General features: G+C 68.5%; 58 protein-coding genes, 1 tRNA gene, 1 other RNA gene and 1 pseudogene. 26 read left to right on the forward strand and 35 right to left on the reverse strand.

Features of this window, described 5'->3' with window-relative positions; translation table 11 throughout:
* Nucleotides 1-135: 135 nt before the first annotated feature.
* Both QRN63_RS26995 and QRN63_RS27000 read right to left on the reverse strand, forming a co-directional pair.
* On the reverse strand, nucleotides 136-1,134 hold the full coding sequence (locus QRN63_RS26995; protein ID WP_285034006.1) for a DEDDh family exonuclease: 999 nt from the start codon (nucleotides 1,132-1,134) through the stop codon (nucleotides 136-138).
* 80 nt (nucleotides 1,135-1,214) lie between these two features.
* The gene (locus QRN63_RS27000) at nucleotides 1,215-1,820 is read right to left on the reverse strand and encodes a TetR/AcrR family transcriptional regulator (protein ID WP_350224478.1); all 606 of its coding nucleotides are present in this window, start codon (nucleotides 1,818-1,820) and stop codon (nucleotides 1,215-1,217) included.
* A gap of 85 nt (nucleotides 1,821-1,905) precedes the next feature.
* On the opposite strand from QRN63_RS27000, the gene QRN63_RS27005 reads away from it, so the two are divergent.
* From QRN63_RS27005 to QRN63_RS29765, 6 genes are all read left to right on the forward strand, one after another.
* A complete protein-coding gene (locus QRN63_RS27005; RefSeq protein WP_285034009.1) occupies nucleotides 1,906-2,805 on the forward strand; it encodes an alpha/beta hydrolase in 900 nt (299 codons plus the stop codon).
* 88 nt (nucleotides 2,806-2,893) lie between these two features.
* The gene (locus QRN63_RS27010) at nucleotides 2,894-3,973 is read left to right on the forward strand and encodes an SDR family oxidoreductase (protein ID WP_285034011.1); all 1,080 of its coding nucleotides are present in this window, start codon (nucleotides 2,894-2,896) and stop codon (nucleotides 3,971-3,973) included.
* Nucleotides 3,974-4,029: 56 nt separating this feature from the next.
* Nucleotides 4,030-5,256 carry a Mur ligase family protein gene (locus QRN63_RS27015; RefSeq protein ID WP_285034012.1) on the forward strand — a complete coding sequence of 409 codons (1,227 nt, stop codon included), beginning with the start codon at nucleotides 4,030-4,032 and terminating at the stop codon, nucleotides 5,254-5,256.
* Nucleotides 5,253-5,966, forward strand: a complete 714-nt coding sequence (locus QRN63_RS27020; RefSeq protein ID WP_267319489.1) for a type 1 glutamine amidotransferase — start codon at nucleotides 5,253-5,255, stop codon at nucleotides 5,964-5,966. The genes QRN63_RS27015 and QRN63_RS27020 overlap by 4 nt, the downstream gene beginning before the upstream one ends.
* A 455-nt stretch (nucleotides 5,967-6,421) precedes the next feature.
* The gene (locus tag QRN63_RS27025; protein WP_285034013.1) at nucleotides 6,422-6,952 is read left to right on the forward strand and encodes a chorismate--pyruvate lyase family protein; all 531 of its coding nucleotides are present in this window, start codon (nucleotides 6,422-6,424) and stop codon (nucleotides 6,950-6,952) included.
* Nucleotides 6,949-16,221, forward strand: coding sequence for an SDR family NAD(P)-dependent oxidoreductase (locus QRN63_RS29765; RefSeq protein WP_502888201.1), 9,273 nt, complete (start codon nucleotides 6,949-6,951; stop codon nucleotides 16,219-16,221). The genes QRN63_RS27025 and QRN63_RS29765 overlap by 4 nt, the downstream gene beginning before the upstream one ends.
* Here the strand turns inward: QRN63_RS29765 and QRN63_RS27040 are convergent.
* Genes QRN63_RS27040 through QRN63_RS27060 form a run of 5 tightly spaced genes read right to left on the reverse strand, consistent with a single transcriptional unit; the run spans nucleotide 16,215 to nucleotide 22,756 of the window.
* Nucleotides 16,215-17,114, reverse strand: coding sequence for a metal-dependent hydrolase (locus QRN63_RS27040; protein ID WP_285034015.1), 900 nt, complete (start codon nucleotides 17,112-17,114; stop codon nucleotides 16,215-16,217). The genes QRN63_RS29765 and QRN63_RS27040 overlap by 7 nt on opposite strands.
* Nucleotides 17,115-17,148: 34 nt before the next feature.
* Nucleotides 17,149-17,889 carry a GAP family protein gene (locus QRN63_RS27045; RefSeq protein ID WP_267319492.1) on the reverse strand — a complete coding sequence of 247 codons (741 nt, stop codon included), beginning with the start codon at nucleotides 17,887-17,889 and terminating at the stop codon, nucleotides 17,149-17,151.
* A gap of 30 nt (nucleotides 17,890-17,919) precedes the next feature.
* Entirely contained in the window at nucleotides 17,920-19,803 is a 1,884-nt protein-coding gene (locus QRN63_RS27050) for a propionyl-CoA synthetase (RefSeq protein WP_285034018.1), read from the reverse strand.
* Nucleotides 19,800-21,125, reverse strand: a complete 1,326-nt coding sequence (locus QRN63_RS27055; protein WP_285034020.1) for an aspartate aminotransferase family protein — start codon at nucleotides 21,123-21,125, stop codon at nucleotides 19,800-19,802. Before QRN63_RS27055 ends, QRN63_RS27050 begins: the two co-directional genes overlap by 4 nt.
* 50 nt (nucleotides 21,126-21,175) lie before the next feature.
* Complete coding sequence (locus QRN63_RS27060) at nucleotides 21,176-22,756, reverse strand: APC family permease (RefSeq protein ID WP_267319495.1); 1,581 nt, start codon at nucleotides 22,754-22,756, stop codon at nucleotides 21,176-21,178.
* 343 nt (nucleotides 22,757-23,099) lie between these two features.
* On the opposite strand from QRN63_RS27060, the gene QRN63_RS27065 reads away from it, so the two are divergent.
* Genes QRN63_RS27065 through QRN63_RS27075 form a run of 3 tightly spaced genes read left to right on the forward strand, consistent with a single transcriptional unit; the run spans nucleotide 23,100 to nucleotide 25,712 of the window.
* The gene (locus tag QRN63_RS27065; RefSeq protein ID WP_285034021.1) at nucleotides 23,100-24,110 is read left to right on the forward strand and encodes a phosphotransferase enzyme family protein; all 1,011 of its coding nucleotides are present in this window, start codon (nucleotides 23,100-23,102) and stop codon (nucleotides 24,108-24,110) included.
* 15 nt (nucleotides 24,111-24,125) lie between these two features.
* The gene (gene fabG, locus QRN63_RS27070) at nucleotides 24,126-24,902 is read left to right on the forward strand and encodes a 3-oxoacyl-ACP reductase FabG (RefSeq protein ID WP_285034023.1); all 777 of its coding nucleotides are present in this window, start codon (nucleotides 24,126-24,128) and stop codon (nucleotides 24,900-24,902) included.
* A gap of 24 nt (nucleotides 24,903-24,926) precedes the next feature.
* The gene (locus QRN63_RS27075; RefSeq protein WP_267319498.1) at nucleotides 24,927-25,712 is read left to right on the forward strand and encodes a GntR family transcriptional regulator; all 786 of its coding nucleotides are present in this window, start codon (nucleotides 24,927-24,929) and stop codon (nucleotides 25,710-25,712) included.
* On the opposite strand, the gene QRN63_RS27080 is transcribed toward QRN63_RS27075, so the two are convergent.
* The 7 genes from QRN63_RS27080 to QRN63_RS27110 form a co-directional block, all read right to left on the reverse strand.
* On the reverse strand, nucleotides 25,713-26,423 hold the full coding sequence (locus QRN63_RS27080; protein WP_285034025.1) for an MBL fold metallo-hydrolase: 711 nt from the start codon (nucleotides 26,421-26,423) through the stop codon (nucleotides 25,713-25,715). It lies immediately after the preceding gene.
* Between the two features lie 10 nt (nucleotides 26,424-26,433).
* A complete protein-coding gene (locus QRN63_RS27085; protein WP_285034027.1) occupies nucleotides 26,434-29,382 on the reverse strand; it encodes an MMPL/RND family transporter in 2,949 nt (982 codons plus the stop codon).
* Nucleotides 29,379-60,314 (reverse strand): non-ribosomal peptide synthase/polyketide synthase, encoded by a 30,936-nt coding sequence (locus QRN63_RS27090; RefSeq protein ID WP_285034029.1) that lies wholly within the window; start codon nucleotides 60,312-60,314, stop codon nucleotides 29,379-29,381. The genes QRN63_RS27085 and QRN63_RS27090 overlap by 4 nt, the downstream gene beginning before the upstream one ends.
* 43 nt (nucleotides 60,315-60,357) lie before the next feature.
* Nucleotides 60,358-60,582: an MbtH family protein gene (locus tag QRN63_RS27095; RefSeq protein ID WP_020101048.1), complete on the reverse strand. Its 225-nt coding sequence runs from the start codon at nucleotides 60,580-60,582 to the stop codon at nucleotides 60,358-60,360.
* Nucleotides 60,583-60,972: 390 nt separating this feature from the next.
* Nucleotides 60,973-61,584 carry a recombination mediator RecR gene (gene recR, locus QRN63_RS27100; protein WP_029105128.1) on the reverse strand — a complete coding sequence of 204 codons (612 nt, stop codon included), beginning with the start codon at nucleotides 61,582-61,584 and terminating at the stop codon, nucleotides 60,973-60,975.
* 1 nt (nucleotide 61,585) lies between these two features.
* Complete coding sequence (locus QRN63_RS27105) at nucleotides 61,586-61,918, reverse strand: YbaB/EbfC family nucleoid-associated protein (RefSeq protein ID WP_267319503.1); 333 nt, start codon at nucleotides 61,916-61,918, stop codon at nucleotides 61,586-61,588.
* Nucleotides 61,919-62,063: 145 nt separating this feature from the next.
* The gene (locus QRN63_RS27110) at nucleotides 62,064-62,501 is read right to left on the reverse strand and encodes an SRPBCC family protein (RefSeq protein WP_020101051.1); all 438 of its coding nucleotides are present in this window, start codon (nucleotides 62,499-62,501) and stop codon (nucleotides 62,064-62,066) included.
* A gap of 70 nt (nucleotides 62,502-62,571) precedes the next feature.
* Here QRN63_RS27110 and QRN63_RS27115 point away from each other — a divergent pair, with 70 nt between their 5' ends.
* Nucleotides 62,572-63,963 (forward strand): FAD-binding oxidoreductase, encoded by a 1,392-nt coding sequence (locus QRN63_RS27115; protein WP_285034033.1) that lies wholly within the window; start codon nucleotides 62,572-62,574, stop codon nucleotides 63,961-63,963.
* Complete coding sequence (locus tag QRN63_RS27120) at nucleotides 63,960-65,264, forward strand: class I SAM-dependent methyltransferase (RefSeq protein WP_285034035.1); 1,305 nt, start codon at nucleotides 63,960-63,962, stop codon at nucleotides 65,262-65,264. The genes QRN63_RS27115 and QRN63_RS27120 overlap by 4 nt, the downstream gene beginning before the upstream one ends.
* Here the strand turns inward: QRN63_RS27120 and QRN63_RS27125 are convergent, their stop codons facing one another.
* Nucleotides 65,265-67,244: a DNA polymerase III subunits gamma/tau gene (locus QRN63_RS27125; RefSeq protein ID WP_285034036.1), complete on the reverse strand. Its 1,980-nt coding sequence runs from the start codon at nucleotides 67,242-67,244 to the stop codon at nucleotides 65,265-65,267.
* Between the two features lie 138 nt (nucleotides 67,245-67,382).
* Between QRN63_RS27125 and QRN63_RS27130 the strand changes: the two genes are divergently transcribed.
* The gene (locus tag QRN63_RS27130; protein ID WP_285034037.1) at nucleotides 67,383-67,655 is read left to right on the forward strand and encodes a ribosomal protein L7/L12; all 273 of its coding nucleotides are present in this window, start codon (nucleotides 67,383-67,385) and stop codon (nucleotides 67,653-67,655) included.
* Between the two features lie 12 nt (nucleotides 67,656-67,667).
* Here the strand turns inward: QRN63_RS27130 and QRN63_RS27135 are convergent, their stop codons facing one another.
* Both QRN63_RS27135 and ffs read right to left on the reverse strand, forming a co-directional pair.
* Nucleotides 67,668-68,951, reverse strand: a complete 1,284-nt coding sequence (locus QRN63_RS27135) for an aspartate aminotransferase type Ic (RefSeq protein ID WP_285034039.1) — start codon at nucleotides 68,949-68,951, stop codon at nucleotides 67,668-67,670.
* A 28-nt stretch (nucleotides 68,952-68,979) separates the two neighbouring features.
* Nucleotides 68,980-69,076, reverse strand: an RNA gene (ffs, locus tag QRN63_RS27140) — signal recognition particle sRNA small type.
* 68 nt (nucleotides 69,077-69,144) lie between these two features.
* Between ffs and QRN63_RS27145 the strand changes: the two genes are divergently transcribed.
* The 4 genes from QRN63_RS27145 to QRN63_RS27160 all read left to right on the forward strand — a co-directional run bounded on the left by QRN63_RS27145 (nucleotide 69,145) and on the right by QRN63_RS27160 (nucleotide 71,651).
* Nucleotides 69,145-69,230: transfer RNA gene (locus tag QRN63_RS27145), tRNA-Ser, on the forward strand.
* An 81-nt stretch (nucleotides 69,231-69,311) separates the two neighbouring features.
* The gene (lucA, locus tag QRN63_RS27150) at nucleotides 69,312-70,085 is read left to right on the forward strand and encodes a lipid uptake coordinator LucA (RefSeq protein ID WP_285034040.1); all 774 of its coding nucleotides are present in this window, start codon (nucleotides 69,312-69,314) and stop codon (nucleotides 70,083-70,085) included.
* Between the two features lie 44 nt (nucleotides 70,086-70,129).
* Nucleotides 70,130-71,143 (forward strand): S1C family serine protease, encoded by a 1,014-nt coding sequence (locus QRN63_RS27155; protein WP_267319510.1) that lies wholly within the window; start codon nucleotides 70,130-70,132, stop codon nucleotides 71,141-71,143.
* Between the two features lie 244 nt (nucleotides 71,144-71,387).
* The gene (locus QRN63_RS27160) at nucleotides 71,388-71,651 is read left to right on the forward strand and encodes a hypothetical protein (protein ID WP_285034042.1); all 264 of its coding nucleotides are present in this window, start codon (nucleotides 71,388-71,390) and stop codon (nucleotides 71,649-71,651) included.
* 3 nt (nucleotides 71,652-71,654) lie between these two features.
* On the opposite strand, the gene QRN63_RS27165 is transcribed toward QRN63_RS27160, so the two are convergent.
* Nucleotides 71,655-72,875, reverse strand: a complete 1,221-nt coding sequence (locus QRN63_RS27165; RefSeq protein WP_285034043.1) for an oxygenase MpaB family protein — start codon at nucleotides 72,873-72,875, stop codon at nucleotides 71,655-71,657.
* 145 nt (nucleotides 72,876-73,020) lie between these two features.
* Here QRN63_RS27165 and QRN63_RS27170 point away from each other — a divergent pair, with 145 nt between their 5' ends.
* The gene (locus tag QRN63_RS27170) at nucleotides 73,021-73,410 is read left to right on the forward strand and encodes a DUF3887 domain-containing protein (RefSeq protein WP_285034045.1); all 390 of its coding nucleotides are present in this window, start codon (nucleotides 73,021-73,023) and stop codon (nucleotides 73,408-73,410) included.
* A 3-nt stretch (nucleotides 73,411-73,413) separates the two neighbouring features.
* Here the strand turns inward: QRN63_RS27170 and QRN63_RS27175 are convergent, their stop codons facing one another.
* The 5 genes from QRN63_RS27175 to QRN63_RS27195 are packed head-to-tail and all read right to left on the reverse strand — an operon-like array spanning nucleotide 73,414 to nucleotide 79,340.
* Complete coding sequence (locus tag QRN63_RS27175) at nucleotides 73,414-74,457, reverse strand: zinc-binding dehydrogenase (protein WP_285034046.1); 1,044 nt, start codon at nucleotides 74,455-74,457, stop codon at nucleotides 73,414-73,416.
* Nucleotides 74,457-76,043, reverse strand: a complete 1,587-nt coding sequence (locus QRN63_RS27180; protein ID WP_285034048.1) for a dipeptide ABC transporter ATP-binding protein — start codon at nucleotides 76,041-76,043, stop codon at nucleotides 74,457-74,459. Before QRN63_RS27180 ends, QRN63_RS27175 begins: the two co-directional genes overlap by 1 nt.
* Entirely contained in the window at nucleotides 76,040-76,879 is an 840-nt protein-coding gene (locus QRN63_RS27185) for an ABC transporter permease (protein ID WP_285034049.1), read from the reverse strand. Before QRN63_RS27185 ends, QRN63_RS27180 begins: the two co-directional genes overlap by 4 nt.
* Complete coding sequence (locus tag QRN63_RS27190; RefSeq protein WP_285034051.1) at nucleotides 76,876-77,826, reverse strand: ABC transporter permease; 951 nt, start codon at nucleotides 77,824-77,826, stop codon at nucleotides 76,876-76,878. The genes QRN63_RS27185 and QRN63_RS27190 overlap by 4 nt, the downstream gene beginning before the upstream one ends.
* Entirely contained in the window at nucleotides 77,823-79,340 is a 1,518-nt protein-coding gene (locus tag QRN63_RS27195) for an ABC transporter substrate-binding protein (protein ID WP_285034052.1), read from the reverse strand. Before QRN63_RS27195 ends, QRN63_RS27190 begins: the two co-directional genes overlap by 4 nt.
* A gap of 194 nt (nucleotides 79,341-79,534) precedes the next feature.
* On the opposite strand from QRN63_RS27195, the gene cspE reads away from it, so the two are divergent.
* Nucleotides 79,535-79,738: a transcription antiterminator/RNA stability regulator CspE gene (cspE, locus tag QRN63_RS27200; RefSeq protein ID WP_043402873.1), complete on the forward strand. Its 204-nt coding sequence runs from the start codon at nucleotides 79,535-79,537 to the stop codon at nucleotides 79,736-79,738.
* 162 nt (nucleotides 79,739-79,900) lie between these two features.
* Here the strand turns inward: cspE and QRN63_RS27205 are convergent, their stop codons facing one another.
* On the reverse strand, nucleotides 79,901-80,590 hold the full coding sequence (locus QRN63_RS27205) for a GAP family protein (RefSeq protein ID WP_267319518.1): 690 nt from the start codon (nucleotides 80,588-80,590) through the stop codon (nucleotides 79,901-79,903).
* A 216-nt stretch (nucleotides 80,591-80,806) separates the two neighbouring features.
* Between QRN63_RS27205 and QRN63_RS27210 the strand changes: the two genes are divergently transcribed.
* On the forward strand, nucleotides 80,807-80,953 hold the full coding sequence (locus QRN63_RS27210; protein ID WP_285034055.1) for a hypothetical protein: 147 nt from the start codon (nucleotides 80,807-80,809) through the stop codon (nucleotides 80,951-80,953).
* Between the two features lie 4 nt (nucleotides 80,954-80,957).
* Here the strand turns inward: QRN63_RS27210 and ligD are convergent, their stop codons facing one another.
* Together ligD and QRN63_RS27220 are read right to left on the reverse strand one after the other, a co-directional pair.
* On the reverse strand, nucleotides 80,958-81,986 hold the full coding sequence (ligD, locus tag QRN63_RS27215; protein WP_285034057.1) for a non-homologous end-joining DNA ligase: 1,029 nt from the start codon (nucleotides 81,984-81,986) through the stop codon (nucleotides 80,958-80,960).
* Nucleotides 81,986-83,068 (reverse strand): ATP-dependent DNA ligase, encoded by a 1,083-nt coding sequence (locus tag QRN63_RS27220; protein ID WP_267319521.1) that lies wholly within the window; start codon nucleotides 83,066-83,068, stop codon nucleotides 81,986-81,988. Before QRN63_RS27220 ends, ligD begins: the two co-directional genes overlap by 1 nt.
* A 58-nt stretch (nucleotides 83,069-83,126) precedes the next feature.
* On the opposite strand from QRN63_RS27220, the gene gluQRS reads away from it, so the two are divergent.
* Entirely contained in the window at nucleotides 83,127-84,002 is an 876-nt protein-coding gene (gene gluQRS / locus QRN63_RS27225; RefSeq protein WP_285034058.1) for a tRNA glutamyl-Q(34) synthetase GluQRS, read from the forward strand.
* A 10-nt stretch (nucleotides 84,003-84,012) separates the two neighbouring features.
* On the opposite strand, the gene QRN63_RS27230 is transcribed toward gluQRS, so the two are convergent.
* The 3 genes from QRN63_RS27230 to tgt are packed head-to-tail and all read right to left on the reverse strand — an operon-like array spanning nucleotide 84,013 to nucleotide 87,374.
* Nucleotides 84,013-84,852, reverse strand: a complete 840-nt coding sequence (locus QRN63_RS27230) for an SDR family NAD(P)-dependent oxidoreductase (RefSeq protein WP_285034059.1) — start codon at nucleotides 84,850-84,852, stop codon at nucleotides 84,013-84,015.
* A 23-nt stretch (nucleotides 84,853-84,875) separates the two neighbouring features.
* Nucleotides 84,876-86,105: a cytochrome P450 gene (locus QRN63_RS27235; RefSeq protein WP_285034060.1), complete on the reverse strand. Its 1,230-nt coding sequence runs from the start codon at nucleotides 86,103-86,105 to the stop codon at nucleotides 84,876-84,878.
* A 42-nt stretch (nucleotides 86,106-86,147) separates the two neighbouring features.
* Nucleotides 86,148-87,374: a tRNA guanosine(34) transglycosylase Tgt gene (gene tgt, locus QRN63_RS27240; RefSeq protein WP_285034062.1), complete on the reverse strand. Its 1,227-nt coding sequence runs from the start codon at nucleotides 87,372-87,374 to the stop codon at nucleotides 86,148-86,150.
* 180 nt (nucleotides 87,375-87,554) lie between these two features.
* Between tgt and QRN63_RS27245 the strand changes: the two genes are divergently transcribed.
* The 4 genes from QRN63_RS27245 to QRN63_RS27260 all read left to right on the forward strand — a co-directional run bounded on the left by QRN63_RS27245 (nucleotide 87,555) and on the right by QRN63_RS27260 (nucleotide 92,674).
* Entirely contained in the window at nucleotides 87,555-88,046 is a 492-nt protein-coding gene (locus QRN63_RS27245; protein WP_267319526.1) for a lipoprotein LpqH, read from the forward strand.
* Nucleotides 88,047-88,187: 141 nt separating this feature from the next.
* A complete protein-coding gene (locus tag QRN63_RS27250) occupies nucleotides 88,188-89,714 on the forward strand; it encodes a PE-PPE domain-containing protein (protein WP_285034064.1) in 1,527 nt (508 codons plus the stop codon).
* Between the two features lie 239 nt (nucleotides 89,715-89,953).
* Nucleotides 89,954-91,057 carry a helix-turn-helix transcriptional regulator gene (locus QRN63_RS27255; protein WP_285034066.1) on the forward strand — a complete coding sequence of 368 codons (1,104 nt, stop codon included), beginning with the start codon at nucleotides 89,954-89,956 and terminating at the stop codon, nucleotides 91,055-91,057.
* 111 nt (nucleotides 91,058-91,168) lie between these two features.
* Nucleotides 91,169-92,674 carry an FAD-dependent oxidoreductase gene (locus QRN63_RS27260; RefSeq protein ID WP_285034067.1) on the forward strand — a complete coding sequence of 502 codons (1,506 nt, stop codon included), beginning with the start codon at nucleotides 91,169-91,171 and terminating at the stop codon, nucleotides 92,672-92,674.
* Here the strand turns inward: QRN63_RS27260 and QRN63_RS27265 are convergent.
* The 6 genes from QRN63_RS27265 to QRN63_RS27290 all read right to left on the reverse strand — a co-directional run bounded on the left by QRN63_RS27265 (nucleotide 92,625) and on the right by QRN63_RS27290 (nucleotide 100,655).
* Nucleotides 92,625-93,971 carry an APC family permease gene (locus QRN63_RS27265; protein WP_285034069.1) on the reverse strand — a complete coding sequence of 449 codons (1,347 nt, stop codon included), beginning with the start codon at nucleotides 93,969-93,971 and terminating at the stop codon, nucleotides 92,625-92,627. The genes QRN63_RS27260 and QRN63_RS27265 overlap by 50 nt on opposite strands.
* The gene (locus QRN63_RS27270) at nucleotides 93,968-94,858 is read right to left on the reverse strand and encodes a carbon-nitrogen hydrolase family protein (RefSeq protein ID WP_285034071.1); all 891 of its coding nucleotides are present in this window, start codon (nucleotides 94,856-94,858) and stop codon (nucleotides 93,968-93,970) included. The genes QRN63_RS27265 and QRN63_RS27270 overlap by 4 nt, the downstream gene beginning before the upstream one ends.
* Nucleotides 94,859-94,973: 115 nt before the next feature.
* Nucleotides 94,974-95,915 carry a CE1 family esterase gene (locus QRN63_RS27275; protein WP_285034073.1) on the reverse strand — a complete coding sequence of 314 codons (942 nt, stop codon included), beginning with the start codon at nucleotides 95,913-95,915 and terminating at the stop codon, nucleotides 94,974-94,976.
* A gap of 35 nt (nucleotides 95,916-95,950) precedes the next feature.
* Nucleotides 95,951-97,366, reverse strand: a complete 1,416-nt coding sequence (locus tag QRN63_RS27280) for a phytoene desaturase family protein (RefSeq protein WP_285034074.1) — start codon at nucleotides 97,364-97,366, stop codon at nucleotides 95,951-95,953.
* Between the two features lie 34 nt (nucleotides 97,367-97,400).
* The gene (locus QRN63_RS27285) at nucleotides 97,401-99,167 is read right to left on the reverse strand and encodes a DUF3556 domain-containing protein (protein ID WP_285034076.1); all 1,767 of its coding nucleotides are present in this window, start codon (nucleotides 99,165-99,167) and stop codon (nucleotides 97,401-97,403) included.
* A gap of 27 nt (nucleotides 99,168-99,194) precedes the next feature.
* The gene (locus QRN63_RS27290; protein ID WP_285034078.1) at nucleotides 99,195-100,655 is read right to left on the reverse strand and encodes a class I adenylate-forming enzyme family protein; all 1,461 of its coding nucleotides are present in this window, start codon (nucleotides 100,653-100,655) and stop codon (nucleotides 99,195-99,197) included.
* Between the two features lie 105 nt (nucleotides 100,656-100,760).
* Between QRN63_RS27290 and QRN63_RS27295 the strand changes: the two genes are divergently transcribed.
* Both QRN63_RS27295 and QRN63_RS27300 read left to right on the forward strand, forming a co-directional pair.
* Nucleotides 100,761-102,026 (forward strand): PucR family transcriptional regulator, encoded by a 1,266-nt coding sequence (locus QRN63_RS27295; protein ID WP_285034080.1) that lies wholly within the window; start codon nucleotides 100,761-100,763, stop codon nucleotides 102,024-102,026.
* 227 nt (nucleotides 102,027-102,253) lie between these two features.
* Nucleotides 102,254-102,724, forward strand: a pseudogene (locus QRN63_RS27300) (hypothetical protein); the annotation flags it as partial.

A 102,724-nucleotide genomic window follows, 5' to 3' on the forward strand; every position in this document is an offset into this window, starting at 1 on the left:
GAACTGTCACCGATGTCCTGATGCAGAACTGTCACCTATGTCCTGCGACATGACATGCCCGTGACGAATGTGACCCTAGTTACCTACCGTGACCAGCGAAATCAAAGTGGCCAAAGTTTTTCAGCGGGCGGCCGCTCAGAACAACATGAACTGATCGCCGGCCGGCGTCCGGTCGACGAACTCCTCGACGTCCGAGCCGCCGACCACGTGGCCCAGCAGCTCCATGAACTCGGCGTCAGAGACCAGCGGCACGCCGAGCTCCCTGGCCTGGTAGCCCTTGCCCTGCGCCGGCGCCGGAGCGTTGCAGATGACCAGCGAGGTCTGGGCATCCACGCTGTCGGAGTACGAAAGGCCCACGTGCACGATGCGCTCGATCACTTCTTCGTGGGTGCGGATCATCTCGCCCGACAGCGCCACCCGCATGCCTTGCACCAACGGCTGGCCGGGTACGAACCGCCCGGGGTTGGCGAAGGCGCACGGCAGCCGGGACGCCAGGACTTTCAGCGGCCGCAGTTCGTCGTGCGTGATGGCGCCGTTGGGCCAGCGCTTGCGCCCCACAGTGCGGATCGGCAGCCAGCGCCGGTGCTCGCGCGCCGAGGCCAGCGCCGGTTTGAGGATCTGGGCCAGCACCATGGCGTCGTCGAGCGCATCGTGCGGACGAATCTGCGTCGCGCCGTAGTGCGTCGCAAGCGTCTCGAGGCGCAGGTTCTCGGTGCCCAGGTTGAGGCGGCGGGTCAGCTCGACGGTGCACATGACGCTGTCGACCGGGAGCACCGCGCCGACGCGCTCGCACTCGGCGGCCAGGAAGGCGTAGTCGAAACCGGCGTTGTGGGCGACCAGCGTGCGGCCGGACAGCACTTCGGCAAGATCGCCGACGACCTCACCGAAGGTCGGCTGGCCCGCCAGCATCTCGGAGGTCAATCCATGCACGTGTGTGGGACCGGGATCGACGCCTGGATTCAGCAGACTGCTGAACGAGTGCTCCACGTTGCCGTCGTCCCCGAGCGCCAGCGCCGCGACGCTGATGACCCGGGCGTGCCCGGGGTCGAATCCCGATGTCTCGACGTCGACGACAGCCCAACCCGCTCCGGCCTCAGTGGCCGGTCGGCCCCAGCCGAGGTTGGTTTCGTCCACGTGGCAAGAATGGCACGGCCCGCCGACAAGTCCGGCCAGATCCCAGCGGCCCCCGCAGCGTGTCGCCGATTGGAGCCGGATCAGGCCCGGACGCGCAGACCGTCTGCGACCGTGGCCATATACGCCGCGAGCAATCGGTCGATTTCCTCTGGACCGGACCGCAGTGCGCCCGGACGCCAGGACAGGGCCAGCAGGCCGTTGAAAGTCGCCCAGAAGACGGTCGCGAGGTCGTCGGGGTTCAGAGCCGGATTCACCAACCCGGCTTCGATACCTGCGCGCAGCACGGCCGCGAGTTTGGCGTTCTGAGTACGAATCAACTCGGCGATGCGGTCGACCGCGTCCGGGACATCCGGCGGTTCGACGAGGATCTGGAATTCGTGCGGGCGCTCGCGGGCAAAGCGAGCATAGGCATTGGCCGCCAGCATTATTCGCTCTTCCACCGTGCCGTCCGCCGCGTACGCGGCGTCCATGTACGCCCGGTTCTCCTCCATTGCCTGCTCGGCGACCGCAGTGAGCAACGCGGCCCGCCCACCCACGCGGTTGTAGACGGTCTGCAGTGCGACGTCCGCTCGCTCGGCGACGGCCTCGAGATTCAGCCCGTGTACACCTTCGGTCGCGATGATCTCGCGGGCAGCGTCGACGACGGAGCGGCGGTTGGCCTCGGCCCGTCGCTGCGTTCTGGTCATCCCGGGATCAGCCACGCCCCGAGTGTAACCGGTACCACTTTTAGAAATACTTACAATTTTGGATGTACCTACATATTCTCGCTTCATGACCCGCACCGATGTGACTTTCCCTTCGGGCGACGCCACCTGCGCCGCCTGGCTGTACACGCCCACAACACCCGCCGCCGAAAAACGGCCGATCATCGTGATGGCCCACGGCCTCGGCGCCGTCAAAGAGATGCGCCTCGACGCCTTTGCCGAGCGCTTCACCGCCGCCGGCTACGTTTGCCTCGTCTTCGACTACCGCCACTTCGGTGCCAGCTCCGGCGAACCGCGCCAACTGCTCGATATCGACCGGCAGCTCGAAGACTGGCGCAACGCCGTTGCCTACGCCCGCACCCTCGATGGCGCCGACCCCGACCGCGTCGTGGTCTGGGGAACCTCGTTCGGCGGCGGGCACGTGATCGTCACGGCCGCGCAGGACAAGCGGATTGCCGCGGCAATCTCGCAGTGCCCGTTCACCGACGGGTTCGCGTCCACGTTCGCCATCCCGCCGTTGACATCGGCCAAGGTCACCGCCCTCGCGGTGCGCGATCAGATCGGCGCTCTCCTCGGCCGCGATCCCGTCATGATCTCGACCTTCGGTCCGCCCGGATCGACGGCGCTGATGACCTCACCCGACTCTGTCGCCGGGATCCAGAACCTCCTGCCGCCGGGTGCCGACATCGAGCGCGACGTCGCAGCGCGCTTCGCCTTGCAGATCGTGCGCCACTTCCCCGGCCGCCAGGCCCGCAACGTCACCTGCCCGATCTTCTTCGCCATCTGCGAGCAGGACGCCGTCGCGCCGCCGGGGCCCACCCAGAAGTACGCCGCGCAGGCACCCCGGGGTGAGATCAAGCTGTACGACACCGGCCATTTCGACATCTATGTCGGCGCGGAGTTCGAACGCAACGTCACCGATCAGCTCGACTTCCTGGCCCGCCACGTCCCGGCGGCGGCATCGTGACGCGGTAGCGGCAGCGGCGGGTCGGCAACAAATCTGGATTGTGGGAGATGAACCCCTCGGCGGGGTGCTCGACGCTATCGTCTCGGGCATGACCACGATCGACCCCGACGCCCCCGTCCTCGTCACGGGCGCCAGCGGGTACATCGGCAGCTGGATCGTCCGTTACCTGCTCGAGGCGGGGCACACCGTACACGGCACGGTGCGCAATCCGCAGAAGCCGAAGGGCCTCGAGCACCTGCACAAGCTGTCGGCCGACCATCCCGGCAAGCTCAAGCTCTTCAAGGCCGACCTGCTCGACACCGGCAGTTTCGACGAGGCGATGGCCGGTTGCGAGCTCGTCATGCACACCGCGTCGCCGTTCCTGCTCCAGGGCGTCACCGATCCGGAGGAAGCGCTGGTCCGCCCGGCGCTGGAAGGCACCCGCAACGTGCTGGACTCGGTCAACCGGACCGAGAGCGTCAAGCGTGTGGTGCTGACCAGCAGCGTGGTCGCCATCTATGGCGACGCCCGCGAATCTCGCGACGTCCCCGGCGGCGTGTTCACCGAGGACCAGTGGAACACCACCAGCAGCGTCGACCACCAGCCGTACTCGTATTCCAAGACGGTGGCCGAGCAGGAGGCCTGGCGATACCAGAAGGCACAAGACCGCTGGGACCTGGTCACCATCCATCCGGGCCTCGTGCTCGGCCCGTCCCTGACAAGCGCCAGCGACTCGGCCAGCCTGGCCACCATGAAGCAGTTCGCCGACGGCACCATGCTGACCGGCTCGCCCGAGCTGACCATGGGCGTGGTGGACGTCCGCGACGTCGCCGACGCGCACCTGCGGGCCGGCTACACGCCCGAGGCGCACGACCGCTACCTGGTCAACGCCGCCTCGCTGAGCCTGCTGGAAATCGGCCAGATCCTCCGCGGCAAGTTCGGCGTGCTGTATCCGTTCCCGTGGCTCAACGTGCCCAAGGTGGCCGTGAAGGCCGTCGCGCCGGTCATCGGGCTGACGCGCGAGTTCGTCGACACCAACGTGGGCTATCCGCTGGTCTTCGACGCCAGCCGCAGCCAGAGCGAGCTCGGATTGGTGTATCGGCCCATCGAGCGGACCGTCACCGACCACTTCCAGCAGATGCTCGACGACGGCATCGTGCGCAAGCGGCCGACCATCCGACTGCCGTAAGTGGGCACCCTCACACGTGTCGTCACATTTGCGGCGGCCCTCCTAGACTTCCGGGGATGATCACCGCACGAGGACGCGTCGCGCTCGGCGCGGGCGCTGCCGCCCGCTGGGCGTCGCGCGTGACGGGCCGCGGTGCCGGCGCCATGATCGGCGGGCTCGTCGCCATGAAGCTGGACCCGTCGATCCTCGGCCAGCTCGGCTCCGGACGACGTTCGGTCGTCGTCACCGGAACCAACGGCAAGTCCACGACGACGCGGATGACGGCCGCGGCGCTGGCAACCCTCAGCCCGGTGGCGTCCAACAGCGAGGGCGCCAACATGGACGCCGGGCTGATCGCCGCGTTGGCCGGATCACGCAAGGCGACGCTGGCCGCGCTCGAGGTCGACGAGATGCATGTGCCGCACGTGTCCGACGCGGTGGACCCGTCGGTGATCGTGTTGCTGAACCTGTCCCGCGACCAACTGGACCGCGTCGGCGAGATCAACCACATCGAGCGGACGCTGCGGGCCGGACTGGCCCGCCACCCCAAGGCCGTGGTGGTGGCCAACTGTGACGACGTGCTGGTGACCTCGGCCGCCTACGACAGCCCCAACGTGGTGTGGGTCGCCGCCGGCGGCGGCTGGTCCGGCGACTCGGTGAGCTGTCCGCGCAGCGGCGAGGTGATCGTCCGCGAGAACGGACACTGGCATTCGACCGGCACCGACTTCTCCCGCCCCGCGCCGCAGTGGTGGTACGACGAGACGAACATCTATGGGCCCGACGGCTTTACCGCACCCATGACGCTGGCCCTGCCCGGCACGGTCAACCGCGGCAACGCGACGCAGGCCGTGGCCGCCGCGGTCGCCCTGGGTGCGTCGCCCGCCGCCGCGGTGGCCGCGGTGTCGACGGTCGATGAGGTCGCGGGCCGCTACCGGACCCTGCAGGTCGGCGAGCACTCCGTGCGCATGCTGCTGGCCAAGAACCCCGCCGGCTGGCAGGAGGCGCTGTCAATGGTCTCCAGTGATGTTGCGGGAGCGGTTATTTCGGTGAACGGTCAGGTGCCCGACGGCGAGGACCTGTCGTGGCTGTGGGACGTCAACTTCGAGCATTTCGTGGACTTCCCGGCGCCCATCGTGTCGGCCGGCGAGCGCGGCACCGATCTCGCGGTGCGCCTCGGCTATGCGGGCGTCGACCACACGCTGGTGCACGACACCTTGGCCGCCATCAAGTCCTGTCCGCCCGGGCACGTCGAGGTCATCGCGAACTACACGGCGTTCCTGCAGTTGAGCCGGGAGCTGGCATGAGCGCGCCCGTCCGCATCGGCCTGGTCCTGCCCGACGTGATGGGCACATACGGCGACGGCGGCAACGCCGTCGTGCTGCGACAGCGCTTGCAACTCAGGGGAATTGACGCCGAGATCGTCGAGATCACCCTTGACGACCCGGTGCCGGATTCGATGGACCTCTACACGCTCGGCGGCGCCGAGGACTACGCGCAGCGCCTGGCCACCCGCCACCTGCTGCAGTACCCCGGCCTCCAGCGCGCGGTCGAACGCGGTGCCCCGGTGCTGGCGATCTGCGCAGCCATCCAGGTGCTCGGGCACTGGTATGAAACGTCTTCGGGCGAGCGCGTCGACGGCGTCGGCCTGCTGGACGTCACGACCTCGCCGCAGCCCGAACGCACCATCGGTGAGGTGACATCGGTGCCCGTCATCGACGGCCTCACCCAGAAACTCACCGGTTTCGAAAACCACCGCGGCGGAACCGATCTCGGACCGCTGGCCAAACCGCTGGCGCGCGTCGAAAAAGGTGCCGGTAACCGCGCGGGCTCCGGCTACGACGGTGTCGTACAGGGCAGTGTGGTCGCGACGTATCTGCACGGTCCGTGCCTCGCCCGGAACCCGGAGTTGGCCGACCATCTGCTGTCGCAGGTCGTCGGCGACCTGCCGCCTCTGGAGCTGCCCGAGGTCGACCTGCTGCGCACCGAGCGCCTCGCCGCACCGCGCCGGGCGTGATTCAGCGGAGCGCCTCAACCCTTTGCTGTGAACTGACTGTCAACGTGTGCAGACACGGTTTCGCCGTTTGGACGGCCGGGTAGAAACGAGCCACCACTGTCCGGCTAGAGAGGCGCGCCCCATGCTTGACTTCTTCTGTCCCTCGTGCGGCGATTTCATCTTCGACACGGTCACATGCGCGCGATGTGACGGGTCGGCGGATCAGGAGCTCGCACAGTCCGCGTGAAAGACGCTGCTGCAGTGCCGCTTTCACCTCACGAATCGACACCGCGCGACGGCTTGCCAGGTTGGTTAGGCAAACCTCTCGCCCGTGGAAATTCCTGCCCCCGGAGGCGTTTTCCGCGAGTTCGCCGTGCGCTGCCCGCGGTCGTGGCGCATCATGAACCGCACGGCTCGTCGCGTCTCGCGAGCCTGCGGCACGTTGAGTATTGGCGTCTTCGACTAGGAACGGCGATATGACTGAGTGCTTCCTGGCAGGTGAAGAAATCCACCAGCTCAACCGGGACCTACGGATACTCATCGCGACAAACGGCACCCTCACCCGGATTCTCGGTGTCGTCACCGGCGAAGAAATTGTCGTGCAGATCGTCGAGCAGCAGATTCATCCGCGCGAACTCGCCCCATCGGAGCAGCTGTCGGACAGCAGAATTCTGCAACGTCGTGTCCTGCTCAACGGCGGCGTGTCGGGGCGCCGATTCGTCGGGGCAGAGTCACTCATCGCCATCGATCTGCTCCCCCCGACGATCGCGGCGGACCTGACGAGCACGAGTGCGCCCATCGGCGAGATCATGGCCGCCAGCCGCCTCGAAACGTACAAGGAGCCGGCCGACATCTGGGTGGCGGAATCACCCGATTGGCTTGTCGCCGCAACGGATCAGGCCCCGCAGCCGAGAACCGTCAGCCGCCGGTACCGCATCATCATCGAGGGGCAACCCGTCATCGTCATCACCGAGTACTTCCTCGATTTCGCGGCGACGTCATCATGACACTGCCGAATGGCAATGTGGCAGCGCTGCTGGCCGAGCGAGCTGCCGAAGAAGGCTGGCGCGACCGACCCGCCTACCATGGTCCCAACCTCGTGACGCACGGCCAAATCCACGACGGTGCAGCATGTTTGGGAACCGAGTTGCGGCGACGCGGCCTGTCCGCCGGGGATCGCGTCCTCCTGTGCCTTCCGGATTCGCCTGAACTCGTTCAGTTGCTACTGGCGTGCCTCGGCCGTGGCATCGTCGCCTTCCTGGCCAACCCCGAGCTCAATCGTCGCGACCACAGCTTCGCCGAAAACGACACGGAGCCGGCACTTGTCATCACGTCCGGCACGCTTCTCGACCATTTTCGGGAGTCAACCGCGGTAGCCGCCGCAGACCTGGTCGCCGAAGCCACCCATGCCGAGCCGGCCGGCTACGAGCAGCTGTCCGGTGATGCTCCTGCTTACGCCACCTACACGTCCGGTACGACGGGCGCGCCGAAAGCCGCCGTCCATCGGCACTCCGACGTGTGGGCGTACGTCGAAGCGATGTGCGACCGGGCGTTGCAGCTCACTGCCCGAGACACCGGGTTATGCAGCGCACCTATGTATTTCGCATACGGACTGGGAAACTCCGTCTGGTTCCCGCTTGCCACAGGCAGTTCCGCGATCATCGTCAAACGGCCGGTGACCGCCGAAGCGACAGCCGAGCTGAGCGCCACATTCAGCGCGTCGGTGCTCTACGGCGTGCCAACGTTTTTCGCGCGCATCATCGAGGCATGCTCCCCTGACGCGTTCCGTTCGCTCCGCTGCGTGGTATCGGCCGGCGAGGCTCTGGACATCCGGCTCGCCGCGCGGATGACAGACTTCTTCGGCGGCATCCCGATACTCGACGGCATCGGCTCGACGGAGGTCGGACAGACCTTCGTGTCGAACACCATCGACCAATGGCGGCCCGGAACCATCGGAAAAGTTCTGCCGCCCTACGAAATTCGTGTCGTCACGCCGGAGGGCGCGGCGGCGGGCCCCGGCGTTGCGGGGACACTCTGGGTCCGCGGCCCGTCGATATCCCCGGGGTACTGGAACCGGCCGGCCGGCCTGCTCGCGTGCGACGGCGACTGGCTCGACACCCGGGACAGGGTGACCATCGACGCCGACGGCTGGGTGACGTACCACTGCCGCACGGACGACACCGAGATCATCGGGGGCGTCAACGTCAATCCGCGCGATATCGAGCGCCTCCTCACCGCGGACGACAGAGTCGCCCACGCGGCCGTCGTCGCGGTGACGGAGTCACCCGGCGTATCGGCGCTGCAGGCGTTTCTCGTCCCGGCAGGGGACGCGGTCATCGACGAATCCGCGGTTCGAGACCTCCACCAGCGCTTGGTCTTTGAGCTGTCCGCGGTCCAGGTGCCGCACCGATTCGCCGTGGTCGAGCAGCTCCCCCGCACTCCGACCGGCAAGCTCGTCCGTGCTGCGCTTCGCGCCGAGAGCCCGGCGCCGCCCATCTGGGACAACCCCGCCGCCGAGCCGCCACCGGTGGCGCCGGCGCCCAGTCCCGAACGCACACCGAACGCTGTGACGCTCGGCGAGCGGTTCGCCATCCTGCAGCAGGAACAGCACCGCCTCGTGGCGGACACGGTGTGTGCCGAGGTCGCGAAGATGCTGGGGCTGGCCGACCCGCAGTCGCTGAGCCGGGACCTCGCGTTCTCCGAGCTCGGCTTCGATTCGAAGATGACGGTCGAACTCCGCAATCGACTGACGGCCGTTACGGGACTGCACCTTTCGGACACCGTCGGCTGGGATTACGGCTCGATCGCGCAACTGGCCCGGCATGTGGAAGCCCAACTGTCTTCCGGCAACAGCCCGGCCGCGCCGGCCCCGTCAACGGGGGTCGACGAACCGATCGCCATCGTGGGCATGGGTTGCCGGTTCCCCGGCGGGGTGGATACGCCGCAGGGGCTGTGGGAAATGGTCGCCGGTGCCCGGGACGTCGTGTCGGAGTTCCCGACCGACCGGGGTTGGGATACCCACGGCTTGTTCGACCCGGATCCCGATGCGCCGGGCAAGACCTACACCCGCTGGGGAGGTTTTCTCACCGATGTGGCCGGCTTCGACGCCGGCTTCTTCGGGATCGGCCCCAGTGAGGCACGGACGATGGATCCGCAGCAACGGTTGCTGCTCGAGTGTTCGTGGGAAGCCTTGGAACAGGCCGGGATCGACCCGACCTCGTTGCACGGATCCGCCACCGGGGTGTTCACCGGAATCTTCGCGCAGCGCTACGGTGCCGCGGGGACCGACAGGCTGGAAGGCTACGGGCTGACCGGTTCGGCGTTGAGTGTGGCCTCGGGCCGGGTGGCTTATGTGTTGGGGCTGCAGGGACCCGCGGTGTCGGTGGATACCGCGTGCTCGTCGTCGTTGGTGTCCCTGCACTGGGCACTGCAGTCGCTGCGCTCGGGTGAATGCGATCTGGCCTTGGCCGGCGGCGTGACGGTGATGACGTCGCCGGAGACCTTCATCGGGTTCAGCAGGCAACGGGGCCTGGCCCCTGATGGGCGGTGCAAGGCTTTCGCGGGTGCCGCCGACGGGACGGCGTGGGGTGAGGGTGCCGGCGTCCTGGCGCTGGAGCGGTTGTCGGATGCCCAGCGATCGGGGCATCCGGTGCTGGCGGTGGTGCGCGGCAGTGCCGTCAACCAGGACGGCGCCTCCAATGGCCTGACCGCACCCAACGGGCCGTCCCAGCAGCGCGTGATCCGGGCCGCCCTGGCCGCCGCAAGGCTGACGGCCGCCGACGTGGATGTGGTCGAGGGCCATGGGACGGGCACCACGTTGGGCGATCCCATTGAAGCGCAAGCACTTTTGGCCGCCTACGGGCAGGAGCGCCCGGCGGACCGGCCGTTGTGGGTGGGTTCGATCAAGTCGAACATGGGTCATACCCAGGCCGCCGCCGGGGTGGCCGGGGTGATCAAGATGGTGCAGGCGATGCGCCACGGCGTGATGCCGGCGACGCTGCACGTCGATGTCCCGTCCCCGCGCGCCGATTGGGACCGCGGCGCGGTATCGGTGCTGACCGACGCCCGGGATTGGCCGCTCGACGGGCGCCCACGCCGGGCCGGCGTGTCGTCATTCGGCATCAGCGGCACCAATGCGCATGTGATCTTGGAGCAGGGCCCGCCGGATGAACCGGCGAGCGCCGAAGTGGTGAACCCGAGTGGCTTATCGGCTCTGCCATGGGTCATTTCGGCGAAATCAGTCGAGGCGCTCAGCGCGCAGGCAGCGCGGTTGTCGGCACATCTGCGCGTTCGTCCGCGGCTCGAGCCTGTCGACGTGGGGTACTCGCTGGCTCGGCGTTCGACGTTCGAGCACCGAGCAGTGGTGCTGGGCAGCGATCGTCAGACGCTCGCGGAAGCACTGGCCGCCCTGGCCGCCGGCGCGCCGGACGCGGCAGTCGTGACCGGCCGCGCGGGCCCCGTGGGAAAGTCGGTGGTCGTATTTCCCGGGCAGGGCGCACAACGCCTCGGGATGGGCCGGCAGCTGTATGACCAACTGCCGGTGTACGCCAAGGCTTTTGACGACGTGGCCGACGAGTTGGATCGGCATCTGCGGTTGCCGCTGCGCCAGGTGCTCTGGGGCTCCGACAGCGGTCTGCTCGACAGCACCGAATTCGCGCAGCCGGCGCTGTTCGCGGTGGAAGTATCGTTGTTCGCGGTGCTACGCAGCTGGGGCGTGACCCCGGACTTCGTGATGGGTCATTCGGTTGGCGAGTTCTCGGCGGCGTACGTCGCGGGCGTGCTCGCCCTGCCCGACGCCGCACTGCTGGTCGCCGCCAGGGGACGCCTGATGCAGGCCCTACCGCCGGGCGGTGCGATGACCGCGGTGAGTGCCGCCGAAGACGCGGTGACGCCGCTACTGGCCGAGGGCGCGGTGATCGCGGCGATCAATGCGCCTGAGTCGGTGGTGATCTCGGGGCCGCGGAGCGCCGTGAATGCAACGGCTGACCGGCTGGCCGCGCACGGCCACCGGGTGCATCCGCTGGCGGTCTCGCATGCCTTCCACTCACCGCTGATGGAGCCGATGCTCGACGAGTTCGCGCAGATCGCCGCTCGGGTCGAGCCGCGACCGCCGCAGATTCCGCTGATCTCGAACGTGACGGCCCAATCAGTGTGCGCAGACGGCGATTTCGGCTCGGCGCGGTACTGGGTCGAGCACATACGGCGGCCGGTGCGTTTCGCCGACAGCATCCAGACCCTGCAGACTCACGGGGCGACCCACTTCATCGAGGTCGGTCCGGGTGGCGGCCTGACGGCCGCCGTCGAACAGTCGCTGCCGGCGGCCGAACCGGTCACGGTGTCACTGCTGGGCAAGGGCCGGCCGGAGCTTGCGGCACTGCTGCACGGAGCCGCGCGGTTGTTCACCACCGGTGTCCCGGTCGCGTGGCCGGCGGTGTTCGCCGGCTCGGGTGGACGCCGGATCGAGTTGCCCACGTATGCATTTCAGCGGCGGCGGTTCTGGTCGATGCCGACCGCAGCCGGATCCGCGGGCACCGCCGCGCTGGGCCTGGACGCCGCGCAGCACCCGTTGTTGAGCGCCGTGGTCGAGCGGCCCGATTCCGGCGGAGTGGTCTTGACCGGGCGGCTCTCCTTGGCAGATCAACCCTGGCTGGCCGAGCACCAGGTCGGCGGCGTGATGCTGTTTCCGGGTACCGGGTTCGTGGAGCTGGCCATCCGCGCCGGCGACGAGGTGGGTTGCGGCGCCATCGAGGAGTTGGTGCTGGCGGCGCCCCTGGTCCTGGACGAGGAGGCCGCGACCCAACTTCAGGTGGTGGTGGGAGCGGCCACCGAATCAGGCAGCCGGGCTGTCTCGGTGTACTCACGGAAAGCTGAACCCGAAGCCGAGTGGCTGTTGCACGCCGAGGGCACGCTGACGCCCACCGCCGCAGCGCATTCCGGAGACCTGACGCGGTGGCCACCGTCGGGCGCGGAAAGCGTGGACCTGTCGGGCGCCTATGCGCGGCTGGCCGACCGCGGCTACGAGTATGGGCCGGCATTCCAGGGCCTCGTCGCGCTCTGGCGACGCGGCCAGGAGCTCTTCGCCGAGGTGACCGCGCCCGGTGAGGCCGGCGCGGTCGACCCGATGGGCATCCATCCGGCTGTGCTGGATGCGGTGCTGCATGCCGCAGGTCTCGCCATCGACACATCCCAGACGACGCTGCCGTTCTGCTGGCGTGGCGTGACACTGCATGCCGGTGGCGCGGGGCGGGTGCGGGCCCGCATCACCGTGCTGGGGCATGACGAGCTGTCGGTGGACGTCGCCGACGACACCGGTTCGCCGGTGCTGACGGTCCGCTCGCTGACCACCCGCCCGATCACGGCCGGCCAGCTCCCCACCGCAGCCGGTGGCGCCGGGCCACTTGAAGTGGTGTGGACGCCAATAGCGCTGAACCACAATGTGATCGACCACGATCAGGTGGTCGAGTGGGAATGCGCGGCGGCGGGCGACGACGTGGTGGGTGCGGTGCACGAGGCCACCCGCGCGGCCCTCGAGGTGTTGCAGGACTGGCTGACCGAGGAACGGGCGGGCACGCTGGTGGTGTCGACCTGTGGCGCGGTGGGACTGCCCGGCGCGGATGTCAGCGATCTGGCCGCCGCGGCGGTGTGGGGTCTGGTGCGCTCGGCGCAGGCCGAAAACCCCGGGCGGATCATGCTTCTCGACACGGACGGCACACTGGACGCGGCAGCGGTGGCCGCTGCCGGCGAGCCTCAACTGGTGGTGCGGGCCGGCAAGGCGTACGCCGCCCGGTTGGCCTCGGCCCCTGCACTTTTGGCGCCGCCGGCGGGTGCATGGCGGTTAGCCGTGGGCGGCGACGGAACGCTGGAGAATCTCGTCATCCTGGACTGCCCCGAAGTGGAGGCACCGCTGCAGGCCGGCGAGGTGCGCGTGGCGGTGACGGCGGTAGGGGTCAACTTCCGCGATGTGATGGCGGCCTTGGGCATGTATCCCGGCCAGGCCCCGGTACTGGGCGCCGAGGGCGCGGGTGTGGTGGTCGAGGTTGGCCCGGACGTATCGGGTCTGGCAGTCGGTGATGCCGTGATGGGTCTGCTGGCCGGCACCGGCCCGGTAGCCGTGGCCGACCAGCAGTTGCTCACCACCGTGCCGGAGGGCTGGTCGCTCGAGCAGGCTGCAGGTGTGTCGGTGGCATTTCTGACGGCGCTGTACGCGTTGTCGGATCTGGCCGGGCTCTGCGCCGGGGAATCGGTGCTGGTGCACGCCGGTACCGGCGGGGTGGGCATGGCGGCAGTGCAACTGGCCCGCCACTTCGGGGCGGACGTCTTTGTCACCGCCAGTCCCGGCAAGTGGGGCACGTTGCGCGCCATGGGTTTTGACGACGACCACATCGGCGATTCCCGAACCCTCGACTTCGAGGCCAAGTTCCTGGCGGTCACCGAGGGTCGCGGGGTCGACGTCGTGCTCGACTCGCTGGCCGGTGAGTTCGTGGACGCGTCGCTCAGGTTGCTGATCCGCGGTGGGCGTTTCATCGAGATGGGCAAGACCGACATCCGCGACGCCGAGTCCGTCGCCGCCCGATATCCCGGTGTTCGGTACCAGGCGTTCGATCTCTCCGAGGCCGCACCGCAACGGATGCAGGCGATGCTGTGCGAGTTGACCAAACTCTTCGAAACCGAGCGGCTTCGGCCACTGCCCGTCACCACGTGGGATGTCCGCTGCGCCGTGGAGGCCTACCGGTTCATCAGCCAGGCGCGCCACGTCGGCAAGGTGGTGCTGACGATGCCGACGGCGCTATCGGATCGGCTGGCCGACGGCACGGTGTTGATCACCGGCGCCACCGGAATGGTCGGCGCGGAACTGGCCCGCCATCTGGTCAGCGCCTACGGGGTGCGGCACCTGGTGCTGGCCAGCCGCCGCGGGGACCGCGCCGAAGGGGCCGCCGAGCTGGCCGCCGCGCTGGAAAGTGCCGGCGCCCACGTGGAATTGGTGGCCTGCGACGTATCCGATCCGGGCGCGGTCACGGCGCTGGTGGCGCAATTGGCGCAGTGCTGCCCACCGCTGCGCGGAGTGATCCACGCCGCCGGGGTGCTCGACGATGCGGTGATCGGCTCGCTGACCCCGGACCGGCTGGCAAAAGTGCTGCGCGCCAAGGTGGATGCGGCCTGGAACCTGCATGAGGCCACTCGCGAGCTGGATTTGGCGATGTTCGTGTTGTGTTCCTCGATCGCCGCCACCGTGGGCTCACCGGGTCAGGGCAATTACGCGGCGGCCAACGCTTTCCTGGACGGCTTTGCCGCCCATCGGAGAGCGCTGGGCCTGCCCGGCACGTCCCTCGTGTGGGGGTTGTGGGAACAGTCGAGTGGAATGACGGCCCATCTGAGCGACCGCGACCTGGCCCGGATCGGCAGCAGCGGGCTGGCACCGATGAACCCCGAGCAGGCGCTGACACTTTTCGATGACGCGCTGACGATCGACCACCCCGTCACGGTGGCCGCCCGCCTGGACCGCGCGGCACTGAACACCAAGGCCCGCAACGGAAATCTGCCGGCGTTGTTCAGCGGGCTCGTCCGCAGCCCCCGGCGACGCGACCCCGTCGAGCCCACCGGGTCGACATCGGCGCTGACGCAGCGCCTCGCCGGGTTGGCGCGCGACGAGCAACATGCGCTGCTGGCCGAGACGGTGTGTGCGCAAGCGGCGGCGGTTCTGGGCCACCCCACACCCGGGGAGATCGACCGCGATGCCACGTTCGAGGATCTGGGCTTCGACTCCCTGACCGCTGTCGAACTGCGCAACCGCCTCAAAACCGTTACCGGCCTGGCCCTGCCACCCACGCTGATCTTCGACCACCCCAGCCCCGGCGCGCTTGCCACCCATCTGGCCGGGTCGCTCACCGGCACCAGCGCGCCTGCGGCAACTCACGTCGGCCCGAGTGACCAGGCCCCGGTGGACGACCGGCTCGCCCATCTGGACCAGGCCGCGTTCCTGGCACTGCGCGCGAGCCACGGCACGAGACTGCAGATGACGTGGATCTACGACCGGGCCGTCGACGTCGCCGCCTTGCGGCGGTTTCACCACAACCTCGGCCACGGGCTGCTGGGACGCCGGATCGAGCGCTCGTCATTGCCGTTCGCGCGTGATCGCTGGGTCCTGTCTCCGGCGGCACCCGACATCGACTTCGCCGCCACGGCACGGCCGCGCGCCGACGTGAGCGCCTGGTCCGACGAACGCGCCCGCCTGCCCCTCGATCCCGAGTGGGGCCCCGGATGGCACCTCGGGGTTCTCCCTCTCGAGGGTGGCGCCACCGCGATCAGTCTCGTGGCGTCGCACCTCATCGTCGATGCCATCGCGTTCGGGCAGGCCGTCGCCGACGCTGTCGAGGGCAGGACGCACGACCTGGGTTATCTGCCCCCGGCGTCACGCCCCCGCGGCCGCGCGCTGCGTGCGGACCTGCGGCAGACGGTCAGGGACCTGCCCGACGTGGCGCACGCCGTGGCCGCGGTGGCTCGGATGGCCCGCCGCGAACGGGGCGAGCTCCGGCCACCGGCCACGGCAGCACCCGCTGCCCCGCGCGGGATCGACGCCGAGCGGACGGTCGACGTCCCCGGACTCACCGCGCAGATCGACCTCACCGAATGGGATGCCCGCGCGAAAATTCTTGGCGGGGGCAGCAACTCGCTCGTCGCCGGCATCGCGTGCCGACTCGCGGTGGCGGCGGGGCGCGTGCAGGAGGACGGCACCGTCACCCTGCGTTTCGTGCTGTCGCGGCGCACCGAGGGCGATACCCGCGCGAACGCGCTGACGAGTGCCGACGTCGTCGTCGACCCCACGCACGCGGCGAAGGACCTCAGCGAGATCCGCGCCAAGGTCACGCGCGCCACGCTCGAGACCATCGAGAACCCTGACGACGAGGCTCTGGCGCCGACAGCGCTGGCGGCGATAACGCCGAAATGGGCCGTCAGGAAGTTCGGCGCGATGGCCGCGGGCGGCGCCATCCTCCCCGTCACCTGCTCCAACGTCGGCGACGTGCCGCCCGCGGTGAACCGGCCCGACGGCACCGACGCCGCCTACCTGTCGATGAGATCGATCGAACCCGACATCACGAAGGGCTTGCTCGAGGCCATGGGCGGACAGCTGTTCCTGTCCTCGAGCCGGGTGGCGGGGAAGATGTCGATCCGGATCTCTGCCTATCTTCCGGGTCGGCCCAATACCCGGGAAGCGTTGCGCGACATGGTGTCACGCACCCTCGCCGAATTCGCTCTGGACGCGCAGATCGACTACTGACCGGCCGCCTCGGCCCGTTCCCGGGCCGCGCGTGCCACCGGTGAGTACTCCAGGTAGTCCAGCGCCATCTGCGTGGACGCCTCGGCGTTCGGGTGATAGCCGGGCCGGATGTAGCGCAGCGGCACCGTCACCATGAGCAGCCAGGGTCCCGGTACCCGGTACTCCCGGGAGGCGCGCAACCAGTCACGCAAGCGCGGCTTGGCCGTGATGGTCGGGTCTTTCTCCATCAGATAGCGAATGCCCCGGTACCACGTGAACAGGAACCCGGGCGCGGTGAGCAGCATGGTCACCGCCCGCATGACGTAGTTGCCGCACAGGTGCTGGTAGATGTCGAACACCAGCGCCCGGTGCTCGATCTCCTCGGCGCCGTGCCAGCGCAGCAGGTCGAGCATGGTCGGATCGGCGCCGGCGTAGTCGAGTCCGCGGTTCTGGATGGTCCATTGCCCCAAAGCCGCATTGAACGGTTCGAGCGCCGCTGCGACCGCCAGGCGCTGATACAGCGACCACCGCTGCACCACCCGCGGCAGTCGCGACTGCTTGTCGCCCACGGCGGGCAGTTCCTCCTGCATCGAGCCGGTGAACGGTGTGCTCTCGATGCCCTGCTCCGCCAGATGCTGCAGCACCATCTGGTGTGCCTGCGCGTGCCAGCCCTCCTGCTGCACGAACGGCTTGATCGCGGCTTTCATCTCCGGGTCGGTGACGAGCGGTTCGGCCTCGTTGACGACCTGGATGAACCAGCGCTCACCGGCCGGCAGCATCAGATGCAGCACGTTCAGCATGTGGGTGGAGAACGGGTCGCCGGGGACCCAGTGCAGCGGCGTATCCGACCAGTCGAACCGGACTTTTCGGCGATGGGTCGGATATCCGTCGTGGTGGACCTCGTGATCAGTCATCCAGACTCTTTTCCCAGTTGGAGCCGGTTCAACCCTACGCCAACAACCCCGTGCCCTGCGCGACGAACGCCAGGCCGACGAGTGTCACGATCAGCACCACGATCTGCTGCCGGTAGCCGCCGACCCAGTCGTGCACTTTCCGCAGTGCCGCTTGGGTTTTCGCCGGGGTGACGACGTTGCAGAGCAGCACCACCTCGACGACCGCGAGGCTCACCGCGATGAAAACCAGCGCGACGCCGATCTGTGTGCCGATCGCGGCGCCCGACGCCAGGATCGTCGTCAGGGCGAACAGCACCAGCGACGGGTTCGGGCCGGCCCAGAAGCCGATCACCGCCGCGACCCACAGCGCCCCGCTCTCCCAGGCCCGCTGGGCACGTCCCAGCAATCCGCCGCGTGGCGGCGCGTCGGGGTCGCGCTGCAGCAGCTTCGAGATGGGTGAGACGTCCGTATCCGGTGCACGCCGGCGCGCCACCATCCGGGCTGCCGTCACCGCCGCGATGACCAGCAGCAGCACGCCGACGAACACCTGGATATGCCGCATCGTCGCACTCGCGGTGGTGCGCGGGTTGGCCAGGTCGTGCACCCACGCCAGGTCGGTGAAGTGCAGCGCCAGCAGCGGAAGCAGCAGCAGCATGACGCTGGCGGTGACGCAGCCGACCCAGTACACCAGCAGGTTCTGTGCCGGACGCGGCCGGGAGATCAGCAACAGGTTGACCCCGAGGCGCACCGGGTCGAACGCGATCGGCAGTGCCAGCACCGCCACAGAACCCCACATTGCCGCCAACTTACCGGTCGCGGCGTGGAGCTAGCTTGGGCGCAGGACCGGGATCAGCGCGTCGATGACCGAGCTGTCCTCGATGGTCGACGGGACGACGTAGTCGGTGCCTTCGGCGATCTGCCGCATGGTCTTTCGCAGGATCTTGCCCGACCGGGTCTTGGGCAGGGCGCCCACGACGGTGACGTCCCGGAAGGTGGCGACCGCGCCGATCTGGTCCCGCACCATCGCCGCGAGTTCCTGCTGCAGCACCCCGGCATCGATGTCCTGGCCCGACTTGAGCACAACGTAGCCACTGGGGCGCTGCCCCTTGAGATCGTCGTGGATGCCGATGACGGCACACTCGGCCACGGCCCGGTGCCCGGCGATCACCGCTTCGATACTGCCCGTCGAAAGCCGGTGCCCCGCAACGTTGATGACGTCGTCGGTACGGCCGAGCACGGTCAGGTAGCCGTCGTCGTCGACGTAGCCGAAGTCACCCGTCAGGTAGTAGCCGGGGAACGCGGACAGGTACGACTGCACGAAGCCTTTCTCGTTCTGCCACAGCCCGGCGAGGGTGCCGGGCGGCAGCGGCAGCTTGATGACGATGTTGCCTTCGACGCCGGGTCCGACCGGATTGCCCGAGGCATCGACGATGCCGACGCGGTAGCCGGGCACCGGCACTGTCGGTGAGCCGGCTTTGATGGGCATGGGTTCGAGGCCGCGCAGGTTCGCGCAGATGGCCCAACCGGTTTCGGTCTGCCACCAGTGGTCGACGACGGGGCAGTGCAGCTTCTCCGATGCCCACTCATAGGTGTCGGGGTCCAGGCGTTCACCGGCGACGAACAGCGTGCGCAGCGTCGAAATGTCATGACCGGCAAGCATCGACGCCTCGGGATCGGCTTTGCGGATGGCGCGCAGCGCGGTCGGCGCGGTGAACAGCGCTGCCACGCCGTGCTGTTCGATGACCCGCCAGAACGCGCCGGCGTCGGGGGTGCCGACGGGCTTGCCCTCGTAGAGCACCGTGGTGGCGCCGGCGATCAGCGGCCCGTACACGATGTACGAGCTGCCGACGACCCACCCGATGTCCGAGGCCGTCCACATCACCTGGCCGGCGCTGATGTCGTAGACGTTCTTCATCGACCAGGCCAGCGCGACGGCGTGCCCACCGTTGTCGCGCACGACGCCCTTGGGCCTGCCGGTCGTGCCGGAGGTGTACAGGATGTAGAGCGGGTCGGTGGCGGCCACCGGTACCGGGGCGACGGGCCCGGCGACGGCCACCAGTTCGTCCCAGTCGAGGTAGCCCGGGTAGTCGGTGGCATCGCCGGCGACCTCGCCGCGGTTCTTGACGATCACGGTGGCCGGGGCGGCACCGGTCAGCGCCAGCGCCTTGGCTACGACGGGGAGGTACTCGACGGTGCGACCCGGTTCCAGACCGCCGGAGGCGGTCAGCAGGGCCACGGGCTGCGCGTCGTCGATGCGGGCCGCGAGTTCACCTGCCGCGAACCCGCCGAAGACCACCGAATGCACGGCGCCGATGCGGGCACACGCGAGCATCGCGATGACGGCCTCGGGGATCATCGGCATGTAGATCACGACGCGGTCGCCCTTGGTGACGCCTTGTGCGGCAAGCACTCCGGCGAAGCGTGCCACGCGGTCGAGCAGTTCGGCGTACGTGAAGGACTGCTGCACACCGACCATCGCCGAGTCGTAGATCAGCGCGGTGCGGTCGCCGTTGCCGGCCTCGGCGTGCCGGTCGAGGGCGTTGTAGCAGGTGTTGAGCTGCCCGTCGGGAAACCAGCGGTAGTGCGGCGCCGCCGAGTCGTCGAGTGCGCGGGTCGGCGCGACGGTCCAGTCGATGGCCTGCGCAGCCGCCAGCCAGAAGTCGTCGGGCCGCTCGGCGGCGGCCTCGAACGCCTCGCGATAAGCACTCACGCGAGTTCCTTGACGACGGCGGAGAACACCGTCATGAACCAGTCGAGGTCCGACATCGAGAACACCAGAGGAGGTCGCACTTTGAGGATGTTGCCATGCCCGCCGCACACAGAGATCAGAACGCGGTTATCCCGCATCATGTCGACGATGCGCTGGGCAGTGCCCCTGTCGTGCTCCTTGGTGTCTGGGTCGGTGACGATCTCGACACCGGTATACAGCCCCGTGCCGCGGACGTCGCCGAGGAACGGGTACTCCTTGGCCAGGACGCGGAGTTCGGACCGCCATTGATCGCCCACGGCGACGGCGTGTTCGGCGAGCCCGTCACCGACGATGACGTCGAGGACGGCCTGCGCCGCGGCCATCGAGACGGGGTTGCCGCCAAAGGTGTTGAAGTAAGGCGTCTCCTGCGCGAAGACGTCGAGAATCTCCGGTCGGGCCGCCATCGCCGCCACGGGGATGCCGTTGCCCATGGGCTTGCCCATCGTCACCAGGTCGGGCACCACGCCGTGCCGCTGAAAACCCCACATCGCCTCACCGGTCCGCGAGAAGCCCGGTTGCACCTCGTCGGCGATGAACACGCCACCAGCGCGGTGGACCACCTCTACGGCCGGCCCCAGCACCGACGGGTCCACGTAGATGCCGTCGGAGGAGAAGATCGAATCCAGCAGCAGCGCACTGAATTTGTGGCCGTGCCGTTCGAGGTCGGCGATCGCCGCGCTGATCTGGTCGGCGAACCAGCGGCCCAGCACGGCCGGGTCGATGCGGTACGAGTCCGGGGCCGGCACCGTGCGGACGTTGGCGCCCAGTGGGACCCCGACACCCAGCGATGGCGACATCGCCGAGATCAGTGCGCTGTTGCCGTGGTACGCCTCCTCGGTGACGATGACCCCGGTGCCGCCGCTGTACTGCTCGGCGACCCGGACGGCCAGGTCGTTGGCCTCGGATCCCGTGCAGGTGTACATGATCGACGAGATCTCGGCCGGGAATGTCGCGAGCAGTTGCTCGGAGTAGTCGAGGATGCCGCCGTGCAGATAGCGGGTGTGGGTGTTCAGCTCCGACATCTGCCGGGTCACGGCCTCGACGACCCGCTGGTTGCAGTGGCCCACGCTGGCCACATTGTTGTAGGCGTCGAGGTACTTGTTGCCCTCGGCGTCGTAGAGATGCGCACCGGAACCTTTGACCAGGTGGACCGGCCGGTTGTAGAAGAGCCGGTAGGACGGACCCAGCGCCTTACGCCGCTTCTCGACCATGGCACCGGTGGTGGGGTCGAGTTCTTCCCCGCCGGTGTAGCTGTTGGAGTCCATGATTGTGGAGAAAGCCATGTTCGTTGTCCTTGCGATAGAAAGCGATCGGCGCCGGGTCCAGGTGTTTGTCAGCGTTCTTCGTCGAGCACGACGCGCCCCAATCGGTCGTAGCGCTGCGGCGACTTGGCCCGGAGCACAAGGGCGACCACGATTCCGGCGATGGCGGTGCCACCGACCACCCAGGGAATCGACGCGAAGACGATGTCGTCCTTCGCCGTTCCTGCCGCGAACGAGGCGTTCTTGATCAGCAGGTAGATGACGTACAGCATGCCGATACCGCCGAGCCCGGGGGCGACGAAGGTGCGGAACCAGTGTGCGGTCTCCGGATGTTGCTTGCGCACATGGAAATACGAGACCACCGAGAACGCGGCCATCGCCTGCACGATGAGAATGGCGGAGGTACCCAGCAGCGCGGCAAGGCCGTAGAGCCCGCTGTAGGGATCGCGACCGGAGATCGCGAACCACAGCACGATCACCAGGGTGATGGCCGTCTGCACGAAGCCGGCGATGTGCGGGGATCCGTGGGTGTGGTGGGTACGGCCAATGGTTTTCGCGGTTCTGGGGAGGATGTCTTCCCGGCCGAGCGCGTAGATGTAGCGGGCAGCGCAGTTGTGGAACGCCATGCCACAGGCATACGAGCCCGTGGTCAGCAGGATCTGGAACATGGTCACGGCCCAGCCGCCGAGGTGCTCACGCACCGGGGTGAAGAAGATTTCACCGGCGGTGTTGGTATCCTGCGCCAGCGCAATGGATTTGCTGGGACCGGTGCCCACGATCGCCAGCCACGACACCACGATGTAGAACGCCCCGATGCCGAGCACCGACGACATGATCGCGACGGGGATGATCTTCTTGGGGTTCTTGGACTCTTCGCCGTACATCGCACTGGACTCGAAACCGACCCAGGACCAGAAGGCGAAGAACAAGCCGATTCCGGCGGAGCCGGCCACGGCCATGGTGCCCGCGCCGCTGACGTTCGGGACAACGGCGTCGAGCCCCTTCAGCCCGTTGACCGGGTTGAGAGATGACAGCGACCAGCCTTCCGGGCCACCGCCGCTGACGACCACCGAGCCCGCCATCAGCGTCAACATCACGATCTCGGTGATCAGCAGTCCGCCAAGCACTTTCGCGGCCAAGTTGACATCGAAGTAGGTGAGCACCGCATTGGCGACGATCATCACAAGGGCGAACAGCAGCCACGGCAGGTGCACGCCGAACAGTGATGCGAACAGATCCCGCGAGAAAAACGAGAAGATGCCGACCAGAGACGCCTCGAAAACCACGTACGCCAGGACCGTCAGGAAGCCGGCGGACAGACCGAGCACCCGCCCGAGTCCGTGCGAGATGTAGCCGTAGAACGCCCCCGTCGCGGTGATGTGCTTCGACATCGCCGCATATCCGACAGCGAACAGGCCAAGCACGATCGTCGCAATCAGGTACCCGGCGGGGGCTGCCGCACCGTTACCGGACCCGACGGCAATCGGGACGTTGCCGACCATCGCGGTGATCGGGGCGGCGGTGGCCACCGCCATGAACAGCACGCCGATCAAGCCGACGGCGTTGGGTTTGAGGCGCTGCACGGCGGTGCCGCTGTCGGGCGGCGCCGATGTCGCTGGGGCAGTTCGTGGGTGGTCGTCGATCTCACTCATGGGTGCTAACCGATCCGATCTGATGGGAGACGGGTCCGGGCCACGCTGGCCGGTTTTGGGTTTATTTGGTCTGCTCTACTGAGCGGCACTTCAGCTATCCGATGGACCAATGGACCCCCCACGCCATCGGCACACGGCTATTGGTACCAGACCGCTCCAGCGCGGTCAATACCCGAACTACCTGCACACTTCCTGTGCATAGGTGCGAACCCGCCCCATATTTCCGGCCCGTAAAACCATCGTTACCAATTTTCGGTTTTGGTTCACTTTCGAGCCGAAGTGCGATACAACTGACCAGACCAAATAGTGACCGTGCCCACACCGCCAGTTCAGGAGAGCCACAATGAGCGACATGGCCGCCACCGACTACGAACGCTTCGCGCGCGCCGCGCTCCCCCACTACGGGCTCGATTCGGCAACCGTGACACTGCTGAGCTACTCGGAGAACGGCACCTTCCTGGTGGAATCGGAGACCGGACGCCAGGTCCTGCGCGTGCACCGGCCGGGCTACCACTCGCTGGCCGCCATCGAATCCGAACTCGACTGGATGGAGAGCCTCCGTCGCGACTCCGCCATCACGACGCCGCAGGTGATTCCCGCCCCCGACGGGCGCCGCGTGGTGGAGGCCCGCATCGGCGACAAGTCCTGCCTCGTCGACCTGTTCACGTTCGTGGAAGGCACCATCGCCGAGGACGACGCCTCCGACATCAGCTTCAGTGAGTTGGGCGCCATCACCGCCACGCTGCACGAGCACGTCCAGCGTTGGCAGCGGCCGGAGACCTTCACCCGGTTTCGGTGGGATCTCGACGCGATGCTGGGTCCGGATGGCCGGTGGGGCGACTGGCGCGACGCCCCGGCGCTCAGCGCCGCGGACGCCGCCGTCATCGCCGAGGCCGAACGCAAGGTCATCCACCGTCTCACCAAATACGGCATGGGCCCCGAACGCTTCGGACTCGTGCACGCCGATCTGCGGATGTCGAACCTCATGGTGCAGGGCGGGAAGATCACCGTCATCGACTTCGACGACTGCGGCTGGTCGTGGTACCTCGCCGACCTGGGCGCCGTGGTGTCGTTCGTCGAGGACACCCCCGACGCGACCCGCATCATCGACGAATGGCTGGCCGGCTACCGCAGCGTCCGCGACATCGCCGCCGCCGACCTCGCCGAGATCCCCACGTTCGTCATGCTGCGCCGCCTGATGCTCACCGCCTGGATCGGCAGCCATCCCGAATCCGGACCGGCACAGACGCTCGGCCACCGATACGCCTCTGGCACTGCACAATTGGCACAGGCCTACCTCACCGACCCATCGTGGTTCCGCGTGGATGTTCCCGCGGCCGCTCCCACCCACTGACAGGACACGCGCATCATGTTCGATCTCGCCAACAAGAACGTCATCGTCACCGGCGCCACCAAGGGCATCGGTTACGGCATCGCCGCCGTGTTCGCCACCGCGGGCGCCAACGTCGCCGTCGCGGCACGCTCACTGCACGACCTCGACACCGCCGTCGCCGGCCTCGACGGGCTCGGATCCGGCAAGGTCATCGGCGTCGCGGTCGACGTGGCCGATCCCCGGTCGTGCCAGGCGATGGCCGAGGCCGCCGTCGACGCCTTCGGCGGCATCGACGTGTTGTGCGCCAACGCCGGCATCTTCCCCGAGGCACCGCTGGCCACCATGACGCCCGACGATCTCGCCACAGTGCTCGACGTCAACGTCAAGGGCACCGTCTACAGCGTGCAGGCCTGTCTCGATGCGCTCACCCGCAGCGGCGCCGGTCGCGTCATCATCACCTCGTCGATCACGGGCCCGGTGACGGGCTTCCCCGGCTGGTCACACTACGGCGCGTCCAAGGCCGCGCAGCTGGGCTTCATGCGCACGGCCGCAATCGAACTCGCCGCCAAGCGCATCACCGTCAACGCCATCCTGCCCGGCAACATCCTCACCGAGGGGCTGCAGGAGATGGGCGAGGACTACATCGCCGGCATGGCCCGCTCCATCCCCGCCGGGACGTTGGGCACGCCGGAAGACATCGGCCACCTCGCCGCGTTCCTGGCTACCGATGAGGCCCGCTACCTCACCGGCCAGTCCATCGTCGTCGACGGCGGGCAAATCCTGCCGGAATCGCTGGACGCCGTGGCCGGCTGACAACAGGTCGGTACGGTGAACGGCATGGACGAGTCCGAGGGTGGCCCGGTAGCCGAGGATGTGCGGCGCCGCATCGTCGCGATGCTCGACGCCGGCACCCTGCGACCGGGCGACCGCCTGGGCTCCGAGCGCGAGATGGCCGAGCAGTTCTCCGTCTCCCGCGCGACGCTGCGCAGCGCCCTCGTGCCGCTGAGCCGCGCCGGGATCCTGGAACGGCGCAGCGGCCGCGCGGGCGGCACGTTCATCAAGACGGTGCTCGTGGAACGCAACGTCGCCGAACTGTCCGGCCTGCCGAATCGGCTGAAGCAGGGCGGTCATTCCACGACCCGCAGCCGGGTGTTGTCGACGGCCCTGCGCGGCGCCACGCCCATCGAGGCACAACGCCTGAGCGTCGAACCCGGCACCGAACTCGTCGTCGTGCAGCGGCTGCGATACGCCGATGGTTTTCCGCTGTCGGTCGACTGTGCGCACTTTCCCGCCGACCTCGTGCCGGACCTGCTGGAGCAACCGCTCGGCGGGTCGCTGTACGACATCCTGGCCGTCCGCTACGACCTGCGGCCGGTGACGTCCGTCGAGAGCATCGAGGTCGTCAGCGCCAATCCCCGTGAAGCCTCCTGGCTCGAAATCCCGACGCGCACTCCCCTGTTGGCGATGACGCGCGTCGCCTCCGATGCCGGCGGCCGGCCGTTTGAATACTCCGAGGACCTGTTCCGCGCGGACCGGGTCCGGCTCGTCGCCAAGACCTCGGCACTGGCCGAGCGCGAGACCCTCGGCACCGACGGCCGCGTCGAACTCACCGTCACGGCATAGTCAGGCGAACAGGTCGACGGCCGCGGCGATGCGGCCGGCGGCATCGCCGACGATCGCCTCACCGTGGCCGAATCCCGCGATGCGGGCGCCCGTCGCGGCGAGGGTGCCGACCGCCCGGACCGCGGCGGGCCGGTCGGTGTTGAAGACGCCCAGCACCACTTGACCATTCACCTCTGCAACGGCGTCGCCGGTCAGGACGGCAGCGTCGTCGGGAAGATACAGCGCGATACTGCCCGGCGTGTGCCCCGGGACGGCGATGACGCGGGCGCCGCCGCCGAAGTCGAGGATGTCACCGTCGGTCACCGTGCGGTCGACGCGGCAGGCGGGACCGTGCGGTGCGGCCGCGAAATCCGGCCGCAGCGTCCGCTCGGCATCGGTGAGCACCGGTATCGGCCCGTCGCTGTGACCCGTGATGTACGACGAATCAGGCTCTCCGGCAATGACTTCAGCACCTGACCAGCCGCCGATCTCGGTGGCGGCGCCGCAGTGGTCCTCGTGAAAGTGCGTCAGCACAATACGTTTCACGTCGGCGGGCCCGCGCTCCAGCGCGGCGAGGGCGTCGGCGATCAGCGCAGCGCTGTCGGGCCAGCCGGTATCGATGAGCGTCACGCCGTCGGCATCGAGCCGCAGGTAGCAGTTGAGCAGATGTGCCCGCTCACCAGGAATCCGCAGTCGGTACAACGCGGGCGTCAGCTCGAGCAGATCGGCCATGTCCCCCACGCTAGCTCAGGGCAGGTGCTGGGCTCCGCTTGGTTCGCGACGGCCACCAGTTGTACTTGCCGACCAGGACGGCCAGCGCCGGCACGGTGACGGTACGGACGATCAGCGTGTCGATCAGCAGGCCCACGCCGATGATGAAGCCGCCCTGCACCATCGAGCCGATACTGCTGAACAGCATGGCGAACATGGGCGCGGCGAAGATCATGCCGGCAGAGGTGATCACGCTGCCGGTGCTGCGCACGGTGCGGATGACGCCCGAGCGGATGCCGTGCGGGGATTCGTCGCGGATCCGGGAGATCAGCAGCATGTTGTAGTCGGCGCCGACCGCCACCAGCACGATGAACGCCATGCCCGGGGTGCTCGCCGCCATCGGCTGTCCGCCCAGGATCTGCAGCACGATCACCCCGATGCCGAGCGAAGACAGGCACGAAAGAATCACGGTGCCAACGAGATACAGCGGCGCGACGACGGCCCGCAGCAGCATTACCAGGATCAGGAAGACCACGATGACGGTCATCAGCACGATGTACCGCAGGTCCTTGTTGAAGTAGTCGCGCAGTTCCGCGTAGTACGGCGTCATGCCCGACATCGCGATCTTCGCGTCGGCCAGCGACGTATTGGCCTGTGCGCCTTGCGCGGCGGCGAGAATCGCCTTGACCTGATCCATGGCCTTGGTGTCGTACGGGTTCAGCTTGGACTCGACCAGGTACCGCGCCGAATGCCCGTCCGGCGACATGAAAACCCGGGCCAGATCCTTGAATTTGTCGTTACCCAGGATCTCCGGCGAGATGTAGAAGCCCGCGGCACCTGGCTCGGACGCATGCAGTTTCATCGCCAGCAGGAATGCCGACGCATGCGACAGACCTTCGCCGAGCTGCTTGGTCTGGTCGTCGAGGACGCGCAGCCCCTCGGCGATCTTACGGCTGCCCTCGGCCAGGGCGTTGGCGCCCTCCTGCAAGGACGCCATGTTCTGCTTCATGCCGCCCGGACTACTGCTCGCACCACTTCCACCAAGGGAGCGAAGGGCTTTGGCCGCCGCGTCCAGCGAGGGCTGCATCTTGTGCAGACCGTCCGAGAGCCGCTGCAGTTGGTCCCGCTGTCCCGCGCAATCCGGATCGGTATCGCAGCCCGGGTTGTCCTTGCGCTGCTGCAGCAGGGCATCGGCCATGGCGACCATGTCCTGGAAGTTCTGGGTGCCCGAGCGCGGCGGGATGTTCGGCACGTCACCGGAACTGCGCACGGCATCCAACTGCCGCTGCGCGTCCTGGAATTCCTGCGAGCTCTCCAGCTGGTCCTTGATGCTCGCCATGCTCTTGTTGAGGCTGTCGATCGTGCCCATGGTCTTGGTCAGCTGGGTCCGCACGGTGGCGAGGCTGTCGGCGAGCTTGCCGGCACCCCCGACCAGTGCCTGTCGTTGATCGACGCTGCCGTTGATCTTGTTGGTGGCCTCGGCGAGTTTGTCGCCGATCTCACCGGCCTGGAAGCTCAGCGTCGCCTGCTCCAGCGGGGCGCCCGTGGGCCGGGTGACGCCGCGGACGGCGGCGATGTCGGGCAACTGCGCGACGCGCTGCGCCATCTGTTCGAGGTCGGCGAGCCCCTTGGTCGTCCGCAGGTCATGCGGCGACTGGACGAAAAGGTATTGCGGCGCCGTCACACTCGCCGGGAAGTGCCGCTCGATGGCGGCCATGCCGACGTTGCTCTCGGCGGTCGCGGGCAGTGCGGTGCGGGCGTCGTAGCTGGTGTGCAGCCAGCCCACGCCGGCGGCCAGTGCGATCAGCACGACGAGGCTGCCCACGAGGTGGCGCACCGGGTGACGGACGATGTTGATCCCGGACCGGTGCCAGAAGCGGCTGGTCAATTCTTTCCGGGGCCTGGCCCAGCCACGGCGGCCGACGAGCGTCAGGATCGCCGGCAGCAGCGTGATCGACGACAGGAACGCGATCACGATCGTGACCGCCAACGCCGGGCCGGTCGTGGAGAACACCTTGAGGGTGGTGAAGCTCATGCCCAGGAACGTCACCGCGACGGTGGCCGCGGACGCCGCGATCACCTTGCCGATGGCGGTCAGCGCCCGGGCGACGGCCTCATCGGAATCGAGTCCCTGCCTGAGGTATTCGTGGTAGCGGCTGATCAGGAAGACGGCGTAGTCCACACCGGCGCCGATCATCATGGCGCTCATGAACACGACGGTCTGCTGCGAGATCGGCAGGCCCCAGGTTGCCAGGGCCGCGACGCCCTGCGTCGCGGCGGCCTGCGACACCGTGATGGTCGCCAGCGGCACCAGAATGGTGACGATATTGCGGTACACCACAAAGAGAATCAGCAGCACCATGGCGATCGTCGCGGTCTCGATGACCCGCAGATCGCGCAACCCGAGCTGTTCGCGTTCGGCGACGGTGGCGGTGAGGCCCGTCATATGGACCGTCAGCGTCGAGCCGGAGACGGTGTGGTCGACGATGCCGACCACCCGCTTGTACGCCTCGCTCGATTCCGGTGAGCCGAGCTCACCCCGGATACCGACGGGGATGAACCAGGCCTTGTTGTCCTTGCTGGCCAACACTTCTCGCATCGGCGGCTGCGAGATGAAGTCCTGCACCATGACCACGTCGGCGGTATCGCGGTGCAGGCTGTCGACCAGGGTGCGGTAGACGTCTTCGTCGGCCTTGGTCAGACCGTTCTCATCGGTGAGCACCACCAGCGCGATGTTCTGGATCCCGGGTTCATGGAACGCCGTCGTCATGTCGCGCGTCGCCGCCATGACCGCGGAATTGCTCGGCAGCAGCTCCTGATTCCGGTCGCTCGCCAGCTTCATCAGCGGCGGCACCGCCACCGACAGCGCCACGACGAGCAGCAGCCAGGCACCGATCACGGCCCACGGCCGCCGCAGCACCAGGCGTGCCAGCAGCTCGAAAGCCCCGGCGAACACACCCTTGCCCGACCGAACCTTCACGTTGCCTCACCGCCCAGATGCCTGCCGTACTCGGCAAGCGCTTCGACGGTCAGCATCTCATGGTGCCCGCGCCCCACCTCGTGCACCGTGACGGTGCCGGCCACGTGCGGGCGCCAGCTCTGCGCGAGGAAGGTGCCGCGCTCGTCGTCGTCCCGGGTAGCCGCGACCACCACGGCGTCACCATCGAAGCGACCGGCCTCGTGCTCGCGGTACAGCGCGACGTTGGTGTCGAAGTTGCGCACCAACAGGTCCATCAGGCCGTCGTCGACGATGTCGGCCAGCTGGTCCCGGTCGACGGCCTGGTTCGCGACGCGCAGCGTCGGCTCGGCGTCGAGCAGCACCAACCGGGCGACGGCGGCGCCGCGCCGCTGCAGCTCGACGGCGACAGCATGCGCGACGACACCGCCGAACGACCAGCCCAGCAGGTGGTACGGGCCCGACGGCTGCTCGGCCTGGATTCGGTCGGCGTACGTCGCGGCCATCTCGCTCAGCGATGCCGGGGTGTCCGTGGCCGGTTGCTGAATGCCGACGATCGGGCCGTCGACGTACCCGCCCAGCACCTGGTACGGCCAGCTGATGCCGCTGACCGCGTGCAGGCAGAACAGTGGGACGCCCGTACCGGTCTTCAGTACCTGCACCGGGGCGATGCCCGGCGCCGCCGCGCCGTCCGCCGTCAACCGCTCACCGAGCTTCTGCACTGTCGGCGCCTCGAACACCGTCGTCACCGACATCTCGATACCGAGGTCCGCGCGGACCGCCGCAACGAGGCGCATGGCCGAGATGCTGTCGCCGCCGAGGTCGAAGAACGACTCGTCCACCCCGACCCGCTCGACGCCGAGAACCCGGCCGTAGACGGCGGCCAGCGCCGCCTCGGTGGCAGTGCCCGCGGCGCGGTAGGTGCCGGCCCGGTATTCGGGTGCCGGCAGCGCGCGGACGTCGAGCTTGCCGTTGACGGTGACCGGCAGCGCCGGCAGCACGATGATGGCGGCCGGGACCGCGTGGGCCGGAAGCAGGTCAGCGAGCTGAGTGCGCAGTGTCGCGGGATCGGCGGTACCGGTGATGTAGCCGACCAGGCGCCTGTCGCCGGTGCGGTCTCCACGCGCGATCACCGCCGCCTGGTCCACCCCGTCGAGGCGCGCCAAAGCCGTTTGTACTTCGCCGAGTTCGATGCGGAAGCCACGAATCTTGACCTGCTCGTCGGCCCGGCCGACGTAGTGCAGATGGCCGTCGCCATCCCAGCGCACCAGGTCGCCGGTCCGGTACATGCGCTCCCCCGCACCCGGGAACGGACAGGCCACGAACCGGCCGGCGGTCAGGCCGGGCCGGCCGGCGTAACCGACGCTCACCCCGTCGCCCGCGACGTACAGCTCGCCGACGACGCCCATGGGCACCGGCCGCAACCAGCCGTCGAGGACGAACAGCGCCGTACCGGGCACCGGTGTTCCGATCGGCACCGGACCTGTTGCCGCCGTGAGCGGTTCGGTCATCGCCGCGTACACCGTGGTCTCGGTGGGGCCGTAGGCGTTGATCATCGTATGGCCGCACGACGTCCAGCGGTCGACCAGCTCGGCAGGGCACGCCTCACCGCCGACCAACAGGGCCAGTGGCGCGAGCGCGTCGGGCACCAGTGCGCCTGCCGCGGAGGGGGTTTGGGTGAGGACGTTGACATGCTCGGCCACGAGCAGTCGCTGGAACTCGTCCGGGTTCGCCGTCACCGACTCCGGCACGATCACCAGACGGCCGCCGTGCAGCAGCGCGGCCCACAACTCCCACACCGAGAAGTCGAACGCGTACGAATGGCACTGCGTCCACACCGGATCGGCGGGTAGGCCCGCGAGCGGCACCCCGAACTGCCGGGCCACGTTGCGGTGTGCCACCGCGACGGCCTTGGGCGTTCCGGTGGTGCCGGAGGTGTAGATCAGGTAGGCAACGCTGTCCGGATCGGGCAGCGGAAGCCTTGTGGCGGGCCGGTTTTCGTCGGTGCCGACGACCACCGGGCCGCCGAAGCCGTCTAGCCGGCCGGCCAGGTCCTCGGTGGTGACCGCGACGCTGGGCGCCGCGTCGGACAGCAGGAAGGCGAGCCGCTCCGCCGGCAGTGCCGGATCGATCGGCAGGTACGCCGCCCCGGTCTTGAGCACCGCGAGGATCGCCACGACCGCGTCGATCGACCGGGGGAACAGCACCGCCACGGTCCGGCCCGGGCCGGCGCCGTCGTCGATCAGTTGGTGCGCCAACCGGTTCGAGGCCTCGTCGAGGTCGCGGTAGCTCAGCGACCGGTCTGCTTCGGTGAGCGCGGTGGCCGCCGGGGTGCGATCGACCTGCGCGGCGAACAGCGCCGGGATCGATGCGGGTGCGTCTGAGCCGGCGGCGCGGTTGCCGATGCGTTTGAGTTGGAAGAGCTCTTCGGCCGCAAGCAGATTCACCGCCGCGAGCCGCCCCGTGGGCGCGGTGGTCATCGCGACGAGCACGCGTTCGAACCGCTCGACGAGCCTGTCGATGTCGGCCGCGCCGAATACCTCGGTGTCGTACTCGAGCCGCAGACCCAGTTCGTCGCCCGGCATGGCCTGCACCGTCAGCGGGTAGTGGTTCTGCTCATGGCTGTTGAACTCGGTGATGGTCAGGTCCCCGACGCCGCCGGACGCGGCGGCGCCCAGCGGGTAGTTCTCATAGGCGAACAGCGTGTCGAAGAGCCTGTCCTGACCGGTGATCCGGTGCATCTCGGCCAACGACAGGTGCTGGTGGTCGAGTGTCCGACTGTGGGCATCCCGCAGTTGGTCGAGCAGTTCCGCCGCGGTGGTGACCGCGGTCGCGGTGGCCCGCACCGGCACGGTGTTGATCATCAGGCCGACCATCTCGTCCGCGCCCGCGATGTCCGTCGGGCGGCCCGACACCGCGGTCCCGAACAGCACGTCGTGCCGGCCCGTCAGCTGCATGAGCACCTGTGCGTAAGCGCCCTGCAGCACGACGTTGACAGTGGTGTGGCGCGCCCGTGCCAGCTCGCCGACGGCACGTGTGGTTTCGGCCGACAAGGCAACGGATTTCACGCCGCGGCCACCCGATGCGGTCCGCGCCGCAACGAGTGTCGGGGTGTCGACACCGGCCAGCACCTCGGCCCACGCGGTACGTGCGGCGTCGAGATCCCGCTCGGCCAACCAGGTGACGAAGCGGCGGTACGGGACGGCGGCGGGCAGCCGGTACCCGTGATAGCCGGCGAAGATCTCGCGCAGCAGGATCGGTAGTGACCAGCCGTCCATCACGACGTGATGGTTGGTGAGCACCAGCCGGTGCCGGTGTTCCCCGGTGCGGACCAACGCCGCCCGGAACACCGGTTGGTCGGTGAGGTCGGACACCGCGGCACGTTCCGCGGCGCAGATGCGCGTGACGTCGTCGTCCGCTGCGTCCAGCACCCGCCACGCGACCTCGGGCACCGCCGGGATGACCTGTACATCGAGTCCGGCGTGGAAGCGGGCCGCGATGTTCGGGTGCCGCTCGACCACGGTCTGCACGGCGTCCCCCAGCCGCGCCGCATCGAGCGGGCCCGCGAGCGTCAGATCCAGTTGCACCGCATACAGATCGGCATCGGCGCCCGCCTGCGCGGCGTGGAAGAGCAGACCCTGTTGCAGCGGCGTCATCGGCAGGATGTCGGCAACGGGCTGCTCGCGTTCCAGGCCGTCGATCTGCTGCTGGTCCAGGCGCGCCGGTGCGATGTCCGACGGGGTCAGGCCGCCGCCGCCGGCCCGGACCAGGGCGCAGATGCCGGTCAGCGCGTCGAACCACAAGCGGCTGAGTCGCTGAACCTGGTCGTCATCGAGCGCTGACGGTGCCCATGTCCAGTTGGCATGCAGCTGCGGGCCGTCGTCGGTGTCGACCGTGCCGGCGTTGAGCTCGACGGTGTGCATCAGCGGCATCGGCACCGCTGTCGCCAGACCGGTGACCGCGGCAGAGCCGTCCCGGCCGACCTGCCACAGTTCGTCGGACAGCTCGGAACCGCCGCCGAGCCGGCCCAGGTAGTTGAATCCGATTGCCGGGTCTGGTGTTTCGAGGTCGACGTCGTCGTTCAGGTACCGCAGCAGCCCGTAGGTCAGGCCGTCCGGCAGTGCGCGCAGTTGCTCCTTGGCATCCTTGATCACCGCGCCCAGCGCGGCGTCACCGGATGTCACCTGGGTCCAGGAGAGGCCGCCGACTGTGACGGCCACCGGGTACTTGGTGGTGAACCAGCCGACGGTGCGCGACAGGTCGACGTTCTCGCCGATTTCGTCGTGCCGCCCGTGGCCTTCCACGTCGATGCCGATCGTGCGATCGCCACCCGCGAATTCGGCTATCGCCAGGGCGAATCCGATCAGCAGGACGTCGTTGATGCCGGCATGGAACGCCGCCGGCGCCTCGCGCAGCAGCGTCTGCACGGTATCGACGTCGTCCAGCGTCACCGACAGCTGCCCGGCGGTGGCGAACGTGTCCCGCGCCGGCTGAACGGCGGGCAGCAGCGCGGGTGTCGCCGCCGCCTCCCGCCAGGTCTGCGCCTGCGCAACCACCTCGGGCGCCGCCGCGTGTTCGGCGAGGACCTGCGCCCAGCGCTGGAACGACGTCCCGCTCGCCGGTATCTCGACCGGCTGCCCCGCGCGGGACTGCAGCCAGGCGACGTTCAAGTCCTCCAACAGGATTCGCCAGGACACCCCGTCGACGGCCAGGTGGTGGATGATCAGCACCAGTTGCCGCGACGTCGTCACCCACAGCGCACCGAACATCACGCCTGCCGCCGGGTTCAACCGCGACCGCGCCGCGACCACGGCGTCTTCGGTGAGCTCGTCGACGGTGCGCAGGTACTCCCGGGCATCCACAGCGCCCGCGTCGGGCACCCGCAGCGACCAGTTGGCACCGACCTGCAGGCGCAGCATCGCGTGCCGATTCAGCAAGGCCTGCAACAGCATTGCCACATCGGTCTCGGTGACACCCGCCGGGGCCTGCACCACCATGGTCTGGTTGAACTGGTCCGTCGGGCCGTCCACGCCCGCGAGCCACCGCATGATCGGGGCGGTGACCACCGCGCCGATCCCCTCGTCGACGACGCCGGTTGCGTCGCTGACGGTTCCGACCACGAGTGCCAGCCGGGCCACGGTCTGCTCGACGAAGACGTCACGCGGCCGCAAGCTCAGACCGGCCGCCCGCGCCCGGGCCACCACCTGCATCGACATGATGCTGTCGCCGCCCAGTTCGAAGAACGAATCGTCGACGCCGACCCGCTCGACCCCGAGTACGTCGGCGTAGACCGCGGCCAGCGTCTCCTCGACCGGCGTGCGCGGTGCCCGGTACTGATCGACATTGCCGTATGTCGGTGCCGGGAGCGCGCGGCGGTCCAGCTTGCCGTTCGGGGTCAGCGGCAGCGTCGTCATTGCGACGACGGCGGCCGGAACCATGTACGGCGGAAGGTGTTTGGCCACCGCGTTCCGCGCCTCGGCCGGGTCGGCGGTACCGGTGATGTAGCCGACGAGTCGCTTGTCGCCGGGGCGGTCCTCGCGCACGATCACCGCGGCCTGCCGGACTCCGTCGAGACCGGCCAATGCCGTTTGCACGTCACCCAATTCGATGCGGTAGCCGCGAATCTTCACCTGCTCGTCGGCCCGGCCCAGGTACTGCAGCTGGCCATCGGCGCCCCAGCGGACGAGGTCACCGGTGCGGTACATGCGTTGTCCCGGCGCGCCGAACGGGCACGCCACGAAACGCGAAGCGGTCAACCCGCCACGGCGCACGTAGCCCGCCGCCACTCCCGAGCCGGCGACGTACAACTCACCGACCACCCCGATCGGCACAGGCCGCAACCGTTCGTCCAGGACGAAGGACGCCGCGCCCGACGCCGGCGTGCCGATCGGCACGGCGGGCGAACCTGCGGTGAGCGGTGCGCTGACCGCGGCGTAGATGGTGGCCTCGGTGGGGCCGTAGGCGTTGAGCATGACGCGGGCCGCTCTGGCGCTGTCGGTCGCCCAGCGGTCGACGAGCTCGGGCGGGCAGGCCTCGCCCGCCACCACCAGCGACGTCGACTCCAGTCCCTCCGGCGACAACATCATTGCGGCGGAGGGGGTTTGGGTCAGCATCGTGACGCCCTCGGCGACCAGCAGCTCGTGCAGTTCCTCCGGCGACCGGGCCGCCGTCTCGGAGACCACGACTAGGCGTCCGCCGTGCAGCAGGGCCCCGAAGATCTCCCACACCGACACGTCGAATGCCAGCGAGTGCCATTGGCTCCAGACACGTGCCGTCGGCAGCTGGTCTTTCAGCCGTCCCAGCAGACCCACGACATTGCGGTGCGTGATGGCAACACCCTTGGGGACGCCGGTGGTTCCCGAGGTGTAGATCAGGTATGCGATATCACCCGCATCAGGCGCCGGAGGCATTGTCGCCGGCTGGTTTTCGATATCGGTGTCGGCGGCGTCGATGACCGGGCCGTCGAACGCGGCGAGGCGCTCGACCAGATCGCCCGTGGAGACCGCGGCGACCGGCGCGGCGTCACCGAGCATGAACGCGATGCGCGCCGACGGCAGTGCGGGATCGATCGGCAGGTACGCCGCCCCGGCCTTGAGCACCGCCAGGATCGAGACGATCGCCTCGGCCGACCGGTGGAACAGCAGCGCCACCGTCTGCCCCGGGCCCGCGCCGTGGCCGATCAACTGATGCGCCAGGCGATTTGCCGCCCTATCCAGTTCCGCGTAGGTCAGGGTCCGGCCCTGCCAGGTGAGCGCACCCGCGTCCGGGGTCCGGCCCACCTGGGCCGCGAACAACTCCGGGATGGAGCCGGCAGCCCCGGCCGGTGTCGTGAGAACCGCGCGGTGCCCGAGTTCGTCGAGGCGGGCCTGTTCGGCGTCGTCGACCAGGCTCACCGAGGACAGTGTCCGCCGTGGTTCGGCGGTCATCGCCACCAGCAGCGACTCCATCCGGTTGACCAGTGCGGCAACCGTTTCGGCGTCGAACACGTCGGTCCGGAATTCCACCTCGCCGCCGATACCGGCGGGCGCACCTGTCGCGGTCCAGCGTTCGGACAGCGAGAAGGTCAGGTCCATACGGGCCGACTGGGTACCGAGCGGGATCGACGTGACGTCGACACCCTTCAGCCCGGAACCCGCAGCGGGGTCGGTCAATCCGGTGAAGTTCTGCCACGACAGCATGACCTGCACCAGCGGATGGTGGCTCAGGCTGCGGGCCGGGTTCAGCCGTTCCACCAGTAGCTCGAACGGCACATCCTGGTGCTCGAAGGCCTCCAGGCTGCGCGTCCGGACCTGGTTGAGCAGGTCCGTGAACGTCGGGTCGCCCGTCAGGTCGGCACGCAGCACCAGGGTGTTGACGAAGAAGCCGACGAGATCGTCGAGCGCAGGGTCGCGGCGACCGGCGATCGGGAAGCCCACGGCGACATCGGAGTTCGTGCTGACCTTGGCAAGCAGCGCCAGCAGTGCGGCCTGCACGACCATGAAGGTCGTCGCATTGTGCTCCCGGGCCAGCCGGGCCACCCGCTCCTGCAACTCGGCGGGCCACTGCACCGCGACCGTCGCACCGGCCATGTCGGCGACCAGCGGGTACGGCCGGTCAGTGGGCAGCTGGACACGCTCGGGCAAGCCTGCCAGCGCGGCCTCCCAGTACGCCAACTGGGCCGCCACCCGGCTGCCGCTGTCGTCGAGACGGCCGAATTGTGCTCGCTGCCAAAGGGTGTAGTCGATGTATTGCACCGGCAACGGCGCCCAGTCGGGCGCCTGCCCGCTGCATCGGCTCGCGTAGGCCAGGCCCAGATCGGCGACCAGCGGCCGCAGTGACCAGCCGTCGGCGGCAATGTGATGCACCACGGCAACCAGGACGTGTGCGCCGTCCCCGATGCGGAACAGGCGGGCCCGCAGCGGGATGTCGACGGCGAGGTCGAAGGTGCTCGTCGCGGTGGCCTCGAGCGCGTCGTGCAGCCGGCTCGCCGACCACTGCGTCGCATCGACGAGGTCCCAGCCGAAATCGGCACGCGCCGCCGGGATCACGACCTGCTGCGGGGTGCCGTCCGGCGCGGTGAGCAGCGTGCGCAGGCTCTCGTGCCGGCCGACGACGTCGGCCAGCGCCGCCCCGAGCGCGTCGACGTTCAGGTCTCCGTCGAGCCGCAGGGCCGTCGCCATGTTGTAGACCGGCGAGGGGCCCTGCACCTGGTCGACGAGCCACAGCCGGTTCTGTGCGAACGACAGCGGTACCACGTCCGGCCGCTCCGTCACCGTCAGCGGCTGCAGGCCGCGCTCGCCGGTGACGATGCGCGTGGCCAGTTGGGCGATGGTGGGTGCTTCGAAGACCGCGCGGACCGGAAGGTCTACGCCCAGTGCGGAATTGATCGCCGCGACCAGCCGCATGGTCGACAGCGAGTCGCCGCCGAGATCGAAGAACGAATCGTCGACGCCGACCTGCTCGATGCCGAGCACCTGCGCGTAGACGCCGGCCAGGATCTCCTCGGTGAGGCTGCCCGGCGCCCGGTACACGCCCGCAACGTATTCCGGCTCCGGCAGCGCACGGGTGTCGAGCTTGCCGTTGACCGTGACGGGAAGTTCGGGCAGGCCGATGACGGCAGCCGGCACCATGTAGCCGGGCAGACGCTGCGCCAGCGTGGCACGCACCTCCGCCGGATCCACCGACCCGACGATGTAACCGACCAGACGCTTGCTGCCGGCCTCGTCCTCGCGGGTGACCACCACCGCCTGCTCGACACCGGCCACGGCGGCCAGCGCGGACCGCACTTCACCCAATTCGATGCGATGGCCACGAATCTTGACCTGTTCGTCGGCGCGGCCGAGATAACGCAGCTGCCCGTCGGGACCCCAGCTCGCCAGGTCACCGGTCCGGTACATGCGCGTCCCCGGCGCGCCGAACGGGCACGCCATGAAACGCGTTGCGGTCAAAGCGGATCGGCCCCAGTAGCCGGCCCCGACGCCGCGACCCGCCACATAGAGTTCGCCGACGGCACCCGGCCGCACCGGCCGCAGCCAGTCGTCGAGCACGAACAGCGCAGCGCCCGGGACCGGCGCACCGATCGGCGGCGCACCGGAACCCGCCGCCAGCGGCGTGCTCTTGGACACCCACATGGTCGTCTCGGTCGGGCCGTAGACGTTGCGCATGACGCGCCCTGGCGCCCACCGGTCCACCAGCTCCGGCGGGCATGCCTCGGCGCCGATCAGCAGCGCCATCGATTCCAGGCCCTGCGGCGACAGCACACTGACCGCGGACGGGGTCTGCGCCAGCACCGTGACGCCTTCTCGAACGAGCAGGGCGTGGAACTCATCTGGCGAGCGGACCACCGCGTCGGGCACCACCACCAGGCGCCCGCCGTGCAGCAGGGCGGCCCAGATCTCCCACACCGAGAAGTCGAACGAGTACGAGTGGAACTGCGCCCACACCTGATCCGGACCGAGCTCGAAACCGAGGTCCAGCCCGGCGAAGAGCTGCGTCACGTTGTGATGCGTGACGGCGACGCCCTTGGGCTGCCCGGTGGTTCCGGAGGTGTAGATGATGTGCGCGATGTCGTCGGGGCGCGGTCCGGAAATCGCGGTTGCCGTGCCGTTCTTCTGGTGCGCGACGGTCGCCGTGTCCAGTACCGGCGCACCGAGTCCGGACATCTCGGCAACCAGTTCCGGTGTCGTGAGCACCACGACCGGCGCCGCGTCGGCGACCATGAACTCGACGCGCTCCGCGGGCAGAGCGGGGTCGATCGGCAGGTACGCCGCGCCGGTCTTGAGCACCGCCAGGATCGCGATGACCGCGTCGGCCGAGCGGGGGAACACCAGCGCCACGCGCTGTCCCGGGCCCGCACCGTGGGCTGCCAGAGCACCGGCCAACCGGGCGGCGGCCGTGTCCAGCTCCCGGTAGGTCCAGGCCGAGTCCTGGTAGGTCAGGGCCACCGCATCGGGGGTCCGGGCCACCTGTGCGGCGAACAGTGCCGGAACCGTCTCCCCGGCAACGGGTTCGGTCAGGACGGCGCGTCCACTCCACTGGTCCACCGTGGCCTGCTCGGCCGGCTCGAGGGCGTCGATCGCCGACAGCGGCCGGTCCGGATCGGCGGACATGGCCGCCAGCACGGTCTGCAGCCGGTCGATCAGTGTGGCGATGTCGGCTGCGCCGAACACCGTCGTGTCGTACTCGACGCGGATGGTCAGCTCACGGCCGGGCTGCGCCTGCACGGTCAGTGGATAGTGCGTGGATTCGTGGGTGGCGACATCGGTGACGGCCAGCTCGGCATCGCTCGACAGCGCCGCGGTGTCGACGGGATAGTTCTCGAACGCGAACAGCGTGTCGAACAACTGGTCCTGACCGGTGATGCGGTGAATCTCGTTGAGCGCCAGATACTGATGCTCCAGCGTGTCGTTGTACCCGCCCTGCAGCTGGTCGAGCAGCTGCGCCGCCGTGGTGGTCGCGGTGAGGTTGGCGCGCACCGGCACGGTGTTGATGAACAGGCCAACCATCGATTCGACACCGGAGACCTCCGCGGGCCGGCCGGAGACCGTGGTCCCGAACACCACGTCGTGGCTGCCGGTCAGCCAACACAGCAGCTGGGTGTACGCGGCCTGCAGCACGGTGTTGACGGTGGTGTGGCGAGACCGCGCCAATTCACCTGTCGCCATGGCGATTTCCACGGGGAGCGTGACGGTCTCGACGCGTCGCGGCCCCGATTCGGTGCGGCCGGCGGGGCCGACCAACGTGGGCGTGTCGAGGCCGCGGAGCAGCTCACCCCACGCGGTGGCGGCTGCCTCGTGGTCCCGGGCGGCCAGCCAGCTGACGTAGTTGCGGTACGGCATGGCCGGAGGCAGGCGGTGGCCGTGGTAGCCGGCGAAGATCTCTGCCAGCAGGATCGGCATCGACCAGCCGTCGAGCACGATGTGGTGGTTCGTCAGCACGAACCGGTACCGGTCGGGTGCGACCCGGATGAGCGCGGCGCGGAAGACCGGCCCGGCGGTGAGGTCGCACACCTCGGCCCGCTCCGTCGCGCGGACGTGCGCAACCTGCGCATCGTCGTCGAGTTCCAGGTAGTGCCAGGCGATTTCGGGATCGGCCGGGATGACCTGCACCGGCTGGCCGAACCGCGAGTGGAAGCTCGCCACCAGATGCGGATGACGGGCGATCGCGGCGCGCACGGCGGCGTGCAGCCGGTCCACGTCGAGCTGCCCGCTGACGCCGATGTCGAGCTGGCCGGCGTAAAGGTCTCGCGCGCCCTGGGCGGTGGTGGCGTGGAAGAGCAGGCCCTCCTGCACCGGCGTCAGGGGCAGCACGTCGGCGACACCACCGCGCTGTTCGAGGTCATCCAACTGCTGCTGGCTGAGGCGAGCCGGCGTGATGTCGGATGGTGTCAGCCCGCCGCCACCGTCGGACACGTGGGCGCAGATGCCGGACAGCGCCTCGAACCACAGTCGGCTCAGGCGGGTCACCTGCTCGGCGTCGAGTGCCGATGGCGCCCAGGTCCAATTGGCATGCAGCCGTGGTCCGTCAGGTGTGTCGACGGCGCCGGCCCCCAGCTCGAGGGTGTGCATGAGCGGCATCGGGATGGCCATCGCCGCGGTGGGCGTGTGGTCCCCGATGCGCCAGAGGTCCTCGGACAGTTCGGCGGTACCACCTTGGCGCCCGAGGTAGTTGAAGCCGATGACCGGGTCCGGCCCCGGCACGGTCGTGTCCGCGCCGAGGTAGCGCAGCAGCCCGTAGCTCAGGGGGTCCGGCAGCGCACGGAGCTGCTCCTTGGCGTCCTTGATGACCGCGCCCAGCGCCGCGTCACCGGCGGTGACCTGTGCCCAGCTGATGTCCCCGAGCGTGATCGACACCGGGGACTTGGTGGTGAACCAGCCGACGGTACGGGTCAGGTCGATATCAGGGGCGAGGTCTTCATGGCGCCCGTGCCCCTCGACGTCGATGCCGATCGTCCCGCCCTGCGCGCCCGCGAATTCCGCCACGGCCAAGGCGAATCCGATGACCAGGATGTCGTTGATCCCGGCGTGGAACGCCGCGGGGACGACACTCAGCAGTGCCGCGGTGGTCTCGGCGTCCAGTTCGGCGGCCAGGTGCCCCGCCGCGGCAAAGGTGTCGACAGCGGGCTGCACCGCGGGCAGCGCGGCCGGAGCCTGCGTCACCCGCTGCCAGGCCGCGGCGTGCGCGGCGACGTCGGCGGTCTGGGCATGCTCGGCGAGCACTTCCGCCCAGCGCCGGAACGACGTGCCGCCCGCCGGAAGCGCCACGGGCTGTCCGGCCCGGTGCTGGGCCCAGGCGATGTTCAGGTCTTCCAACAGGATTCGCCACGACACCGCGTCGACCGCCAGGTGGTGGACCACGAGCGCGAGTCGGCGGGTGTCCACCACCCACAGTGCGCTGAGCATGGTCCCCGCGGCGGGATTCAGCTGTGCGCGGGCTGCGGTCAGCGCGTCGTCGGACCACGTGTCCGCGGTATGCAGGCAGTCACGGGCGTCCACGGCGCCGGACTCAGCGGTGCTCAGCACACCGTCCGCCGCGACGCGCATGCGCAGCGTGGCGTGGTGATCCAGCAAGGCCTGCAACAGGACTGCCGCGTCGGCCTCGGTAGCGTCGGCCGGGGCCTGCACCACGACCGTCTGATTGAACTGGTCGGTCGGGCCGTCGACGCCACGCAGCCATTCGATGATCGGCGTGGCCGTCACTGGTCCGACGCCCGAATCGGCTGCCCCGCCGGGATTCTCGCTGACCTCGACAACCCGGGCCAGCCGGGCCACGGTCTGCTCGACGAACAGGTCCTTGGTCCGGCACGTCAGGCCGGCCGCCCGCGCGCGCGTCACGACCTGCATCGACGAAATGCTGTCGCCACCGAGGTCGAAGAACGAATCGTCCACACCGACGCGCTCGACACCGAGCACCGCGGCGTAGATGCCGGCCAGGGTTTCCTCGATCGCGGTCGCGGGTGCGCGGTAGTCGCCCGCGGCGTACTCGGGCGCCGGCAGAGCCCGGGTGTCGAGTTTGCCGTTGGCGGTCAGCGGCAGCTCCGGCACCACGATCACCGCGGCCGGAATCATGTACGCCGGCAACCGATCCGCCAGTGCGGCGCGGACCGTTGCCGGGTCGGCCGAACCGGTGAGATAGCCGACGAGGCGCTTGTCACCCGGGCGGTCTTCGCGGGCCACCACCGCGGCCTGCTCCACGCCGTCGAGGTCCGCCAACGCCGCTTGGATGTCGCCCAGTTCGATGCGGTAGCCGCGGATCTTCACCTGGTCATCAGCCCGGCCGAGGTAGTCCAGTTGGCCGTCGCGGCGCCACCGCACCAGGTCGCCGGTGCGGTACATGCGGGCGCCGGGTCCACCGAACGGGCAGGCCACGAAGCGCGCGGCGGTCAGCCCGCCGCGGCGCAGATAGCCTGCCGCGACGCCGGCGCCGGCCAGGTACAGCTCACCGACCACGCCGACCGGAACCGGTCGTAAATGGTTGTCCAGCACGAACGTTGCGCCGCCCGGCACCGGCGACCCGATGGGCACCGTCGGTTCACCGGGCGTGAGCGGTGCGCTGACCGCGGCGTAGATGGTTGCCTCGGTCGGGCCGTACGCATTGATCATCACGCGCCCTGCCCAGCGGTCGACCAGATCGGTGGGGCACGCCTCGCCCGCGACCACCAGCGTGACGCCGTCCAGGCCCGCAGGCGAAAGTGCGCCTGCCGCAGAGGGAGTCAGGCTCAACACTGTGACGCGCTCGGCGACCACCAGGGCATGGAGGTCCTCCGGCGCGCGCGCCACCGACTCGGGCACGACGACAAGCCGGCCGCCGCCCAGCAGCGCACCGAAGATTTCCCACACCGAGACGTCGAACGCCAGCGAGTGCCACTGGCTCCAGACACCCGCGGTCGGCAGGCCGGAGTCCGGCGCTGCGATCAGCTGGGTGACGTTACGGTGCTCGACCGCAACGCCTTTGGGCACTCCGGTGGTGCCGGAGGTGTAGATCAGATAGGCAACGTCATCGGCTGCGGGGCCGGCCAATACCGCGTCGGGCTGAGCGGCCACGGTCGGGTCCTCGACATCGATCACCGCGAGGTCCAGGCCCGAGACCCGGTCCGCCAGCTCACCCGACGTGATCACCGCGACCGGCGCGGCATCGGCGAGCACGAACACGACGCGGGAGACCGGCAGTGCCGGATCGAGCGGCAGGTACGCCGCACCGGTCTTGAGCACCGCCATGATCGCCACGATGGCTTCGGCCGACCGTGGCAGCAGAAGTGCCACCGTCTGTCCCGGACCGGCACCATGGGTGGCGAGGAGATGCGCGAACTGGTTGGCCCGCGAATCGAGTTCGCGGTAGGTCAGGTTGCGGCCCGCACAGCTGAGTGCCACCGCGTCCGGCGTGCGCGCGACCACGGCGCTGAACAGTGCCGGGATCGACACGTCAGGGGCGGGCCGTTGCAGCGCCGCACGGTTGGCGAGGTCGTCGAGGCGCGTGTGCTCGGCGTCGTCGAGCAGCTCGATCCCGGACACCGGCGCGGTCGGGTCGGCACTGACCGCCGACAGGACGCGCCGTAGGCGTTCGATCAGTGTCTCGATGCTCGCGGCGTCGAATACGTCGGTGCGATATTCGACGGTCCCCGCCATGCCGGCAGGTGTGCCGTCCGGGGCCCAGCGCTCGCCGAGCGAGAACGTCAGATCCATGCGGGCGGTCTGGGTGTCGACCGGGACCGGCGTCACCTCCAGGTCACCCAGCGTCAGCCCGGCAGCGCCATGCCCCTGTTGTCCGGGGAGGTTCTGCCACGCCAGCAGCACCTGCACCAGCGGGTGGTGCGTCAGGCTGCGGGTGGGGTTCAGCCGCTCGACCAGTACCTCGAACGGCACGTCCTGGTTCTCGTAAGCCGCGAGGCTGCGCTGCTGCACCTGGGCCAGCAGCTCGGTGAACGTCGGGTCGCCGGCCAGGTCGACACGCAGCACCAGCGTGTTGACGAAGAATCCCACCAGGTCGTCGAGCGCCGGGTCGCTCCGGCCAGCGATCGGGAAGCCAACGGCGACATCGGAACTCGCGCTGAGTGCGGACAGCAACACGGCCAGGGCGGCCTGCACCACCATGAATCCGGTGGCGTGGTGTTCACGCGCCACGTGCGCGATCTGCTGCTGCAGTTCGGCCGGCCAGTCGATGGCGACGGTCGCACCGTGCTGATCTGCCACAAGCGGGTACGGCCGATCGGTCGGCAGTTGCAGCCGTTCGGGCAGCCCCGCCAGCGCATCCTGCCAGTAGTCGAGCTGCGCCGCGATCGGGCTGTCACCGTCGTGCAGGTCACCGAATTGGCCACGCTGCCACAGCGTGTAGTCGACGTACTGCACCGGCAGCTCGGGCCATTGCGGTGCCAGTCCGGCGCACCGGCTCGCGTAGGCCACGCCCAGGTCGCGCGCCAGCGGCGTGATGGACCAGCCGTCGGCGGCGATGTGATGCACGGCGGCGACCAGGATGTGCTCGTCGTCGGAAACCCGGAACAGGCTGGCCCGCAAGGGGATCTCGGCGGCGATGTCGAAGGCGTGTCGCGCCGCACTGTCCACGGCGGCGTCCACCTGGTCGGTGGTCCAGCCGGTCGCATCGGTGCTCTCCCACCCGATGTCGGCCTGCGTTGCCGGCAGCACCACCTGCTGCGGTACACCGTCCGGGGCGACGAACACGGTCCGTAGCGCCTCATGCCGGGCCACGACGTCGACCAGCGCGGCGTGCAGCGCTTCGGCATCCAGGTTTCCGGTGAGCCGCAGCACCGTCGACAGGTTGTAGGTCGCGGACGGGCCCTGCAGTTGCTCCAGGAACCACAGGCGATTCTGCGCGAACGACAATGGCAGCACGGTCGGCCGCGCCGAACCCGGGATGGCCACCAGCGGGTCCCGCCCCGGCGCCGACGCGCCGAGCCGCGGCGCCAGCTCGGCGATGGTCGGCGCCTCGAACACCGTGCGGACCGCCAGGTCGGTATCGAGTGTGGCGTTGATCGCGGCGATCAGACGCATCGCGGCGATGCTGTCGCCACCCAGATCGAAGAAGGAATCGTCAACGCCGACACGGCTGTGTCCCAACAGATTTGCGAAGATGCCGGCCAGGATTTCCTCGACCGCAGTCGCCGGTGCCCGGTAGTCACCCGCGACGTAGTCGGGCGCGGGCAGGGCACGGGTATCCAGCTTGCCGTTGGCGGTCAACGGCAAGCGGTCCAGTGTCACGATCGCCGCGGGCACCATGTACGCCGGGATCCGTCTCGCCAGTTCGGCCCGCGCCGCGGCCGGGTCGACCGTGCCGGTCACATATCCGACGAGACGCTTGTCACCGGGCCGATCCTCCCGGGCGATCACCACGGCCTGCTGCACACCGTCCAGCGCGGCCAAAGCTGTTTGTACGTCACCGAGTTCGATGCGGTAGCCGCGAATCTTGACCTGTTCGTCTGCACGGCCCAGGTACGTCAGCTGTCCGTCGCGACCCCACCGCACCAGGTCGCCGGTGCGATACATCCGCTGCCCCGGCGCCCCGAACGGACATGCCACGAAACGCGCTGCGCTCAGTCCGGCGCGGCCCAGATAGCCGACACCCACACCCGTACCGGCGACATAGAGTTCACCGATCACCCCGGGCGGCACCGGCTGCAACGCACTGTCGAGCACGAACAACGCCGCGCCGCCCACCGGCGAACCGATCGGCACCACAGCGGATTCCGCCACCGACTCGGCCGTCAGCGGCGCACTGATCGCGACGCACATCGTCGTCTCGGTCGGTCCGTAGGCATTGACCATGACGCGACCGTCGGTCGCCCAGCGCTGCACCACCTCGGGCGGGCAGGCTTCACCCACCGCGACGAGCGCGGCGTGCTCCAGTCCGGCCGGCGACAATACCGCTGCCGCCGTTGGGGTCTGGGTCAGAACCGTGACGCCTTCGGCCACCAGGGTCCGGTGCAGGTCCGCCGATGACCGGGCGACATCGTCACCGATCACCACGACGCGGCCACCGCGCAGCAGCGCACCGAAGATCTCCCACACCGATACGTCGAACGCCGGCGAGTGCGCGTGGCTCCACACCCCGGCGGCCGGCAGGCCCGCGTCGAGCGTGCCGAGCAGCTGTGTCACATTGGCGTGGGTGAGCCCGACGCCCTTGGGCACGCCGGTGGTGCCCGAAGTGTAGATCAGATAAGCGAGCGTGCCCGCATCTGGCGTCGGCAGCGCTGAATCAGGTTGTCCGGCATCGTCTCCGACCGCGAGGACTGCCCCGCCGAAGCCGGACAACAGATCTGGGTCGGCAGCAATCGCCGCCGCGGGCGCCGCGTCAGCGAGGACGAAATCGATACGTGTCGACGGCCACGTGATGTCGATCGGCAGGTAGGCGGCCCCGGCCTTGAGTACGCCGAGCATGGCGACGATGGCGTCGATGGAACGCGGAAGCAGCAGTGCGACAACCGAACCCGGGCCGATGCCGTGAGCGGCAAGCAGGTGGGCCACCTGGTTCGACGCCGTGTCCAGTTTCGCGTACGTCAGCGCTGAGCCCGCATCGCTGATCGCGACCGCGTCGGGCACGGCACCGACGTGGGTGGCGAACAGCTCGGGGATCGACGGCTGACTCGATGGCCGGGTCAAGACGTCCCGATGACCGATGGCCTCGATCCGGTCGCGCTCGTCGGCCGTCAGCAGATCGACGGTGGACAGCGGCCGGCCGGGCTCGGCGGTCATGGCCGCCAGTACACACTGCATCCGGCGCACCAGGGCTTCGACGCTCGCCGCGTCGAACACGTCGGTGCGGAATTCGACGATGCCGCCGATACCCGCGGGTTCCCCTGTGGCAGTCCAGCGTTCGGACAGCGAGAACGCCAGGTCCATGCGCGCGGCCTGGGTTTCCACCGGCAGCGGCGTGACGGTGAGGTCGCCCAGCGCCAATCCGCTCGCGACGTCGATGTGCTGCCATGGCAGGTTCTGCCAGCCCAGCATGACCTGCACCAGCGGATGGTGGGACAGGCTGCGCGTCGGGTTCAGGCGCTCGACCAGTACCTCGAACGGCACGTCCTGGTGTTCGTACGCCGCGAGGCTACGGGCCCGTACCTGCGCCAAAAGCTCTTCGACAGTGGGGTTTCCGGCCAGGTCGACACGCAGTACCAGCGTGTTGACGAAGAAGCCGACCAGATCGTCGAGGGCGGGGTCGCGCCGTCCGGCGATCGGAAAGCCGATGGCGACATCGGAACTCGCGCTGAGCTTCGCGAGCATGACGGCCAGTGCGGCCTGCACGACCATGAAGCTGGTCGCGTTGTGCTCGCGCGCCACCCGGGCAATCTGCTGCTGCAACTCAGCGGGCCAGTCCACCTCGATCGTGGCGCCCTGCAGGTCCGCGACCGCGGGGTATGGCCGGTCGGTCGGCAGGTCGATGCGGTCGGGGATGCCGGCGAGGGCCTCGGTCCAATAGGCCAGCTGGGCCGAGATCTCGCTGTCGGGCGCTTCGAGTTCACCGAGTTGCCCGCGCTGCCAGAGCGTGTAGTCGACGTACTGCACAGCCAGCGGCGCCCAGCCCGGCGCCTCCCCGGCACAGCGGCTGACATACGCCGTACCCAGATCGGTGACCAGCGGCTGCAACGACCAGCCGTCCGCCGCGATGTGATGCACCACTGCCACCAGTAGGTGCTCATCGTCGGCCAGGCGGAACAGGCTGGCGCGCACGGGAATTTCGGCGGCGAGGTCGAACACGTACTGCGCGGTCGCACGCACCGCGTCGACACGCTGCTCGTCGGTCCAGGCACCGGCATCGACGACGTCCCAGCCGAGCTCCACCTGGTCGGCGGGAACGACCACCTGCCGGGGTGTGCCGCCCGTCGCCGCGAACACGGTGCGCAGGCTCTCGTGCCGGCCGACCACGTCGGCCAGCGCCGCACGCAGCGCCTCGGCATCGAGCCGGCCCTGCAGCCGCAGCAGCACCGGCATGTTGTAAAGCGCTGACGCACCTTGCAATTGGTCGACGAACCACAACCGGTTCTGGGCGAACGACAGCGGGATCGTCTCGGGTCGCTCGACAGCCACCAGCGGCGCGCGCCGCGTCGCGCCGTCCCCGATCCGCGCCGCGAGCTGAGCCACGGTGGGCGCCTCGAAGACCGTGCGCACCGGCAGCTCGACATCAAGCGCCGCGTTGATGCCGGCGATCAGCCGCATGGTGGACAACGAATCTCCGCCGAGGTCGAAGAACGAATCGTCCACGCCGACGCGCTCGACACCGAGAAGCTCGGCGTAGATGGCCGTCAGGGCTTCCTCGACCGGTCCCGACGGCGCCCGGTAACGCGCGGTGTCCTGGTAGTCCGGCGCCGGCAGCGCCCGCGTGTCCAGCTTGCCGTTGACGGTGACCGGCAGCGCCGGCACCGCGATGACGGCAGCCGGAACCATGTAGCCCGGCAGCCGGTGTGCCAGCGCGGTGCGCGCCTCGGCCGGGTCCGCCGGACCGACGATGTAGCCGACCAGTCGCTTGTCGCCGGGGCGGTCTTCACGTGCGATCACCGCCGCGTGTTCCACGCCCGGCAGCTCGGTCAGTGCCGAACGGACATCGCCCAGTTCGATGCGGTAGCCGCGCACCTTGACCTGCTCGTCGGCGCGCCCGAAGTAGTCCAGCTGCCCGTCAGGGCGCCACGACACCAGGTCGCCGGTGCGGTACATGCGAGTGCCCGGCTCGCCGAACGGGCAGGCCATGAAACGTGTTGCCGTCAGGCCGGAACGGCGCCAATAGCCGATACCGACGCCGCGGCCGGCCAGGTACAACTCGCCGACCACGCCCGGCGGCACGGGCCGCAGCGACTCGTCGAGAACGAAGAACGCTGCGCCCGCGGTGGGCGAGCCGATCGGCGGCGACCCCGAGCCCGCGGTGAGCGGCAGGCTCTTGCACAGCCACATGGTTGTCTCGGTCGGGCCGTAGACGTTGACCATCGTCCGGCCGGGTGCCCAGCGATCGACCATCTCGGGCGGGCACGCCTCGGCGCCGATGATCAGCGCGGCCGCGTCCAGGCCCTCAGTCGACAACACCGCTGCGGCCGAAGGGGTTTGGGTGAGCACGGTGACACGCTCACGCACCAGCAGGTCGTGGAAATCGTCGGCCGAGCGGGCCACCGCGTCGGGGACCACCACCAGGCGGCCGCCGTGCAGCAGCGCGCCCCAGATCTCCCATACCGAGAAGTCGAAGGCGTAGGAGTGGAACTGCGTCCACACCTGCTCAGGGGAGAGTTCGATGCCGAGCTCCAGGCCCTGGAACAGCTGGACGACGTTGTACTGCGTGACGGCAACGCCTTTGGGCGTCCCGGTTGTGCCCGAGGTGTAGATCAGGTGCGCAACGTCGTCAGGCGCCGGTCCCCGCGGCGCAGTGTGGGGCTGCGCCGCCAACCGTGGATCGGCCACGTCGATGACCGGGCCGCCGAATCCGTCGAACCGGTCGGCCAGTCCCGCGGTGGTGACGACGGCGATCGGTGCGGCGTCGCCGAGCATGAACTCGATGCGCGCCGCCGGCAGTGCGGGGTCGAACGGCAGGTATGCCGCACCCGACTTCTGCACCGCGAGGATCGCCACGATCGCTTCGGCCGAGCGTGAGAACAGCAGGGCGACAATCTGTCCCGGTCCGGCACCCTGCTCGGTCAGCAGGTTCGCCAGCCGGTTCGACGCCTCGTCGAGTTCCCGGTACGTCAGGGACCGCTCGCCGCAGACCACCGCCACCGCGTCCGGGGTGCGGGCGACCTGGGCGGCGAACACCTCGGGCACCGTCGTCGCCGCTGACGGCCGGCCGAGCACGGCCCGGTTGCCCCAGCGGTCCAGCCTGGCCTGCTCGACCTCGTCGAGCAGATCCACCGACGACAACCGCTGCTCCGGATCGGCGCTGAACGCCAACACCATTCGCTCGAACCGGCCGACGAGCGCCTGGATGCTCTCCGCGTCGAAGATGTCCGTGCGGAACTCCACCATGACGTCGAGTCCGTCGGGCTCACCGTCACCGTCCCAGCGCTCACCGAGCGAGAACGCCAGATCCATGCGGGCAGTCCGGGTATCGACCGTCAGCGGGGTCACCTGCAGGTCGCCCAGGGCCAGCCCCGCCGCATCACCGGCCTGCCAGGAGAAGTTCTGCCAGCCCAGCAGCACCTGGACCACCGGATGGTGGGTGAGGCTGCGGGTGGGATTCAGCCGCTCGACGAGCATCTCGAAAGGCACGTCCTGGTGCTCGTACGCCGCCAGGCTCCGCCGGCGGACCTGCGCCAGGAGGTCGATGAACGTGGGATCGGCGCCGGGGAACTCGCCGAGATCGACGCGCAGCACCAGCGTGTTGACGAAGAAGCCCACCAGATCGTCGAGTGCGGCATCGCGCCGGCCCGCGATCGGAAAGCCCACCGCCACATCGGAAGTCGAGCTGATGCGCGCCAGCAGCGCGGCGAACGCCGCCTGGATCACCATGAAGCTGGTCGCGTTGTGCTCACGGGCAACACGGCGGATCTGCTGCTGCAGGGCGACCGGCCACTGCACGGTCACCCGGGCGCCGTGATGGTCGGCTGTCGGCGGATACGGCCGGTCGGTGGGCAGGTCGAGGCGCTCCGGCAGTCCGGCCAGCGTGTCCTGCCAGAAGTCGAGCTGTGCGGCGATGGGCCCGTCGGCGTCGTCGAGTTCGCCGAATTGCGCACGCTGCCACAGCGTGTAGTCGACGTACTGCACCGGCAGCGGCGACCAGTCGGGAGCCCGTCCCGCGCATCGGCTGGCGTAGGCCAGTCCGAGGTCACGCACCAGCGGGGCGACGGAAGAGCCGTCGGCCGCGATGTGGTGTACCACCACGACCAGGATGTGGTTGTCATCGGTGACGCGGAACAGCTTGGCGTGGAACGGAATCTGCGTCGACAGGTCGAACGTGTGCCGGGCAGCCGCACCCACGGCATCATCGACCCGATGTGCGGGCCAGCCGGCGGCATCGATGGTCTCCCACCCGATGTCGGCCCGGTCGGCGGGAATGATCACCTGCCGGGGGGAGCCCTCGGGCGCCACGAACAAGGTCCGCAGACTCTCGTGCCGGGCCACCACATCGGCCAGCGCCCGGCCCAGGGCGTCGATGTCGAGGCGGCCGCGCAGCCGCAGCGCCACGGCCAGGTTGTAGATGGCCGACGGCCCCTGCAACTGGTCGAAGAACCACAACCGGTTCTGAGCGAAGGACAAGGGCAGTACCTCGGGCCGCTCTCCCGCCGCCAACGGGGCCAGGCGCGTCGCGTCGCCGCCGATTCGCGGGGCCAACTGCGCCACAGTGGGCGCCTCGAAGAGCGCACGCACCGAAAGGTCCACGGCGAGACTCGAATTGACGGCGCCGATCAGCCGCATCGCCGACAGCGAGTCGCCGCCCAGGTCGAAGAACGAATCGTCCACACCGACGCGCTGCACACCCAGCACCTGGGCGTAGATGTCCGCAAGGATCTCTTCCACCACGCCGGCCGGGGCCCGGTAGCCGTCGGTATCGGTGTACTCGGGTGCCGGCAGCGCCTTACGGTCGAGCTTGCCCGACGTGGTCAGCGGCATCTCGTCGAGCACCACGATGTGCTGCGGCACCATGTAGTCGGGCAGCCACGCACTCAGCCGGTTCCGGACCGCGCTGATCTTCGTGCTGCTGTGCGGTTCGTTGGCGTGGCTGCCGGTGTGCGCGACCGGCCGGTACAGGTCAGTCAGCGGTACCTCCGCCGCACCGGCTTCACCTGGGCTGACGAAGACGGCGTCGACACTGCCGGGTGCCGCACCCCAAGTCACGGCGACCTGGTATCCCGCGTCTTCACCGACGCGGTGCAGTTCTTCCGTTGTGGTCTCCGGGGTTTCGGTGTCCACGGGGATCCCGGCGAGTTCCTGCTCCAGCCGGACGTCGATCCGCACTCCCGTGCGGGGAATGTCGGTGATACGGATCGTCGCCGGCCGCAGGTCGGCCAGCCGGCGCTGCAGCCCGGCCAGGTCGGCGCAGTCGTCCCACGTCCAGGACGGGATGTCGGCCACCGACCGGACGGCCGCGGGCGCCTTGTGGATGGTGACGTCGTACCGGTACCGGTTCAGTTCGTTGTCCGCGGTACCGCGCTTGATCCGAATGGCCAGTCCGACAGCCGATTCCCGCCGTGCGGCCCAGGTCGTGAAGTACTCGGGTGCCAGCAGCAACTCGGCCTCGCCGAGTACGGCATGCTCGACGCGCTGCCGGAGAACCGCGGCGTCGGTACCGGCGTCCGCACTGCGGGCCAGCACGATGGCGGTCTGGAAAGTGTTCTGCAGGCTGTGGTTGCGGATGTCGCCGAGGAACAGGGTGCCGCCGGGCGCCAGCAGCTCGACCGCTTTGTCGATGACCTCGGTCAGGTACGCCGCGTTGGGGAAGTACTGGACCACCGAGTTCACGATGATGGTGTCGAAGTGGCCACGGGGCAGTCCGTCGGTGACGTGCGCCGCCCGCGCCATGAACTCGACGCGGTCCCGCCACGGAATCCGCAACTCCCGCAACGAATCTGCCAGCTTGTCGACCGCCGCCGATGACACGTCGGTCGCGACGTACTGCTCGCACTGCGGTGCGATCTGGGACAGGATCAGGCCGGACCCGGCACCGATCTCCAGGACCCGCCGTGGGCGCAGCGCCATGATGCGGTCGATCGTGGCAGCCCGCCACTGCTCCATCTCCGCGAGCGGAATCGGCTCGCCGGTGTAACTGCTGTTCCAGCCCCGGAAGTCCGAACCGAACTCGGGCGCTTCACCTTCCGCATCGGCGGCGGCGTACAACTCGTCGTAGATGTCCTGCCACTCGCCGACGATCTCCGCGTCATGTTCGGTGTCGCGGGTGCCATCGGTGGCGTGCTCGAACGTGATGTAGCCGACCAGTTGGGCACCACCGGTGCCGTGGTGCACGGTGGCGGCGGCCTGGCTGACCTGCGGGCAGGCCAGCAGCGCGCTCTCGATCTCGCCCAGCTCGATGCGCTGGCCGCGCAGCTTGATCTGGGTGTCGGCCCGGCCGAGGTAGTCCAGCGTGCCGTCGGCGTTCCAGCGCGCCAGGTCACCGGTCCGGTACATACGGCTGCCGGAATCACCCTGCCCACCATGCGGATTGGCGACGAACCGCTCGGCGCTCAGCGTGGGCCGGCCCACGTAACCGAGCGCCACTGCGGGGCCGGCCAGATACAGCTCGCCCGTCACGCCCAGTGGCACGGGGTTGAGCTGAGCATCGAGTACCAGCGTCCGGGTGCCCGCGATGGGCGTCCCGATGTTCACCGGCCGCCCCGGCGTCAACGGGGTGCCGGTGGCCCAGATGGTGGATTCGCTGGGCCCGTAGGCGTTGAACATGCGGCGCCCGGGCGCCCAGGCCTGCACCAGCTCCTCGGGGCACGCCTCACCGCCGGTGATCAGAGTGGTCAGCCCGTCGAGCCGCGCCCGATCCAGTGACGCCACCACGGTCGGGGTCAGCAGCGTCGCGCTGACCCCGTGCTGGTGCATCAGGTCGACGAGCGCCTCGCCGGCGTACACGTCCCGCGGTGCCACCACCAGCGCGGCCGCCGCGCCGGTCGCCATCAGCATCTCGAACAGCGACGCGTCGAAGGTCGGGGCGGCGACCATCAGCACCCGCGCGTCGGCAGTCAGGCCGTACGAGTCACGTTGTGCGGCAGCGGCGCCCAGCAGGCCGGCATGACTGACCGCCACGCCCTTGGGCTCCCCCGTCGAGCCCGACGTGAAGATGACGTAGGCGGTGTTGTCGACCACCAGTGGCGCCGAGCGCTCGGCGTCGGCGATCGGTTCGGCGCGGTAGCCGGACAGGTCGATGTCGGCCCGCAGCACCGGCCGCGAACCTGCGCCACCCATCTGGTCGGTGTCCCGGGCCAGCACGCACGTAGCGGCGACCGAATCCAGCACCGTGGCAATACGTTCGACGGGATGGGTGCGGTCCACCGGCACATACACGCCGCCGGCCTTGAGCACGGCCCACCAGGCCACCACCAGTTCGGCGCACCGGTCCATCGCGACACCCACGGCGCGTTCGGGGCCCACCCCGTTCTCGATCAGCATGCGCGCCAACCGGTTCGAGGCTTCGTCGAGTTCGCGATACGTCAGACTGCGCGCCCCGTCGATGACGGCGACGGCAGCCGGATCGACCGCGACGGCCGCGGCCAACAACTCGGGCCCGAGTCCGATCGGCGCCTGCACTCCGGCACCCGACCAGCGCCGCAACTCGTCCTGCTCGGCCGCGTCGAGCAGGTTGATGGACAACAGTTTCCGTGTGGGGTCGTCGGTCATCGCCACCAACAGCCGGCTCAGCCTGCCGATCAGGGACGCGATGCCGGCTTCGGTGAAGACCTCGTTGTCGTATTCGATGTGCAGCCCGAGCTCATCGCCGGGGAACGCCTCGACTGTCAGCGGGTAGTGGTTGAACTCGCGGTTCGCGAACGACGAGATCGTGAGCTCGGCACCGTCTTCACCGCCGACGGACATGCCGGCCTCGACCGGATAGTTCTCGTACACGAACAGCGTGTCGAACAGTTGGTCGTGGCCGGCGACGCGGTGAATCTCGCCCAGCGCCAGGTGCTGATGATCGAGGGTGTCGTTGTGTGCGGTCTGCAGCTGGTCGAGGAGGCCGGTGACGGTGGTTCCCGCGGTCAGGTTGGCGCGGACCGGCACGGTGTTGATCAGCAGGCCGACCATCGATTCGGTGTCGCCCACGTCGAGCTGGCCGAGGCGGGACCGGGCCGTCCCGAACGCCACGTCATGCCTGCCGGTCAAGGACGTCAGCAGCACGGCCCACGCGCCCTGCAGCACGGTGCTGACAGTGGTCTGGCAGGAGCGGGCCAGTTCTGACAGGGCACGGGTGGTGTCGGCCGAAACCTGGAACGACGCAAAGCCCCGTTGTCCCCGGCCCAACCGGTCCTGGAGCCGGTCCTGCGGGCCCACGAGCGTCGGCGTGCCGAAGCCCGCGAGCACCTCACTCCACGCGGCGCGCGCCGCGTCGAGATCACGGTCGGCGAGCCAGGTGATGAACTTGCGGTACGACGCCGCGGGCGGCAGGCGGTGCCCGGCATAGCCGGCGAAGATCTCGCGCAGCAGGATCGGCAGCGACCAGCCGTCGAGCACGATGTGGTGATTGGTCAGCACAAAACGGTGCCGGTCCTCGGCGATGCGGATCAGCAGGGCCCGGAACGGCGGCTCACCGGCGAGATCGCCGACCGCGATGCGTTCGGCGGCGCACAGCCGCTGAATCTCGTCTTCGTCGAGTACGCCGGTCGCGCCGAAATCGAGGAAGCTCCAGGCGATTTCCGGTTCGGCCAGGATCACCTGCACCGGTTCGTCGAACTGCTGGCAGAACGTGGCCGCGAGGTGCGGATGCCGGCTGACGGTGCGTTGCACAGCGTCGCGGAGTCGCTGCGGGTCCAGCGGGCCGGTCAGCGTGAAATCCAGTTGCACCGAGTACATTTCGGCCGCGACGTCGGCCCGCTCGTGGGCGGTGCTGCTGTGGAACAGCAGACCCTGCTGCAACGGCGTCAGCGGCAGGATGTCGGCGACCCGGTATTGCTGCTGCAACTGGTCGATCTGGCGCTGACTCAACTGAGCCGGCGCGATGTCCGACGGCGTCAGGCCGCCGCCACCGGCCCGGACGTGTGCGCAGATCCCGGCCAGGGCCTCGAACCACAACCGGCTCAACCGGTTCAGCTGGGCGCTGTCGAGAACCGATGTCGCCCAGGTCCAGTCGGCCTGCAGTTGCGGTCCGGCGTCGGTGTCGACGGTGCCGGCGTTGAGTTCCACGGTGTGGAACAACGGCAGCGGGGCCGCGGCGCCGGCCAGGGACAGCTCTTCGCGGCCCAGCCGCCACAGCTCTTCGACGCCGGCGATCTGCGGAAAACCCAAACGCCCAAGGTAGTTGAAACCGATACTCGGCTCCGCGCCGTCCAGCACGATGGCATCGTCGAGGTAACGCAGCAGCCCGTAGGTCAGGCCCGCGGGCTGTGCGCGCAGCTGTTCCTTGGCCGCCTTGACGGCCGCACCGAGCGCCTCATCGCCCGAGGCGATCTGCGCCCAGGACAGCTCACGCATCGCCAGCGAGACCGGGTACTTGGCGGTGAACCAGCCGACGGCCCGCGACAGGTCGACCTCGTCGGCGATGTCCTCGTCGCGCCCGTGGCTTTCGACGTCGATGCCGACGGGAGTGCCACCGGTGCCGAGGAATTCCGTGACCGCCAGGGCGAACCCGATCAGCAGGATGTCCTGCACGCCGGCGTGAAATGCCGCCGGAACTTCGCCGAGGAGGGCCCGGGTGTGCTCGACGTCGAGCGTCACCGACAGCCGGCCGGCAGTGGCGTAGGTGTCCACATCCGGGTCCGCGGCCGGCAGCGCCGCGGGCACCGCGGCCACCTGTTGCCAGGCCGCCGCCTGCGCCCGGACGTCCGGATGGTGCGCATACTCGGTGAGCAGCGTGGCCCACTGCCGGAACGATGTACCGGTCGTCGTCAGCTCCACAGGCTGGCCGGCCCGATGCTGCGCCCACGCAATGTTCAGGTCTTCCAACAGGATTCGCCATGACACCCCGTCAACCGCGAGGTGATGGACGATCAGGACCAGCTGCCGGCTGGGTCCGACCCACACGGCGCTGACCATGGCCCCGGCGCCCGGGTTCAGCCGTCGCCGCGCCGCCGCGACTGCGGCTTCCGACAGCTCGCCGACCTCAACGACGCAGTCGCGGGCATCGACCGAATCGGCCTCGGGTACCACCAAATCCCCGTCGGCACCGACCCGCAGCCGCAGCATGGCGTGCCGATTCATCAAGGCCTGCAACAACATCACCGCGTCGGCCACGGTGGCGCCGTGCGGCGCCTGCAGCACCAGGGTCTGGTTGAACTCGTCTACCGGCCCGTCGATGCCGGCGAACCACCGGATGATCGGGGTGGCCGGCACCGATCCGATGCCCTCGTCGACGACGTCGTCCGCGTCGTCGGTCACGGTCACCGTTTGCGCCAGGCGCGCCACCGTCTGTTCGACGAACACGTCACGCGGACGGCACGCCAGGCCGGCGGCGCGGGCGCGCGCCGCCACCTGCATCGCGAGAATGCTGTCGCCGCCCAATTCGAAGAACGAGTCGTCGACGCTGACGGCCGCCGGCTCCAGGCCGAGGATCTCGGCATAGATGGCCGCCAGGATCTCCTCGACAGGGCTGTCCGGCGCCCGGTAGTCGTCGCCCGTGTACTCCGGTGCAGGCAGGCTGCGGGTGTCGAGCTTGCCGCTGGTGGTCAGCGGCAGTTCGGTCAGTGCCACCACCGCGGCCGGGACCAGGTATGCCGGCAGGCGCTCGGCGAGCGCGGCCCGCACCTCGACCGGATCGACGGCGCCGGTGACGTAGCCGACGAGGCGCTTGTCGCCTGGGCGATCCTCCCGGACGATCACGGCTGCCTGCACGACGCCGTCGATGGCGGCCAAAGCTGTTTGGACTTCGCCCAATTCGACGCGGTAGCCGCGAATCTTGACCTGGGCGTCGGCACGACCGACATACCGCAGTTGCCCGTCGTCGCCCCAGTACACCAGGTCCCCGGTGCGGTACATCCGCTCGCCCGGCTTGCCGAACGGGCATGGCACGAAACGTGATCCGGTCAGTGCGGTCCGGTGCAGATACCCGACACCCACACCGGCGCCGGCCACATACAGTTCGCCGATCACGCCGGGCGGCACCGGCCGCATCCAGCCGTCCAGCACGAACAATGCCGTGCCGCTCGGCGGCGCGCCGATCGGCGCCGCGCCGTCGCCGGCCGTCAGCGGTGCGCTGATCGCCGCGTAGATCGTGGTCTCTGTCGGGCCGTAGCCATTGACCATCACACGTTCGGGCGCCCACTGGTCCACGACCTCGGCCGGGCATGCCTCGCCGCCCATCACCAGCGCGCACGACTCCAGGCCCGCCATGTCCAGCATCCCGATGGCAGAGGGGGTTTGGGTGAGGACGGTGACCTTCTCCGCGATCAGGAAGTCATGGAACTCGACCGGATCAGCGGACACCGACTCGGGCACCACCACCAGCCGACCGCCGCGCAGCAGCGCGGAGAAGATCTCCCACACCGAGAAATCGAAGGCGTACGAATGCCAATGCGACCACGCCTGTTCGGACGGCAGGCCGGCATCCTGCGACGCGATCAGTTGCGTCAGGTTCTGGTGGGCGATCGCAACGCCTTTCGGCGTTCCGGTCGTGCCCGAGGTGTAGATGACGTAGGCGACATCGTCGGGCTCCGGCCCGGCCGCGGCCGGCCAGTCGTCGGGCCCGTCGAACGGCTCCCGCACATCGATGACCACGCCGTCGAAACCATCGAACCGGTCGGCCAGCGCCGTGGTGGTGACGACCGCGAACGGTGCGGAATCGTCCAGCATGAAGGCGATTCGGGACGCCGGCAGTGCCGGGTCGATCGGCAGATAGGCCGCACCGGTCTTGAGCACGCCCAGGATCGTCACGATCGCCTCGGCGGACCGCGGCAGCATCACCGCGACGCGCCGCCCCGGACCCGCGCCGCGGTCGGCGAGACGCTGAGCCATCCCGTTCGACGCGCGGTCCAGCTCGCGGTACGTCAACGGCCGTCCGTCACCGCTGAGCGCCACGGCCTCCGGCACGCGAGCCACCTGAGCGGCGAACAGCGCCGGGATCGACAGCGGCGGGGCCGTTTCGGCGGCGAGCGTCGTCCAGTTTCCGAGTTCCGCCAGCCGGTCCTCAGCAGGTGCGCCGAGCACCGGCAATGCCGACAGGCGCTGCGCCGGATCTGCTGTCATGGCGGCGAGCACGCGGTCCAGCTGGTCGGCCAGCTCCACGACGTCGAGCTGCCGGGTGCCGAACGTCGTGACGGACAGCTCGTCGCCCGTACCCGAGAACGCCAGCCCGGAGCCACGTCCGAGACCGGAGATCAGCTGCGCCGCCGCGGTGGCCGCACCCAGCGGCACGGTGAACCCTGACGGCAGGAAGTCCACCACGATCCGGTCCCCACCCGGGCCGTGGATCTTGCGCTCCAGGGCCTGCACGGGAAATCGCTGATGCCGCACCGCTTCTCGGGTGCGGGTGTGCACGTGCGCACAGAATTCGGCGACCGTGGCATCGGGCGAAACCTGCAACACCAGCGGCACCACCCCGGCGACCATGCCGGGCAACGTCTTCGAGACCTGCAGCACGCGCCGGGTCACCGGCAGGTCGAGCACCACTTCGTGGCCCTCCGCCGCCCGCCCACGCAGGACCAGTGCGCACGCGGCGATGAGCACCGTGGACCGGCGCACGTCCCAGGCCTCACACAGTCGCTCGACCTGTGCCAGCAGCGCGGGGGCGAGCTGGATCGGCTCCGACGAGCCGTCGTCGGTACCCGGAGCGTCATCCGGCGACAGCTCACGCGTCGTCGGTGCCGGCAGGTTCGCCGTCCAGTAGGCCTCGTCCTCGGCGTAGTCCGGGGAGGCTTCATACGCTTCTTCGGAGTCCAGCAGATCCCGCAGCGAACTGAAGTAAGACGGCTGAATCGTCTTGCCGGCAACGGATTCCGAGTAGACCGCAGCGATGCGCTGCAGCACCAGCGCCAGTCCGATGCCGTCGGCGACGATGTGGTGGCAGCAGGCGAAGAAGTAGGACTCGTCGGTGCCGGCCCGGAAGTAGGCGAACCGCAGCAGTGGGCCGTCGAGCGGCATGGGCGTGCGCTGCACCGCCGAGGCCATCGCGCGCGCCTCGGCCATCGGCTGGCCGGCATGGGCCAGATCGTGAAAGGCCACCTCGAAATCGGCGACATCGAGCAGCCGCTGGCGTACCTGACCGCCGGACTCCGAGAACGTCGCCCGCACCGGATCGGCTTCGCCGACGACGTGGCGGATCGACTGCTCGAAGATCTCGAAATCAACTGGTCCGTCAATTTTTACGAAGATACCGAGTTGCCACTCCGCAGCCGATTGACCGGTTTCCTGCGCGAGCCAGATGTCCAACTGCCCACGCGTGACGGGCAACGACGAATCGCCGAGATCCATCCCAAACACTGAAATGCCGAATTACCCCTGAACTAGCGAAGGCTCAGAGTCGCTGACCAACCGACAGCCGGTCACGCAAGCTCTTGGGCCGGATGTCCGTCCATTCCCGCTCGATGTACTCCAGGCACGAGGCACGGTCGGCTTCGCCGTGCACCACTCGCCAACCCTCAGGGACGTCCGCGAACGTGGGCCACAGGCTGTGCTGCTCCTCGTCGTTGACCAACACGAAAAAGGTGCCATTGTCGTCATCGAACGGGTTGGTGCTCATGGTGCTCCCCAAAAGAATTGACGCTCAAGATAATTGGGTCTTCCGATCCCCGGTTGCCCCGTGCGCGAATGCTACATGCCCGCACTGTGTTCCCACACTCGTGTTTGCCAATGGCTCACCGCGCGCGATCTGCGCGAAATCCCCAAGGAATCAACAACTTTGGCGCGATTCTTTGCCCGATGCCGATAGCAGTACGGACTTCCCAGTACACGCACCGCGCGGGCCTTATCAACTCGTTAGCCAAATCCGCAGAATCGGTGTGCCGGCAGGAAAATGGGAGGAGCAGCCAGACCAAATGCAGTTTCGGCGAAAGAGAGTTAAACGATGGCCCAGCCGCGAATCAGGCCACCTCGGCGAGCCGAGAATCAGACCACCACGGCGAGCCGCGAGTCAGACCATGGCGCGACGGCCGGCCAGGGCCCGGCCCAGCGTCAGCTCGTCGGCGAACTCGAGGTCGCCGCCCATCGGCAGGCCGGACGCGATGCGCGTCACCGTCAACCCCGGGATGTCCCGCAGCATGCGCACCAGGTACGTGGCAGTGGCCTCGCCCTCGGTGTTGGGGTCGGTCGCGATGATCACCTCGACGATGTCCACGCCGTCGACCCGCTGCCCAATCCTGTTGAGCAGCTCACGAATTCGCAGTTGCTCGGGCCCGACGCCGGACAGCGGATCCAGCGCGCCACCCAGTACGTGGTAGCGCCCGCGGAATTCGCGGGTGCGCTCCACCGCCTGGACGTCCTTGGGCTCCTCGACGACACACACCAAGGAGCCGTCGCGGCGCGGGTCGCTGCAGATGCGGCAGCGGTCGTCGTCGGACACGTTGCCGCACACCGCACAGAACTTGACGCCGTCACGCACCCGGTTCAGCACCGCGGTCAGCCGGTCGATGTCCGGCGGCTCCACCGACAGCAGGTGGAACGCGATGCGCTGGGCACTCTTCGGCCCGATACCCGGCAGCTTGCCGAGCTCGTCGATCAAATCCTGTACGGGTCCTTCAAACACATCAGAACCCGGGCAGGCCTGTGCCCTGCATGCCGCCGGCAAGCGGGCCGAGGCGCTGCTGCGCCATCAGCGTCACCTGCTCGGAGGCGTCGCCCAGGGCACCCACGATGAGGTCCTGCAGCGTCTCGATGTCGTCGGGGTCGACGACCTTCGGGTCGATGGTGAGCGCGGTGATCTCACCGCTGCCCATCATGGTGACCTTGACCAGACCGCCGCCGGCCTGACCGGTCACCGACGAGGTGGCCAGGGCCTCCTGCGCCGCCATGAGCTGCTGCTGCATCTGCTGCGCCTGAGCGAGCAGCGCAGACATATCGGGCTGGCCACCGGGTTGCATGACGATCCCCTCAGGTTTTCGATGATCGGGTTCGCAAGCCAGCCTAGTCGTCCGACGGAACGTCGGGCGACCGACTGGCCGCAAGGAAAGGCCTAGCCTTCGCTATCTGATCGAAGGCTCAGCCTTCTACCACCTGATTGAAGGCTCAGCCTTCTACGACCTTCTTCAGGTTGCCCAGCACCTCGTCCTGAATCTTGCGCAGACCCAGCGGGGCGAAGGTCTTCTCGAAGAAGCCGCCGATACCGCCGGCGCCCTGCCACGCGGTCTTGACGGTGACGGTCGAGCCGGTGCCGGCCGGGGCGACGGTCCACGTGGTCACCATCGACGAGTTGGCGTCCTTCTCGATGACGCTCTTGCCGGCGACGTCGACCGTGGCCTTGACCTCACGCGAGCGCTTCTTGGTGGCCTGCAGCTTCCAGGTGGCGACGGTGCCGGCGCCCTGTCCGCCTTCGAGCACCTGGTAGCCGCTGTAGTTCGACGAGAGGATCTTCGGGCGCACCGTCTGGTAGTCGGCGACTGCCGCAAGCACCTTCTCCGGCTCGGCGAGAATCAACACGGTGCTGGACGCACTGACCTGTCCCATCAGGCAAAACTCCTGTTCGTGGCTTCACTGTGCGGTCGCGAGGACCGCGGTCTCGGTCTAGCGTATATGTGTGACTGCTGTCGCGACCGACGCGACGGCCGCCCACGAGGCGGCCGTTCAGCGACTCCTGGACAGCTATCGCGCCATCCCGCAGGGTGCGACGGTGCGGCTGGCGAAACCGACGTCGAACCTGTTCCGGGCGCGCACGCGTACCAAGACCAAGGGGCTGGACGTCTCGGGGCTGGACGGCGTGCTGGCCGTCGACACCGAGTCGCGCACCGCGGACGTGCAGGGCATGTGCACCTACGAGACGCTGGTCGCGGCGACGCTGCCATTCGGCCTGGCGCCCCTGGTCGTGCCGCAGCTAAAAACCATCACCCTCGGGGGCGCGGTCACCGGGCTGGGTATCGAATCGACGTCCTTCCGCAACGGCCTGCCGCACGAGTCCGTGCAGGAGCTCGACATCCTCACCGGCGCCGGCGAACTGGTCACCGCCAGCCGCGACCTGCACCCCGACCTCTTCCATGCGTTCCCGAATTCCTATGGGACGCTGGGCTATTCGGTACGGCTGCGCATCGAGCTGGAGCCCGTACGACCATTCGTAAAACTCCGGCACCTACGCTTTCACCGGGTCGCCGACCTGGTCGACGAGCTGCAGCGCATCCTCGACACCGGCGGCCACGACGGCGTGCCGGTGGACTACCTCGACGGCGTCGTGTTCGGGCCCGGCGAAAGCTACCTGTGCCTGGGCATGAAGACCGGGACCGACGGCCCCGTCAGCGATTACACCGGCCGGCACATCTTCTACCGCTCCATCCAGCACGACTCCGGCGAGCGGCACGACAGGCTCACCACGCAGGACTATCTCTGGCGCTGGGACACCGACTGGTTCTGGTGTTCCGAGGCCTTCGGCGCGCAACGCCCGCTCATCCGGCGGCTGTGGCCCCGCCGGTACCGGCGCAGCAGCGTCTACTGGAAGCTCGTCGGTCTGGACCAGCGCTTCCACATCGCCGACCGGATCGAGCGACGCAGCATCCTCGCCCCGGAAAAGCCGTTGCGCGAGCGGGTGGTGCAGGACGTCGAGGTGCCGGTCGAGCGCGTCGTCGACTTTCTCGACTGGTTCCTGACACACGTGCCCATCACCCCGATCTGGTTGTGCCCGTTGCGGTTACGCGGCGACACCAGCTGGCCGCTGTATCCCATCCAGCCGCACCGCAACTACGTCAACGTCGGGTTCTGGTCCTCGGTCCCGGCCGGACGGGTGGCCGGTGAGACGAACCGGCTCATCGAGCACAAGGTCGATGAGTGCGGCGGCCACAAATCCCTGTACTCCGAGTCGTTCTACTCGCGCGCGGAATTCGACCGGCGCTACGGCGGCGCGGAATACCAGAAGGTCAAAGACGTTTACGACCCCGAATCGCGGCTACTAGGTCTCTATGCGAAGGCGGTACAACGGCAATGACGACAACTGACGACCGGGGCACGACCGACGGCAAGCTCACCTTGGCCGAGGTCCTGGAGAGCTTCTCGAATGGTCGGCTACCCCTGAAATTCGAGGCGTACGACGGCAGTTCGGCCGGCCCCGAAGACGCCGAACTGGGACTGAACCTGCTCACTCCCCGCGGCACCACCTACCTGGCGACCGCACCGGGCGACCTCGGCCTGGCGCGTGCCTACGTCGCAGGTGACCTCGCGGCACTCGGCGTCCATCCGGGCGACCCGTACGAGCTGCTCAAGGCGCTGACCGACAAGGTCGATTTCAAGCGTCCGCCGATCCGGGTGCTGGCGAACATCGTGCGGTCGATCGGAATCGAGCACCTGCTGCCCATCGCCCCGCCACCGCAGGAGGCCCTACCGAGATGGCGCCGGATGGCGGAAGGACTGCGGCACAGCAGAATCCGGGACGCCGAGGCCATCCACCACCACTATGACGTGTCGAATGCGTTCTACGAGCGCGTGCTCGGCCCGTCGATGACCTACACCTGCGCCTGCTACCCGAGGCCGGACGCGACGCTGGAGGAAGCGCAGGAGAACAAGTACCGGCTGGTGTTCGACAAGCTGCGGCTGCAACCCGGCGACCGCCTGCTCGACGTCGGCTGCGGCTGGGGTGGCATGGTCCGGTACGCCGCCCGGCACGGGGTCCGGGCCACCGGGGTGACGCTGTCGGCGGAGCAGGCCGGCTGGGCGCAGCGCGCCATCGCCGATGAGGGCCTGGCCGACCTCGCCCGCGTCGTGCACGGTGACTACCGCGACGTGCGGGAGGACGGCTTCGACGCGGTGTCCTCGATCGGCCTGACCGAGCACATCGGCGTCGCCAACTACCCGGCGTACTTCCGGTTCCTGCGGGACCGGCTCCGGACCGGCGGGCTGCTCCTCAACCACTGCATCACCCGGCCACACAACCGTCCCGGGAACATCGGCGGATTCATCGACCGCTACGTCTTCCCCGACGGGGAACTGACCGGCTCGGGACGGATCATCGCCACCGCCCAGGACACCGGGCTGGAGGTGCTGCACGAGGAGAACCTGCGCCACCACTACGCCCTGACGCTGCGCGACTGGTGCGCCAACCTGGTCCGCAACTGGGACGACGCGGTGGCTGAGGTGGGCCTGGCCACGGCCAAGGTATGGGGCATGTACATGGCCGGTTCACGCGTGGGCTTCGAGACCAATGTGGTTCAGCTGCACCAGGTTCTGGCCGTCAAGCTCGATGAGCACGGGGCCGACGGCGGGCTGCCGCTGCGGCCGTGGTGGGCGCCCTGACTACTCCCCGATGGGTCGGGCGCCCAGCTCGGTCTTGAGCAGTTCGAGCGCCACCTCTTCCGGGTCGCGCCGCGGCACGTCGGTGCCCCGGTCGTTGGCGGCGTCGGCCAGCATGTCCTCTTCTTCGGCCCGCTCCACGGCGGCCTGTTGCTCGGGCGTCGGGGCCGCCGGGCGCGGGGCGGCCGGAGCCGGAGTCGCCGCGCCCGCGGGCGCCGCACCCGCGTCGCAGCGCACCCGCCAGTTCACCCCGAGCGCGTCCTTGAGCGCCTCGCGGATGACGTCGGCGTTGTGCTGCTCGGACAGGCGCTTCGCCAACGGCGGCGCCGGATGGGCCAGGATCAGGGTGTCGCCCTCGATGCCGCGGACCGTCGCCTCCATGAGCATGGCTTCCAGTGAGCGGCTGCGGGCACGGACCTTCTCGCGCACCGTGGTCCACATGGCCCGCACCGCAGCGGCGTCGGGCTCGCCGGGTGTCGCCGCGGCCGGCTGCACGGGCGCCGGTGCGGCCGGCTCGGGCGCCGGCGGGGCGACCGGTTCAGGTGATGTTTCACGTTGAACCGGCGCAGGTTCGGGCGCCGGACGGGGCTCGGGCCGGGGCACCGGGGGTGCGGGCGGCGGTGGTACCTCGGATGCCGCGACCGAACCCGACTGCGGCGCTTGACTTCTCCGCATGAACTGCCGACTGCCCGCCGCCGCCGACGACGACGGGGCGGCAGGAGCCGGCGGCGCCTCCGCGTACGACTCGGCAGCCGGCGCCGGGGCCGCTACCGGAGCCGGACGCGGCGCGGTCACCGCACCCACGGCTGCCTCGGACGCCGGGATCGAGACGTTCATCCGGGTCTCGATGCGCTCGATGCGTTGCAGCAGAGCGGCTTCGGTGTCGCTGGCCGACGGCAGCAGCAGCCGGGCACACACCACTTCGAGCAGCAGCCGCGGCGCCGTCGCGCCGCGCATCTCCCCGAGCCCGGCGTGCATCACCTCGGCGTAGCGGGTCAGCGTCGCGGTGCCGATCTGTGCGGCCTGGTCCCGCATGCGCTCCATGACGTCGTCGGGCGCGTCGACCACACCGCGGGCCGCGGCATCCGGAACCACTTGCAGGACAATCAGATCCCGGAAGCGCTCCAGCAGGTCGGTGCCGAAGCGGCGGGGGTCGTGCCCGGCGTCGATCACCGACTCGACGGCTCCGAAAAGCGCCGCACCGTCGCCGGCGGCCAGCGCGTCGACGGCTCGGTCGATCAGCGCCAGGTCGGTGGCGCCCAGCAGCGACAGCGCCCGCTGGTAGACGACGCGGTTCTGCTCGGCGCCGGCCAGCAGCTGGTCCAGCACCGACAACGTGTCACGCGGCGAGCCGCCGCCCGCCCGGATGACCAAGGGGTATACCGCGTCGTCGACTTGCACGTCTTCTTGCGCGCAGATCTTCTCCAGCAGACCGCGCATGGTCTTCGGCGGCAGCAGCCGGAACGGGTAGTGATGGGTACGCGACCGGATGGTCGGCAGCACCTTCTCCGGCTCGGTGGTGGCGAACACGAAGATCAGGTGCTCCGGCGGCTCCTCGACGATCTTGAGCAGCGCGTTGAAACCGGCATTGGTCACCATGTGCGCTTCGTCGATGATGAAGATGCGGTAGCGCGACTGCGCCGGCGCGTAGAACGCCCGGTCCCGGAGTTCACGGGTGTCGTCGACACCACCGTGGCTGGCCGCGTCGAGCTCGACGACGTCGATGTTGCCCGGCCCGTTCGGCGCGAGCGCCACGCAAGAATGGCACTCACCGCACGGATTGGCCGTCGGCCCCTGCTCACAGTTCAGCGAGCGGGCCAGGATGCGCGCCGATGACGTCTTGCCGCAGCCGCGCGGCCCCGAGAACAGGTAGGCGTGGTTGATCCGGCCCGATTCCAGCGCGTTGCACAGCGGCTCGGTGACATGCTCCTGCCCGACAACCTCAGCGAAACTTGCCGGTCGGTACTTGCGGTAGAGAGCCACGGAAGAAGGCTACCGAGCGGGTCCGACTCGTGCTCTGGTGCCTGCTGACTGCGAATCCACGCAGACCGCTACTCGCACAAATACGGCGTCAGTTCGCAGTCAACGCGAGACCCGAGCCAATCCACCACACTGGCAGGCATGGCACTGTTCGGACGCTCCGGCGACCTCTCGTACGACGACCTGCTGAACCGGATCACCGAACTCGAGCGCCGGGTCGCGACCTTGGAACGTGCCGGCCACGTTGGCAGCCCGAACCCGCCGGCCAGACCGCAACCGTCCGCGGGCCCCGGCGTCAGCCCCGAAGTCCTGCGACTGGCCGGGGCCGGCCAGAAGATCCAGGCCATCAAACGTCTGCGCGAGGAGACCGGGATGGGCCTGAAACAGGCGAAGGACATCGTCGACCGGCTGTGAGCCGGCCCACGCTCAATCCTCGAGCAGCACCTCGGTCGCCGCCAGCAGCGCGCACGTCGCCAGCCCATCGATGGCGAGGCGCAGGTCCGGCAACGGCGGGAAGGACGGCGCGATCCGGATGTTCTTGTCGTCGGGGTCCTTCTTGTACGGGAACGACGCGCCGGCCGCGGTCACCGCGATGCCGGCGTCCTTGGCCAGCGCCACGGTCCGCTTAGCGGTGCCCGGCCACACATCGAGGCTGACGAAGTAGCCGCCCTTGGGGTCGGTCCACGACGCGATCTTCGACTCGCTGAGCCGCTCGTCCAGAATCTCGGCGACCGCCGCGAACTTGGGCGCCATCAGCGCCTGATGCCGTTGCATGTGCAGCCGCACCCCGTCGGCGTCGCCGAAGAAGCGGACATGCCGGAGCTGGTTGACCTTGTCCGGGCCGATGGTCTTCTTCTCGGCGTGCTGCAGATACCACGCGATGTTGCCGAGCGAGCCGCCGAAGAAGCTGACGCCGCCCCCGGCGAAGGTGATCTTGGACGTCGAGGCGAACACGTACGGCCGGTTGGGGTTGCCCGCGGTGGTGGCCAGGCCGACGACGTCGACGTTCTGCACCGACTCGTGCGTGAGCGTGTGCACGGCATAGGCGTTGTCCCAGAACAGCCGGAAATCCGGTGCCGCCGTTTGCATCTGGACCAGCCGACGGGTGGCCTCCCACGAGTAGGTGACGCCGGTCGGGTTGCCGAAGACCGGCACGCACCACATGCCCTTGATCGCCGGGTCGGCAGCGACCAGTTCCTCGATGAGGTCGACGTCGGGGCCGTCCTCGAGCATCGGGACCGGGATCATCTCGATGCCGAAGCTCTCGGTGATCGCGAAGTGGCGGTCGTACCCGGGCGATGGGCACAGGAACTTCAGGACGGGTTCCTGCACCCAGGGGCGCGGCGAATCGACCCCGCCGTACAGCAGCGAGAACACGATGACGTCGTGCATCAACTCGAGGCTGGCGTTGTTGCCGGCGATCAGGTTCTGCACGGGCAGGCCGAGCAGCTCACCGAAGATGGCCCGCAACTCGGGCAGACCGTGCAGACCGCCGTAGTTGCGGGTGTCGGTGCCATTGCCGTCCAGGTAGGAGCCCGGGGTGTCCCCCGGCAGGCCGAGCATGGCGTTCGACAGGTCGAGCTGCTCTGCCGACGGCTTGCCGCGGGTCAGGTCGAGCGTCAGGTTGCGGGCCTGCAGTTCGGCGTAATTGCGCTGTTGCAGATCGTGCTGGGCCTGCAATTCGTCACGGCCGAGGGACAGAAACGACACGGCGCGCCTTTCGCATCAGATCGCGAAAACATAGGGGACCCCGCGCACCCGCCAGAGCCCATTGACCCTTGCTGCCTTCCGGCCCTGGGGGAGTTCACAGGATGGACGCCGCGCGGGGTCCGGCCATGAGTGTAGTACCCACCCAGTGGCACACGAGTAGGGCGTCGGATCCGGGTCGGGTACCCTTGTCCACGGAGGATTCGCCTAGTGGCCTATGGCGCTCGCCTGGAACGCGGGTTGGGTTAACAGCCCTCAGGGGTTCAAATCCCCTATCCTCCGCACTCGGTCCGGGGTGCGACCAGCTGATCAGCCGGTCGCACCCCGGATCCACATCGAAGCCAAAACCCCTCGAGGAGCAGCATGCGGCGGCCGGTAGCGATCATTTGGCACGCGTCGTTCCTGGTGCTCGCAGCCCTGCTGTACTTCTTCTTCGCACTGCCCCGCTGGAATGAGCTGACCGGCGACTGGTCGCACACCCTCGGCACCGCGATGCGCATCATCTGCGGTCTGGTCATCGCGTTGTCGGCGCTGCCGGTGCTGTTCACCCGCCAGCGCACCGCACTGCCGGAGTACGGCACCCCGCAACTGGCGCTGACCCTGCGCACCTGGTCGATCGTCCTGCACATCGTGGCCGGTGTCCTGATCATCGGCGCCGCCATCAGCGAGATCTGGCTGACCCTGGATCAGGCCGGCACCTGGCTGTTCGGCATCTACGGCGGCGCGGCCGGCCTGGCGCTGCTCGCCGCCCTGGCGTTCTACCTGGCCTTCGTCGCCGAATTGCCGCCCCCGCCGCCCGCGCCCCTGAAGGTCAACGACGGCAAGCGCCGCGGCCGGCGCAAGGGCAACGAGGCCGTCGCTGAGAGCGCACCCGAGACGGAAGCCGAGGCCGAAGAAAAGGCCGAGGAAGAAGACACGGAAGCGGCCGACGACGACGCGGCGGCAACCACCGAAGGCGACGACGCCGGTAACGCCGAGGCCGCCGAGTCCGATGAAGCGGCCAAGACGTCCGGCGAAGAGACCGCCGACACCAACGAGGACGAGGCTGAAGAAACGGTCACTGATGACGCCCCCGCCGGTAAGCTGCGCAACCGCCGCGCCGGCAAAGGTTCCGGCTTGTTCGGGCGCGGAGCCTAAGGGCCTACCTCAGGGCCATCACCTCGCAGTCCGGAGGACAGCACATGGGCGGGTTCCGCTTCTGCCGTCGGCTCGGCACCGCGGTCACCGCGGCAGCCGTTGCCGTGGGCTCCGTCAGCCTCGCCCCTGTCACGCACGCTGACGCGTCCGCGGCCGCAGCCGCCGTCGAACCCGCGACCGCGCGCGTCGACACCGTCATCAACTACCAGCACGCCATCGGCGCCGGCACCGGCTTCGTCCTCGACGCAGGCGGCGCGCTGCTGACCAACTTCCACGTCGTGCAGGGCGCCGACAAGGTCACCGCCACCATCGGTGGCCGGCCGTACCGGGCGGACCTGGTCGGCTATGACCGGCACCGCGACATCGCGGTGCTGCAGCTGCGCGGCGCGTCCGACCTGCCGGTCGCCCCGCTGGGCGACTCGTCGGCGCTCGCGGTCGGCGACGAGGTCGTGGCGCTGGGCAACGCCGACGGCAGCGTCAACTCACTGACCCATGAGGCCGGCCACGTCATCGGGCTGAACCGCACCATCACCGCCAAGGACGAGTTGACGGGCAGTTCCGAGCAGGTGACGGGCCTGATCCAGTTCGCCGCTCCCGTCCGCGCGGGCGATTCGGGTGGCCCGTTGGTCTCGGCGGACGGCCGGGTGGTCGGGATGACGGTCGCCGCGACGCTGAACTTCCACATGGGCCCGGGCGGCGAGGGCTTCGCGATCCCGATCAACGAGGCGCTGGCGACGGCCGCGCAGATCCGCTCCGGTGCCACATCGAACAACATCCACATCGGCCAGCCGACGCTGCTCGGCGTCGGTGTCGGCGGCACCGACGAGCAGTCGCAGCTGCCCGGCGTGCTGATCCGCGACGTGATCAGTGGCGGCCCCGCGCAAATCGCGGGGATGGTCCCGGGCGACGTCCTGGTGAGCATCGACGCCGTCACGGTGAGCTCGGCGGGTGCGCTCACCAGCGTGCTGGACCGGCACTACCCCGGCGACGTCGTCGAACTGTTCTGGATCGACCGCGCGGGCCAGCAGCACACCGCCAAAGCCGTGCTGACGTCCTGACACGCAACTTTCTGGCAAAAAAATCGACTAGCCCGTCAAAGTAGCTGGCTACCGGCACTGACCGGGTATGGGCGTTATGACCATTTGCCACCAAGCCCCGACGTGCCGTAATGCCGTTTTGCCGACTACGGAAGCCCTTGGCGGCCGCATTTTCGCGAGTTAGATTGACGACACATTCGGTTGTAAATGAGCCTTCGGTCACAGCTGTTCACGCGGCGGTTACCCGGTCAAAGGGAGTAGCCAAGTGGTCCACCTCTACGTGGAGGCGTACACAGCGATCTGGGCTGTGGTGACTCTGGCGACCTATCTCGTCGGCCGCAGGTTCAGCAACGACGAGCAACCCGACCATCAGGTCATCACCAGCGTGCTCGCCGGAGCCATGTGGCCCGTCGTCGTGGTCGGGCTCATGGAGGCGTTCACCGTCGCGTTGATGTCCGGTAGCCACGCGTGGCGTGACCCGGCGCCCGTGGAGCCGGCCTGCGTCGCTCCCGTCGCGCCGCTGCCGTAAGACTCAAGCCACCCCGCGCAGGTGGGACGCCGAAGCCCCGATGGTGGCCTGGTTGTCCCCGATCATGGTGTGCAGCAGGGCTTTCTGCTCGCGCAGCCCGCGGTCTGCGGCGCGGTCCGAACCGCCCGGCAGCACCAGCGCCGCGAGGCTGCGGACGCCGTTGACGGGGATTCTGAGTACCGGATACCACGGCGGCATGTAGGTCGGCAGCCCCAGCGTGCGCATCACCCGCGGGCCCAGGAAAGCCGTCGTGACCGACAGGTGCTGAGCCCACGCCAGCCGTCGGCGCAAGCCTTCCGCACCGCGGTAATGCCAGCTCAGCGGGTCACGCGCCATCGGCACCGACAGCTGTCGGGTGGTCTCGTCGGAGACTGCCAGCGCGGTGGACGTGTGATAGAGGATGCGCACGCTGTCCCGGAAGGATCGCGGCAGCCATTCGTCCTGCACGCCCATCAGCCAGCCCACGTAGCGCGTGAGGTGGGCGATGCCGCTCAATTCGGCAGGGGTGGCCACGATACCCATGGCCAGGCCTCCGAGAACCGGTGCGATCAGGGCGCCGACCAGGGTCGCCGCCATGTCGGTCTGATTGATCGGCAGGCCCCACTGCTCGACGCGCCAGTCCGGCATCGCCTGCACGTGTCTGCGCACCATCGCGTGCACGAACCGGACGCGGACCGTGGACCGGTATCCCGAGCCGAACTTGTCGAGTCCGCCGGGGTCGATCACATCGAGCGCCCACTGCATGGTCTCGGCGAAGCGCTGGTTGGAGCCCTTTTCCAGGGCGCCGGTGCGTAGCAGCGTCTGGTTGAACCCGGAGAACTGGTAGCCGCCCAGCAGGGCCACGTCCCGGGCGATGTACATGCCGTCGGCCCCGCCGCGGCGCAGGGTCCGTGCTCCCACCCGCAGCGCTTCGGGGTCGACCCAGTCAGGGGTGGCCTCGATCGATTCGAAGAACCGCCGCAGTGGCTCCGGCGCCTCCGGAACGGAGCCGATGCCGTCGGCGAGTGCGCGGTCGAACAGCGGCCGCAGCTGCTTCGTCCCCGTCTCCGACATCCAGGCGACCAGGGAATCCATGGGCTCGTCCCCGACGTTGAGGCGCTCGCCCAGCCGCTGCCACTGCGCCGCATCGGGTTTCCCGATGGCCAGCATGGTGGCGAACGAACTGATCGCCGCGGGCACCGGTTGCGGCCGGTCGGGATGACGTGCCGGGATCGGCAGGGACATCGTGCGCACTCCTTGTCGCCATTGACAACGTATGTAGTCAAACTAGGCGGTACCCGGGGTCTCGTCAATGGCAAAAGGCGCGCGAGCGCATAGGCTGGCCCTCATGTGGCGGGGAGAACAGTCCAGACATCAGCGTCGGAACGCAGTGGCAGCCGCGATCACGGCGCTCGGGATCGGCGTCGCATTCGGCGCGGCACCAGCCGCGACGGCGGCCGACGCCCCCGACCAGGTGGCGCTGACGACCATCGACGACATCGCGGCGGGCAACTATGCCGCCGTCACCGCCCGGTTCGACCCGGAGCTGCAGAAACGGTTGTCCCCCAAGGCGTTACAGCAGGTATGGGACGGCTACCAGCGCACGTTCGGGGCGTACCAGTCACACGGCGGCCCCGAGGACACCACGCGCGGCGACCTCACCGTGGTGAACGTCCCGCTGCAGATGGACCGCATGCCCGGCCAGTTCCGGGTGAAGATTCACCCCGATGGCACCATCGCGGCCGTGTACTTCCTGCGCGAAGGTGTGCCGGTCCCCTGACCGTCACACCAGGCGGGGGTCGATCAGTGTGACCCCCACCGGGCTCGCGGCGCCGAACTCCGGCAGCAGACGCGCGCCTTCGGTCAGCCCCACCACTCGCTCGACCAACGCCTGCGGGCGCAGCTTGCCTGCCGCGACCTGGTCCAGCATCTCGGGGTAGTCCGCGCTGGCCATGCCGTGCGAGCCCAAAACATCCAATTCCCAAGCGATTACGCGATCCATGGGCACCTGTGGATGCCCGTCGATGTTGGGCAGCAACCCCACCTGCACATGGCGCCCCTGTCTGCGCAGGCTGTGGATCGCATCGGCGCACGTGCCGGCGGTACCCACCGCGTCGACCGCGACATGGCTACCGCCTCCGGTGGTCTCGTGCACCGCGGCGGGGACGTCGGCGCCACCCGCGAGGACAGTCTCGGCCGCACCGAGGCTGCGCGCGAGGTCGAGTGCCGCCGGGGTGCGGTCGACGGCGATGACGTTGGCGCCGGCGGCGGCCGCCACCTGAACAGCGCTGAGGCCCACGCCCCCGACGCCGATCACCGTGACCCACTCACCGGGCTTGACGTCGGCACGGGCCCGCAGCGCGCGGTAGGCGGTGGCGAACCGGCAACCCAGCGCGGCGGCTGCGGCGTCGTCGATATCTTCGCCCACCGCAACGAGATTCGTGTCCGCGGCGTGCAGTGCCACGTATTCACCGAACGAGCCCCAGTGGGTGAATCCCGGCTGCGTCTGGTCGGGGCACACCTGGGCCTGGCCGCAGGCACACCATTCGCAGGTACCGCAGCCACACACGAACGGTGTGGTGACCCGGTCGCCGACGTGCCAGCGCCGGACGTCCGCCCCGACGGCGACCACTTCTCCGACCAGTTCATGTCCGGGGACGTGTGGGAGGGCGACGCCGTCGTCGTGCCCGGCCCAGGCGTGCCAGTCGCTGCGGCACAACCCGGTCGCGTGCACCTGCACCACGACACCGCCGGGTGACGGCGTCGGATCGGCAACCGAGCGAACGTCCACCGGCCCACCGAACTGCTCGAAGATCACCGCGCGCATCAGGTCATCGTTGCACGCCCCGGACGTGCCGGAGGCACAGCGGCGAGCAATGCGCGTGTGTACTCGTGTTCCGGATGCGCGAACAGCTCAGCAGCAGAGCGGTATTCCACGGATACGCCGCCGCGGAGCACCAGCACGTCATGGCTCATCTGCTCGATCACGGCCAGGTCGTGGCCGATGAAGAGGTAGGTCAGGTCACGTTCCTGCTGCAGCCGCGTCAGCAGGTCGAGCACCTTGGCCTGCACCGAGACATCGAGTGATGCCGTGGCTTCGTCGAGAATCAGCAACTCGGGCTGCACGGCCAGCGCCCGGGCGATGTTGACGCGCTGCCGCTCGCCGCCCGACAGTTCGTGCGGATACCGCGCGGCGTAGTCCGCCGGCAGTTCGACGGAGTCCAGCAGCTCGCGCACCCGCGCCCGCCGGTCCCTGCCGTTGGCCGTCAGAGGCTCGGCGATCGAAATGCCCACCGGGATACGGGGATTGAGTGACGAGAACGAATCCTGGAACACCAGACCGATGCGGCGGCGCACGGCCTTGCGGTCCCGGCGTTTGACGGTGAGCACATCGGTGCCGTCCAGCAGCGCGCGCCCGCCGTCGGGCACAATCAGACCGGTCAGCGCGGCCGCCACGGTCGACTTCCCCGAACCCGACTCCCCCACCAGCCCGAGCGTCGTGCCCCGGCGGATACGGAACGACACGTCCTTCACGGCGTGGACCACCATCCGGCCGGTCGGCGTGCTGACGGGAAACCTGACATCCAGATCGGCGACGTCGAGCAGTGTCGCGGTGTCCGGGACCTCGCGCGCGGGATGCCCCAAAACCGGCCTGGCGTCCAGCAATTCGCGGGTATAGGCCTGCTGCGGTGCCTCGAATATCGCGTCGACCCGCGCCTGTTCGACGGCCTCGCCGCCGCGCAGCACGGTGACGGTGTCCGCGACCTCGCCGATCACCCCGAGGTCGTGACTGATCCACACCACGGCGGTGCCGAACCCCCGCTGCAACTCCCGCACCAGAGCGATGATCTGGGCCTGCGTCGTGACGTCGAGGGCCGTCGTCGGCTCATCGGCGACCAGCAGCTCGGGGTCGCACGCCAGCGCGATGGCGATCATCACGCGCTGCCGCTGCCCGCCGGAGAGCTGATGCGGATAGCTGCGCAGCCGTCGTTGCGGGTCGGGTAGGCCGACGGCATCGAGGAGTTCCAGGGCACGCACGGCGGCGTGGCGACGAGTCAGATTCTTGTGCGTCTCAAGCGATTCGGTGATCTGCCGTTCAATGGTCAGCAGCGGATTGAGTGACGTCCCCGGATCCTGGAAGACGAAACCGATCCGGCCACCGTGTACGCGCCGCAAGGTCCGCGCCGGGGCGCCGACGAGTTCCTGTTGTCCGGCAAGGACACTCGAGCCCGTCACGACCGCACCTGGGGCATCGAGCAGTCCGGTCGCGGCCAGCACCGTCGTCGACTTCCCCGAACCGGACTCGCCGACGATGCCGAGCGTCTGCTCGGGCTCGACCGCCAGTGACACATCGCGCACGATGTCCCGTCGCCCGATCCGGACGGACAGATTGTCGACCGCCAGGACGCTCATGACCGCCGCCGTGCCTCGATCATGGTGCGCTGCTTGGGATCCAGGACATCCCGCAGCCCGTCACCGAGCAGGTTGCACGCCAGCACGATGACGACGATCGCTACGCCGGGGAACACCGCCATCCACCAGGCCAGAGTGACGAAACCCTGCGAATCGAAGATCATCCGGCCCAGCGACGGCCGCGGCGGCTGGATGCCCAGCCCGAGGAAGGACAGCGCGGCCTCGGACAGGATGGCGAACGCCAGCGACAGCGAGGTCTGGACGATGAGCGGTCCGGTGATGTTCGGCAGGACGTGCCGACCCAGGATGTAAGCCGTGCCGGTGCCCATGGTGCGCGACACCGCCACGTACGGCTCCTCCCGCACCGACAGGGTGCTGGCCCGCGTCACCCGCGCGAAGATCGGCACGTAGACGACGCTGATCGCGGCGATCGTCGTCGCCAGCCCGGGCCCGAGCACCGCGACGATCGCCATGGCCAACAGCAGCACCGGGAACGCGAACATCACGTCGACGACCCGCATCACCACGGTGTCCAGCCAGCCACCGCGGTAACCGGCCATGACGCGCAGCGCGGTCCCGACCAGCGCCGCGCATGCCACGCTGACCACCGCCACCGTCATCGATGCCTGCAGGCCCGTCAGCACCCGGGACAACACGTCGCGGCCCAGTTCGTCGGTGCCGAACCAGTGCGCGCCGCTGGGCGGCCGCAGCGCCTGCGGCACGTCGACGTCGTTGATGCCGTAGGGCGCCAGCCGGCCGGCGCCGGCGGCGATGACCACGGCGGCGGCCACGACCGCGGCGCTGAGCGCCGTGACGGGATTCGTGGGCCGTCTCATGACAGCCGAATCCGCGGATCGACAAGGGCGTAAAGCACATCCACCACCAGGTTGACCGTCAGGAACAGGACGGCGATGAGGAGCACCGCGCCCTGGATCACGGGATAGTCGCGCGCAGCCACCGACAGGTAGACCAGCCGGCCCAGGCCCGGCCAGGCGAACACCACCTCGACCACGATGACGCCGCCGAGAATCGTCGCCAGCTGGATACCGGTGATGGTGAGGATGGGCACCAGGGCATTGCGCACGACGTGCCGCAGGGTGATCACCCGTGGCGGCAGACCTTTCGAGCGCGCGGTCCGGACGTAGCCCATCGCGGACACCTCCAGCACCGCGGAGCGGACGTAGCGCGTCATGATCGCCGCCGCCACCAGACCCACGGTCAGGCCCGGGAGGATCACGTGGCGCAACCAGCCCGCCGGATCGCCGAACAGCGGCCGGTAGCCCGATGTCGGCAACCAGCCCAGCGTGGTGGAGAACAACGAGATGAGCAGGATGCCCAGCCAGAAGTCCGGAACCGACACTCCGAACTGGCTTGTGACCCGGACGATCACGTCGCTGAGCCGGCCCTCGTGCGAGGCCGCGTAGATACCGGCCGGCAGCGCGATCACCAGCGCCGCCGCGATGCCGACCACGGCAAGAGAGACGGTGGCGGGCAACCGCTCGGCCAGGACCTGGGCCACCGGGTCGCCGCTGCGGAAGCTGACGCCGAGATTCCCCGTCGCAGCATGGCCGAGGTAGCTGACGAATTGCGCGGGCAGTGGCCGGTCCAGACCGCTCGCATGCCGCAGGGTGTCGTACGCCTCGGGGGTGTACCGCGTCCCCAATGCGATGCGCACCGGGTCACCGGGAACCAGATGGGCCAGGGCGAACACCACGATGAGGACGCCCACCAGAACCACCAGCGAGTAGACGAGCCGACGGGCCAGGAACCGCAGGATTGTCATGGCCGGTCACCGCCGAGTACCGCGTCCCGGAACCGAATTGCCTTGTCGCGCCTGGCCTCGTAGCCGGTGAGCCGTGGCGACCAGGCCTGCACCACAGCCGGGTTGTACAGGTAGAGGTAGCTCACCTGGTCCGCGATGAGCGTCGCCGCCTGCGTGTAATCCTGGTGCCGCGCTTGCGGATCAATCTCGGTACGGCCGGCGTCCAGCAGCGCGTCGACGCGCGGGTCCGAGAATTTCTGGGCATTGCTCGCACCCCCGGTGTGGTGCTGCGCGTAGTAGAAATCGTCGGGGTCGATGTTGCCGAGCCACCCCATCATCAGCATGTCGAAGTGGCCGCTGTGCTGCTCGTCGAGCCACGTCCCGAAATCGACGGTGCGAATGGTGACCCGGATGCCCAGCGGTGCAAGGTTGTCGGCGATCACCTGGGCAGCGGTCACCGTCTGCGGGTACTCGCTGGTGACCAACAGGTCCATGGCGGTCGGCGCCGCGCCGGCCTGCCGCAGCAGCGCTTTGGCGTGGTCGATGTCGTAGCGGTACTTGTCGTAGGGCGTGTACCACGGGTTGCCCTGCGGGATCGCGAGCTGATTTGCCTGCGCCGCACCGTAACTGGTGGCCTGCACGATCGACGCCCGGTCGACGGCGTACGCGACGGCCTGCCGCACCCGGACGTCCTGCCAGGGTGGCCGGGCCTCGTTGAGCGCCAGGTACCAGTAGTCGTTGCTCGGCGTCACCGCGAGGTGGATCGAATCGTCGCCCCGTAACTGGGCGATCCGCTGCGGCGGCACCGCGTCGGTCCAGTCGATCTCACCGGCCTGCAGCGCCGACAGGGCCGTCGACGGCTCGCTGATGAAGCGGAACGTCACGCCCGGAATCCGTGGGGCTCCTGCCCAGTAATGGGGATTTGCGCGCAACGTGATCGCATCTCCGCCGCGCTGGCTGACGAAGGAGAACGGCCCGGTGCCGATTGGGTGGGCGGCAATCTGCCCGTCCTCCACATTGCGCCGCTGCACGATCGCCACGCCCTTGAACCCACCGAGATTGGTCAGCAGGTTCGGCGTCGGGTGGGCCACGGTGATCCGGACCGTGTAGTCGTCGGTCGCGGTGACGTCGGTGATGGCGCTGAGCTTGTCGGCATTGGCCAGCTTGCCGTCGATGATCCGGCGGTAGGAGTAGACGACGTCCGACGCGGTGAGCGGGCTGCCGTCGTGGAATGTCACCCCGGGCCGCAGGTGGAACGTCCAGGCCAGTTGATCAGGCGTGACATCCCAGGATTGCGCGAGGGCGGGCCGCATGTGCAGATCGGCGTCCGGCTCCACGAGGGTGTCGAAGACGTTCTCGAGTACCTCGAAGGAGAAGTACGCGCTGGTCTTCTGCGGGTCGAGCTGGTCGGGCTCGCCGGAGATCGCGGCGATCAGGTATCCCGCGTCCCGGCCCAGGTCAACGCGCTGCGCGGGCGCGCAGGCCGTCACAATGACGACGGAAACGACGGCGAGCACCGCCGCAACCAGTCGCATGTCCGTCACTTCCGGGCCGGGGCCGGCAGACATCGGAGGCCGGCGCTCTCCTGCCGTCCCCGTACCCGCCGGGATGCCGGTTCACACCTGGCATCGATATGTGCAGTTCAGGGTGCGGAGGAACATCGAACTGAGCTAAGATGCCGAGCGGACGTTTCTTCCTAACGTCCGCTCTACATGAGAGAAGTTGGTATATGCCACAGGGAACTGTGAAATGGTTCAACAGTGAGAAGGGCTTCGGCTTCATCACTCCCGACGACGGGTCCAAGGATCTGTTCGTCCATTACTCGGAGATCAAGAGCAACGGCTTCCGCACCCTCGATGAGGGCCAGCGAGTCGAGTTCGAGGTCGGTCAGGGCAGCAAGGGCCCGGCTGCGACCGGAGTTACTGCGGTCTAACTGAGCCGCAAAGCTCAGCGGGCTGGTGCGGAACGTTTCGCGCCAGCCCACAATTCTTTCTCCACGCCGTCGGCGGATGCTCAGGCCTGTGACCTGGGCATCCGTCCGACTGTGTGAGTACCGGAGGTTCTCCGGCCAGGAACACCTGCGCTCGGGCGCGCCCTAGAGCCACCCGAGCGCACGTGCGCCGTTGTGAAGCACCATCGCGCCGATGACGACCATGACCACCGCCATCAGCGCGGCGTTGTTCTTCTCCATCCAATCTTTGAGCCGCCGCATCGTGTCGTCGAGGCGCGCGCCGGCGACGGCGTAGGCCACGGTGGGGATCGCCACGGTCGACGCGGCGACGATCACGAAGAAGGCCGCGGCCAGCCAGTCACCCTCGAGGCCGAGGCCTGCCGTGCCGATCGCCAATCCAGCTGGCACACAGATCAATACGACGTCGGGGCGCACCACCACCAGCGCCGCACCCATCGCTGCCGCACGGGCCGGGGTGACGGTCGCGATCTTCTTCATCCAGCCCGGCGAGTCGGTGCTGTCATGCCGGGTGAACCAGCGGTAGATGCCGAAGACGATGAGCGCGACGCCCAGCACCACCCGCAGCCACGAAGCCCACTCGGGCGGCGACTTGTGGTCATGATGCGCGCCTCCCAGCAGGTGTGAGGCCTGGACACAGACGGCCGTCACCACGGCCAGGCCGACCGCCCAGCCGGCGAGGAACGCCAGTCCGGTCGGCCGGGGTCGCGGCGCCTGCAGAACCAGCACCGCCGGGATGACGGTGATGGGCGACAACGCCACCACCAGCCCGAGCGGAACCAGCCCGGTCAACACGGTGCCCCAGCTTCCAGTCATGGGCAGCAATCTACCCAGTCGATCGCCCCGGAGCCGCCGTGATCGTCAATATGCGTCAGTGCACGATTTCAGCGAACCATTTCAGTGAAATCTAGCTACCAAACAGCGGACACCGGTAGGTTGCCAGTTACTAGGTGATATTCACACTGGAGAGGCGGCTTCGTGCGACAGCAGCAAAATATTTCAGTTGCCGTCAGCGACTCATCGGAGCGCCAGGTGAACAACCGTCCGTGGCATGGAAAGCCGGTCCGGTACCTCGCTCTGCTGGCACTGCTGGTCTCGGCATCGGCGCTCGGCTGTGGCACCGATGACCTCCAGGCGCTGCCCAGCCCGCAGGGCGCGGCGCACACCTGCGCGCCGTGAGGCCCTAGGAGTCCTTGAGGTCCCGGTCTTTGCTCGGTTGTACGCGCTTCGGTTCGCCCGGCATCTTGGGGTAGTTCGGCGGGTACGGCAGATCGCCGAGCCCCCGCTCCTCCTCATCCGCCTGCACCATGTCGAGCAACGGCTCCAGAGAATGCGCCACGTCGTCGATGCCCGCCCACGGATCGTCGCGCTGCGCAAGCAGTTTCGGCACGGTCGCCATGGTGTAGTCATCGGGATCGGCGTCGGCGAGCTCGGTCCAGGACAGCGGCGTCGACACGGTCGCGATCGGCGTCTTGCGCACCGAGTACGCCGAGGCGAAGGTCCGGTCCCGCGCGTTCTGGTTGTAGTCGATGAACAGCCGCTCGCCGCGTTCCTCCTTCCACCACGACGTCGTCACCGCATCGGGCGCGCGCCGTTCCACCTCGCGGGCCAGGGCGATGCCGGCCCGGCGCACCGCGATGAAGTCCCACTCCGGCTTGATCCGGACGAAGACGTGCACGCCCCGACCGCCTGACGTCTTGGGGTATCCGATCAGGCCGAGCTCGTCGAGGATCGGTTTGAGCACCCCGGTCGCGATCTCCCGGGCCTCGTTGAACCCGGTACCCGGCTGCGGATCGAGGTCGATGCGCAACTCGTCGGGATGTTCGACGTCCGGGCAGCGCACCTGCCACGGGTGCAGCGTGATGGTGCCCATCTGCGCGGCCCAGATGATGGCAGACGGGTGGGTCACCTTGAGCGCATCGGCGGTGCGGCCCGACGGGAAGGTCACCGTGCAGGTCTTCAGGTAGTCCGGATGCTTTGCCGGAACCCGCTTTTGGTAAATCTCCTCACCCTCGATGCCGTCGGGGAAGCGTTGCAGGTGAGTGGGCCGGTCCCGCAGCAGCGTCACCATCCGGTCGGCAACCGCCAGGTAGTAGTCGACCATCGTGCGTTTCGTGCCCTTGCTCCCGAGCTTCGGGAAGTACACCTTGTCGGGGCTGGTCAACCGGACGGCGACGCCGTCGACGTCGAGTTCTTCTGCGGCGCTTGCCATCAGTGCTCCACCCCGTCGCTTCGCTCGCCACGGCCGTTCTCCAGGACGTCATACAGGTCATAGTTGAGCGGCGCGTCTAGCTGATCGAAGGTACAACTCTGCGGGTCCCGGTCGGGGCGCCAGCGCCGGAACTTCACGGTGTGCCGGAACCGTCGGCCATGCACGCTGTTCCCCTCCATCTGGTCGTATGCCACCTCGCATACCCGCTCGGGGCGGATCGGAATCCAGGTCTTGTCGGCGGCCGAATTCCAGCGGCTCGGTTCACCGTCCTGGGCGTCACCGGTGCGTAGTGGCTCCAGTTCCGCCAGCAGCGCGATGCGGTCTTTGACCGTGAATGACGCTGCACCACCGACCATGTGGAGATCGCCACCGTCGGTGTAGAGCCCGAGCAGGATCGACCCGATGCCCTCACCGCTCTTGTGGATGCGATAGCCGATCGCCACACAATCCGCGTCCCGGGCGTGCTTGACCTTGACCATCTCCCGCTTGCCCGGCAGGTACGCACCGTCGAGCCGTTTGGCGATCACGCCGTCCAGTCCCGCGCCCTCGAACGTGGTCAGCCAGTGCGCACCCAGTTCGGGGTCCTCGGTGGTCCGGGTGACGTGGCACCACTGCTTCTCACCCACCAGGTCCTGCAGTGCGGCCCGGCGGACCCGAAACGACTCGGCCAGCAGACTGCGGTGGCCGTCGGCCAGCGCGTCGAAACCGATGAAATGCGCCGGCGTCTGCTCGGCCAGCATCTGCACCCGGCTGGCGGCGGGATGGATGCGCTGGCTCAACGATTCCCAATCGAGCCGGATGCGGCCGTTGATCTCCCGCGGCACCACCACCTCACCGTCGAGCACACAGCGCGGCGCGGTCTCGTCCCGTAGCGCCGCGAGCAACTCAGGGAAGTACCTGCCGAGTTCTTTGCCGTTGCGCGACTGCAGCACCACCTCGTCACCGTCCCGGAACACCAGAGCCCGGAACCCGTCCCATTTGGGCTCGTAGGACCACAACCCCGCCTCGTCCGGCACCTTCGCCGCGGCCTTGGCCAGCATGGGGTCTATCGGTGGCTGCACAGGTAGGTCCACACTCTTCATACTCACGTAGACCGGCGCGGGTGGGCAATCTCATCGCGCGGCGCGTTACATTGCGGTCGTGTCCCATTCCCCCGCCGGCCGGTTCGCGCCGAGCCCGTCCGCCGACCTGCACATCGGCAACGTGCGCACCGCGGTGCTGGCGTGGTTGTTCGCGCGGTCCACGGGTCGGCGGTTCCTGCTGCGCGTCGAGGATCTGGACGACCGCACGTTCCCCGATGTGGCGCAGCGCCAACTGGACGATCTGGCGGCCGTCGGGCTGACATGGGACGAACCGCCCGAATACCAGGCCTCCCACGAGGACCGCCATCTCGCCGTCGTCGATGACCTCACCGAGCGCGGCCTGACGTTCGAATGCTTCTGCAGCCGAAAAGACATCCTGCAGGCGCCGCGGGCCCCGCACGCGCCGGAAGGCGCGTACCCGGGCACATGCCGCAATCTCAGCGACGATGAGCGCGCCCGGCGCCGAGCCACCGGCCGACCGCCGGCCATCCGATTGCGTTCGGACACAAACGAATACACCGTCACCGATCTGCTGCACGGGACCTACACCGGCGTCGTCGACGATTTCGTGCTGCGCCGCGGCGACAACGTCCCGGCCTACAACCTGGCCGTCGTGGTGGACGACGCCGCCCAGGGCATCGATCAGGTGGTCCGTGGCGACGACCTGCTCTCGTCGTCTCCGCGACAGGCGTATCTGGCTGCGCTGCTGGGCCATTCGCCGCCCGCCTACGCGCACGTGCCGCTCGTACTCAACGCCGACGGCAAGCGGCTGGCCAAACGCGATGGCGCGGTGACGGTTTCGGAGATCGGCGCAGAATCAGCGTTGGCGCAGATCGCCGCGTCGCTGGGCTACACCGCCACCACACTCGACGGCATGCTGGCCGAGTTCGATCCGGCCAGGCTGCCACGCGCGCCCTGGATTTTCCGGCCTTAACTGCAGCGACCTACACCCGCCGCGGCACCCCGAAGACCTTGGCCAGGATGAACCCACGCAGACCCGCTGGGATGTTCGTCAGCAGCGCCGCCTGCAACTTGGGTCCCAGACCGACGATGTACCGCGCCTTGGGCCGCCGCGCGGTGAGCGCTTCCTCCACCACCGCAACCACTTTCGCCGGGTTGACGGCCATCTTCTGCGACAGCGGAATCATCTTCTTCATACCGGCGATGTGCCGGCCGTACAGCGCGTGGTGCGCCGGCGAGACACCGGCCTCGAGCTCGGTGACCATGTCGTCGGCCTTGCGCCACATGTCGGTATCGGTCTGCGCGGGCTCCACGACCACGACCGGAACGCCCCAGGGCCGCAATTCGATTCGCAGCGCCTCGGCGCCGGCTTCCAGCGCGAACTTCGATGCCGCATAAGCGCCCAGCATCGGCGAGGACAATTGCCCGTTGACGCTGGAGATGAACACCACGCGGCCGCGGGACTCCCGCAACTTGGGCAGCACCGCCGCCGTCACCGCGAACTGACCGACCACGTTGACGTCCAACTGCTTGCGCCAGTCCGCCGGGGTCAGCGTCTCGACGGGGCCGGCGACCACGATGCCGGCGTTGTTGACGACGGCGTCCAGCCGGTCCGGCAACGCGGCCGCCAGTGCCTCGACATCATCGTCGGACGTGACGTCGAGGATGACGGCCGAGATCCGTTGTGGCGCCTGCGCCACGACGGCCGCCGCGTCGTCCTTGGAGCGCACCCCGGCGATGACGTCCCACCCGGTGGCGGCGAGGTGCTGGGTGATGGCCAGCCCGATACCGCGGCCGGCACCGGTGACGAGAACTGAAGGCATGTTCGCGAGGGTAATGGCCGGGATCAGACGGTGACCGGCAGGGTGGCCAGACCCCGCAGCGTCAGGTTGGGCTTGTAGACGGGCTCACCCGCCAACTGCGCGGTCGGGAATCGAGCCGCCAGCGCCGAGAGCGCGACGGAGGCCTCCAATCGGGCCAGCGGCGCGCCGAGACAGAAGTGCGGGCCCTTGCCGAATGCCAGGTGCTTGATCACGCCACGGTCCGGGTCGAATTCGCCGGGCCGGTCGTACATGCGCGGATCCCGTTGTGCGGCAGCCAGAAGCAGCATCATGATGTCGCCCTTGGGTACCGCCATGTCACCGATCTGGATGTCCTCGACGGCGACGCGGCTGGTCAGCTGCACGGGCGGGTCGAAGCGCAATGTTTCCTCGACGATCGACGACGCCCGCGATGGGTCCGCCGCCAGCGCGGCCCAGTGCTGCGGGTGCCGCAGCATGGCCAGCGCCGCGTTGGCGATGAGGTTGACCGTTGTCTCGTGCCCGGCGATCAGCAACAGATTGCAGGTCGCGACGATCTCCTCGGAGGTCAGCTGGTCGCCGTCCTCTTCGGCGGCGATCAGCGCGGAGATGAGGTCCTCGCCCGGCGAACTACGCCGCTCCTCGATGAGGTCCCGCAGGTACCCGCGCAGCCAGAGTCCGGCCTCCATCAGGTCGGCGGTGTCGTCGGCCGTCTCGTCGTTCACCGCGACAAAGGGGTCCAGGCCGCCCGCCAGCAGCGCCGAGGCCCGGCTGAAAAGCGGCTCGTCCGCCATCGGCACCCCGAGCAGCCGGCAGATCACGGCGACCGGCAGCGGGTAGGCCAGGTCGGCCACCACATCCATGGTGCCCGTGACGCCCTCGAGCAGGCCGTCCACCATGGTGCCGATGTCGGCCTCGAGTGCCTTGATCACCTTGGGCGCGAACGCCTTTTGCGCCAGCCCGCGCAGCCGGGTGTGGTCCGGCGGATCGAGGAAGAGGAACCCCGGCTCGCCGAATGGCCGGGCCTGCCGCTGGCCGGCGGCGATCTGCTTCTGCGTGACCGTCGACTTCAGCCGGTCGTTGGCCGATGCCGGGTGCCGCAGCACCTCGTCGCACTCGGCGAAGCCGGGAAACACGACGAGATTCGCGTCGGGCAGCGCCAGCGGCCCGCTGGCCAGGAATCGTTCGTACAGCGGGTACGGGTCGGCCCGGTTGCCCGGATCCATCAACCCGAGAAGCAACGTTTGCGGGTCGATCACTCCCGGTGCGCCAGTCATACAAGCAATTGTGCACAGCGCCGGATCGCCGCAGGTGGCTCCCTATCGGGGCCCGTAGTAGCGCCCCAGCACGTGGTCGCGCAGCTCGTCGAACTCACCGGCGGTGATGGCGGCGCGGATCTGGTCGACGAGCCGGATGATGAACCGTTCGTTGTGGATGGTGCCCAGCGTGGACGCCAGAATCTCCTTGGCCTTGAACAGATGGTGCAGATACGCCCGGGTGTAGTTGGCGCAGGTGTAGCAATCGCATTCGGCGTCAATGGGATTGAAGTCGCGCTTGAACCGGGCGTTGGTGACGTTGAAGCGGCCCGTCGCCGAGTACATCGCGGCGTTGCGGGCGACTCGCGACGGCGACACGCAGTCGAAGGTGTCGGCGCCGGCTTCGATGGCGGCGAACAGATCGTCCGGCTCACTGATGCCGAGCAGGTGCCGCGGTTTGTCGTCGGGCAGTTCGTCGGTGACCCAGCCGACGATGGTCGCCAGGTTCTGCTTCTCGAGAGCGCCGCCGATGCCATAGCCGTCGAAGCCGTGCCCGTCCTCGTCGACGATCCCGACGAGCCCCTTCGTGGCCTGGCGGCGCAGGTCCTCGTACTGCGCACCCTGAACCACCCCGAAGAGCGCCTGCGCCGGCTTGCCCGCGCGTTCGATGCTCAGTCGGCGGTGTTCGGCCAGGCAGCGCACCGCCCACCGGTGGGTGCGTTCCACCGAACGTTCTTGGTAGGCACGGGTGTTCACGAGCGTGGTGAGTTCGTCGAAGGCGAAGATGATGTCCGCACCCAGCTGGTGCTGAATGCCGATCGACACCTCGGGCGTGAAGCGATGCTTGTCACCGTTGAGGTGCGAGCGGAACGTCACCCCGTCTTCGTCGACATGGGCCAGCCGCTCTTTTCCTTCGGCAATGATGTCGTCGGCCTGCAACCGAGCCGTGTCCATGGCCAGCACCTTCTTGAAGCCCACCCCGAGCGACATCACCTGAAAGCCGCCGCTGTCGGTGAACGTCGGCCCGGGCCAGTTCATGAAGGCGCCGAGCCCGCCCGCCGCGTCCACCACATCGGGCCCGGGCTGCAGGTACAAGTGGTAGGCGTTGGAAAGAAGCGCCTGTGCGCCAAGCGATTTCATGGTCTCGGGCAGGACGCCCTTGACCGTCGCCGCGGTGCCGACGGCGATGAAGGCCGGGGTCTGGATGTCACCGTGCGGAGTATGGATCACCCCGGCCCGGCCGCGCCGGTCCGGCAGTTGCGCGGTGACTTCGAAGAACTGCTGACTCACCGCTGTATTCAACCAATTCCCCGCCCCGATACCCGAATGCCCGCGAACAACGCGGAAACAAACAGGTCAGGACGGTTACAGGGATTTTCTGTGAATTCGGTGAACAGGCGGTTTGCGAACCTCATAATGCACTGGATGACCCGCCGTTCGGACGGTTCGCACAAATTAGGAGCACAAGTTATGAAGCGTGGTTTGGTTGTCGCGGTCGCTGGTGCCGCGGTTCTGGCCGCCGGTCTGACCGGCTGTTCCAAGGATGACAAGAAGTCGTCCGGCTCGTCGGCCTCCGCAACGGCCTCGGCGTCGTCGGCCAACGGTAACTCCACTGCAGGCTCCGGCACGGCGAAGGTCAGCATCGACGGCAAGGCCCAGGACGTCCAGGGCCAGATCGGCTGCACCACTGCGGCCGGCAACGTGGTCATCGCCATCGGCAACGCCTCGGGCGGCCTGGGCGTCACCCTGACCGACGCCGACCCGCCGGTCGTCAAGACCGTCGGCCTGGGCGCCGTCAACGGCGTCACCCTGGGCTACACCGACGGCGTTCCGGGCGGCGAGGCCAAGGCCACCAAGGACGGTAAGACCTACAAGATCAGCGGCACCGCAACCGGGGTCGACATGGCCAACCCGATGGAGCCCACCAAGAAGCCCTTCGAGATCGAGGTGACCTGCCCCTAGCCGGTACTGATACAGATACGGGTGGTGTTCCGGATGCCGGAACACCACCCGTTTCTTCGTTCCCGGGGAAGTTGCAGATTCCCGTCTAAACGCCTGGTCACGGGAGTAGCGTCCGGTTCACGCCTAGCCGGGGGAGCGTCGATGTCCGTGCAGATGTTGCCAACCAGCCGTCCCGCCGTTCGTGGAGTGCCGCGAGTCTTCCTGTTGTTCGCGATGTGCTGCGCACTGCTCGTGGGGCCGGCCACCAACATCACGACAGGCGTATTCCTCGGCCTGATCCACACGTCACTCGGTACCGTGATCGGGATCGGCGGGCGGGGCGATCCCACCTCGGCCAACATTCCGGCCAAGCTCAACGACACCGTGGTGCCGCCCGGCTACACCTATGACCCGATCAACTACCCGGCCTCGATCCAGTTGTCGGCCAGCACGGCCATCTCCGGCCCGAAAACCTACGACGAAATCCTGACGCGGTCGCAACCGATCATCGTGGCCGGCTATTCCGAGGGCACCCTCGGTGCCGAATTCGCCAAGAGGCGGTTGCTTGCCAATGGCACCGGCCCTTTGCCCTCTCAGCTGTCGTTCCTGATGATCGCCTCGCCGTTCGCACCGAACGGCGGCATCTTCGAGCGGTTCCCCGGCATAAGCGTGCCATTCATCGTGGGCAACATGGGCCCGGCGGCGCCGTCGGCGTACAACAGCACGTTCATCACCAACGAGTACGACCCGTACGCCGACTTCCCGGCCTACTTCAATCCGCTATCGCTGGCCAACAGTCTGCTGGGCGTCATGTACGCGCACCCGGACGCGTACTACGACTCCTACATTCCCGGCACCACGCCGGCCATCGTCACCTCGGTGACCAACAGCGCCGGCGGCCAGGACACGTATGTGTTCATCACCAATCCCGATCTGCCGTTGTTGGCTCCGCTTCGCCAAGGCGCGGGCGCCATCGGGTTGACGCCGTTGGTCAAACCGCTGCTGGACGCTGTCGAGCCACTGCTGCGGGTGCTGGTCGACATGGGCTACACCGATCGGCAAAACCTGAGTCCCGAACAGAAGACGCCGTTCTCGTTGTTCACGCCGCTGCCGAAGATCGTCGAGGCCCTCACGGCGATACCGGGCGCACTTCAACAGGGCGCCACCAACTTCATCACAGACCTGCAGTCCGAGCTGCACCTGCCGCCTCTGGCGGCCACATCGGCCGTCTCGCCTCCCGTGACACCGCTGGACACCGCCGCCAAGAAGCCCGCGGTCCTGGCGCCGGTGGCCGCGACCGTCCAGGACACGGCCACGAAGGCCGATGAGAAGACGGGCCCCAAGACCGACGCACCGGCCGACGTGAAGACCGACGTAAAAACCGACACGAAGACCGAGCAACCGCAGGCACCGACGGCCTCGACTACCGACCCCGGCCAGAAGCCGACGGGCATCGACGAGCCGAAGGTCAAATCCCCCAAACCGGAGGCGGATTCAGATACGCCGCCGGTGAAGTCGACCAAACCGAAGACCGACCCGGACAGCCCGCCGATCAAAACCACCAAGCCGAAGAAAAAGAAGAACGCGCCCGCCACGGACGCTGGTGACGTGCAGACGGGGTCGACCGCCGGGCCCACATCCGAACCGAAGGACGGCCCCAAACGCGAGTCCGGCCCGGCCGCAGCCTGACTCGCGTTCGGCGACCAGCGGCTGCCAGGCGCGGTGCGCACAGATCGCGATCCCCCGCTAATCGCGATCTGTCCGCACGCCCGGCGGCGCCGATCCAACTCTCAGCAACCGCCAAGGAACACTTTACATACCATTGGTCTTGAATTACGCTTTCGGCAGTGCCCGCGGCGCAGCCGCAGGTAGATCACGTCGCGAAAGGCGCAAGGCGTGAGCCCTACATTCGTCAGGGAGTGCCGACCGTGGTCACGGTCGAAGCCTTTTCACGCGTAGTGTCGTCGATCTACGATTCCGCGGTCCAGCCAGAGCAGTGGACCGCGACCATGGCCGACCTCCACACCATGTTCGAGGCGACCGGCGGCGCGGCTCTGGTGTTGGCCGATGGCGTGAGCCGGGCGCCCCAGAGCGTCACGATCCCGACTGACGCCCTCGCCGAATACGCGGAGTACTACCGCCACATCGATTTCCTCCTCGAGGCCGTCGAGAACGGACCTGTCGGGCAGGTGCGCGGCAGCCAGGAACTCGTCGCATTGCAGCCGAACGCCGAGTTCCACATGGACTGGATGCGACCGCACCGACTCGATGACGGGCTGTTCGTCCGGCTGACGGGCGGCCCCGAACCCGCCACCTGGGTGGTGGCCACCGAGAAACGGGCCGACCCGTTCGACACCGCCGAACGCGTCCACCTGGCCGAGGCGCTGGTCCCGCACTTCCAGCGGGCCCTGCGCATCCAGCACGACCTCAGCTCGGCCAGCCATCAGATCCGCAACATCTCGTCGGCGATGGACAACGTCACCCGCATCGGGATGGCGGTCGTGGACTGCGCGTTGTCGGTGCGATACCTGAACACCGCGGCAGAGAACATCGTCCGCCGTCACGACGGTCTGACCCTCCGCGAGGGCTCGTTCGAGTTCACGCACCCGCCCGCTGACGCGGCCCTACGTCACGGCATCAACGCCGCACTCGGGCAGACCGGGGCGGTCGTGCGGGGTGGCACCTCGCTGTTGTGCCCGCGCCCATCGGGGTTGCGCCCGTACGTCATTCACGTGCTGCCGTTCCAGCATGTGACGGCTCCGCTCGCCGAATCACGGGCCCTGGTGCTGATTCTCGATCCCGAGCAGCACCCGCAACCGGACACCGAGATGCTGCGCCGCTTGTACGGCCTGACGACGGCCGAAGCGGCGGTGGCCATCAGGCTGATACAGGGCGACGGTATCAAGCCCATCGCCGAGAGTATGTGCCTGTCGGCCGGCACCGTCAGAACTCACGTTCAGCACATCTTCGACAAGACGGGCACCCACCGACAGGCCGAGCTCGTCCGCACGCTGCTCGCCATATCGCTGTAGTGCGCCAACCAAATACGCCGATCGGCCGATGCACTGCCCGGAGCCGATGCCGGATCCTTTCTCCAAGGACAAGGAGGGCGCCATGTTCATCACCACCACCGGACCGAACCCATGAGCGCCACAGTCGAACGCTGTGACGTCTGCATCGTCGGTGCCGGCATCGCCGGCCTCAACGCCCTCTTCACGACGTCCCAGTACGTATCGCCGGGCCAGCGGGTGATCCTGCTGGACCGCCGGCAGCGCGCGGGCGGCATGTGGGTCGACACCTATGACTACGTGCGGCTGCACCAGCCACACCCGTTCTTCACGGTCGGGAACATCGGTTGGACGCTCGGCGCCGAGCCGTCCCATCTGGCCACCAAACAGGAAGTGCTGGCGCACGTCGACCACTGCCTCGACGTGCTGCGGCAGCGCATCGCGATCGACGAATATTACGGCTGGACAATACAATCCGACACCGAGGCCGACGGCGTCGTGCGCGTGCAGTGCCGGTCGGGCGACGGGCGCAGCATGGTCGTCGAAGCCAAGCGCCTGATCAAGGCCATCGCCTCCGACGTCGAGCCCAACGATCCGCTACCGGTGTCCAGCACCAGCGTCCATTCGGTGTCGCCGAACTACTGCGACATGCGCAGCGGCGACATCGATGCCAGCGACGCTCCGGTCTGGGTGATCGGCAGCGGCAAGACCGCGATGGACACCGCGTACGCCCTCATCACCCGCCACCCCGGACGCGAGGTGAATCTGCTGGCAGGTTCGGGAACCTATTTCGCGCACCGGGACCGCCTGTTCCCCACCGGGGGCAGGCGGTGGTGGGGTGGCTTGACGTTCAATGCCTTCGCCGACGAAGTGACCCAGATGTTCGACGGCACCAACGAAGAGCAAGTGGCCCGCCACTGGCGCGAGCGGTGTGGCGTCTGGGTGACACCCAGCACCGGCAACTTCCTGCTCGGGCTCCTGTCGACCGCCGAGCGCGACGCCATCGCCGACGGATTGAACGACATCGTGATGGACCACTTCGTGGACGCCGTCGACCGCGACGGCCGAACCGAACTGCAGCTGCGCAGCGGCGCGGTCCGGGAGATCGACGCCGACAGCTGGATCGTCAACTGCACCGGGTATCTGCTGCAGCACTCACCACCGTATGAGCCCTACGCCTCCCCCAGTGGCCGGGTGCTGTCGCTGAACGCTCGCGCCGCGACGCTGCATCTGACGACGTACATGGGCTACTTCCTGCCGCATCTGATGTTCACCGGCCAGCTCACCGAGGTCCCGCTCTACGAGCTCGACTTGATCGACTTGCGCCGCAAGTGCAACGCGGTGTTCCCTCACACCCTGATGACGCTGGCTGTACACAACCTCAGTCTCATCTCAGATGTCTTGCCCCTCAGCGTTTTTCGGGACTGCGGAGTGGACGTGGCACGCTGGTATCCGCTGCCGCGCCAAGCCGTCGGGATGGCCCAGTTCCTGGCCACCCACCACCGACGCCGCCCGCACCTGCAGCGCACGCTCGACACCGTCGCCAAGCGCTTCGACGTCCACTGCTCCCCGCTCGCCCGCGGCAGTGCGCCTACTCAGCCAGTGACAACTCCGGGGGCGGGACGCGCAGACCACGCGTGAGAACCAGGAGATACACCACGCCGATCGACATCCAGATCACCCCGAGAGTCAGTGCGGCACTGCCCAATTGGGTGAGCAGGTAGACGTCCACGAGCGCACCGATCAACGGAATCACCACATATGTCAGTGGATTCAGCTGTTGCTCGTGGCGATGCCGGACGAAGTAGCCGATGACCGACAGATTCACCAGCGTGAAGGCCGTGAAGGCACCGAAGTTGATGAACGACGTCGACGTGGCGACGCTGAGGAACACCGCGCCGAGGCCGATGAGCCCGCACAGCACGATGTTGAAGACGGGCGTGAAGAACCGGGGCGACAGCTTGCCGAAGAACTTCTTGGGCAGCACCGAGTCTCGGCCCATCGCGTACAGCAATCGGGACACGCTGGCCTGCGCCGCCAGGCCCGAGGTGAACTGACCGATGATCAGTCCCGTCACGAAGAACGCGGCGAACAGCGCCCCGCCGATGGTCCGGGCCGTGTCCGCGGCCAGCGAATCGGCGTTCGGGAAGGTGCCGCCGGGCTGGACCAGCGTCAGGACGTACGCGACCGTCACGAAGACCACCCCGCCGACGAGAGCGACGAGCATGATCGCGCGCGGGATGTTGCGCTGCGGATTCTTGGTGTCCTCCGTGAGCGTGCTGACGGCGTCGAAACCGAGGAAGGAGTACGCCGCGATGGCCGCGCCCGCGGCGATCGCCGGGAAGCCACCGGTACCGGCGAACGGGGTGGCGGACACCAGCGAGCCGCCGCCGTGGCGGGACACCATGTGCGCCACCGCGAAACCGACGAACAGCGCGATCACGAGGAACTGCAGGGCCATCAGGACCAAGTTGGCCTTGTCCGCCACCTTGAGTCCGATGATGTTCAGCGCGGTCGTCACGACGATGAACGCCACGATCCACACCCACGCCGGCACCGACGGAAACTCACCGGTCAGGTAGGCGGCACCGATCAACCAGATGACCAGCGGCAAGAACAGGTAGTCGAGCAGGATCGTCCAGCCCACCAGGAATCCGAGCCGCGAATCCAGTGCCTTGCGGACGTAGGTGTACGACGACCCCGCGACCGGATAGTGCACCGACATCTTCGCGTAGCTCGCGGCCGTGAACAGCATGGCCACGGTGGCCAGCAGATAAGAACCGGCACTGGCGCCGGCGGACGCCTCGGCGATCACGCCGAAGATCCCCAGGACGATGATGGGCGCCATGTAGGCGAGGCCGAACAGCGTCACGCCACCCAGGCCGAGCGTCGCGTTGAGGTGGCCGGCCTCGCTGGGCTGCTGGGCAGTTTCGGTCATGACGGTCCTTCGGGGTCGACGGGCTGCGGCTGCCACCGCTGGTGCACCAGCTGGCCGCCGTAGACGGGCAGCTCGATCGGGTCGTCATCGGCGCGCAACTGCTCCCATACCCGGTTGACCCCGGCGGTGCCGTGGGTCCGCACCGCGGTCACCTGGTCGAGGTCGATCGTCAGATGCGTGACCTCCGGTTCGGCGTGGGGCGCGTGGGCGAGCACCTCACCCTCCGGTCCGACGTAGATGCTCTGCCCCCGCCCGAGTGGTCCGGCGGCGTTGACGCTGAGGTAGTAGATCTGGTTCGTGATCGCGTTGGCGCGGGCCAGGACGAGCTCCTGCGCGCGGTCGTCGGACGTCGTCTTGACGATGTTGAACACGACCTCCGCGCCGAGCCATGCGATCTGCCGGGTCGCCTCGGGAAACCAGCTGTCGTAGCAGATGTTGACACCCATCCGGCCGACGCCGGGTACGTCGAAGGCCGTAAAACCGGCCCCTGACGCCCACGGCTCGTATGGCCGCCACGGGAACACCTTGCGGTACGACGAGACCAGCCGGCCGTCGGGATCGAAGACGAGCGCGGTGTTGTACACCCGGCCGTCTGCGCCGCGCTCGGCGATCGAGCCGGGCAGCAGCCAGACGCCGGCGGCGGCAGCCACGGCGCCGAGCGCCTGCACGAGCGGTCCGGCAAGCGGCTCGGCGACAGCGTCGAAATAGGACCGCGGATCGTCGGCGCCATCGCTTGCCCCGAGCAGGTGAATCTCGGGGAACACCACCATCTGCGTATCCGGCCGCTCGGCGAGGATCGCCGCCAGCTCGGCAGCCAGCTCGGCCACCGGATCGTCGCCTTGCAGGGGGCTGGCCTGGACCAGCGCAACCCGCCAATGTCGACTCATCTCACCTCACCATCGGCACACACGGCATCAGTGTGCGCCAGGACACATGTACCTCGGTCGGACAATCTGGGGATTATTTGTCTGATTATTCGACATTCCGTACATTCACCGGTTCTCAGCGGTGGTGCGCGGCGAAGAACTGCCAGATGGTGTCGGTGGCGTTCACTGCGGTCGAAGGCGGTGGCAGGTCACCAAGCCGTTGCACCAGCGGGCTCGGGACGCCGCCGGGCCACTGATGGCCGGCACCGGCGATGCTGATCAGTTCCACGGTGCGGCCGCCGGGACAGTCGGCCGTCTGCGACGTCACGGCGCCGGTGCTCGACGTCACCGGGGCTGCGCATGCGTCGATATCTCGCCAAATCGTGTTCACCGCAGACACCGAAGGACCGTCGACATTGGGTGCGCCGGTGAATGTCCTGGCCTTGCCCGGGCCGCCACCGAAGGGGACACGGTCGTCGGCGGTGCCGTGGATCTGCAGCACCGAGGTCGGGGCGGCGTACGAACAGTCGGTCAGCAGCGTGCCGGCAACGGGAGCGACCGCGGCGAAAAGCTCCGTCTGACAAGCGAGGCGTAGCGCCATCATGGCGCCGTTGGACATACCCGTGACGTAGACCCGGGCTGGATCGATGGGTACCTGCGCTTCGATGGCGCCGACCATCGCGGTGATGAATCCGACGTCGTCGATATTGCGGTTCTTCGGTATCCCGCAACAGCTTCCGGCGTTCCATGCGCGATCCATCCCGTCTGGATACGCAACAACGAACCGGCCCGAGTCGGCCTCGGCGTCCCAGTTGTACGCACGCTCGGCCTGCGCCCCGTCGCCGTAGCCGCCGTGCAGCATGACGACCAGTGGGCTCGCGGCGCTGAGCCCGGCCGGACGGTACACCTGAAACGTCCGCGTCAGTCCGCCCGCCTGTACCGAGTTGCTGGACGGGCCGTCGGGTATGCCACTACCTGGCGCGCCCACCGCGGACTGCCTGCCGAGGCAACCGCCGACCGCGAGCAGCGCGACAGCCAGCAGCGCGGCGGCGAGTGCGCGCCGTAGCGAACGGGTCATGCTCCCATGGTGCACGCCGCGCGGTGAAGTTGTAACTACCGCCCCAGCCGGGCCAGCGCGACGGCGGCGGCGTTGGCCCCGCACATGCCGTGCCCACCCGGACCCGGCGGCGTGGCCGCCGAGCAGATGTACATCCCAGGGACCCCGATGGTGTACGGCGACAACGTCGTTCGCGGCCCGAAGGCCAGCTGCCGGATGTCCTTGGCCCCGGTGTTGATGTCACCACCCACGTAATTCGCGTTGTAGACCGACATCTCGGTGGTGGACCGCACGGCCTGCCCGACGATGCGATCGCGGAATCCGGGCGCGAACCGCTCGATCTGCGCGATGATCGCCTCGGTGGCGTCACCGCTGTAGCCATTGGGCACGTGCGCATACGCCGACACCGGATTGACCGTGCCGACCGACCGCCCCGGGTCGGCGAGGTACTGCTGGAACGCCAGCACGAAGGGGCGCTGCGGCATCCGGCCCGCGTGAATGTCCCGTTCTGTCGTGGCGATCTCGGCGAAATCGCCGCCCAGGTGGACGGTGCCGGCCCGGCGGGCGGCGGCATTGGTCCACGGAACCTCGCCCTCCACCGCGAAATCGACCTTGAAAGCACCGGGGCCATAACGGAACCGCTCGAAGGCGCGGCGCACCCGCGGCGGCAGCCGATCTCCGAGGATCCCCGCGACGGCGGTGGGCGACAGATCGAAGACCGTGATGTCGGCGGGCGGCAACTGAGCCGCCGAGGTGATCCGCACGCCCGTCTCGACCTTGCCGCCCAGTTCGGTGAGCACCGCCTCGAACGCGTTGGTGATCGCCTGCGATCCCCCGGCGGCCACTGGCCAGCCGTTGGCGTGCCCGGCAGTGATGATGCCCAGCCCGATCGCCGAGGTGAGCGGATGGTGCAGCGGCTGAAAGGTATGTGCGGCAACGCCTCCGAAAAGGGCGCGGGCCTGCGGCGTACGGAAGACCCGGGCCAGAGCTGCCGCGGGCAGCACCGTCGGCGCCCCGAACCTGGCCAGCTCCAACGGATGCCGCGGCACCCGGAGCAGCGGGCCCATGATGTCGTCGGACAGCTTGGCGAACCGGCGCGACGGTCCGCCGAACAGCAACTTCCACCGCGATCCGTCGGCCCCGAGCCCGTCCGCCGTGGTCTCGACCGAGCGGTACAGCGAACCGGCGGTGCCGTCGTCGAGCGGGTGGACGCAGTCGATCTCGGTCCACTTCCACTGCAGGCCATAGCGATCCAGGCCGAGATCTCTGATGAACTTGGAACCGGCCGGCATCACGTGGATGGCCGCGCAATCGTCGAACACCAGGCCCGGCATGACGTACTCGCTGGAGCGGATGCCGCCGCCGATCCGGTCGGCGGCCTCCAGGACCGTGACGTCGATCCCCTTGGCGGCCAAGGTGATGGCGGCGGCGAGCCCGTTGGGCCCGGCGCCGACCACAACCGCATTACTCATGCGCGATCCGCCTTCGCTACTCGCCGGCCTCTCATCAGTGCAGGACTCCGGCCCGCTGCCAGGTGACGTTGAGCGGGATCGGCCCGTTGGGCAGCCACGGCTGCTCGTCGACCAGGTCCTTCACATTCCACGTGCCACGCTCGATGACGCCCAGTGCCGCATCGATCACCTTGTACTCCTGCGTCATCTTGTGGATAGGCTGCGACTCCACCCAGGCGATGACGAACTCGCCCGGCTCGAACTGCGCCTCTGATTGGATGGCCCGGATCAGGTCTTCATTGTGCAGGTGCCCGTCGCCGAAGTTGAAGCCGATGATGGTGTTACAGGACATCTCGCCTTCACGGACGACGCGGGTGTCGATGTCGGGCAGGCATTTCAGCAGCACCGAGTACAAACCACGGCCCTGGCTGTGCATGGCCCGCCATGCCGTCACCTGCTGGGTGAACACCTCGGCGGTGAGCGGGTCCCACCCGAAGGCGACGTACTGGTCGGCCGAGTTGGGCGACGACCGGGTGACACGGTTGAGCTTCTGCTCGGCACCGGGTGTGAAGGTCCACACCGCCGAGGCCCAGTTGCCGGCGTACTGGCGCATGGCCGGCAGGAACGAGACGAGGTCGGGGCGCAGGTTGCCGAGGACCGGGAAGAACGACAGCGCCGCGGCGAGCACGATGGCCAGCCAGCCCGGGTTCATGTCCCACACCGCGTAGCCGTCCCCATTGGGGAAACCCAGGAACAGGAAGATGGTGGCGTAGGCGAACAGCACGTTCCATTCCACCGGCACCGCCAGCGGGAACGTCGAGATGATGAACAGGTGGAAGCTGACCATGATGGCGGCGGCCGCGATGGACAGCCACGGCCACGGCGAGAACAGAAGTGCCAGTGGCGCAGCGATTTCCACGATGCTGCCCGGCCCGTGTGCCATGAAGGTGGCCAGGTGCGACGGACGCAGATCCTCGGGGAAGTTGCGGTAGTGGGCCCGCTTGAGCCACTTGAACGGGATCGCGGGGCTGTTGCTCACCATCGGCGGGATGACGTTGGTGAAGTGCAGGCCGAACTTCGAGACACCGGCCCAGATCCAGACGGTGCCGATCAGCAGCTTGCCGGCGATGATCATGTTGACGAACGGCAGGGTGGCGAAGAAGATCAGCGCGGGCAGGTACTGCTCGCCGCGGCCGGCCAGGAAGATCGTCTTGTCCCGCAGTCCGATCAGCACGAACAGGATGATCGGCGCGACGAAGAGGGCGGGGTTGACCAGTCCGGAGGTGTTGTCCGGCAACGCTTTCGACAGCGATTCACTGGGCACGCCGGGCAGCACCAGCGCGATGAGCACGGTGGCCATCAGGGCCAGGTACACGACGATGTCGAACCAGGTGCGCCGGTCGCCGTTCGTGAACGGCACTGCCTTCCACGGCCGGAGCCGAATGGTGTTGGGCTTGGCCCAGAATCGGAATCCGCCCGTCATCGGCTTGGTCTTACCGGCGAGCGGCCCCCACGAGCCCGCGAACCCGATGAGTTCCAGGAGGACGGTCCACAGGATCGCCTTCTGGTAGACGATCGGCTGGTCCCACCACTGTGACACGTGCCAGAACGCCGGCAGATGCGACGTCGAGGTGGCGATCGCAACGCCACCCAGGGCGTAGAAGAACGTGAGTTTGACGATGTAGAGGACGTGGATCATGCGCGGTGCGCCGTACCCTTCGTCCACCCATTTGAGACACATGATGCGGAGCCGCTCCTGCAGCGGCATGTGGAGAAACTCTTCCAGATCGACCTTCGGCAAGGTCGGTTTGATGAATCCCATGAGGTGAGCTCCTTTGCTGGTATCAGGCTAGATTCGCGGTTCGGTGGCGGTGAGGGTTTTGCGCAGGGACGGCTTGTCGATCTTGCCGACGGGGTTCTTCGGCAGCGTCTCCAGAACCGTGATGTCCACGGGCAGTTTGTATTTCGACAGTGACGCTCGCAGGTGCGCGGTGACGCCGTCGATGTCGAGCTCGACGCCGGGGTGCGCGGAGACGAACAGCACCGGCTCTTCCCCGTAGAGCCCGCTCGGGCGTCCGACCACCGCGGCCTCGGCGACCCCGGCAATCTGGTGCACGACGGTCTCGATCTCCTTGGGGTAGATGTTCTCGCCGCCGCGGATGATCATGTCCTTGGCCCGGTCGACCAGGACCAGGTAGCCGTCCTCGTCGAATCGCCCGACGTCGCCGGTGTACAACCAGCCGTCCCTCAGGGTCTTCTCGGTCTCCTCCGGACGGTTCAGATAGCCACGCATCACGTTGGGTCCCTTGATCACCACCTCGCCGAGCTCGCCCTGGGGCACTTCGGCACCGGCCAGGTCGACGATGCGAATCTGCTGCCCCGGCAACGGGATTCCCACGGTGCCGACCTTGCGCGTCCCATTCAGCGGGTTGCCGGTGCTGGCGCACGAGCCTTCGGACAGCCCGTAGCCCTCGATCATGCCGATGCCGTAACGCTTTTCGAAGCCCTCCAGCAGTTCGATGCTGGCCGGCGCGGCGCCACAGACAGCGAATCGCACCGCGGACGTGTCGGGCTGAACCTCGGGCGGCAGACCCAGCAGCATCGTGTAAATGGTTGGCACCGCGGAGAAGTAGGTGGCGCGGCTGGATTCCAGGCGGGCGAAGAAGGTTGCTGGATTGAACCGGCCGGCGATGGTGGTCCGGCCGCCGGCGAGCAGCGGCGACAGCACGCTGACGACGATGCCGTTCACGTGGAACAGCGGCAGGATGAGCAGGCTGTGGTCGGTGTCGGTCAACTCGAAGCCTTCGATCACCATGGCGCACATGGCGTTCAGGTTCGCGTTGTCGAGCATGACGCCCTTGGGCCGGCCGGTGGTGCCGCTGGTGTAGATCAGCAGGGCCAGGTCGTGGTCGTTGCCGGCCACGGGATCGGCCAGGCGGGGCTCGCCACCCATGTCGTCGACGTGCAGCACCGTGACGTCGGAGTCGACGTCACGGTCGACGACGAGGACGACAGCACCGGCGTCGGCCACCTGGTAGGCGACTTCGGCGGGTACCAGGGTCGGGCTGATGGGTGTCGCGACGGCGCCGAGTCGCCAGGTGGCGAACAGCGCGACGACGAATTCCGCGCGGTTCGGGAGCATGATGCCGACGACGTCGCCGGCGCGCACACCGCGCTGATGCAGCGCGCCGGCGGCGCGCTGGACGGCATCGAGAAAGGCGGCGTTGTCGAGGTCGGTGTGGTCGTCGGCGACGGCCGGTGCGTGTGGCGCCGCGGCAGCGCGACGGTCGGGCAGGGTGGCGAGGTTCATGTCATAAAAGTAGAAGTTTGTGGCGTGCGCCACTCCGTCGTGCGCCGATCAACTTTGGCGAGCGATTTGTACGTTCGGCACAAAGTTTGGCTCTACAGTCGGCACATGGATCCGGCGGTCAGCGAGGCCAACAACGCGATCATGACCCGCCTCATCGCCCGGCAGACCGAGGTCGCGCGCTCCGTCGGGCAGCGTCTGGCCAGCGATATCACCGAGCTGCGCGGCGATCCCGAGATCATCGAACTGCTCCGCGCCAGTGTCGGCGGCAACGTCGAGACCATATTCCACGCGCTGCGTTACGACATATCTCTGGAGAACATCGAAGCGCCGACCGCCGCCCTCGAGTACGCCCGCCGGCTCGCACAGCGCGGCGTGCCGATGAACGCCTTGACGCGGGCCTACCGCATCGGCCACGCCCTGGTGCTCGACGTCGCCGGCGAGGAGATCAACCGGGCCGGCTTCGCGCCGCAGACCAGCCTGGCCTTCTTCGAGCGGCTGACGTCGGTGACGTTCCGCTACATCGACTGGATCTCGCAACAGGTCGTCACGGTCTACGAGGACGAACGCGACCGCTGGCTCGCCAACCGCAACAGCACGCAGGCCCTGCGGGTGCGGGAAGTCTTGTCCGGCAACGACTCCGACCCCGAGGCCATCACGGCCGCGATCCGCTATCCGATGCGCCGCCGGCATCTGGGCGTCGTGTTGTGGTGGCCGAGCGGTAGCGGGCACGTCACCGGGCACGACGACGCGCTGGCCAAACTCGAGCAGTTCCTGCGCGCGGCTGCCGAACATGTCGGCTCCCAGGGCAGTCCGCTGTTCCTGGCGGCCGACCAACGGACCGGCTGGGGCTGGCTGCCGTTGTCCGGGGCGACCGCACCTGCAGCATCCGCACAGCTGCGGCAGTTCACGGACTCCCATCCCAACGCCCCTGCCGTCGCCATCGGCATCCCATTGCCGGGCGTCGACGGGTTCCGCCGGTCGCACCGGCAGGCTCTGCGCGCGCACAGCGTCGCGGTGACGGCCGACCTGACGGGCGTCACCGCGGCCGACGACCCAGGCTTCGCCGCCGCCGCGCTGATGGGCGAGAACCAGGACGACGCACGGGAGTTCGTCCACACGGTTCTCGGGCCGCTGGCCGGGGCCGGCGGCAACGACGCGCGCCTGCGCGAAACCCTGCAGGTGTTTCTACGGCACGGCGGTAGCTACACCGCCGCGGCCGACGAGCTGGTGGTGCATTTCAACACCGTCAAGTACCGCGTCGGGAGGGCGCTCGAACGCCGCGGCCGACCCCTTGGCGACGACCGGCTGGACATCGAGATGGCGCTGCTGCTGTGCCAGTGGTACGCGGCTGCGGTTTTGCTCGACGAATAGTTGCTCGCCTGCCAGCAAGGTCACCAGAAGCAGGTATTGCCAGCATATTCACAGCATCAGTGATCGAATCGAGACTGATAGCAAACAGGTATGTGTCAACCAGCTGGTTCACTGCTGTAACAGATGCGCCGCGGCCGGCGATACCACGGTAGTGGTCGGATGAACCGAGTACGACCTTGTAGGTTCACCTGGCCACACGCGAGAAAACCAGGATTGGAGTATCACTAATGCGCAACTCAGGACGTTTGATCGGATTTGCTGCGGTATCAGCCCTCGCGCTGGTCCCGCTTGCCGTCGCGGCTCCGGCGTGGGCCGACGACGAGGTTTCCGGTGAAACCGGCGCCGCGGTCGCTACCCCGATCGGCAATGGCAACGCCGGTGGCGGCGCCGGCTTCGGCGTGGAGAACCCCTTCTGGCACCCCTTCGACGCGTCCAGCAACACGGGCGGCGGCGCCGGTGTGAACACCCCGCTCGGCGGCGGCGAGTTCAACACCGCCACCGGCACCGATGCCGGCATCAACGGCGCGGGCTTCGACACCAACACCGGCGCGGCGGTCAACACCCCGCTGGGTGGCAGCAACTTCAACACCGGCGCGGCCACCGACTTCAACGTGCCCAACCCGGCTGACTTCATGCCGAACTTCGGCGGCGGCGCGGGCGTGAACACCCCGTTCGGTGGCAGCGGCTTCAACGCCGGC

Origin of the sequence: Mycolicibacterium sp. lyk4-40-TYG-92 (assembly GCF_030209435.1) — a bacterium.
In the GTDB taxonomy this organism is placed as follows: Bacteria; Actinomycetota; Actinomycetes; order Mycobacteriales; family Mycobacteriaceae; genus Mycobacterium.

Excerpts from the sequence above, each read along its gene's own strand:
- QRN63_RS27205 (WP_267319518.1), bottom strand. The coding sequence starts at position 80,590 with ATGACTGGAAGCTGGGGCACCGTGTTGACCGGGCTGGTTCCGCTCGGG.
- QRN63_RS27190 (WP_285034051.1), bottom strand. The coding sequence starts at position 77,826 with ATGACAATCCTGCGGTTCCTGGCCCGTCGGCTCGTCTACTCGCTGGTG.
- QRN63_RS27045 (WP_267319492.1), bottom strand. The coding sequence starts at position 17,889 with ATGTGGGGTTCTGTGGCGGTGCTGGCACTGCCGATCGCGTTCGACCCG.
- QRN63_RS27195 (WP_285034052.1), bottom strand. The coding sequence starts at position 79,340 with ATGCGACTGGTTGCGGCGGTGCTCGCCGTCGTTTCCGTCGTCATTGTG.
- QRN63_RS27010 (WP_285034011.1), top strand. The coding sequence starts at position 2,894 with ATGACCACGATCGACCCCGACGCCCCCGTCCTCGTCACGGGCGCCAGC.
- QRN63_RS27025 (WP_285034013.1), top strand. The coding sequence starts at position 6,422 with ATGACTGAGTGCTTCCTGGCAGGTGAAGAAATCCACCAGCTCAACCGG.
- QRN63_RS27260 (WP_285034067.1), top strand. The coding sequence starts at position 91,169 with ATGAGCGCCACAGTCGAACGCTGTGACGTCTGCATCGTCGGTGCCGGC.
- QRN63_RS27120 (WP_285034035.1), top strand. The coding sequence starts at position 63,960 with ATGACGACAACTGACGACCGGGGCACGACCGACGGCAAGCTCACCTTG.
- fabG (WP_285034023.1), top strand. The coding sequence starts at position 24,126 with ATGTTCGATCTCGCCAACAAGAACGTCATCGTCACCGGCGCCACCAAG.
- QRN63_RS27235 (WP_285034060.1), bottom strand. The coding sequence starts at position 86,105 with ATGACTGGCGCACCGGGAGTGATCGACCCGCAAACGTTGCTTCTCGGG.
- QRN63_RS27270 (WP_285034071.1), bottom strand. The coding sequence starts at position 94,858 with ATGAGTCGACATTGGCGGGTTGCGCTGGTCCAGGCCAGCCCCCTGCAA.
- QRN63_RS27105 (WP_267319503.1), bottom strand. The coding sequence starts at position 61,918 with ATGCAACCCGGTGGCCAGCCCGATATGTCTGCGCTGCTCGCTCAGGCG.
- QRN63_RS27185 (WP_285034049.1), bottom strand. The coding sequence starts at position 76,879 with ATGAGACGGCCCACGAATCCCGTCACGGCGCTCAGCGCCGCGGTCGTG.
- QRN63_RS27090 (WP_285034029.1), bottom strand. The coding sequence starts at position 60,314 with ATGGATCTCGGCGATTCGTCGTTGCCCGTCACGCGTGGGCAGTTGGAC.
- lucA (WP_285034040.1), top strand. The coding sequence starts at position 69,312 with ATGCGGCGGCCGGTAGCGATCATTTGGCACGCGTCGTTCCTGGTGCTC.
- QRN63_RS27005 (WP_285034009.1), top strand. The coding sequence starts at position 1,906 with ATGACCCGCACCGATGTGACTTTCCCTTCGGGCGACGCCACCTGCGCC.
- QRN63_RS27275 (WP_285034073.1), bottom strand. The coding sequence starts at position 95,915 with ATGACCCGTTCGCTACGGCGCGCACTCGCCGCCGCGCTGCTGGCTGTC.
- QRN63_RS27020 (WP_267319489.1), top strand. The coding sequence starts at position 5,253 with ATGAGCGCGCCCGTCCGCATCGGCCTGGTCCTGCCCGACGTGATGGGC.
- QRN63_RS27055 (WP_285034020.1), bottom strand. The coding sequence starts at position 21,125 with ATGGCTTTCTCCACAATCATGGACTCCAACAGCTACACCGGCGGGGAA.
- QRN63_RS27175 (WP_285034046.1), bottom strand. The coding sequence starts at position 74,457 with ATGCGCGCGGTGATCTTCGAGCAGTTCGGTGGGCCGGTGGACGTTCGC.
- QRN63_RS27015 (WP_285034012.1), top strand. The coding sequence starts at position 4,030 with ATGATCACCGCACGAGGACGCGTCGCGCTCGGCGCGGGCGCTGCCGCC.
- QRN63_RS27295 (WP_285034080.1), top strand. The coding sequence starts at position 100,761 with ATGGATCCGGCGGTCAGCGAGGCCAACAACGCGATCATGACCCGCCTC.
- QRN63_RS27230 (WP_285034059.1), bottom strand. The coding sequence starts at position 84,852 with ATGCCTTCAGTTCTCGTCACCGGTGCCGGCCGCGGTATCGGGCTGGCC.
- QRN63_RS27245 (WP_267319526.1), top strand. The coding sequence starts at position 87,555 with ATGAAGCGTGGTTTGGTTGTCGCGGTCGCTGGTGCCGCGGTTCTGGCC.
- QRN63_RS27220 (WP_267319521.1), bottom strand. The coding sequence starts at position 83,068 with ATGAAGAGTGTGGACCTACCTGTGCAGCCACCGATAGACCCCATGCTG.
- QRN63_RS27250 (WP_285034064.1), top strand. The coding sequence starts at position 88,188 with ATGTCCGTGCAGATGTTGCCAACCAGCCGTCCCGCCGTTCGTGGAGTG.
- QRN63_RS27265 (WP_285034069.1), bottom strand. The coding sequence starts at position 93,971 with ATGACCGAAACTGCCCAGCAGCCCAGCGAGGCCGGCCACCTCAACGCG.
- QRN63_RS27155 (WP_267319510.1), top strand. The coding sequence starts at position 70,130 with ATGGGCGGGTTCCGCTTCTGCCGTCGGCTCGGCACCGCGGTCACCGCG.
- QRN63_RS27290 (WP_285034078.1), bottom strand. The coding sequence starts at position 100,655 with ATGAACCTCGCCACCCTGCCCGACCGTCGCGCTGCCGCGGCGCCACAC.
- cspE (WP_043402873.1), top strand. The coding sequence starts at position 79,535 with ATGCCACAGGGAACTGTGAAATGGTTCAACAGTGAGAAGGGCTTCGGC.
- QRN63_RS27285 (WP_285034076.1), bottom strand. The coding sequence starts at position 99,167 with ATGGGATTCATCAAACCGACCTTGCCGAAGGTCGATCTGGAAGAGTTT.
- QRN63_RS27280 (WP_285034074.1), bottom strand. The coding sequence starts at position 97,366 with ATGAGTAATGCGGTTGTGGTCGGCGCCGGGCCCAACGGGCTCGCCGCC.
- QRN63_RS27095 (WP_020101048.1), bottom strand. The coding sequence starts at position 60,582 with ATGAGCACCAACCCGTTCGATGACGACAATGGCACCTTTTTCGTGTTG.
- QRN63_RS27075 (WP_267319498.1), top strand. The coding sequence starts at position 24,927 with ATGGACGAGTCCGAGGGTGGCCCGGTAGCCGAGGATGTGCGGCGCCGC.
- QRN63_RS27000 (WP_350224478.1), bottom strand. The coding sequence starts at position 1,820 with ATGACCAGAACGCAGCGACGGGCCGAGGCCAACCGCCGCTCCGTCGTC.
- QRN63_RS27060 (WP_267319495.1), bottom strand. The coding sequence starts at position 22,756 with ATGAGTGAGATCGACGACCACCCACGAACTGCCCCAGCGACATCGGCG.
- ligD (WP_285034057.1), bottom strand. The coding sequence starts at position 81,986 with ATGGCAAGCGCCGCAGAAGAACTCGACGTCGACGGCGTCGCCGTCCGG.
- QRN63_RS27080 (WP_285034025.1), bottom strand. The coding sequence starts at position 26,423 with ATGGCCGATCTGCTCGAGCTGACGCCCGCGTTGTACCGACTGCGGATT.
- QRN63_RS27110 (WP_020101051.1), bottom strand. The coding sequence starts at position 62,501 with ATGGGACAGGTCAGTGCGTCCAGCACCGTGTTGATTCTCGCCGAGCCG.
- QRN63_RS27040 (WP_285034015.1), bottom strand. The coding sequence starts at position 17,114 with ATGACTGATCACGAGGTCCACCACGACGGATATCCGACCCATCGCCGA.
- QRN63_RS27130 (WP_285034037.1), top strand. The coding sequence starts at position 67,383 with ATGGCACTGTTCGGACGCTCCGGCGACCTCTCGTACGACGACCTGCTG.
- QRN63_RS27065 (WP_285034021.1), top strand. The coding sequence starts at position 23,100 with ATGAGCGACATGGCCGCCACCGACTACGAACGCTTCGCGCGCGCCGCG.
- QRN63_RS27180 (WP_285034048.1), bottom strand. The coding sequence starts at position 76,043 with ATGAGCGTCCTGGCGGTCGACAATCTGTCCGTCCGGATCGGGCGACGG.
- QRN63_RS27165 (WP_285034043.1), bottom strand. The coding sequence starts at position 72,875 with ATGTCCCTGCCGATCCCGGCACGTCATCCCGACCGGCCGCAACCGGTG.
- QRN63_RS29765 (WP_502888201.1), top strand. The coding sequence starts at position 6,949 with ATGACACTGCCGAATGGCAATGTGGCAGCGCTGCTGGCCGAGCGAGCT.